The organism is Acinetobacter sp. Q186-3 (assembly GCF_013420655.1).
GTDB lineage: Bacteria > Pseudomonadota > Gammaproteobacteria > Pseudomonadales > Moraxellaceae > Acinetobacter > Acinetobacter indicus.
In genome coordinates this window covers 1-115,343 of sequence record NZ_VOXS01000005.1, presented here as the reverse complement: position 1 = coordinate 115,343, position 115,343 = coordinate 1, and the positions used below count along the sequence as shown (strand labels likewise).

Annotated in this window: 93 protein-coding genes, 6 tRNA genes, 1 other RNA gene and 4 pseudogenes; 44 read left to right on the top strand and 60 right to left on the bottom strand. The window is 44.4% G+C overall.

The genetic code is table 11. The annotated features are described in order from the left end of the window. Positions 1-107 precede the first annotated feature (107 nt). Positions 108-302, top strand: coding sequence for a heavy-metal-associated domain-containing protein (locus FTT64_RS06305; protein WP_005179178.1), 195 nt, complete (start codon positions 108-110; stop codon positions 300-302). Positions 303-453: 151 nt separating this feature from the next. Here FTT64_RS06305 and FTT64_RS06300 read toward each other — a convergent pair whose 3' ends face one another. From FTT64_RS06300 to FTT64_RS06275, 6 genes are read right to left on the bottom strand one after another with little or no spacing between them, the layout of a single operon-like run. Beyond that, the gene (locus FTT64_RS06300; protein WP_104499261.1) at positions 454-1,515 is read right to left on the bottom strand and encodes an NADH:ubiquinone reductase (Na(+)-transporting) subunit F; all 1,062 of its coding nucleotides are present in this window, start codon (positions 1,513-1,515) and stop codon (positions 454-456) included. A gap of 11 nt (positions 1,516-1,526) precedes the next feature. Next, a complete protein-coding gene (locus FTT64_RS06295) occupies positions 1,527-1,889 on the bottom strand; it encodes a phenol hydroxylase subunit P4 (protein ID WP_075168173.1) in 363 nt (120 codons plus the stop codon). Positions 1,890-1,946: 57 nt separating this feature from the next. Continuing rightward, positions 1,947-3,473, bottom strand: coding sequence for an aromatic/alkene/methane monooxygenase hydroxylase/oxygenase subunit alpha (locus FTT64_RS06290; protein ID WP_180182160.1), 1,527 nt, complete (start codon positions 3,471-3,473; stop codon positions 1,947-1,949). Between the two features lie 59 nt (positions 3,474-3,532). Next, a complete protein-coding gene (locus FTT64_RS06285; protein WP_075168171.1) occupies positions 3,533-3,802 on the bottom strand; it encodes an MmoB/DmpM family protein in 270 nt (89 codons plus the stop codon). Positions 3,803-3,813: 11 nt separating this feature from the next. Further along, complete coding sequence (locus FTT64_RS06280) at positions 3,814-4,818, bottom strand: aromatic/alkene monooxygenase hydroxylase subunit beta (RefSeq protein WP_180182161.1); 1,005 nt, start codon at positions 4,816-4,818, stop codon at positions 3,814-3,816. Positions 4,819-4,836: 18 nt separating this feature from the next. After that, complete coding sequence (locus FTT64_RS06275) at positions 4,837-5,127, bottom strand: phenol hydroxylase subunit (protein WP_104489758.1); 291 nt, start codon at positions 5,125-5,127, stop codon at positions 4,837-4,839. A 394-nt stretch (positions 5,128-5,521) separates the two neighbouring features. On the opposite strand from FTT64_RS06275, the gene mobR reads away from it, so the two are divergent. Next, a complete protein-coding gene (gene mobR / locus FTT64_RS06270; protein ID WP_168390965.1) occupies positions 5,522-7,195 on the top strand; it encodes a phenol degradation transcriptional regulator MobR in 1,674 nt (557 codons plus the stop codon). Between the two features lie 448 nt (positions 7,196-7,643). Beyond that, on the top strand, positions 7,644-8,924 hold the full coding sequence (locus FTT64_RS06265) for a site-specific integrase (RefSeq protein ID WP_180182162.1): 1,281 nt from the start codon (positions 7,644-7,646) through the stop codon (positions 8,922-8,924). A 437-nt stretch (positions 8,925-9,361) separates the two neighbouring features. Here FTT64_RS06265 and FTT64_RS06260 read toward each other — a convergent pair whose 3' ends face one another. From FTT64_RS06260 to FTT64_RS06250, 3 genes are read right to left on the bottom strand one after another with little or no spacing between them, the layout of a single operon-like run. Beyond that, a complete protein-coding gene (locus tag FTT64_RS06260) occupies positions 9,362-9,697 on the bottom strand; it encodes a hypothetical protein (protein ID WP_180182163.1) in 336 nt (111 codons plus the stop codon). After that, positions 9,698-15,637, bottom strand: coding sequence for a DUF637 domain-containing protein (locus tag FTT64_RS06255; RefSeq protein WP_180182164.1), 5,940 nt, complete (start codon positions 15,635-15,637; stop codon positions 9,698-9,700). It lies immediately after the preceding gene. A 44-nt stretch (positions 15,638-15,681) separates the two neighbouring features. Next, positions 15,682-17,439, bottom strand: coding sequence for a ShlB/FhaC/HecB family hemolysin secretion/activation protein (locus tag FTT64_RS06250; RefSeq protein ID WP_180182165.1), 1,758 nt, complete (start codon positions 17,437-17,439; stop codon positions 15,682-15,684). Positions 17,440-17,616: 177 nt separating this feature from the next. On the opposite strand from FTT64_RS06250, the pseudogene FTT64_RS06245 reads away from it, so the two are divergent. Next, positions 17,617-17,944 (top strand): annotated as a pseudogene (locus tag FTT64_RS06245) (integrase); the annotation flags it as partial. An 81-nt stretch (positions 17,945-18,025) separates the two neighbouring features. Here the strand turns inward: FTT64_RS06245 and FTT64_RS06240 are convergent. Further along, positions 18,026-20,986 carry a DEAD/DEAH box helicase gene (locus FTT64_RS06240; protein WP_180182166.1) on the bottom strand — a complete coding sequence of 987 codons (2,961 nt, stop codon included), beginning with the start codon at positions 20,984-20,986 and terminating at the stop codon, positions 18,026-18,028. Between the two features lie 203 nt (positions 20,987-21,189). On the opposite strand from FTT64_RS06240, the pseudogene FTT64_RS06235 reads away from it, so the two are divergent. From FTT64_RS06235 to FTT64_RS06190, 10 genes and pseudogenes are all read left to right on the top strand, one after another. After that, positions 21,190-21,435 (top strand): annotated as a pseudogene (locus FTT64_RS06235) (integrase); the annotation flags it as partial. 208 nt (positions 21,436-21,643) lie between these two features. Beyond that, positions 21,644-22,657, top strand: coding sequence for a hypothetical protein (locus tag FTT64_RS06230; RefSeq protein WP_180182167.1), 1,014 nt, complete (start codon positions 21,644-21,646; stop codon positions 22,655-22,657). 97 nt (positions 22,658-22,754) lie between these two features. Continuing rightward, on the top strand, positions 22,755-22,988 hold the full coding sequence (locus tag FTT64_RS06225; protein WP_079283084.1) for an AlpA family transcriptional regulator: 234 nt from the start codon (positions 22,755-22,757) through the stop codon (positions 22,986-22,988). Between the two features lie 303 nt (positions 22,989-23,291). Then, positions 23,292-24,470: an inovirus-type Gp2 protein gene (locus FTT64_RS06220; RefSeq protein ID WP_180182168.1), complete on the top strand. Its 1,179-nt coding sequence runs from the start codon at positions 23,292-23,294 to the stop codon at positions 24,468-24,470. Between the two features lie 27 nt (positions 24,471-24,497). Then, complete coding sequence (locus FTT64_RS06215) at positions 24,498-25,577, top strand: hypothetical protein (protein ID WP_058972025.1); 1,080 nt, start codon at positions 24,498-24,500, stop codon at positions 25,575-25,577. Between the two features lie 125 nt (positions 25,578-25,702). After that, positions 25,703-26,793 (top strand): IS3 family transposase gene (locus FTT64_RS06210; protein ID WP_180182169.1). Its coding sequence is split into 2 segments (ribosomal slippage): positions 25,703-25,955 and positions 25,955-26,793, totalling 1,092 coding nucleotides; the frame shifts between segments, so codons are not numbered across the junction. A 316-nt stretch (positions 26,794-27,109) separates the two neighbouring features. After that, complete coding sequence (locus tag FTT64_RS06205) at positions 27,110-28,186, top strand: CBASS cGAMP-activated phospholipase (RefSeq protein WP_002058051.1); 1,077 nt, start codon at positions 27,110-27,112, stop codon at positions 28,184-28,186. Positions 28,187-28,200: 14 nt separating this feature from the next. Continuing rightward, positions 28,201-29,502 carry a cyclic GMP-AMP synthase DncV-like nucleotidyltransferase gene (locus FTT64_RS06200; RefSeq protein WP_180182170.1) on the top strand — a complete coding sequence of 434 codons (1,302 nt, stop codon included), beginning with the start codon at positions 28,201-28,203 and terminating at the stop codon, positions 29,500-29,502. Between the two features lie 4 nt (positions 29,503-29,506). Further along, positions 29,507-31,267, top strand: coding sequence for an E2/UBC family protein (locus FTT64_RS06195; RefSeq protein WP_227554613.1), 1,761 nt, complete (start codon positions 29,507-29,509; stop codon positions 31,265-31,267). Further along, positions 31,260-31,721: a Mov34/MPN/PAD-1 family protein gene (locus FTT64_RS06190; protein WP_180182171.1), complete on the top strand. Its 462-nt coding sequence runs from the start codon at positions 31,260-31,262 to the stop codon at positions 31,719-31,721. Before FTT64_RS06195 ends, FTT64_RS06190 begins: the two co-directional genes overlap by 8 nt. Before the next feature lie 310 nt (positions 31,722-32,031). On the opposite strand, the pseudogene FTT64_RS06185 reads toward FTT64_RS06190, so the two are convergent. From FTT64_RS06185 to FTT64_RS06170, 4 genes and pseudogenes are all read right to left on the bottom strand, one after another. Further along, positions 32,032-32,151, bottom strand: a pseudogene (locus FTT64_RS06185) (IS3 family transposase); the annotation flags it as partial. 63 nt (positions 32,152-32,214) lie between these two features. Beyond that, a complete protein-coding gene (locus FTT64_RS06180) occupies positions 32,215-35,466 on the bottom strand; it encodes a type I restriction endonuclease subunit R (protein WP_180182172.1) in 3,252 nt (1,083 codons plus the stop codon). Continuing rightward, complete coding sequence (locus tag FTT64_RS06175) at positions 35,463-36,857, bottom strand: restriction endonuclease subunit S (RefSeq protein ID WP_180182173.1); 1,395 nt, start codon at positions 36,855-36,857, stop codon at positions 35,463-35,465. The genes FTT64_RS06180 and FTT64_RS06175 overlap by 4 nt, the downstream gene beginning before the upstream one ends. Then, positions 36,857-39,142: a class I SAM-dependent DNA methyltransferase gene (locus FTT64_RS06170; RefSeq protein ID WP_180182174.1), complete on the bottom strand. Its 2,286-nt coding sequence runs from the start codon at positions 39,140-39,142 to the stop codon at positions 36,857-36,859. Before FTT64_RS06170 ends, FTT64_RS06175 begins: the two co-directional genes overlap by 1 nt. A 300-nt stretch (positions 39,143-39,442) precedes the next feature. On the opposite strand from FTT64_RS06170, the gene FTT64_RS06165 reads away from it, so the two are divergent. Both FTT64_RS06165 and FTT64_RS06160 read left to right on the top strand, forming a co-directional pair. After that, on the top strand, positions 39,443-39,613 hold the full coding sequence (locus FTT64_RS06165) for a YhfG family protein (RefSeq protein ID WP_000935322.1): 171 nt from the start codon (positions 39,443-39,445) through the stop codon (positions 39,611-39,613). 12 nt (positions 39,614-39,625) lie between these two features. Further along, entirely contained in the window at positions 39,626-40,222 is a 597-nt protein-coding gene (locus FTT64_RS06160; RefSeq protein WP_005176409.1) for a putative adenosine monophosphate-protein transferase Fic, read from the top strand. A gap of 103 nt (positions 40,223-40,325) precedes the next feature. On the opposite strand, the gene FTT64_RS06155 is transcribed toward FTT64_RS06160, so the two are convergent. The 10 genes from FTT64_RS06155 to FTT64_RS06110 form a co-directional block, all read right to left on the bottom strand. Next, positions 40,326-41,222 (bottom strand): hydrolase or metal-binding protein, encoded by an 897-nt coding sequence (locus FTT64_RS06155; RefSeq protein ID WP_136143825.1) that lies wholly within the window; start codon positions 41,220-41,222, stop codon positions 40,326-40,328. A 139-nt stretch (positions 41,223-41,361) separates the two neighbouring features. Further along, complete coding sequence (locus FTT64_RS06150; RefSeq protein ID WP_180182175.1) at positions 41,362-42,435, bottom strand: YqaJ viral recombinase family protein; 1,074 nt, start codon at positions 42,433-42,435, stop codon at positions 41,362-41,364. A gap of 144 nt (positions 42,436-42,579) precedes the next feature. Continuing rightward, complete coding sequence (locus tag FTT64_RS06145) at positions 42,580-43,617, bottom strand: DUF932 domain-containing protein (RefSeq protein ID WP_136144585.1); 1,038 nt, start codon at positions 43,615-43,617, stop codon at positions 42,580-42,582. A gap of 110 nt (positions 43,618-43,727) precedes the next feature. Further along, positions 43,728-44,027 carry a hypothetical protein gene (locus FTT64_RS06140; RefSeq protein ID WP_004988544.1) on the bottom strand — a complete coding sequence of 100 codons (300 nt, stop codon included), beginning with the start codon at positions 44,025-44,027 and terminating at the stop codon, positions 43,728-43,730. 140 nt (positions 44,028-44,167) lie between these two features. Next, positions 44,168-44,548 (bottom strand): hypothetical protein, encoded by a 381-nt coding sequence (locus tag FTT64_RS06135; RefSeq protein WP_002058070.1) that lies wholly within the window; start codon positions 44,546-44,548, stop codon positions 44,168-44,170. 11 nt (positions 44,549-44,559) lie between these two features. Beyond that, complete coding sequence (locus FTT64_RS06130; RefSeq protein ID WP_068974885.1) at positions 44,560-45,141, bottom strand: hypothetical protein; 582 nt, start codon at positions 45,139-45,141, stop codon at positions 44,560-44,562. 17 nt (positions 45,142-45,158) lie between these two features. Then, positions 45,159-45,419 (bottom strand): hypothetical protein, encoded by a 261-nt coding sequence (locus FTT64_RS06125; protein WP_002058491.1) that lies wholly within the window; start codon positions 45,417-45,419, stop codon positions 45,159-45,161. 806 nt (positions 45,420-46,225) lie between these two features. Then, a tRNA-Ser gene (locus FTT64_RS06120) sits at positions 46,226-46,315 on the bottom strand. Between the two features lie 87 nt (positions 46,316-46,402). Then, positions 46,403-48,439, bottom strand: a complete 2,037-nt coding sequence (locus FTT64_RS06115) for an NADPH-dependent 2,4-dienoyl-CoA reductase (RefSeq protein ID WP_180182176.1) — start codon at positions 48,437-48,439, stop codon at positions 46,403-46,405. 104 nt (positions 48,440-48,543) lie between these two features. Beyond that, the gene (locus tag FTT64_RS06110; RefSeq protein WP_005179182.1) at positions 48,544-48,897 is read right to left on the bottom strand and encodes a hypothetical protein; all 354 of its coding nucleotides are present in this window, start codon (positions 48,895-48,897) and stop codon (positions 48,544-48,546) included. Between the two features lie 222 nt (positions 48,898-49,119). Between FTT64_RS06110 and argG the strand changes: the two genes are divergently transcribed. Beyond that, positions 49,120-50,460 carry an argininosuccinate synthase gene (argG, locus tag FTT64_RS06105; RefSeq protein ID WP_005179184.1) on the top strand — a complete coding sequence of 447 codons (1,341 nt, stop codon included), beginning with the start codon at positions 49,120-49,122 and terminating at the stop codon, positions 50,458-50,460. A gap of 57 nt (positions 50,461-50,517) precedes the next feature. Here the strand turns inward: argG and FTT64_RS06100 are convergent, their stop codons facing one another. Then, positions 50,518-51,789, bottom strand: a complete 1,272-nt coding sequence (locus FTT64_RS06100) for a GGDEF domain-containing protein (RefSeq protein WP_180182199.1) — start codon at positions 51,787-51,789, stop codon at positions 50,518-50,520. A gap of 148 nt (positions 51,790-51,937) precedes the next feature. On the opposite strand from FTT64_RS06100, the gene pyrC reads away from it, so the two are divergent. From pyrC to FTT64_RS06045, 11 genes and pseudogenes are all read left to right on the top strand, one after another. Continuing rightward, positions 51,938-52,972, top strand: a complete 1,035-nt coding sequence (pyrC, locus tag FTT64_RS06095) for a dihydroorotase (protein WP_180182177.1) — start codon at positions 51,938-51,940, stop codon at positions 52,970-52,972. Then, complete coding sequence (gene rnt, locus FTT64_RS06090) at positions 52,957-53,616, top strand: ribonuclease T (RefSeq protein ID WP_075167718.1); 660 nt, start codon at positions 52,957-52,959, stop codon at positions 53,614-53,616. Before pyrC ends, rnt begins: the two co-directional genes overlap by 16 nt. A gap of 20 nt (positions 53,617-53,636) precedes the next feature. Then, positions 53,637-53,712, top strand: a tRNA-Glu gene (locus FTT64_RS06085). Positions 53,713-53,867: 155 nt separating this feature from the next. Beyond that, positions 53,868-56,363, top strand: coding sequence for a TonB-dependent siderophore receptor (locus FTT64_RS06080; RefSeq protein ID WP_180182178.1), 2,496 nt, complete (start codon positions 53,868-53,870; stop codon positions 56,361-56,363). Between the two features lie 83 nt (positions 56,364-56,446). Further along, entirely contained in the window at positions 56,447-56,605 is a 159-nt protein-coding gene (locus tag FTT64_RS06075) for a hypothetical protein (RefSeq protein ID WP_016659224.1), read from the top strand. Positions 56,606-56,834: 229 nt separating this feature from the next. Next, positions 56,835-56,910 (top strand) — tRNA-Glu (locus FTT64_RS06070). Between the two features lie 113 nt (positions 56,911-57,023). Next, positions 57,024-58,442, top strand: a complete 1,419-nt coding sequence (locus FTT64_RS06065; RefSeq protein WP_005179201.1) for an amino acid permease — start codon at positions 57,024-57,026, stop codon at positions 58,440-58,442. A gap of 90 nt (positions 58,443-58,532) precedes the next feature. After that, positions 58,533-59,437: pseudogene (locus FTT64_RS06060) on the top strand (alpha/beta hydrolase). A gap of 133 nt (positions 59,438-59,570) precedes the next feature. Further along, a tRNA-Glu gene (locus tag FTT64_RS06055) sits at positions 59,571-59,646 on the top strand. Between the two features lie 24 nt (positions 59,647-59,670). Beyond that, positions 59,671-59,746 (top strand) — tRNA-Glu (locus FTT64_RS06050). A gap of 44 nt (positions 59,747-59,790) precedes the next feature. Then, positions 59,791-59,866: transfer RNA gene (locus FTT64_RS06045), tRNA-Glu, on the top strand. A gap of 284 nt (positions 59,867-60,150) precedes the next feature. Here FTT64_RS06045 and FTT64_RS06040 read toward each other — a convergent pair. The 6 genes from FTT64_RS06040 to FTT64_RS06015 all read right to left on the bottom strand — a co-directional run bounded on the left by FTT64_RS06040 (position 60,151) and on the right by FTT64_RS06015 (position 70,245). Continuing rightward, on the bottom strand, positions 60,151-61,395 hold the full coding sequence (locus FTT64_RS06040; protein WP_075174999.1) for an NADH:flavin oxidoreductase/NADH oxidase family protein: 1,245 nt from the start codon (positions 61,393-61,395) through the stop codon (positions 60,151-60,153). A gap of 100 nt (positions 61,396-61,495) precedes the next feature. After that, positions 61,496-63,082, bottom strand: coding sequence for an ABC transporter ATP-binding protein (locus FTT64_RS06035; RefSeq protein WP_180182179.1), 1,587 nt, complete (start codon positions 63,080-63,082; stop codon positions 61,496-61,498). Then, positions 63,057-64,070, bottom strand: coding sequence for an ABC transporter permease (locus tag FTT64_RS06030; protein WP_163170277.1), 1,014 nt, complete (start codon positions 64,068-64,070; stop codon positions 63,057-63,059). The genes FTT64_RS06035 and FTT64_RS06030 overlap by 26 nt, the downstream gene beginning before the upstream one ends. Continuing rightward, positions 64,070-65,140, bottom strand: coding sequence for a microcin C ABC transporter permease YejB (locus FTT64_RS06025; protein WP_005179212.1), 1,071 nt, complete (start codon positions 65,138-65,140; stop codon positions 64,070-64,072). Before FTT64_RS06025 ends, FTT64_RS06030 begins: the two co-directional genes overlap by 1 nt. Before the next feature lie 29 nt (positions 65,141-65,169). Further along, complete coding sequence (locus FTT64_RS06020; protein ID WP_180182180.1) at positions 65,170-67,008, bottom strand: extracellular solute-binding protein; 1,839 nt, start codon at positions 67,006-67,008, stop codon at positions 65,170-65,172. A 27-nt stretch (positions 67,009-67,035) separates the two neighbouring features. Continuing rightward, a complete protein-coding gene (locus FTT64_RS06015; RefSeq protein WP_168382198.1) occupies positions 67,036-70,245 on the bottom strand; it encodes a LysM peptidoglycan-binding domain-containing protein in 3,210 nt (1,069 codons plus the stop codon). 206 nt (positions 70,246-70,451) lie between these two features. On the opposite strand from FTT64_RS06015, the gene dnaQ reads away from it, so the two are divergent. From dnaQ to nudC, 3 genes are all read left to right on the top strand, one after another. Next, positions 70,452-71,939, top strand: coding sequence for a DNA polymerase III subunit epsilon (gene dnaQ / locus FTT64_RS06010; RefSeq protein WP_005179215.1), 1,488 nt, complete (start codon positions 70,452-70,454; stop codon positions 71,937-71,939). Between the two features lie 125 nt (positions 71,940-72,064). After that, entirely contained in the window at positions 72,065-73,708 is a 1,644-nt protein-coding gene (locus FTT64_RS06005) for a hypothetical protein (protein WP_005179216.1), read from the top strand. After that, the gene (gene nudC / locus FTT64_RS06000) at positions 73,708-74,475 is read left to right on the top strand and encodes an NAD(+) diphosphatase (protein ID WP_180182181.1); all 768 of its coding nucleotides are present in this window, start codon (positions 73,708-73,710) and stop codon (positions 74,473-74,475) included. Before FTT64_RS06005 ends, nudC begins: the two co-directional genes overlap by 1 nt. Positions 74,476-74,486: 11 nt before the next feature. Here the strand turns inward: nudC and FTT64_RS05995 are convergent, their stop codons facing one another. The 4 genes from FTT64_RS05995 to FTT64_RS05980 form a co-directional block, all read right to left on the bottom strand. Further along, positions 74,487-75,371 (bottom strand): alpha/beta hydrolase, encoded by an 885-nt coding sequence (locus FTT64_RS05995; RefSeq protein ID WP_104470026.1) that lies wholly within the window; start codon positions 75,369-75,371, stop codon positions 74,487-74,489. Beyond that, entirely contained in the window at positions 75,361-76,044 is a 684-nt protein-coding gene (locus tag FTT64_RS05990) for a BON domain-containing protein (protein WP_180182182.1), read from the bottom strand. Before FTT64_RS05990 ends, FTT64_RS05995 begins: the two co-directional genes overlap by 11 nt. A 61-nt stretch (positions 76,045-76,105) precedes the next feature. After that, positions 76,106-76,528, bottom strand: coding sequence for a YraN family protein (locus FTT64_RS05985; protein ID WP_180182183.1), 423 nt, complete (start codon positions 76,526-76,528; stop codon positions 76,106-76,108). Continuing rightward, positions 76,529-77,497: a penicillin-binding protein activator gene (locus FTT64_RS05980; RefSeq protein WP_005179226.1), complete on the bottom strand. Its 969-nt coding sequence runs from the start codon at positions 77,495-77,497 to the stop codon at positions 76,529-76,531. An 11-nt stretch (positions 77,498-77,508) separates the two neighbouring features. Between FTT64_RS05980 and rsmI the strand changes: the two genes are divergently transcribed. Next, positions 77,509-78,354 carry a 16S rRNA (cytidine(1402)-2'-O)-methyltransferase gene (gene rsmI / locus FTT64_RS05975; RefSeq protein ID WP_005179227.1) on the top strand — a complete coding sequence of 282 codons (846 nt, stop codon included), beginning with the start codon at positions 77,509-77,511 and terminating at the stop codon, positions 78,352-78,354. 53 nt (positions 78,355-78,407) lie between these two features. On the opposite strand, the gene FTT64_RS05970 is transcribed toward rsmI, so the two are convergent. The 5 genes from FTT64_RS05970 to FTT64_RS05950 form a co-directional block, all read right to left on the bottom strand. After that, the gene (locus tag FTT64_RS05970) at positions 78,408-78,656 is read right to left on the bottom strand and encodes a hypothetical protein (protein ID WP_005179228.1); all 249 of its coding nucleotides are present in this window, start codon (positions 78,654-78,656) and stop codon (positions 78,408-78,410) included. A 176-nt stretch (positions 78,657-78,832) separates the two neighbouring features. Then, positions 78,833-80,074, bottom strand: a complete 1,242-nt coding sequence (locus FTT64_RS05965) for an FAD-dependent monooxygenase (RefSeq protein ID WP_180182184.1) — start codon at positions 80,072-80,074, stop codon at positions 78,833-78,835. Next, positions 80,071-81,279, bottom strand: coding sequence for a 2-octaprenyl-6-methoxyphenyl hydroxylase (ubiH, locus tag FTT64_RS05960; RefSeq protein ID WP_180182185.1), 1,209 nt, complete (start codon positions 81,277-81,279; stop codon positions 80,071-80,073). Before ubiH ends, FTT64_RS05965 begins: the two co-directional genes overlap by 4 nt. Before the next feature lie 798 nt (positions 81,280-82,077). After that, positions 82,078-83,406, bottom strand: a complete 1,329-nt coding sequence (gene pepP / locus FTT64_RS05955) for a Xaa-Pro aminopeptidase (RefSeq protein ID WP_180182186.1) — start codon at positions 83,404-83,406, stop codon at positions 82,078-82,080. 47 nt (positions 83,407-83,453) lie between these two features. Continuing rightward, positions 83,454-84,083, bottom strand: a complete 630-nt coding sequence (locus FTT64_RS05950; RefSeq protein WP_127798882.1) for a UPF0149 family protein — start codon at positions 84,081-84,083, stop codon at positions 83,454-83,456. 64 nt (positions 84,084-84,147) lie between these two features. Here FTT64_RS05950 and FTT64_RS05945 point away from each other — a divergent pair, with 64 nt between their 5' ends. The 3 genes from FTT64_RS05945 to ssrS all read left to right on the top strand — a co-directional run bounded on the left by FTT64_RS05945 (position 84,148) and on the right by ssrS (position 85,270). Next, the gene (locus FTT64_RS05945; protein ID WP_005179239.1) at positions 84,148-84,699 is read left to right on the top strand and encodes a hypothetical protein; all 552 of its coding nucleotides are present in this window, start codon (positions 84,148-84,150) and stop codon (positions 84,697-84,699) included. A gap of 2 nt (positions 84,700-84,701) precedes the next feature. Continuing rightward, positions 84,702-84,989, top strand: coding sequence for a cell division protein ZapA (locus FTT64_RS05940; RefSeq protein ID WP_005179243.1), 288 nt, complete (start codon positions 84,702-84,704; stop codon positions 84,987-84,989). 97 nt (positions 84,990-85,086) lie between these two features. Further along, positions 85,087-85,270, top strand: a non-coding RNA gene (gene ssrS / locus FTT64_RS05935) — 6S RNA. A gap of 209 nt (positions 85,271-85,479) precedes the next feature. Here ssrS and FTT64_RS05930 read toward each other — a convergent pair. The 8 genes from FTT64_RS05930 to FTT64_RS05895 form a co-directional block, all read right to left on the bottom strand. After that, positions 85,480-86,736: a diguanylate cyclase gene (locus FTT64_RS05930; RefSeq protein ID WP_227554612.1), complete on the bottom strand. Its 1,257-nt coding sequence runs from the start codon at positions 86,734-86,736 to the stop codon at positions 85,480-85,482. A 71-nt stretch (positions 86,737-86,807) separates the two neighbouring features. After that, positions 86,808-87,707: a LysR family transcriptional regulator gene (locus tag FTT64_RS05925; RefSeq protein WP_180182187.1), complete on the bottom strand. Its 900-nt coding sequence runs from the start codon at positions 87,705-87,707 to the stop codon at positions 86,808-86,810. Between the two features lie 48 nt (positions 87,708-87,755). After that, on the bottom strand, positions 87,756-89,471 hold the full coding sequence (gene dld, locus FTT64_RS05920; RefSeq protein ID WP_180182188.1) for a D-lactate dehydrogenase: 1,716 nt from the start codon (positions 89,469-89,471) through the stop codon (positions 87,756-87,758). 90 nt (positions 89,472-89,561) lie between these two features. After that, complete coding sequence (gene lldD / locus FTT64_RS05915) at positions 89,562-90,716, bottom strand: FMN-dependent L-lactate dehydrogenase LldD (RefSeq protein ID WP_180182189.1); 1,155 nt, start codon at positions 90,714-90,716, stop codon at positions 89,562-89,564. Then, on the bottom strand, positions 90,713-91,462 hold the full coding sequence (gene lldR / locus FTT64_RS05910) for a transcriptional regulator LldR (RefSeq protein ID WP_005179260.1): 750 nt from the start codon (positions 91,460-91,462) through the stop codon (positions 90,713-90,715). Before lldR ends, lldD begins: the two co-directional genes overlap by 4 nt. A 24-nt stretch (positions 91,463-91,486) precedes the next feature. After that, entirely contained in the window at positions 91,487-93,157 is a 1,671-nt protein-coding gene (gene lldP, locus FTT64_RS05905; protein WP_171499828.1) for an L-lactate permease, read from the bottom strand. A gap of 501 nt (positions 93,158-93,658) precedes the next feature. Then, positions 93,659-94,180: a hypothetical protein gene (locus tag FTT64_RS05900; RefSeq protein ID WP_180182190.1), complete on the bottom strand. Its 522-nt coding sequence runs from the start codon at positions 94,178-94,180 to the stop codon at positions 93,659-93,661. Between the two features lie 97 nt (positions 94,181-94,277). Beyond that, positions 94,278-95,528 (bottom strand): YncE family protein, encoded by a 1,251-nt coding sequence (locus tag FTT64_RS05895; RefSeq protein ID WP_180182191.1) that lies wholly within the window; start codon positions 95,526-95,528, stop codon positions 94,278-94,280. A 274-nt stretch (positions 95,529-95,802) separates the two neighbouring features. Here FTT64_RS05895 and FTT64_RS05890 point away from each other — a divergent pair, with 274 nt between their 5' ends. Continuing rightward, the gene (locus FTT64_RS05890; protein ID WP_160241791.1) at positions 95,803-96,411 is read left to right on the top strand and encodes a 5-formyltetrahydrofolate cyclo-ligase; all 609 of its coding nucleotides are present in this window, start codon (positions 95,803-95,805) and stop codon (positions 96,409-96,411) included. A 126-nt stretch (positions 96,412-96,537) separates the two neighbouring features. Further along, positions 96,538-98,964 carry an endopeptidase La gene (lon, locus tag FTT64_RS05885; protein ID WP_016659256.1) on the top strand — a complete coding sequence of 809 codons (2,427 nt, stop codon included), beginning with the start codon at positions 96,538-96,540 and terminating at the stop codon, positions 98,962-98,964. A 236-nt stretch (positions 98,965-99,200) separates the two neighbouring features. Here lon and FTT64_RS05880 read toward each other — a convergent pair whose 3' ends face one another. Beyond that, on the bottom strand, positions 99,201-100,163 hold the full coding sequence (locus tag FTT64_RS05880) for a M28 family peptidase (RefSeq protein WP_180182192.1): 963 nt from the start codon (positions 100,161-100,163) through the stop codon (positions 99,201-99,203). A 152-nt stretch (positions 100,164-100,315) separates the two neighbouring features. Here FTT64_RS05880 and rlmH point away from each other — a divergent pair, with 152 nt between their 5' ends. The 3 genes from rlmH (at position 100,316) to FTT64_RS05865 (ending at position 102,604) form a co-directional block, all read left to right on the top strand. Beyond that, positions 100,316-100,798 (top strand): 23S rRNA (pseudouridine(1915)-N(3))-methyltransferase RlmH, encoded by a 483-nt coding sequence (rlmH, locus tag FTT64_RS05875; RefSeq protein ID WP_005179274.1) that lies wholly within the window; start codon positions 100,316-100,318, stop codon positions 100,796-100,798. A 112-nt stretch (positions 100,799-100,910) separates the two neighbouring features. Then, the gene (locus FTT64_RS05870; RefSeq protein WP_005179275.1) at positions 100,911-101,687 is read left to right on the top strand and encodes a dioxygenase; all 777 of its coding nucleotides are present in this window, start codon (positions 100,911-100,913) and stop codon (positions 101,685-101,687) included. Positions 101,688-101,842: 155 nt separating this feature from the next. After that, positions 101,843-102,604, top strand: a complete 762-nt coding sequence (locus FTT64_RS05865; protein ID WP_180182193.1) for an META and DUF4377 domain-containing protein — start codon at positions 101,843-101,845, stop codon at positions 102,602-102,604. Between the two features lie 78 nt (positions 102,605-102,682). Here the strand turns inward: FTT64_RS05865 and gdhA are convergent, their stop codons facing one another. Beyond that, on the bottom strand, positions 102,683-104,026 hold the full coding sequence (gene gdhA, locus FTT64_RS05860; protein ID WP_016659259.1) for an NADP-specific glutamate dehydrogenase: 1,344 nt from the start codon (positions 104,024-104,026) through the stop codon (positions 102,683-102,685). A gap of 341 nt (positions 104,027-104,367) precedes the next feature. Here gdhA and FTT64_RS05855 point away from each other — a divergent pair, with 341 nt between their 5' ends. Then, positions 104,368-105,165, top strand: a complete 798-nt coding sequence (locus tag FTT64_RS05855) for an RnfABCDGE type electron transport complex subunit B (RefSeq protein WP_168393738.1) — start codon at positions 104,368-104,370, stop codon at positions 105,163-105,165. A gap of 3 nt (positions 105,166-105,168) precedes the next feature. Further along, the gene (nth, locus tag FTT64_RS05850) at positions 105,169-105,879 is read left to right on the top strand and encodes an endonuclease III (RefSeq protein WP_180046527.1); all 711 of its coding nucleotides are present in this window, start codon (positions 105,169-105,171) and stop codon (positions 105,877-105,879) included. Positions 105,880-105,973: 94 nt separating this feature from the next. Here nth and FTT64_RS05845 read toward each other — a convergent pair whose 3' ends face one another. The 4 genes from FTT64_RS05845 to FTT64_RS05830 all read right to left on the bottom strand — a co-directional run bounded on the left by FTT64_RS05845 (position 105,974) and on the right by FTT64_RS05830 (position 108,908). Next, entirely contained in the window at positions 105,974-106,180 is a 207-nt protein-coding gene (locus tag FTT64_RS05845; protein WP_104487352.1) for a hypothetical protein, read from the bottom strand. An 88-nt stretch (positions 106,181-106,268) separates the two neighbouring features. Further along, positions 106,269-106,928, bottom strand: coding sequence for an adenylate kinase (gene adk, locus FTT64_RS05840; protein WP_005179287.1), 660 nt, complete (start codon positions 106,926-106,928; stop codon positions 106,269-106,271). 82 nt (positions 106,929-107,010) lie between these two features. Further along, positions 107,011-108,327, bottom strand: coding sequence for a hypothetical protein (locus FTT64_RS05835; protein WP_005179289.1), 1,317 nt, complete (start codon positions 108,325-108,327; stop codon positions 107,011-107,013). A 62-nt stretch (positions 108,328-108,389) separates the two neighbouring features. Next, on the bottom strand, positions 108,390-108,908 hold the full coding sequence (locus FTT64_RS05830) for a hypothetical protein (RefSeq protein ID WP_104484164.1): 519 nt from the start codon (positions 108,906-108,908) through the stop codon (positions 108,390-108,392). A gap of 239 nt (positions 108,909-109,147) precedes the next feature. Between FTT64_RS05830 and mrdA the strand changes: the two genes are divergently transcribed. Further along, positions 109,148-111,160, top strand: a complete 2,013-nt coding sequence (gene mrdA, locus FTT64_RS05825) for a penicillin-binding protein 2 (protein ID WP_104470010.1) — start codon at positions 109,148-109,150, stop codon at positions 111,158-111,160. A 3-nt stretch (positions 111,161-111,163) separates the two neighbouring features. Continuing rightward, positions 111,164-111,718, top strand: coding sequence for a 16S rRNA (guanine(966)-N(2))-methyltransferase RsmD (gene rsmD / locus FTT64_RS05820; RefSeq protein WP_180182194.1), 555 nt, complete (start codon positions 111,164-111,166; stop codon positions 111,716-111,718). Positions 111,719-111,770: 52 nt separating this feature from the next. Here rsmD and FTT64_RS05815 read toward each other — a convergent pair whose 3' ends face one another. The 6 genes from FTT64_RS05815 to FTT64_RS05790 form a co-directional block, all read right to left on the bottom strand. Then, positions 111,771-112,202: a hypothetical protein gene (locus tag FTT64_RS05815; protein WP_180182195.1), complete on the bottom strand. Its 432-nt coding sequence runs from the start codon at positions 112,200-112,202 to the stop codon at positions 111,771-111,773. A gap of 338 nt (positions 112,203-112,540) precedes the next feature. Further along, positions 112,541-113,155, bottom strand: a complete 615-nt coding sequence (ureG, locus tag FTT64_RS05810; RefSeq protein ID WP_005179298.1) for an urease accessory protein UreG — start codon at positions 113,153-113,155, stop codon at positions 112,541-112,543. Between the two features lie 145 nt (positions 113,156-113,300). Then, positions 113,301-113,966 carry an urease accessory protein UreF gene (locus FTT64_RS05805; protein WP_005179301.1) on the bottom strand — a complete coding sequence of 222 codons (666 nt, stop codon included), beginning with the start codon at positions 113,964-113,966 and terminating at the stop codon, positions 113,301-113,303. Further along, complete coding sequence (ureE, locus tag FTT64_RS05800) at positions 113,953-114,438, bottom strand: urease accessory protein UreE (RefSeq protein ID WP_104487343.1); 486 nt, start codon at positions 114,436-114,438, stop codon at positions 113,953-113,955. Before ureE ends, FTT64_RS05805 begins: the two co-directional genes overlap by 14 nt. A gap of 127 nt (positions 114,439-114,565) precedes the next feature. After that, entirely contained in the window at positions 114,566-114,775 is a 210-nt protein-coding gene (locus FTT64_RS05795) for a hypothetical protein (RefSeq protein WP_104499707.1), read from the bottom strand. 181 nt (positions 114,776-114,956) lie between these two features. Further along, on the bottom strand, positions 114,957-115,343 hold a 387-nt coding region (locus FTT64_RS05790; RefSeq protein WP_180185145.1), incomplete at its 5' end, for a DDE-type integrase/transposase/recombinase.

Here is a 115,343-nt window from a genome sequence, read left to right as displayed (position 1 = left end):
GACATCATGGGAAGGTCAAGTCTCTGCGCATAAAAATTTGGCTTGACCTTCCCATCATGACAAGCTTTAAACTGAAAGCATCTTCACATGACTCATGGAGCATCTTAATGAAACTGCATATTGCCAATATGACTTGCGGCGGCTGCGCCCGCGGTGTGACAGCCACCATTCAGGATGTGGACCCGAATGCCAAAGTTGACATTGATCTGGACAGTAAAATCGTGACCGTTGACAGCAGTGCCAGCGTAGATCAGCTGGTGGCGGCGCTGAATGAAGATGGTTTCCCGCCAGAAGTGCAATAATTTCCAGGCACTCTCAAAACCGCTAGCGTTTATAAAATCGCCTCCGTGATGCGGGCATCAGGGAGGCGGCAAAAGACGAATGACCTATAATGGACAACGGGACATGCAATAGGTCATTCGAAACCGGACAAAAAACAAAACACGCTTAAACTTAAATATGCTTAAACAGCGCCGAACGGGCCGAACCGGATGCCCCATCGGCCGCACTCAGGAAGCGTTCGGTGTGGATGTCACGTTCAAACAGGCGGCTTTGCATTAAGGTTGAAATCGCGGCATCAATCATCACCGGTGGACCGCATAAATAGGCTTTGTGACCACTGCATTTCTGCTCAAAATAATCCGCCACTGCTTCATGTACATAGCCGTTAAAGCCAGTCCATTGATCTTCCGCCTGCGCGGCATTCAGCGCCGGAATATAACGGAAGTTCGGATAGTCCTTGACCAGCTGCTCAAACAGTTCGCGGTTATACAGTTCGCTTAAATCTCGCGCGCCCTGGAACAGGTAAATAATCCGGCTATCGCCCTGTTCCAGCAAGTCCAGAATCATGGATTGTGGGCTGGATAAACCTGAACCGCCGGCAATAAAGATCACGTCCTGATCATCGGATTTACGCACAAAGAACTGTCCATACGGCCCGGACAATTGCAGTTCTTCACCCACACTCAGTTCCTCATGCACATAACTGGTGGCGGTGCCACCTTCGACCTTACGGATATGCAGTTCGATAATACCGGCTTCACTTGGCGCATTGGCAATCGAGAAAGCGCGCGTGCCCTCAACACCCGGAAACTGGATATTGATGTATTGCCCGGCCTGAAACTGCATTGGACGGTCAATCTGCAAACGCAGACCTTTAATAGTCGGTGACAGGTCTTTCATTTCCAGCACGGTGGCCTGATAATCTTCAACCAGATAGCCCATGAAATCTTCATCTTCATCGACATCGGCTTCAATAATCATGTCAGATTCCGGTTTGCAGCAGCAGGCCAGCACCTTGTTTTCTTCACGTTCAATATCCATTAAGGCAAACGGCGATGCTTCACCGACATCATAAAAACCGTCCGTAACCTGCACTTTGCAGGTGCCGCAGGTGCCATGCCCGCAGGCAAAGGGTAACCACACGCCTTGACGTAAAGCGGCATCGAGAATGGTCTGGTCTTCTTCCACGTCAATGGTGGTGCCAATCGGTTCAATGGTAACTTGATAACTCATGCGCATTCTCCTTAAACGTGGGCACCCTGATAGCCTTTTAGTTCCGGGCTGACAAAACGCAGCAGGGATTTGTGGTCAAAGCCCAGCTCGGCCAGAGTTTTGGAAAAATCGGTCTGTAAAGGTTCATGGTTTAACACAAACTGCACCGTTGACCAGTCCAGCTGCTCAAAGTCGGGATGCTGATGAAAACCGGCCTGAATCTGCTGATCGATCAGATCCTGCAAGGTCTGCTGCGGTGACACCACAAAGGCATGAGCCGCACAATATAAGGTGTGATGATCCCAGCCAATATACAACAGCATGTTGTCGCCATAGTGATGCTGGGCATCGCGCGGTTCGAATTGATAATGGTCTTGAATTGCACGTACAGTCATGAGAAATCTCCTAATTCCTTGAGCGGGTCATTGGCAACAATGACCCAATTCCATTTTTTATGCGGCGTCGCCTTTCCATTTTTTCCAGCGCTGCTGATCTGGCGAGCCTTCAATGTCCAGGTTGTCTGCACCGACATTGAAGTGATAATAATCATGCAGGATGCTCTCCAGATCTGGCCCGCCACAGTTGCCCTGTAAAATCTGGTTCACTGGCAGCCAGGCCTGAATATATTTTTCCGGTTCACGTTCAAAGATGTCGTGGCAGCCATCGGAACAGGTGTGATAACGCTCGCCCTGATAGATGCTGTCGCGATAGCTGAACATGGTCGGGTCGCCGCCCATTTCAGTAAAGGTCATTGGAATCTGGCAGACCTGACACAATTGAGGTAAACCGGCGCTATAGAAGCGTTTGCCTTCGGCTTCCATCTTGCGGGCCAGTTCCCAGCGTGGACGATAATATTTGTCAAAGGTGTCCGGATATTTGGCCGACAGCCAGTCCATTTCCTCATCGGTTGGAATCCAGGTGTGGAAACCGGCTGCATGGCCAAAGTTATAGAAAATCCACCAGGCCTGATGCGACACATGCTCTTTTTCTTTCTCAATCACTTCCGAATATTTCGGCATACGGATGCCATAACGGGCCAGATCTTTAAACAGCGCCCCGCCGGCTTCTTCAAAGTAGGTTTCCCAGGCTTCTTTCCAGGACATGACTTTATTTGGCAGCATGTAGTCCATCATCATACCGACAATTGATAATAAGCGTGTGCCGCGCCAGAACCATTTATCAATCCATTCCTGCACAATTGGTACGTTATCTTCATGCTGTTCCAGCAGGAATTTGACAATTTCCAGGCCCAGGGTCATGTGACGTGCTTCATCGGACTGGGCACTAAAACCAAAAGTCACGGTGGCCATATCACCGTTATAGGCCGCGCCAGACATAAACGGCACAAACAGCAGGTTGGTCAGCACATATTCAAAGGCAAAGCTGATCGCCAACAGGAATTCAAATGGCCCGGCTGAACGCGCATCTTCAAAGAATGATTTAGGCACAGATAAATACCAGACCCGGTCATGCATATGCGCCCAGTCTTGAAAGCCATCAAAGAACTTGTTGTAATGGCTCATGGCATGAATCTGGGTCTGTACATGACGCAGCTCATCAATCGACTGCATTTGCGAGGCAATCCGCGCACCAATACCACTGAACTGACGGCCGACATGGGCATAACCCTGATAGGCCTGATATTCTAGCGGGGTAACCGCGGTTAAAAACAGCTTGATCGCATTTAAATAACGTTCATTGGAGACATTCATCTGGCCATTGTTTTGCGCGAATGCATCAAAAATGGCATAGAGTTTTTTCTCTTTTTCGGCCTGATATTTCCAGTAGGCATCCATGGTTAAACGGAACGGATCTTCCCATTTTGACCAGTCGGTAATTTTAATGCCTTCAAATTCTTCATACGGAAATGCGGCTTTACGGTCGGCATAGGAAAAATCCCAGTCCAGATCACGGGTCAGCATCCGGTAACGGTCTTTGGCATTCAGTTTTTTCTGTGCAGTTTTGGCTTGTGTATTCATGTTGATCATCCTGTTCAATTTTTCCAGTGCAGGCACTCAGGCCTTGGCATGTTGTCTGTTTAATTCCATTTCAGCTGGAAGCTGTCATCATCTTCCTCGACATTGCCGCCCAGAGTAATCATGTTGAGCTGTAATTCCTGGATGTCCCAATCCTGACCCAGTTTTTCCGACACGGTTTCAGCCCGTACAATCAGACCGGTTTCGCTTTCAATGCGGATCATGGCCGGTAAATACTGGATGCTGGCATCCGGGTTATCCTGTTCAATCGCTTCGACGATATAGCGTGAAGTGTCGTTATCTTGCAGGGCTAAATAAACTTTTGAGCTCATGAGGCATCTCCTTATGCGGCTGAGGCGTGTTGAATCTGTAAACCGGCTTTCTTGCAACGTTCCTGAATCAGGTTCATGGCGGATTCCACCGATGCACTACCCAGTGCGAGCGTGGCCCAGCTAGAAAAGGCCTGTTCCACTTGGGGCAGCAGTTCTTCAATCCAGCCCTGAATCAGCTGCTGGTTATGCTCCGATTCTGCGACTGCAGTTTTCAACACACTGTCAGACCATTTACGTAAATCGTTCAGGCAGTCCTGCATAAACTCGGTCAGCATGGCAATATCGCGTGCGCCCTGCTCGACCAGCCATTGATCCAGCTCGCCATACACCAGCTGCTGCAACATGCTGTCGATCATCAGGTTTTGTAATAAAAACAGTTTGAACCAGTCCTGCTCGGTCAGGCTGACTTCACATAAACGGCGCAGCGGCTGCCAGGCGGCATCTTCCATCCAGGCAGTTTTGGCGTGCTGCAAAGCCTCACCACGATTGCCATCGAGCAGCAAACCAATTCGTGACAGATACTGCGCCATGCCCAAACGGTCCATTGCGGCAAAAATACAGGCCTGGGTGATAACCGTGCCATAGCCATAGGCACTGCCCGACATCATGTGCAGATTGGCAGTCTGTTCGACATAACGAAATGGCAACAGGCACTGCATCAGTTTTTGCTGGACTGCCTCGGACAGGTTCGCCACCAGTTCGCGCTTTTCAAAAAAGGCATAATTGCTTTCGGCAATATCCTGCAAACGCGCGCGATGCTGCACATAGGCGCCATAATAAAACTGGCGCGGATCTTTAAAGGCATACCAGTCCTGCATCAGCAGTGCGGTATGGGTTGGATCGTTTAAGGTTTTTTCCGGTTTCCATAGCGGACGATAATGGAAATTGGTCGCCGCCTGCACATCAAAGCTGACTTCCTGATAACGTGTGGCCGGTTTGTTGCCAAAACGGCGTTCAATATAGGCATAGGTCTGGCGGATGGGTTCAACGCTGGACGTTTTAATTTCTAAAGTCATCATTATCTCCTTATCGACTTAAGACTGATCTTCTTGATCTGACAGATACTGTGTCGGGCGCACCATGCTCGGTTCTACGCCATAACGCCATTTATCTTCCTGGGCATCATTCCAGGCCTGTTGTGCGGCGCTCATTTCCACCACCTGATGCATGGCACAAAATTCCTGGAAAGCCTGCTGGGGCAGAACCAGCTCGACAAATAGCGTCGGGTCCTGAATGGCAAAATCAAATTCGACAAATTTGGCCTGTGGATCACCGGTAATCCGGATGTATTTGGTCAATGCCGTTGGGCGTGCAGTGTGCGTCATCATGACCTTCCTTTTTCATTGCCACCAAAATCATTTCAGTGTGGCAAGCACGGAGCTTGCAGCTTTATTTACTTAAAGCATTTCAAAAGGCGTGCCAACTTTTGCAAATTATTGATATTTATATTTTTATTTAAATCGGCTTAAAAATACAGAGATGAGATGGACGAGAAATTTCATGTTTTGCTGAAAGATATTTTGCTGAATTTCAGCATTTGATGAACTTAAACGCATACTGAAGTTTTAGACATTTGTATATTGCTAAAATTTCGACTTATTGATTTATGAGCACTATATTTAAAAGGTATAAGATTATGCGCTTTTAATCCTCACCTCCGTGGTCGGAATTGGTTAAGATCAACCCATGCTTGTGACTTGCCAAAATGGATGATTGGCTATGCCCCATACCCAGGACCTTAAACACTACAAACAGCTGCTGGAACACAATCAGGATATTCAGGATCTACTCGACAAAATCCAGTTTGATACCGAACACGGTCAGATCTGGTTTGAAGAAAACCGGATGCTGCTGATTCATAGCGGCATCATGGGCTATTTGCGCAAAGACCTGTATCAGATGCTGGGCTATGAACGCACCAAACACTTTTTTATCCGCTGCGGCTATCAGGCCGGGATGCGCGATGCCGAAGTCACCTCACGACTGCGCCCGAACTTAAATGAAGTGGAAGCCTTTATGGCCGGCCCGCAGATGCACGGTATTCGCGGCATGGTCCAGGTTACAGTCAATGACCTGCGTTTAAGTCATGACCAGCATCAGTTTTATGCCGATTTTAACTGGCTTAACTCTTTTGAAGCCGAAGTGCATTTATCTGAATTTGGCGCAGCCGATGAACCGGCCTGCTGGATGCTGCTCGGTTATGCCTGCGGCTATAGCAGCTATGTGATGGGTCAAACCATTATTTATCAGGAAACCCATTGCGTGGCCAAAGGCGATGACTGCTGCCGGATTATCGGCAAACCGCTGGCCGACTGGGAAAATGCCAATGAACTGATCCGCTTTATGTCACCCGATCCGGTGTCGGACAAGATTATTGCCTTGCAGGCAGAGCTGAACCAGCTGAAACAGACCATCTACACCGATGCTGAAGCCGACTACACCATGTTTAATGCTATCGGTGAATCGGCGGCCTATCGCAAGGTCTGCGACCTCCTGAAAAAGGCCGCAGGCAGTAAAGTCGCAGTCCTGCTACAGGGCGAAACCGGGGTCGGTAAAGAAGCCTTTGCCCGCGGGATTCATCAGGCCAGCCAGCGCCGCCAGCAACCGTTTGTCGCAGTCAACTGTGCCTGTATTCCTCCCGACCTGATTGAAGCCGAACTGTTCGGGGTGGAAAAAGGTGCCTATACCGGCGCCAACCAGTCACGTGCAGGCAAGTTTGAACGCGCAGATGGCGGCACCATTTTTCTGGATGAAGTGATTGAACTGTCACCGCGTGCGCAGGCCGCTCTGTTACGCATGTTACAGGAAGGCGAATTTGAACGGGTTGGTGATTATCAGACCCGCAAAGTCGATGTGCGTATTGTCGCCGCCACCAACGAAGATCTGGAACAGGCAGTCAAAGCCGGACGTTTCCGTGCCGATTTATTTTATCGGCTGAATATTTTTCCGGTACAGATTCCGCCACTGCGCGAGCGTCGTGAAGATATTCCGCTACTGGTCAATCATTTCCTGAAACGCTTTGAAAACCTGTATGGCAAAACCCTGCCTGGCCTGAGTGACAAAGCCAAAAATTATGTGATGAGTTATGAATGGCCTGGCAATATCCGTGAGCTAGAAAACCTGCTGGAACGCGCCACCTTACTGACTGATGACCAGCAAGAAATTAAACTAAGCTGCCTGTTTCCGCAGTTAAAGCAGCAGGCTGAAAATTCAACCTCCCCCAATTCAATTGAGACCCTGTTGACCGAGGATTTTTCTTTGGAACGGCATGAGCAGGAAATTATTCTAACCGCCATGCAGCGTAGCCAGCAGAATATTTCTGAAGCGGCACGTTTACTGGGGATTAGTCGGGCAACACTGGATTACCGGTTAAAGAAATATCAGATGGTTTAAAATTTAATACAGCAAAGTTCAGGTCAAATTCGGACCTGAATTTAGGTGAGCCAATATCTCCTTAAACCAATAATTTAATATTAATCGCAGCTATTGAGTATTTAGTTTAAGAATAGGCTTTGTTGCACAAAGATTTCATAACTATATGATTTTAAAAGTTTTGATTATTTTTTGATCCAAAATTAAATTTATTTAAATCAGATGCTTACATATTTATGCAACAAAGCCTGCATAAGCCTAGAAACAACAAAGCCCTGAGAATGTCAGGGCTAAGTCGTTGATATTTGGCGGAAGCGGTGTCCGTCTAACAGTAGTCCTAAGCAATCCTGGATAATATTATAAACATATATTTTTCAATTATTTAATATTTTTATCGTCCTAAGCCATCTTGCCCAATCCTACCATTTCCAGTATTTTATGAGGGGTAGGTTGTGGGGTAAATCAAGACATGCCAAAGAAATCTAAAGAGCTATCTGCACTCAGTGTAGCAAAAATTAAGAAGACTGGGCGACATTCTGTAGGGGGCGTTGATGGCCTTTGCCTGAATGTTGAAGGTAACTCCCGTGTCTGGATTTTGCGTGCAGTAGTGGGAAAACGTCTGGATAAAGATGGGAAGTTAAAACCACATCGCCGTGATATTGGAATCGGTCCCTACCCTGAAGTTTCTTTAGCTGAAGCCCGTGCCAAAGCAACTGAATTAAGATTACAAATACGAAGTGGCATTGATCCAATTGCTCATAAACAAGAACAACTAGAAAAGCTGTATGTTCAGAAACTTCGTGACAAAACATTCCTTGAGTGTGCAAAAGTCGTTATTGCTAATAAAGCCCGTGAACTGAAAAATGAAAAGCATATTGGACAGTGGACTTCTACATTAGAAACCTATATTTACCCAACTTTAGGTGATATCAGTATTGGTACAATTACTAAAGTCGATATTGCCGAAGTTCTTAGACCTATCTGGACTGAGAAGAACGAAACAGCTAAACGTATTCGTGGTCGTATAGAAACCATTTTTGATTATGCTAAGGCCATGGGATATTTTGTTGGTGATAATCCTGCTGAATGGAAAGGCAATCTTGAACCAATCTTGGGTAACTTAAAGCAGGAATCACGCCCTCACCCATCATTACCTTATGAACAGGTAGCTGAGTTTATTCAGCACCTGAGACAGAAAAAAGGAATTTCACCTAAAGCTCTGGAATTTGCAATTTTAACTGCCTGTCGGTCTGGTGAGGTTTTTGGAGCTAAATGGCAGGAAATCGATTTTAAGAATAAGGTCTGGATTATTCCTAAAGAGCGGATGAAAGCAGAAAAGGAACATCGTGTGCCTTTATCTCAAGAAGCAATCGCTTTATTAGAATCAATTCAACCATATACTCAGCTACAAGACTTCATCTTCCCTGCTCCGCGCAATGGACAAATGCTTTCTGATATGTCTTTGACTACACTAATCAAACGGATGCATGAACAGAAGCTAAAAGAAGATCGCTTAGGCTATATTGATCCAAAACAAAATCGCGTGGTTACAACACATGGTTTTAGATCAACTTTCCGTGATTGGTCGGCCGATAAAACAATTTACCCTCGTGAAGTTTGTGAGCATGTTCTTGCACACAAGCTACCTGATGAAGTTGAAGCTGCATACTTACGTGGTGCGTATTTAGAGAAACGTAAAAGTTTAATGACTGATTGGGCCGATTATTGCTATCAAAGTGTCGTCCAATGATGGATTGGACGATACTTTTAATATAATCAATAAAATTCAAAACTTTATGTTTAAAAAATAAATCAATGGTGTAAATTTTGTGTAAAAAAATAATTATTAGATAAAAACCAGAAATGCTGAAATTTAGATATTTGGATGAGAAATAATTGCGAAAGTCTTACGAATAGCTACTTTTTTAGTTAATTGCTTTCTAAGCATAACGAAAATCTTTAATATATATATACTTTTTTTGCACACATTTGTAAATGTGTATCAACGTATTTCATCCGCAAATTATGTAGGAATGTTGAAAATTCTACAATATAAATAATCAAAAAATAGCTTACTCTTTAATTTATGAAAGAGATCTAATATACAACTATTTTATTCCATCACATTTAAGGTGGCTTCAAAATAAAGCCACCTTCTCTATAATTTACTAGAGATAGTCTGATCCCTTAAAAAACCATGCCACTCATTTTTATTAAAAATTTACTCCATAATTTTATTTCGATAGTTACTTTATAAGATTGATTAAATACCATTTTAATAATTTGTTTATCTACATCCAAAAAAAACTCTTCAAGGTTTTCCATATAAATATCTATTACTGTTGTTAAATCTTTGTTGAAAACAATTTTGACACTATCATCCACATGGCCAATATATATACTTAAATCACTTTTATCCTCATCCGCAAATTTCATTATTTGAATATGGTTTTCATCTATCCAACAATCACACCCAAAAATAGAAGATAATTCATCACATGATGGGATCAAATATTTAGACATTTACTTACCTCCTTTAATAATAATAGTAGCAAATTTACGTTGCCCATCCGGCATAATTTCAAATGTTGATTCTGCTTTTCTTACTCCCATAGGACCAGAAAGCAGAGATTCTCTGACTTCGAATTTTCTATCAACTCCATTAATATTCTTTGTAAAAGTCTCAGAAATATTATTAGGGCGACTTACCGTATCAGATAAATGCATAATAATACGCTCTCGCCCTTTATTATCATCAAAAATTCCTACAGAAGCTAATTGTTCTCTATTTTGTAAACTTCTTGGTGTGTTATGAGGATCATAGGTGGCTTTTCCAAAAAGATATTTAAACTTATTTTCATCGAAAGATAAACTTTCAGCTGGGAAATTTTTTCCTACTATTTTCTTATCTGCCATTAATACATCGACATTTTTACCAGCTTTTAAGTCAATACCTATCAGTAAATCGATTGCTGCAAAAGCTCTATCTCCTGGAGTTGATGCAGGACTTACCAAGGTTGTGATATTGTCTCCAATATCAATCACCCCCTGAATCCCCTCCTCCTTAAACATGTTAATAACGTCATCAGGTTTCAGATTTGATCTTACTGTGGCGGGCATATCCGTAATTCTTTTAGCAACCCTATATGCCGCTTTCCCTGCGGTTGTTGCCAATTTAGCCAAACTATTATTTTCTACAGCTATATTCGCACTATTTGCAGCAGTATTTACATCATAGCCAGCAAATGCTGCTGTAACCCCCGCAAGAAGTTTACTTGTATCCTTAATTTTTGTTCTTTCTAAATCTGTTAGATCAAGTGCTGTCTTACCATCTGGTATCATTAATTCAGCAACTATTTCGCCAACACCTGCACCAATTGCTCCAGCCTCACAACTTGCTTTGGTAGCTGCGGATGCTGCGCAACCTACTGCAGCATGAGCAATTTTATGAATTGTGTATTCAAAAGCACTAGGATCAAATTTATCAAGACTTGTACCAATTTGACTTGCTAATTCTCCCTGTAATGCCCCGGCTAAACCTGCTAATAAAGCAGCCTGTAAATTGTCTTCGAGATTTCCCCCTTTGATAGCAGTTTGTACTAAAGTAGAGCCAACAGAAGTCGCAAAGTTATTCATTAAACGATCAGGAAAATAAGTACTATCAGGCTTAAGATTTAAAGCTGTACTTACTTGACTCAACAAACCTGCTGTTACAATACTTGTAGCTAAACCTCTTACCGACTCTTTACTGCCCAGCTCATTTAAAGTCTTAGCAATATCTCCACCATTATTAATCAGGCTTACACTCGCTTGTGTTGCTAAAGTTGTAATTGCTGCCTGACTCATTGCAACTGCAGATCCCCCCAAAGTAGATGCTGTTCCCCCTAATGCCCCTACTGCTGTAGCTCCAGCGCCTGCAGTCGCTGCTACCACAACAATTGCAATGATTGCGGCGCCAGCGCCTGTCAAACCTTGCTGCTTATAATTCCAATTCTCTTGAGCAAGTTTAACCGCTTCCCAATTCACATCTTTTCGAGCAATAAGCCCTTTCAAATATTCATTACCAGGCTGATTAGAAAGCTTAATCACCTCAGCACGAACATCATTGTTTTGGCCAGAAACAACAGGCACTTGTACTGTTAGTCCGCCTTTCGCTTCAAACTTTGGTACAACTGGTCCATTAAAACTTGGCAGTTTTGCTGTTTCAGTAATTGAGCCTGTATCCTGCATAGATTGCCAAACAACTGAATTTTTTTCTTTATGAAGAGTATTTTCAATGAGTGTAGTTGCCGAAGTTAATGTAATTGTTCCTCCTGCAGTTATTGAAGCGCCAGATAGATAGTTAAATTCTGAACCTTGTAGAAGAGTATCAAATGCTGATTTAGTACTTATATAATCAGCTTTTGCTTTAACAGGTAATTGTGTAATTTCTTTATATGATGAATTTGAGGTCGAATCATTATATTTAAATCCCCAAAATGAAGATTTTTTTCTTGAAGTAGTCTCTTTTCTTTTTATTTCATCAGTTACAAGTAGTTTTATATTTTTAGCTTTAATATCAATATCGCCATATGCATCCATATTTGTAGAATATAAAACCGTATCTCCTTTGCTTTTTAATAAAATATTTTTACCTTGTAAATTTACAGGAATTGAAGAATAGTTTTGAGCTTGATAAATAGTTTGTGTAGTTTTTTTCTTTCCGTACCAAGTTTTTTTAGTCGTTGTTTGCGTTGATTTATCATAACTTTGATCTTGACCAGTTAATAATTGAATATCTTTTCCACTTTGTAAATCAACATCTCCATACCACGAAATAATATCAGCACCTTGAATAACTAAATTATCTGTTAAGTTTTCACCTAATGAATTTATTGTTACTCCATTTGAGCCCCTAATTTGATTCGCAACAAAATTCTCTCTAACTTGATAATTAGCACCTGTATCAACACCAAAATCAAAACTATCAACTACTCCATCTATTAATATACCTGCATCCAGTTGCTCAGTAAGTTCTTTAGAGGTTTTAGTTTTTTGTAAAGTACCTTGAGACTCTATTAAGATTTTTTCTGGACTAGTAACATCTGTTGCTCTTAATAAAATTCCCTGCTTTGCATTAATTTCGATATTTCCTGTGTTACTTACAACATTAGCTTTTTTATGCTCAAAACCATTTATATTAGACAAATAGAAATTCATATCTGACTGAATTGCTTTACCTCTTTCTTCAGCAATCGCAATCTCATTAAGAACATATTGGGGTCCAAGTATTGCTAATAAAATTTGGTCAGTAGGATATTGCGAAACTAACAATGCTTTAGCTGCTGCGATAAATTGATCATTATTTTTCTTTTCATTCGAAAGCATCTGATAATTTAAAGTATGAGGTGCATTAACATGTTTATTTTTTATACCATCAACAACAATATCCCCATTAGTGGCTACTAAATTTATAGCGCCTTTAGCATTTAAATTACTTCCATCTAACTGTATAGATTTACCAATTAAATTAATCCCACCATTACTTGTTACTAAGTTTACAATTTGCTCTGAACCATTACCTTTCATACCACCATAACCAGCCAATTTTAAATGACCATTCTTTGCAATAAGTTCAATATCACCAATTGCAGATAAATTTATTATCTTTGGGTCAATTGTTAAACCAGTAGTTCCGGTAGTTTGAATACTTAAATCACCATTTAAACTACTGAGTTTACTATCATTTTTTAATAGATCACTTCCCGTGGCATTGAAGACCAGACCTGGCTTCATAAATAAATTTGTGGTTTCTAATAAAACAGCACCACCTGTCAATTGGGCATTCTGCATTACCTGGTTACCCGTAGCAGTAAGTGACAAGACTCCTTTTGCTGTTAAGTTGGTTTTAGCTGATGGATGCCACACAGTAGCTGTCGGCGTATAATCTGCATTCAGATATAGAGTTCGTTTTGAATTGACTGCTAAATGTTGATCTGAGTTCGCTGTGATATTTTTAAGAGCCAAAATATCCTTGGCGTAAATTTCAGTATTCCCCTTAGACTGCAGCTTACTGTCTGCAACACTGAGCATGCCTGCTTCACTGTTTAGATGTAGCTGGTTTACAGTTGAGGTCAACACAGTATTCTTAATATCAATATTACCCTTTTTAGTTCCGATTGATACAGATTGGCCCTTGAGCTGATTGGTAAGAGTAGTGTCATGCCCATTATCTCCACCATCAACAACCACATCAATATTGGAATCCAGATTTACACCATTTTGCCCAAGGATCTTTAAATCACCTTTGGCTGAAGTTAAATCTGCTGAGTTAACGCTGACTGTACCTTTTTCCGCACTGGCAATCACAATGCCTTGATCTGCGTTAATCACAGTCTTATCGGTAATTTGTTCATCACGATCTGCCTGGGGCGCGGCCACAGTGGTTTGGACTGAATTCAAGTTTACATTTTCATGGGCAATAATTGATGCATGGCCTGCAGTTGAGTTAACTTTCAGACTTTGTGCCTGAATACTGCCCTGTAATGAAGCTAAATTGACATCTTTGACTGCAGTTAACGATGTGCCTTGTGCTAAAGACATGGCATTATGAGTTGTTAAGTCAATGCCCTGATCTGACTTTACTGTCGTATTCAAATTTAGAGTATCAGACTGGGTGACAATACCATTGGCTGCATGGAGCGCCGTACCCGCAAGCTCTAGTCCTTGCTTGGCTTCAAGTTGTAGTTTTCCTGAAATCTTAGCTAAGGGTTTCGCTTTATTATCCCAAGTCAGATTTTTGCCACTGTAGACATTAATATCTTTTAAACGTGTAGCATTATTGACCAAGTTAAAGCTTAAGTTTTTAAGACTGACATCACCTGAGCCATAGATATTTAAGTCTTTACCGGCATAGAGTGTTCCACCATCTACTTGGAGCAAATGTACCTCTTCAGCTGACTGGACATTGATTGAACCACTCGTGGCCTGTAGGGTATTTCCTATTAGTTTCAGATCTTTGTTGGCAGTTAAATTTAAATCTTTCGCAACGATCAATCTTGCTGTGCTGTTACTCACCAAACTTTCATTGGCATTAATATTGGCAGAACCACGGTTACTACGTAACTCTGAATTTGCTGCCAGATTGATCCCTTTAGCATCGATATATAAGTCGCCATTTGTACTGAGGTTGTTGATTTTGGTCCCAGTGGCTAAGTTTAGATTACCTTGAGCTCCAATAATCAGTGCTGCTGAGTTGAGGGTTATGGCATCATAATTTAGCGTAATATCTTTTGCATTCAGATTTAAATTATTGCCTGAATCAATATTAATTAAACCATAACTATTTACTGATCCACTTATAGCAATATCCGCAGCAGCCCCTGTTCCGGTGCTAGCAACGCTGACTAAACCATTCTTTTTATCTGTAGTTGAAATTGTTCCACTATGAACAATTTTACCAGTGTTGGTCACCACTATATTATTTACAGCTTGGAGTGCACCGGCATTCGTGACACCTAAGCCCTTTTCATTCCCCCTCAGGAAGATGTTATTGGCATACATCCCGCCCAAACTTTTAATATCTACTGCCAATGCAGGTGCTGCGACTGTTGAGGTTTTACTGTCAATGCTCTCAAGATCGGCTGAGATGGTATTTGCACCTGTGATGACATTAATATCTTGATTAGCATGCAGTTGTGCATTCAAGTCTAACGCACGTGCATAAATATCTACATAATCAACATTATTGTTGTTCCCACCTAAACCTAAAGTTGAACCTATGTTGGCTGTAACCGTCACCTTACCCTGGTCTACAACAAATTGCTTTAAGCTTCCATCCGCATTTAGCTGTGCTTTGCCTGTGGTAAAAATGGCTTTATTGGCATTAATAAAACCACCACCTTTAATATTAATACCAGCTGGGTTAGCTATAACGACATCTGCACGTTGACCTGCAACCTCAAGATTTCCTTCAAAACGGGTTGCTGCAGTTGAATTGATTTCATTTAAAATAAGCCGTGCTTCACCTTTAGCTAAAAATGGGTTTGCTCCTACACTTCCCACAATGGCAGAACCGGCACCTGTACGGCTGTTATTCAGGACTACACCATTACTCAGCACATCCATTTGTTTATAGATGTTGTGGGAAACACCGTTCACTGGAGTTTGAATGTTGACTACAGGTACATTTTGACCTTGGCTATTCTTTCCCACGCCCACGACTGGACGGTTCGCTGCATTAGCCGCCGGATCTGCTTGAATCTGTGCATATACAGGGGCTAGAGACATCCATATACTCATGCTGGCTACCAAGCTTTTCACCACCCAATGTTGATGCAAAGCTGTACTATCATGAGTTCCTGGAGATATCGCTATTTTTGCACTCTCCCCAGCAGCTTTGGTTTGGCTTTTACTATTTTCCCCTACAGCGATGAACATATTGCGGGCTTTGCTGAAAATGATGCGATAAAGATTTTTATTCATTGAAAGTACTTCTATTTTTAAATCAAGTTTTTAAATTCAAAGGTTTAAAAGGAATAATTTAGACTAAAGCCTGTAATAAGCTCTTTTTTCATACGCTGTGGTGCAACCAGTCCGTGTCCAACAAAAGCATCCAGATATAGCTGCTGATAGTAGCTACGTATTCCCATAACTCCCCCAGCTAAATAACGCTGCCCTGCAATACTGTGCTCTCCAGTAACCCAGCCCTGATCTACCCCTAGATAGACTTGGCTGTTCAAGGGAGTGTTGATATTTATTTCTTGCTGCAGGAAATGACCATTATCTCCAGATAACATGATTTCCCCATCGAAGCCGCGAACACTATAGCGACCACCAATATAGAAGCGGTCTTGGGGCACCAAGACCTTCGGCGCATATTGCCCTTTCCAATTGATGCGGTATTGAGCTGCCTGATTGAATAAATTAAAAGGATAATTTATTCGTAAGTCAGCGCTCCAGAGTGGTGCACGTGAGTAACCTTCGACCGGAAGCGGATTTCCAAAAATGTCAGTAATTTCTTCTTCTGGCGCAGCCAGTGAATTAAAAGCGCCTACCCCTCTTCGATAATCTAACCCGACATCGACTAAGGTATTGCCGATATAGTGCTTATGCTGAATACCCGCATGCCAGCCTGCTGTACGTCGATGCTGAACACTAATCTCAATATCTTCGATATAGTTGCGGTTTTGCTTTTGATAAACTTTGCCATAAACGGAAGTTTTATATTGGGTTCCGCGTAACAACATTTTAGACAAGGTGATATTAGCCTGCTGACTTTCACCACTGTATAAAATCGGACTCTCATAACCCGCAACATATTGATCGTATTCATACCAGTTGTAAGTTGCACTCAAGTCAAAGGTCTGGAACGGCAGTTGATAGCTGATAAAATAACTTTTATTACGGTCTTGATCAAAATCATCAAGCGAATGGCTGAAGTTAAGATACAGACTGTCATTCATTCGGGCAGGGTTATTCAGAGTCAGTCCAATGTTACCAATATATTGTCCGGTGCTTTTATTGCCCGAATCATCTACAGATAGACTGACATTAAGTTTTTTGTAAGGTTGCGTGCTAATCAGAATATTACTTTGCCCTACTGCCGTCTCTTCTGTAGCGGGCTCTATTTGAATATCAACCTCTAATCCAGATACTTTTTTTAAATTTTCTAATGCATGATCTAATGAGCGGATATTAAGAATATCGCCTTCTGTAAAAGAAAGTGCTGTCTTTAACTGCAGCACTGAAATATCAGGGCCATTGTGATTAATCTTAGCTATGCGTCCTGGCACCAATTCAAACCTTAACATCCCTTGCGTCATATCCTGTTCAGGCACCACAATTTGAGTCGTGACAAAACCTTTCTTGATCAGCTCATTCTGAGCGAATCTCACCACGTTCTGTAAGCTCTGAGTACCAATGCACTGCTCTACAATCGTATTGCTTTTTTTATTGAGGATTTGGCTTAAAAAATTGAAAGTATCAATAGTTTTTGGATGTGAATCAGTCACATCTATACGGATAGTGTGGATATCAAAGCAGGGTTCTTCCGTAACAATAAAATGCTGTTTTTTGAGTAAAGGTGTCAAGCTAGGCTGGATAATAGCTTGGGTATCCAGCTGTTGCTTTAAATCACTTAAACGTTGATCCTGTCGAATGAGCTCAGGAAGCGATAAGTCTTGCGGAAACGTAGCGTTAGCAGCAAATAGATTGATATTTCCTGCAGCATGTACGTTACCTATTCCCCAAACATAACAAAGACTTAAATAAAGTATTTTTTTCATGAATTACATTTTTTAATATAGCGTTTCAATACACAACAAAATCTACTTTTTTTATCTAAAATTTGCAATGCTTTCTTACTACCAATTTCTTCTTTTTTACCAGATGATAAATTCTATTATTTACATTTTAGAAGTAGTTTCCCTGAATTCATTTGAAAACATATTCAGCTATAAGCTTTCATTTTTCCTGTACACTGTAATGGTGAAATGCTTTCTGACATACCCTTAACAACTTTGATAAAGTTCATGCATGAACAGAAGCTTAAAGAAAATAACTTAGGCTATATTGACCCTAAACAAAATCGAGTGATTACCACACATGGCTTCCACTCTACATTTCGTGACTGGTCAGCAGATAAACAGATTACCCTCGTGAAGTTTGTGAGCATGTACTTGCACATAAGCTGCGAGATGAAGTTGAAGCTGCTTAGTTACGTGTAGCATATCTCGAAAAACGCAAAGGCTTAAGGCTGATTGGGCTGAGTTTTGTAATGCACAAAATTAATAGCATAAAATCTATGCTTCCGCCTTAAATGGCAGAAGCATTAATATATTTTTCCCTCATCAAGTTTGATAGAGATTATACTTATTTAATAATATAATAAGTTTCAGCATTCAAGGTTTGTTTAATAATACATGCCAACTGCCCTAGTACTGATTCAACACGAGAATTCAATTCAGAATAATCTAGGCTCGGCTGAACTAATACTATTTCTATAGTAACGTCATAAGTTCTATACTTTTTAATCAAAGCATCTAAATCTGACATTTCACCTAATATGAATCTACTATTTTTAGTCTTTTTATAAGTGTTATTCTCTCTAATTTTTAATTGTTTTAATGCTTTTACTGCATCAGATAATTTATCACAAGTTGAAAGGGTTTGCTGAACCAGCTCATTCACAGCTCCAATAGAAGATTTTGTACCTATAGCATATTTACAATGATATAAACGCATACATACTTTTTGCTGTTCTTCATCAATCCAAAATCCAACTAAATCTGCAAGTTCATTACTACCATCGTCATAGAACAATATGTTCGGCTTATTTTCTTGAGATTGAAGTACATCAATTATTTTACCCTGAACAGAGTTTTTCACTGCCCCAAACTTCCAACTCTCTTTATTTATCTCCACCCCATTCCAGTCCAACTCAGTTACATTATCTTTTACTAATGTGTAAGAATATTTGTTCTTATAACCAATTTTTTCATTTAAACTAATTACTTCAAAACCTGAAGTCCAAGCAACAAGCCCAAGTTTTTTTGGAAGTTCCTTAATAAAATCCAACTCACAATTAAGTTTCATTCCATTATAAGACTCGGAAACCAAACTAAAACCATGAGTTAAATCATAGATATAATCAAGTGTACAAAAATAATCATCTTCAAAATAAATTTTTATCGAAAAACTTATTTTCTCGTCAGCTTGTTTAACATTTAAAACCTCATAAAAGCTAAAATTTAATGTTTTTAAGCCCAACTCTCCTCTAATCCGTATCAAATTAACAGCCTTAGAAATTAAATCTACAGGTGAGATAGTGAGAATTTTAAAGTTAGCTAAGTTTTCAACACTAAATGGCTCAAGCATATTATTAACAAATGAATCAATATGAATATTTTCATTATGAATTTTGTCATATAACGATTCACACCATTTGACCCATTGATAAATGTTAGCACTAGACATTGACCATGTGATACCCTTCCTAGAGCACCCCAAGCTAGCTTTCTTACCGTCAATGTAACCATGACCAAACAAATTTGATAATGCATTATTATTTAAATCTTGCTGTGTTAATTCTTTGTAGACATCTGTACCAGTAAACATTCTAAATCTTATATTTCTAGATGTTGATAACATACCTAAATTTGCAAACGCTGAACGTTCTAAATCATAAAACATTCGAAATAACTCAGGAAAACTAAAGTTAATATAGCCTAACTCTTTTGCTAAATTCTGGACTAAATCCTTATTACTTCCATGAACAAATAAGTCAGTACCTTTTCTCAGAAATATGAACATATCGAACAAATCAAATTGTAACTCATCACTAGACACCCACATAGGGGTAACTTTCTTTCTTGATAAGATAATTCCTAAATTTTCTTCCCTAAAAATTGCAGAAATATAATTATCCGACAACTTATTAAAATATTTTTTAAGATTAGTTTTTTCAAAAATCTCGTTAATATCATCATTAATTTCTTTATAAATTGTTGCGCTATTTTTAATATAGAATGAATTTGATGAGAACAATTTTCTTATCAATTCATGATTATATTCACCATCAATTGAAGAACTAAAAAATTCTTCTATCATTTTTTCTTTACTTAAACTCCCAATCAATAGGTTCCAATCTGCATCAGCCTGATAAAGCTCTTGAAATTGCTCTCCAATATCATCTGCAACAACATTTGAGATGATTGTTGCTTGACCTAGTTTTTTTGTTCTATTAACCCTTGTGAAACGACCCACTAATTGCATAAATATTGGCAAGCTCTTACATTTTTTATGTAATGCTAATATTTTTAAATTAGGTAAATCATACCCCTCTCCAAACATATCAACACAAACCACTATTTGTGTTTTACCTTCCTTTAATTTACTTTTATCTTCTTCATTTATTCCATCTTTGCTGGTTGCTAATAAAACTTCCATTTTTTCAGGGAAATATTCTTTTATTAGAGAGGTATATAATTTTTTTAATTCTTTTGCATGCTTAATAGTAGAAGTTTTAACCATAAGAACATGCTCTAGCCCTGCCAGAATATCTTTTTGTAATACTTCTAATGCTTTCCTTGCAACGACTCCATCGGATTTCTCGTCATAATATTCATTGACAGCTTCAAATTGAATTTTCTCAAAAATACCTTCATCAAAAGCTTTTGCAATGGAGTATTGATATATGAATTTTCCTTCTAATTTTTTGCCATCTCCTCTGTAAGGGGTTGCGGTAAATTGAAATATCTTCTTTTTTCTTTGGGTGAAATTATCACGAAGTTTTTTCCATGTTGGAGCTTCACTATGATGAGCCTCATCAAAGATCAACCTATCAAACTGATTTAAAAAAACCTTCAAATTTTCATCTTGGAATGAATTAAAAATTTGCGATGTTGCAACGACAATAAACTGTTCTTCTAAATCATGTTCAACAATTTTATCAATATCTTTTGGTTCTAACCTAGAAATAATAGGTTGTTCACTATTTTCAGGAAGAACCCCCCAAGCAATATATTTTTTCAAATCGATTAGATCATCACTTATTTGCTTCCGTAAAGAGTCGGAGGGAACAACGATTAGCGTTCTCTTAAATATTGCTTTAAATAATAATGATGCAATGACACCCGTTTTTCCTGTCCCTGTAGGCATATTAATTATTACAGGTTCTTCCTCATCATTTAAATCATAGTCTAAACATTTAAGCAATGCTGACTTTTGAGGTAGCCTTAAGGCTGTTTCATGAATAGCAAGGGTTGATTTCCACGATAAAATTATCTGATCTTTTGACTTATCATTTCCAGTATCAACTCTTACTAGCCCCATATTTAACCTGTTAGATTTATTTAAATAAGTTCTATAATGATAGTAGAAACTATTTAAAACAAGAGCAAATAATCAATAGAAATATATTATTACAATTATAAAGTTTACTTATTCTGAATTCACTCACAATCAAAATATCCTGTGTTTCTAGTTAAAACCTTTCTGATATGTTAGTGATGACTGTGATCTAGAACATACTTGGACAAGTGCTAAAAGAAAATGGCTTAGGCTATATTGACCCAAAACAGAATCGTGTTATTACAACACATGGCTTTCGCTCTACATTCCGTGACTGGTCAGCCGACAAAACAGACTACCCTAGAAAGGTTTGTGAGCACGTACTGGCACATAAGCTGCCAGATGAAGTCAAAGCAGCTTATTTTCGTGGGGCTTATCTGGAAAAACGTAAAGGATTAATGGCTGACTGGGCTGAGTTTTGTAATGCATAAAAATCGTGCTTTTTCCTTAAATTACAGAAGCATGGCCACACTTATAATTTCTATAAACTATCTCTGTAACCTACTAATAAAAAATATATTAATTACTAAGTCTGTATATAAAAATGGCTAAGTCTGTACAGAAATTAGGGCTTTACTAAAGCTTTTTTAATGGTAATACTGTAATGAAATAATAAGCTCTGTATGAACAGGAGTGATCATGCCAAACCATCAGCTAGATAATCAAATTAAAATAATCAACATGCTAGAGCTATTTATTTTTGAAAAAATCTGCTCGACTCCATTTTTAGGTTCCCATGAATCTATCCTCATGGCATCTAATGAAGAAGATTTAAGGAAGGCAATATATACCTTGGATGACGAAGGTTATTTCCAAGAGTTGGAAGAAGATAAAATAAAAAGACTTTGTAACAAACCTGTTAAGGCATTTTTTCCAGATCAGGATGGGAATGCTCAAGTTGCAAAGCTTGATTTCGAATATCGCCCCAAACATTATCACGAAGTACTTCAAGCTATTCGTAAATTTAGAGCTTCACTACAAGCTAATGCTTTAGAAAATATTCAAACTGAGCTTAAAGCCATTCGAACTGCTTATTCATCACATGCAGATTGCATGAATCAAAAAAACCTCCCCCCAGTTTTAAGGCACTTTTTAGAACAAGGGGTTTCTAATTCCTTCAAAAAATATAATTTTCAGCGCATACGCAAACAACCCTTTTATAACTTTGTAGAAAATTATATTCAGAATTATAGAGGTCAAAAGTTTAATAGTTTAAACCAAATATACATAGACTTAGATTTGAAAGTGACTGCAATAATTTCTCAATCCATCCAAGATGAGATTAATCACTTAGAAAGTTTATTAAGAACTATGTTAATTAAACATAAAGAATGCTTGATCTTTACTCATAATAAAGCCATTGTACCGTTATCTGTTCCTGAACAAATGACATTACTTAAACAAGGCAAGCCTATTTCGTCTACGTCATTCTATTCATCGCAGAATCTTACTGATTTTTATGAGCAGTTTGAATCGTTTAATGATAGGAAGGAAAATATTGAAAGTAGAATTAAAATTTTAAAAAGTGAACTAGAAACTTTTAATAACCCAGATCCAGAGGCTCCCTTTGAAAGAAGCAAGGCTTACTTAAATGAAAGGCCCGACCTAAAAGAAAAACTCAAGGAAAAATGCGTAGTTCAAAAAAAATCATAGTGTATTTTATCATTCTCCCCCGTTGACGAACTTTTAGTGATCTCTAATGTTTTATTTTTTCCTTGATTAGTCCAAAACTAATCTACAAGGAGTAAAAATGAACACATCAATCGCTACTATCCAAATGCTTAGACTTCATGAGCTTATCAAACTGATTGGTTTATCTCGGTCATCCATTTATGACCGGCTAAACCCGCGCTCGAAACGTTACGACCCTGATTTTCCAAAACCAATCAAGCTAAATAGAGCTTCACGTTGGTTACTCAGCGAAGTTGAGGAATGGATTAGAAACAAAATGTCCAGCCGAAATCGAGCTGCTTCGGTGAGCTAATTTTGTACAAGCAGTTTCTCGAAAACATGCACGATTCGCGCAACTTTTGAGTTTAGCTCTTCGGATTCGCTATAGGTTTGGATTACGGTATTTATATCATTTATATACTATTCAATTATTTAAATGTATTTAATACAGTTTGAATGATTGGATCAATGTTCATATAAATACAAGTACTAAAAACATCTATCACTTAACCGAATGATATTCCCGCATGGACACTGCCTTAGCACAGTGTCCAAGGGAAAGCTTTACTTAATCGTTGTGTTTTTAAGTCAATTCCATTTAATTCAAGGCTTATACATGACTAAACCCAAATTATCCAATACAGCTGGACTGTTTACGATGTTTGATCATGAGCTTCTAGAGCAAGCGAAATTTGATCATCAACACACAGTACTGAATCACGGTGAAAACCAGAGAGTTGTCATCCATCATCTAGACAATATCGTTATGCCGATATTGCAGAAAATTGAGTTTGTGCAAGCTGTTCTGAAGTGTAAAACCCCTATTGTTAAGATATTAACTGTAAAACAGCACGGTTTAACTGATCGTTTTTTTCGTAAATTTGCAAAACCCATTGAACCTTTAATGCAAAGTTTTTTTGAACTGCTTCATGCATACACACCTCCAGAGATAGAGCCTGGTGTGGCCTGTCTTGCATTTGATCATGCTCGGTCTCAACTTACTCAAGATGAATTCAATGAACTGGCAACTCAAGGCATTGGGTCATCACATCATCTTGAAATTATTCAGCCGTTTGTTGATGACTTTCTACACTTTGTAGAATTGATTAAGTCGTATATGAACGATCCTAAAGTCAAAAAAAAAGTCCGTGACCAAAATAACCATTGTAAAAAGATGAAAATGGTTTGCGTTGGATACATTCAACAATTGCTGGAAGTCTACTCTAGGTTGTTGGTCGTGCGAATGGATTTATCCCTTATGCGAGATCAACAGACTTTACTGAAAAATGCTTATAGCCTGAAAGAAATTCGCTCCAAGCATGATCTGGCTTATATCAAAGCATGTACTCAAAAGCTGCTGAATAACAAACGGAATAATCCAGTCATGAAAATGCTTGTGGGTTATATCTTTCGCTTCGAATACACCGTCCGTACTGGGTTTCATGTGCACTGCTACTTTCTGTTCAACGGGAATAAAAATTTAGAAGATATTACCCTCGCCCAAGGCATTGGCAAATTGTGGAACAAAGTCACACAGGGCCAAGGTACAAGCTATATCTGCAACATGAAAAAGGATTCTTATCGTCACTGTGCAATTGGCATGGTTCATTATGCAGATACTGAAAAACTGGGGTATCTGTATAAAACCTTTGATTACATTGGCAAAACCTCACAGCTGTTTGATTTTAGCAATATGAAAGGTGCACGAGGCTTCCAACTCGGCGAAGTTCCAGAAAACACATCAAATGCTGGTCGTCCACGTAAATATGCTCAGCAACTCAATTTAAATTTTTAAATCATGCTTATGATATGGGAGACACTCATGCCAATCCATGCCCGCGATATTTTAACTGCCCAAGAACAATTTGATTCTCTGGAAATGCTGAATCATGTGACCAAAGCTGGAAATCGAGGATTTACGAATTATCCACCGCATATACAGCCAGTTGCACTTTCAATGTATAACACCATGGCAAAAAAAATACGTTCAGCAAAGAACCTAAAAATATTTACGCATCAACCCACTGGGATGTCAACTGGGTTTCCTGATTTATACCTAACCAAGTTGGGGCAATTAGTGATACCAGTTATACACGATTACACCTTTAATCCCTTTGTGAATGGACGCTTTAGGAATATGACGGTCAATCCTTTGATCAAACTCATGGCTGAAACCTTGACTGCACACCAACTTTCCAGTGGTCAGTTTATAAATCGTGAATACTATGAAAAAGCTGTAGATACCTGTTTTTCAGACTTTAAGGTTCGATGTGGTACGCGAAACAGCACCACCATATTTAACTCTTGGCGAGCCATGTATGTAAAATCTCAAGGGGATATCAATCGCTTTATCGATACAATAATCGACGAATCTCCAAGATTCGAAGTTCACTCTATTGTTGTTCAATTAAAAACAGCTTCAGGGAGAATGCCTCAATTCGGCGATGAACAATTCAAGGATCAAACAGAGAATGAAATGTTGGCTGATCTTGTAAAGCCAATCATAAAAGCGGTCTGGCTGAACAAAGATTCAAACGATGTGATTGGCATTCTGTCTAAAAATGAGATCGATATTGTTGGTGATATAAGTAAAAGACTGATTTTCTTTGTGAAAAAAGAATTTACAGATATAGATGATTGGGCAGATTCTCAATTATTTCAATCTCTCAGTCCATTTTTTGAAAATACGATTACTCACAGTATTTCTTATGGTGACGTGCCATCAATGAATGCTGGTATAGCTCCAATGTTCCAAGGGCAGCATTCAAACTTTTACGACATCAATCAGTCTGGCATTGCTCCAAGGTTAAATCGTTTAAAGGCACATCTTTACGGTACTGACTATTGGATGCGTGTAGATGGGGATAGAGCTACTGTGCGAATTGAACACCTATACGGTTGATATAAGCTAAATAAATCCAACGAGCAGACAGCTCGTTGGATTTATGTTCTCTAACTGGTAATCCCCCTAAAAATAATAGGATCTAAAAGTAGAATTTTTCTTAAGATACGAGCAGGAGATTCTGCATGAAAACATCTAAATTCACTGACAGCCAGATCATGTCCATTTTGAAGCAGGCTGAATCTGGGACACCCGTAGCTGCCCTTTGTCGTGAACACGGTATGAGTAATGCTACTTTCTATAAATGGCGTGCCAAATATGGTGGTATGGATACATCATTAATGGCTCGACTCAGAGAGTTGGAAGCAGAAAATACCAGACTTAAAAAGATGTATGCTGAGGAACGATTAAAGGCAGAGATCATCCAGGAAGCGATGTCAAAAAAGTGGTGAAGCCATCTCACCGGCGTCAAATGGCACAACAGGCAGTAGCACTGCATGCTATTAGCATTCGCCTAGCTTGCCGTGCATTTAGCATCAGTGAAACCTGCTACCGTTATCAGTCTAAACATAGTGATGATAATGCACTCATTGCGCAACAGCTCATTGAGCTGACTGAGGAAAACACCGATTGGGGTTTTGGTCTGTGTTTCTCTTATTTACGCCATGTTGAAAATTACGCTTGGAATGAGGAGCACTGCTCCGCAAGGCGTGTTTACCGTATTTACTGTGAATTGGCATTAAATCTGCGCATTAAACCAAGAAGAAGGCTGAAAAGGCATGCACCTGAACCACTGAAAGAGCCAATCCGTGCAAATCAGGTTTGGTCATTAGATTTCATGCACGATCAGCTTGCTGATGGTCGTAAGTTCCGATTATTGAATGTGATTGATGATTACCGTCGTGAAGGTTTAGCGATTGAGGTAGGGTTCTCATTGCCAGCAATGCGAGTGATTCGAACACTCAATCAGTTACTGGAATATCGGGAAAAGCCTTTAGTGATCCGATGCGACAATGGACCAGAGTTTATCAGTAACGAATTTGTACGTTGGGCAACCGAACAAGGTATTCGTATTGAATATATTCAACCAGGCAAACCACAACAGAATGCATATGTTGAACGTTATAATCGAACCATACGTTATGGTTGGCTGAGCAAACATTTATTTGATACTTTGGATGAAGTGCAAGATTATGCAACAAACTGGTTGTGGCATTACAACCATGAAAGGCCACATCAAGCCTGCAAAGGAAAGCCACCTCTAATGGCTGCTTAACCTCTACTTTTAACTTCGGTTATTTATGGGCGGATTACCGAGTAAAGAGTGGCTATTCAGATATTGTAAAAGTTAGTAACCTTCCATATTTCTGATCGATTTTTATTACATTAATAAATGTGTAGTGTATTGATGATTAAAATCATACATTACTAACCCACTAAGATAAATCAACTTAAGTGGAATATAATGTTTAATTTAGCGGAGATATGGCCCATTAATTATGCGATTATAAATAAAAATTATTACTCTAGTCTCCCTTGAAATTTATATTTTTAGCACAATATAAAAAATACTTGATAAATAAGAGAAAATAATGACAACAGGAACGGTAGATTCACTGGCAGAACAGTCAAATTTGATTAAAGTATTAGCCTTAAATGGTGGAGGCGTGCGGGGGTTATTTACCATCACCTTGCTTGCTGAACTTGAATCAATCATTGAGAAACGCGAAAAACGTGAAAATGTCAAAATTGGTGACTATTTTGACTTAATTACCGGCACATCTATCGGCGGTATTCTGGCACTTGGTTTAGCAAGTGGCAAAAGTGCCCGGGAATTAAAACAAGCTTTCGAGGATAATGCACAGCATATCTTTCCGTTAAAGCGTTTTAAACAAAAAAAATGGTGGAATCTACTGCGGCGTTCAATCTATGAAAGTGAGCCCTTGTACGAAACAGTTAAAAATATGATTGGTGATTCAATTAAATTTGAAGATCTCAATAAACGGGTAATGATCACCTCAGTCAACTTGTCTACAGGTAGGCCGAAGTTTTTTAAAACGCCACATAATCCGATGTTCACCTTTGACCGTGAAATTCGGCTTATTGATGCAGCAATGGCAACATCAGCTGCCCCGACCTATTTTAAACCTCATTATATTGAAAAATTAGGTCATTACTTTGCCGATGGTGGGTTGGTAGCAAACAATCCAAGTTTTGTTGGTATCCGTGAAGTTTTAATCGATATGAAAACTGATTTCCCTAATGCCGAGCCTAAAGATGTGAAAGTCTTGAACATCGGTACGTTGAGTGAAGATTACTGCATCAGTCCAGATACACTTTCTAAAAAATGTGGTAAAGGTTATTTGGGGCTATGGAATATGGGGGAGCGCATAGTATTAACTACTATGACTGCTAACCAACATCTACAGCGTTTTATGCTATTACGTGAATTTAAAGCACACAATATTGAAAAAAATTATGTTGAAATTGATGCAACCATACCGAATGAAGCAGCCTCCGAAATCACTTTGGATAACGCAACTTCTAGCAGTTTAGATGCACTTCGTGGAATGGGTAAGAAGTTAGGTGCTGAACGTTATACTGAAGATCCCGAATTGCGGAAATTCTTCCTAAAACCAGTTAAACCATTTATAGCCGATACACAATAATAGGGGAATGCAGCATGACTTGGAATTTTCACAGCTACTATACTAATCGTGATACCGGATTGATCGGTCAGTTGATCCTTGATGATCATGATAAAGATGGTCTTAAAGCATTACGTCAGATCGTACGTGAACGTACACGGGATGTTTTTGATGAAGCCAAACAGCTTGTAAAGTCATCTAAGCATCACTATACAGCTCTATCTTTTCGTGCCGAGTTTGTTGGTACAAATTTTAAGTATCTATCACCAGATGATCAAAAGATTCTATCTGAATTGATTATGGATCTATCGGAAGATCTAAAAGCAGAATTTTTGAAGCTAAACCCACGTTTTTGGACCCAAGGTAGCTTCATGTATGATACGTTGAATCGGCCATATAAGCCTACACAAGAAATGGATATTGATGACGGTACATACCTGCCAATGCAGTTCTTTGAAGATAAACCGGCAATTGCACATCAACTATTATTGCTATTGGTAGATGCCTCACTTAAATCTTTGGCTTCTGAACGTCATGGATGGTCATTTGAGGCTAAGGATACATGTGGTCGTATTAAGATCCCTGCAAAGAGTGTCCATATTGACGTACCAATGTATGCGATCCCATACGAAAAGTTCTTGGAAAAAGATGTTCTGTTACGAAAGGCTGCGGCTTCTCAAATCTTTGCTGAAATGTATGATGGAGTTGCAGCTGCTGATCATGCACTCTATGATCAGCTTGAGACAGACTGCGTAAATCTAGCGGTACGTAAAGACGATGCAAAATGGATTAAAAGTGATCCTAAAGATGTTCACTTATGGTTTCAAGATGCTTGCCAACGTACAGGTCAGCATTTACGAAAAGTATGCCGTATTCTTAAAGCATGGCGTGATGCTGGTGATTGGAAAGAAAGTAATGGCCCATCATCCATTTCACTGATGGCGGCAGTAGTAGATATTCTGGATCGTACTTATGTAGATCCTAAAGATTTCGGATTGTTGATGCTGACTGTAGCAAGAAAGCTTCCAAATACTTTCCGTAACGGGGTTGAAAGTCCTGATGAAAATGATGAGCGTCCATTGTTTCCTCCGCACTATGAGCATGAAGCTAAGCACAAGGAAATTATCACGAAGTTAGAGGAACTGGTAACTTCACTTGAATCTGCATATGCAGCCTATACTAAACAAGATGCTTTGAATATTCTAAATGGTGAGTACGGCGACCGTGTTCAGGATTTAAGCCTTATTGTGTCTCAGGCAGCTGCCCCAGCTTATGAAAGCAATCCACTAAAAGCTAAAGAGGCTGCCATCATCAGCACTTCAATGAAGAGTGGCTGATCGAGTGTCAGAATTACATTCAGTAATGCTTGATTGCGGGTATCAACACTTAGCAATCAGGCAACGTCAAAAATATGAAGCATTAGCTGACATAGACGATAAATTCCTTATATATCTTAAAGAATATTCTACATCTAAGGGTCCTTTTACCATTGCGTTAGAGTTTGGCTATGATGCATATACAATCTTGCCGTGGGCGCACATCATCAGTAAACCTGAACAACTTGAAGATGTCCTGCTTCCTCACGTCAATAATGCTGGTTATCTTTGCTATGTAGAACAACTAGAAGCAGATTGGGACCCGAATGATATTGGGAATTTGTATAAGACTGTAGATTATCAGATCCAAATCACCTTAGACAACTCCATAAAATCATTAGAAAACGGCCATGTAGACCAAACTGAATTAGAGGGTGAGTTTGTAGCCTATTGGAAAGCTGAGAGAGTGACCTATGCTCTGTCAGATTTAAATGCACTGAATGGTGAAGTAGCTTATCTAACTCGAAACATATCTACTGATGGATCTGATTGCCTCGAATCTATTTTGTTTGGGATACAAGATAAAGATATTCAAGAGAAATGGCTTAGCCAGAGATCTCTCAAGGAATTTGACTCCCAAAAGCTCAATGTATTCATCCTCAAAGTCAGACCAACCCGACTTTCCGGAGTTTATTGGCCTCCTAAAGATGCACCAGCCTTATTCAAGTGGCTATCTCTCGTAGATCATAATGCTAAGGCACATTTGATAAAGTATTTTGTAGAACATCCTTATAAACATCATTTGATTGTTTTGGAGGTAGATAAGCAAGATACATTTGGGGTGATATTTGAACTGAATCAAACAGCAGTACAGTTTACGACTTATGCCAATTCTAGAAAAAAAGGAAAAGGTGGCCGTAAACTCGATTTAGGACGAGCAAGTTCAGTCCTTACAGGTAAGTACGCTTTTAATCAGTTCCAAAGAATTTCTTTTGTGAAGTCAGATAAAGACTCAATTCTTTCCCGCAATCGGTCTCGACCTGAGATTGGAGATCTACGCACAAAGAAAATCGCATTAATTGGCTGTGGAACGATTGGTGGGTATGTGGCTGAGCTATTGATTCGTGCCGGTGCCGGTATGGGAACCAAAAGCTTAGATTTATATGATCAGGATAAGTATGGTCCACACAATTTCAGTCGTCACACATTAAGTAGCAATGATTTTGGTAAGTACAAATCAGAAGCACTTAAAAATAGGCTTGAAGATTCAACCCATCTTGTAATCAACATCAATTCTTATAAGTGTGGGTTTCCTCTTTTGAAACCGTATCTGTCCCTATACGACATTGTGATCGATGCTACTGGTCGGGCACCAGTATCAAAACGCTTAGCGAAGTTGGTGCGTCAGCTCGATGGTACTAAAAAACCTATCATTATCCATGGATTCAATGATGGAAATGGCATTGCTTCGAAGGTCTTTATAGATAGCTTGGATGGTTGCTATAATTGTCTATGTGGTGATACAGCTTTCTATAAAAACGGTGTTGATAGACGTTTTGAGAACCTATTAGATATTAATCAAAAAAAAATCTCATGCGGCAATACATACACACCGTATGATGCAGCAGTTAGTGTTATGACTGCCGCATTGATTCAAGAAGCAGTTTTATCAACTCTGGAGCATGAAAGAGATTGGAATTATAAAGAACATATCTTCATGGGCAGTCGCACTAAAAAGCCGACTTGGATCAGAAAAAAAGACTTTTGTGACATCTGTAATGATTGATAAAGAACTTGTGTTTAAAGCTCAGGATCGATCGTTAGTTGTGATCTCCACTGAGGTTGTCAATATATTAGTGTCATACCGTCAATTAAGTGATTTTAGCCAAGAAAGTGCCGGAGTGCTTATTGGTGAACGTAGGGGTGTTCATATTGTTATTAGGACGCTATCTGAGCCTAGTCGTTGGGACATTAGAAGTCGTTTCATGGTAGATCGTGTGAGTAAGCATCACCAAAAGGCTGTTGATAATGCTTTCAAAAAAAGTAAAGGTGAATGGCAGTATTTAGGTGAGTGGCACACACATCCAGAAGATGTACCAAAACCATCTGTGACGGATTATAGCAGTTGGTATAAAAATCTAAAATCGTCAAATCCTCTAATTTTGATTATTGCAGGTCGGACAAATTTTTGGGTAGGTAAGAAAATTAACGAGAATATTGAGGTTTTAAAACAGATATAAAGTTTTTATAACTCGTATATTTCTATTAATCCGATTTGTTTTGAATTATTCAGTAGTTAGTAAAAAATCCCCAATAAAGTTTATTTTTATGTGAGTTTTAATTACTATCTTGTAGTAGTTTTTTTCATAGACCTCTTGCATAAATCAAAAAACGACCAATTTAGTGATTATTTTTCGTACCGATCAATAAGCCATATTCGGTTATCATTGTTGCATGAACTACTCAAAAGTAAAAACACTGCCAAGCCAGCAGTTTAAACGACTTGTCGGAATACAACCTTCAACTTTTGCAGAAATGCTTGAAGTGATCCTAGACAGTATCGTGGACAACAAATCCCTCTAAATTCTTAAAATATTTCTGTTCAAAGGCTTCTGGGCTTAACCAGCCGTTTGCGGAATGCCTTCTGACCCGATTGTAATAAATTGTTAGCGGCAGTGTAAAAATGCCCCCCTAACGGCATTTAAAAACTGACCCCCTTGGTTAATATAGCGGTCATCTTGGACTGCTCAACATATCAAAGATCACCCGTGCAAAGATGCTGGCTTTCGCCGGATCAGACAGCAACTGCATCATCTGTTCCTGATGTGCCGCACTACTGCCAAGAATGGCATCATCCATCGCTTTCGGGAAATCACCCAGCATGGCCTGTTCACGGGTATTGTTGGCGATCTGCTTCATCACAATCTCATTTTCCGCCAGCTTGTCACGTACCGTATAGGCATAGTTCAGCATGTCTTTATCGGTCAGGTTATCGGTGATAAACACCTCATTCAGGCGCTCGATGATCTGTGACAGGAACTCTTCCTTCTTGTCACGTGGCTTGGCTGCCCCCAGGTCATTGCCCGGCTCCAGCTTGAAATCTTCGGCATCTTCTTTCAGCTTGATGTCCTGCTGACGGATCTTGGACAGGCGGTAATGGCTCATGCTGACATTACTCAGATCCACTTCATCATCCTGGGTCGCGGTTTCACGCAGCAATGGACGCAGGTTACGCGCATACAGGCTGAGTTTTTCCAGTTCTTTGTCATCGTAGTCCACGATCTGTGACATAAACTCGTAGAAACGGGTAAAGCTGCCCAAGTCCTTTTTAAAGATCTCCAGCTTGTCTTTTTCCAGCTTGGCCTCTTTAAAGGCATTGTCGGCATTGGCAATCAGCACCGCATCATTAGTTTTCTTGCAACGCTCCAGCATATCGCGGGTGGTGTTATAGGCCTCAATCGCTTGGTTATAACGTTTCTGCCAGCGTTCAACTGCCGGTTTGCAGATGTTACTGATCGCGGCATTGGATTTGTTCTTGGTAAAGAAGGCTTCGACAAACTGTTCAACTTCAGTCCACAGGAAGATCTTGCTGGCTTTCAGTTTTTCAAACAGGTCAAAGATCTGATCCGGATTAGAGACATCGGCCAGTTCTGCGGTTTGATAATATGGCTGGAAGGCCGCCAGGATATCTTCAGGCTCGTTAAAGAAATCCAATACAAAGGTGCCAGATTCCGCCTTACCTGGATAGGTGCGGTTCAGGCGTGATAAGGTCTGTACGCATTCCACACCGCCAAGTTTCTTGTCCACGTACATGGCACACAGTTTCGGTTGGTCAAAGCCAGTCTGGAACTTGTTGGCCACCAGCATCACCTGATAATCATCACTGTCAAAGGCCTTGCGCATTTCCCGTCCTTTTAGCCCCGGGTTCATGTTGCGTTCGTTAAAGGTCTGCCCGACTAAGCCACTGCTGTCGGTATCCTTGTCATTAAACTCAACCTCACCGGAGAAGGCGACCATGGCCTGAATGGACTTGTAGCCTTGCTCAGACACGTATTTATCAAAGGCCAGCTTGTAACGTACTGCTTCCTTACGCGAGCTGGTCACTACCATGGCTTTGGCCTGTCCACCCAATAAGCCCATCACGTTATTTTTAAAATGCTCGACAATAACTTTCACTTTCTGGGAAATGTTGTGGTCATGCAGGCGTACCCATTGATTCAGCCTGATCTTGGCTTTTTTGGCATCGACCTGTTTGTCGGCTTCTTCAATTTTCTGTTTGAGCTTATACACCACTTTATAGTTGGTATAGTTTTTTAGCACATCCAGAATAAAGCCTTCTTCAATGGCTTGGCGCATGGAGTAGACATGGAAAGCTTCCGGCTTGTTCTGCTTGGATGGCGGTAGTTCAGGATTGGGGACACGGCCAAACAGTTGCAGGGTTTTGTCTTTCGGTGTCGCGGTAAAGGCATAATAGCTGAGGTTATTACTGCCCTTACGTGCAGCCACCAACGCATCCAGAATATCTTCCGAAGACAGTTCAGCATCCTCTTCGCGCTCTTCCAGCATCAACACTTCTTTCAGCTGTCGTGCCGTAGAGCCGCTTTGTGAAGAATGCGCTTCATCGGCAATCACTGCATAACGTCGCTGTTTTAGGTTGGTGCTGTTTTCAATCGCACGCAGTACAAAGGGGAAAGTCTGGATGGTCACAATGATAATCGGCTGTGAGGTTTCCAGTGCCTTGGCCAGTTTTTCCGATTTGGAGCCATCGCCTTCTTTATTATTGATGCGTCCGACCACGCCATCGGCATGTTCAAACTGGTAGATGGTATCCTGTAGCTGGGCATCCAGAATGGTACGGTCAGTGACTACAATCACCGAATCAAACAGTTTCTGATTGTGTTGATCGTACAGGGTCGACAGCTGATGTGCTGTCCAGGCAATCGAGTTGGACTTACCTGAACCTGCACTGTGCTGAATCAAATATTTCTGCCCAGTGCCCTCCTCTAAGGCGGCATTGATCAGTTTGGTGACCACATTCCATTGGTGGTAACGTGGGAAGATCAGCAGTTCTTTTTTGTACTTGCGTCCTTCCCAGTCTTCTTTTTCTTCAATTTGCAGATGGACAAAGCGTCCAATGATATTCAGCAGGTTGTCTGGGGTGAGGACCTCATTCCACAGATAGGCCGTAGCATACTGATTCTGGTCTTCCGGCACGTCATTGCCTGCGCCACCATCCTGCGTGCCCTTATTGAAGGGCAGGAAGAAGGTATCTTCTCCGGCCAGTTGGGTCGCCATATAGACTTCATACTGACTGACAGCAAAATGCACCAATGCGCCACGCTTAAACATCAGCAAGGGTTCAGGCTTGTTGGTTTCTGGATCTTTCGGCAAGCGGGTGCGTTTGTACTGCAACATGGCATTCTGCACCGCCTGTTTAAACTCGGACTTGAGTTCCAGTGTCGCCACCGGAAAGCCGTTGATAAACAGTACCAGGTCAATGCGCCACTTCTTGGCCTGTTTGCCCATGTTCTGTAACTCGGCAGCGGTGGCATAGGGGCTATACACCAGTTCCGGTACAATGCGGCAGATGTTTTTCTTGTAGTTGGCTAAGGTATCCGGATTCAGCGCATGTTCAGGTTTAAACTGACAGAGGAAAAACCGTGCGCTGCGGGTTTTCACGCCATGACGCAGCACACCTAAAGTGCCATAGCTACGTGACTGTTCATCAGTGGCATTGATGTCGGCTTTCTTCAGCTGGGCAACCACGGCTTCTAGAAAATGCCGTTCGGTATCATTGGGAAAAATGCGCTGGAACTTCTGCCAGTCTTGTGCTTGGGTATGTTGCACAAAATCCAGTACGTCCTGCTCATACAAGGCGGTTTCACGGTTGTAGCCTTGTGGCGTACCAAGTTGCCAGCCTTGAGCCAGCATCTGTTGAATAATATCGTTCTGGAAAATGCTTTCGCGGGTGGCGTCTAGACTCATGCGCTTAACTCCGTCTGTGCACCAGCAACCATTCGCGCTTGCCAATTACGAACATCAATCTTGCCGGTAACTGCGGCTGAGATTAAGGCGGTTCGGCGTTCTTGCATTAATGAAATTGCTTGTTCCTGTTTCTTTAATAAGATATCGATTTGTTTTAGCTCCTGATCTAAATAATCAACAATTTTTTGTTGCTCCTTTAAACCTGGATAAACAAACCTCACAGCTTTAAAATCATCTTTATTTAATTTAGGTTGAGCTGATGATGCAGTAGCACTTAACCTCAATTGACTAGAAACGGGTATGGATTGCCCTACATATGCCATAAACTCTCTAGATACTTTAGACTGATTAAACTTGGCCATAAACATATTTGGAGCTAAGGATGCATAACCTTTATCAAAAGGCATCTGATAAAATAGACCAGCATAAGCACCTACGTTAGCTAAGAGAAACTCACCTCCATAAAGTGCAGATTTTTTTAAGTATTCATAAGATTTTTTATTTACCCATACTCCATCTGTATTGGCTAAATCCTTTCTCAAATCAGTTAGTCGCACTAACCGAGCAAAAGAAGGCTCATCTAGATATTGTACATTTGCTTTTAAATCAGCAAATGAACCATTTGCTGTATAGTCTGTTAGGACTTGCTTTAAATAAGCAAACTTACTTACATCCCAATGCTCCGGCACTTCCCCTAACCATGCCACACCCGAATCTTTCATCGGAACATTTGGATCGAGTCCTTTGGTCACGGCATGGCTAATTACTGCTTGACGCTTTTCTTTGAGCAGTTCAATCAGCTTTTCTTGTTTGGCAATTAAAGAGTCAATTTGTGCGGTTTCATGGTCGAGGAAATTGGCGATTTTTACTTGTTCTACATATTCAATACTTGGGATAGTAATATTCACCAAATCAGATGAATTAATAGCTGGATAGCTTACACCTACTGAACGAGCCACAACTTCTTTGATAAACCCTTTAGCCCTTAAACAATATGATGCGAAACTTTTATACAAGTATTGATTAGGACGAATAACAGCAAACCCTGTTGAAACGATTAGATTTTCAGGAGGATTGTTAATAGGTGCTATTGCTTCTAAATAGGTGCGAACTGTTGAAACAATCACATCACCATCTCTAACGATACGTCTAGCTCGTGACGGTGCATCCTTAAAAATCATTATTTCAATTTTAGAAATACCATCAACTGCTGAAACACTACCAATATCAATATATTGAATCTCTGCATCTTTAGCTGTTGTTTCAGGTAAAACCTCATCATTGTAAGTGCATAAATATTTCAAAGGTTTTGAATCCCAATGGCGAGGGATCTCCCCCAACCACTCAACCCCTGAATCCTTATATTCCGTATACGCCTGATACTTTGCCATTATGAATGCACCTCTTGTAGCAGCTGCATAATCTCGGCACTCACCGCATCCAGATCCGCATCAATCTCGCTTAAATCACGTGGTGGCTGGTACACGTAGAAATGACGGTTAAACGGAATTTCATAACCGACAATGCCAATCTCGCCATCTTTCTCATCACGCTTGTCGGCATTGATCCAGGCATCCGGCACGTGTGGCTGTACTTCACGTTTAAAGTAATCTTCAATCAGTTCCGTGGTGCTGACCTTTGGATTCAGCGCAATGTTCTCCGCATCACGCAAGTCGCCATCCTGCACAAACTCCACCACTTTGCCTTGGTAGCTAAACTGGCCATACAGTGGATTTTCTGCCTGTTTCACGACCTTGTTAATCACTGGTTCCGCTTCCGGATTCTTCCAGGTAATGGCATCTAACAGCTGCTTCTTCTCTTTAGCATCCAACTTGATGTCGGTCTGCTTCAGGCCTTTTTTCAACACGTCATCAAACTGGTTAAAGTCATCAAACTGCTCAGTGCCAATCACCTCCTGTAAAGCTTGGGCTTTTTCCATCAGGGCTTTCTGGAACAGCCAGATTTTGCTGTCCAGCACCTCTTTAATGTCTTTTTCTTTTAGCTCAGGGAACTCGGCTTTAATCAGGGCACGAACTTCAAGCGCAACGTCCTGCAACTGACCATAAGTTTCTGCTGTCCACGTTGTACCAAAGGCTGTGCCCAATTGCGCATCGATACTTTGCATCACGGCATTAAACGGTTTCGGGGCAAAGCGTAATGCAGCAATCGCGTTATCCGTAATCTGTGCCGATAAACGTAATGGACGTTCAATGGTCACGCGACGGTAGCCAAATTCATGACTGTCAAAGATTTTGCTGGCGAATGGTTTTTGCTGTTCGGTTTCGCCATCATTTGCCAAAGTATCTACTGCGACAAATGCACCATAGTTCTGGGTAATGGTGGCAATTTCAGCTTCAGTCAGATAATTACGTTTTGAACCCAGCGACTTACGCATTTTGGTACTGAGGTTTGAGGCATTGATCAGCTGTACCTTGCCTTTACGTTCAGCGGCTTTTTTATTGCTGAGTACCCAGATATAGGTGGCAATCCCGGTGTTGTAGAACATATCGTTCGGTAAGGCAATAATGGCTTCCAGCAAGTCGGCTTCTAAAATATAGCGACGGATCTCGCTTTCACCACTGCCTGCACTACCGGTAAACAATGGTGAACCATTCAGGATAATCCCGATGCGGCTACCGCTCTCGGTACTGCTGGCATCACGCATCTTGCTGATCAGGTGCATCAGGAATAATAGTGAACCATCCGATACCCGTGGCAAGCCTGCACCGAAACGGCCATCAAAGCCTTTGTGTTCATGCTCGTCCTTGATGTCCTGTTCGATCTTTTTCCAGTCCACGCCAAAGGGTGGATTCGACAGCATGTAGTCAAACTGATCGACCGAGAGTTGATCATTCGACAGCGTGTTACCCAGTTTAATCCGGCTCACGTCCTGGCCTTTGATCAGCATGTCGGCTTTACAGATGGCGTAGGATTCCGGATTGAGTTCCTGACCAAAGGCACGCATCACCGCATTCGGGTTCAGCTCATGCAGATATTCCATACCTGAAGACAGGAAGCCGCCTGTTCCCGCAGTCGGGTCATAAATGGTACGGATAATGCCGTCTTTGGTCAGCACGTCATCATCTTCCATAAACACCAGTGCCGTGGTCAGACGTACAATGTCACGCGGGGTAAAGTGTTCCCCGGCCGTTTCATTGGAACCTTCAGCAAAACGACGGATCAGTTCTTCAAACACCAAACCCATGTCATGGTTGGATACGCTCTTTGGACTCAGATCCGTGGTGGCAAACTTTTGCACGACTTTATACAAAAGGTTGGCATCATCGAGGAGGCCGACAAATTCGATGAAGTTGAAGTATTCAAAAATCTCACGGGCATCTTTAGAGAAACTTTGCACATAAGTGCTTAAGTTGGCCTTGATGTCACTCTGTCCCATTTTGCTAAGATCCATTGGGGAGGTGTTAAAGAAGGCTAGACCATTGGTGGCACGCAGCAATAACTTTTCTTGAGCTTCTTCTGGCAGATTCAGCTTGGAGACTTTTTCATGTTCTGCCAGTACCGCCGCCTTGCTTTCTTCCAGTACACATTCCAGACGACGTAACAAGGTAAATGGCAGAATGATGCGACCATATTGCGATTGTTTGAAGTCACCACGCAGCAGGTCGGCAACCGACCAGATGAAAGAAGCGATTTGTGAAAAGTTATTGTTGGTCATAGTGGTGAATCAATTCCTGAATTCTTATCTGTGATCAGTATCTGGCGACACTTCGGTTGCTAGAGATAATACTGATAATTTTTTAACTGTTGGATAATATTATATTATTTAAAAGCAGATTGTTGATTATTCATTTATTGCATGAGAGTTAAGCGACAAATTTTGTCGTCTGGTTTCAGATTTTTCTCATAGAAGGTTCATCCACCATAACGCTACAACCCTGCTTTTGAAAGCCGTGCCTATTTATAAGCCCATCTGCTAAACTAGGCTTACATTACCTTTGTTCAAGGAAATTCCGAAATGCTAAACACTCTCGAACAGAAAAAAAAATATATCCAAGCTACGCGCTTGCAGAATTATCAAGCCAGTTTAAAGCTGGAAGGCATTAACCCGTCCTCAACCGCACCGGCATTAAGTAAAGCTCAGATTCTACAGAAATATAAGAAATTCTCACAGACCTCGGAATCGTGATCAGGCTTCCTTATGGATAAATATGGTGAAATGGGTGACAGCATTTACTGTTACCCCGACTCGGACGTCCTCAAAAACAAACTGAACATTCAGGATGCTGAAATTCTGCAACAGGCAGAACTGGAGTTGACTGAGTATGCCAGCACACGCATTGAGTATGCGGAGCCACCTTACGATCTCAAATACCTGCAATCCATTCACTTTCAGCTCTTTTCAGACCTGTATGCCTGGGCAGGTGAACTAAGACAAGTGGATATTGCCAAAGGCGATACCCGCTTTTGTACCTTCCCGCGTATTGAAATTGAAGCCAATAAGCTCTTCAAGCAACTTGAGCAGCAGCACTATTTTCAAGGTTTAGCCAAACCAGTACTTATCCAAAAAATCGCTGATTTTTATTGTGAAGTCAACGTGATTCACCCATTTCGTGAAGGCAATGGACGCACCCAGCGTATCTTCTTTGAACACCTACTTGCTCACTGCGGCTATGGGGTACAGTGGAGTAAAATTAACAATAAGGAAGTCTGGATTCAGGCCAATATTGATGGATTCAACTGCCGGCTAGATGGACTGATCGCTATTTTTGAAGCCTGCATTATCACTCCTGAATAACAAAAAAATTAAGGGAGCCAAAGCTCCCTTCAATTAGTGACTAGCCAACTTGTTCAGAATCCATTAATTGACTTACCAAGCTGACTAGATAATTCAACTGTGCTCAATTCACTGCCTGCACACTCTGCTTTAAACCTTGCTGAATCTCCTGCACATAGCCCAATTGCGCTGAATGCTCTGTATCTACAGAACTGTCACTGTGTAGGTAAAACTCCTCTAGCAATTCCATCCCCTCCTCTGCATGCACCTCAAATTTGGCATTGGCAAAACCCTGCCGTGCAATCTGATCTAATGCCGCCTGATCAAACCCTGCCTGTTTTCCCTGTTGGTCAATCTCCTTAGCCGTCTGAATTGCTGTTTGCAAATCCACTCCTTCCCGTAACGTTAAATCCACGTAATACACGGGCTGACGATAGCTTTGGGTGGTACTTTTTCCACGCAAGGTGAGCTGCAATGGTAAACACGACAACAATCCACCTGAAGCTGCATGGTAGTAATTCAAACGTGCAGCCAAAGTGCGAATGCTGTTAAAGCCTGTAGTTCTGAAAATAAAAGTCCCAAACTCATCGGCTTCACCTAAATTGACATGCAGGCGTGCATAAGGCTTGCAATGTCCGCCTTGTCCAAGTGGGCATAAATCGGGGGATGGACAAGGATGTTGCTCTACACCTTGTGATGTCATACGTTGGCAGGTTTGACCATTCCCCACACAAATCGGGCGACCTGTCTGTCGGTCAAATAAACTATATTCAGCTCGAAGATTGAGTTCAGGGTCATTGAAGATCATACGTACAGGGATGCTACGCAGCTTTTGATTCGGTGCTTGACTACGCAATTGCTCATCCAAGGGGTGTTTAATCCAACCGTCCTTACCCTGTATTTGACTGGTAATGGTGAACTGATCGTCTTTCTCTGGCAGACGCTTGCCATTCTTTTCTATTACACGGCCAATACTGATCCGTCCCAAGATGGGTGGTGTGATTGCTAAACCTTTAATCATGTTGAAATTCCTCTGTCGTTGAGATGTTTAGAAGTGTTGCACTGTTTGCTTAAAATAAAATCGGCATAAAAAAATCCCATGCAGGGCTGCACGGGACTTCAGATTGCTTCCTGCTGAGTGATTAACTCTAAGTTTTGAGCTAATCGTGATAAATGTTGAAACGACGACTGCCTGCTTTCTGCAGTGAGTACTGTTGAATGAGTTCAGGTTGGTGCTGAAGTAAGGATTTGATGTCTAGGCTGATACTGTCCTTGCTCTTCTTCCATGTCACTGAACCTTGCTGAAATACGGCACGTTCATGTTCCTGCATCAGTGCCTGAACTCGGTGTTTGAGTAGATCAAACTGGCTTTGGTGTTGTTCAATCTGCTGTTTTTCCTTTATTAGCTGATCAAACAGTTCATTGGCAAGTTCGACCTCCGTTAGATCAACACAACTGAGCGGGGTATGTTCAGGATAGAGCTGCTGTAAAGCTTTGGCTGCCGATTCACTGGCATCCACTGCTGGTGGAACGTCATTTTCAACACATTCCCAAAATAATCGTTCTGCCTGAATGATCTGTTCAATCAAAGCTTCGTTACGACTGACTTTGTAGATTTTTGTTTCCTGTCCACACAGCAACACACAAATATGTGCCGCTTGCTTGCCTGTCACCGCCAGTTGATGTTGTACCTGACACAGCACATACAGAGGTACACCCTCCTTCCACAGTTTGGCACCATATTCCCCCGCGGTTTTGCATTCTAGGATTTGTACGTCTTCATTGCCCACTATGGCATAATCCAAGTTCGCCAACATAAATGCTTTATCAGGATCAGGGTGCTGCAGTACCGCATTGACCCGACGGACTTTATTATTGGTGTGCATGCTGTAGTATTCTGCGACCAAGGGTTCTAACTGCTTGCCCCAATATAAAGGTGCATGTCCTGAGCTTTCATCTTCAATATTTTGCTGTACCCGTCCTGTTTTAATCATCCACAGTTCCAGCATCGACATATAAGGATTCAAGCCACAGGCAGCTGCGGCATCACTGCTGCCTATTCCCTGTTTACGCACTTCCAGCCATGCCTGATAGTCCAGTTGTTTGGTGTTGATCAGACGTTTGGCATTTAAGCTGCGTTTTGAACCTGATTGACTTTGTTTAGGCTTGTCATTGGCTATAGTTGGTAAATACTGAGATTGAGACGTTACTGTTGGGTTTATAATCTGATTCATGGGTTTATCCTTCTATCATTGATTTTAAAACGGCATAAAAAAAGCCACATCCGAAGATGTGGCAAAGAGGGATCGTTAATGAGGAGGACACATGATCGTGCTGATCAGATGCTCTAATGATAAAGTCTAAAGATTAAATCAAGCTTAAGCGGCTAAATGTAAAGCCTGCTCCAATCCCCGTTGTTTCAATGCTGCCCCTGCACCAAACCAAGCAGAATCAAGGCGGTGATCGGTACTCATCGCACGACGTTCATGATCCACAAATTCTGTAATTGCACAAAGTAGTCCATAGGCGGTGTCTTTGGCTGAAGATAAGTCTGCTCCACGTCCCTGCCCATTAAACATATTCATGACTTTGGTCATGGCACGTCCATTCGGTTCAGTTTTATTGGGTTGTGGATTGGCTTGGGATGCAACATTACGGTAGTACTGAATAATGTTATCCTCCTGTTCCATCGCACTTAGGCTATTATTGTTAAATACCGCATCAAAATAAGCTGCTGCTTCTTTCTGAGTGACTTTACGTTGGGTGAGTTGTTTCATTTCATACATATGGTCGTACCATGTTTTCACTGAAATACCGAGTTGATCTTTGACTTTTTCGGCATCAAACTTAGTACTGTGCGGTACTTTGACCACGCCTGCATTGGAACTCTGTCCTCGTAAGGCAATGGCTAAAGTGTTGTTACACACCACACGGATATTGGTGAATTGTGCAGTGGTGGCTAAAGTACCATCACATGCGGTTGCCAGCAGGATATAGCCATTGCTGACATCCCCACCTTTCAATTCTGCGGTTTGCCCTGTACGTGCCAAGGCCCAGAACTTTTTCCCACCCTTTAAGACACCTGCAGTTTCCAGTTCAAAGCCTGATTGCTCAGTCAGATCACGGTAGAATTCCAGAATTTCCATCGGTTGGACTTCTTGATAACGCTGACTCACCACCGATAAAGGAGCATGCGTATCTGAACGGTACAGTACCCGTTGTTCTTCATACGGCATGATGATGCTTTGTCCACGTGAGTTTTGAGCCATGTAGCTGACATTGGATGATTCAATGCGCCAGTCCATACCTGCTTGCTTGGCCCAGACTTCAATCGGTTGGTTTTGGCTAAGTTGATTGCCCAGACCATGCCACGGGGTTTGTCCGACATACGCCATGTTTTCAAGTTGATGTGCCATTTTGATTATTCCTCAAATAAAAGTGAAAGATGTAAGATGTAGAAATGTGCTGTAAGGGTTTAAACAATCCATCTATTCAAAGATGTAACCGTGTAAAGTCAGAGATGCGATTACGGCACCCATGCAAACGCTTGTTGGCAATCCAAACAGAGATACTGCTCGGCATTGCTGTAAAATTTTTCATAGCAGTACTGACTGACAATAACCAATACACCACCCACCACAACACCGATGGCTGCGCCTGTAAAAGGCGGGAATCCTGCCTTTTTGGCAAGTTGCATGCCGAACAGCGCCATCTGTGTCGGTGAAATACAGCGTTGCAGTTGTTCGAAATAGTTGGCGTTTGCATGACTTGAATCAGTCTGTCTGACATGGGTGGACTGACAATAGGGGCATTGAATTAAGGACATTGAATATTCCTTGTTAAATGAATTGGGTACGAAAAGCTGAATTGAGGGCATAAAAAAACCGTGCCCATTGAGGACACGGTTTGATTTGGTGTTTCATCTAAATTTAAATGCTGTGTTTTAACATTTAGAATGCAAGACGGTTATTGAAAGCTATAGCTTGCAGTGCCTTTATCTGTTTCGACATCAACCTGCACCACATTACTGTAGCTACAGTCTGTTAATTTTAGTCTTAAACGTTGCCCCATCTTAAAATGCTGCGGATATTCCAATGATCGACGATAGCCTTCATAACGACATTGTCCATGATTGACAGAAACATGGCTGACATCGATAGGCTCTGCAATATTGGAACGGATGGTCAATACCGTAGCGGATTGATTTTGGGCATACCAGTTACTGGTATCAATTACATCGAGTTCGACCGTAAACGTGTTTGGATCAAGGCCAGCATTACAGCCACTCAACATGATGCCTGTCGTTGTAGTCACTGCGAAGAGCAAGGGTTTTAAAAGTTGCTTCATCAAGTTCATCCTTAGCAGTAGTTATAGCTCACGCCATAATCGCCTGTATTTAAGTCAATGCTGGCCAGATGGATTTCACAGTCTGTGCCGTTATCAAATTTATAGACGTAGTAGCGATTACCCGCTTGCTCCGACTCCAGTGCGCCATGTTCTTGCAAGCTAAAGTCTTGCACTGATTTACCTGTATCTTTTGCAGCTTTGGCAAAGATATAGCGCTGATACTTGTCTATATTGTCCTGCTCAAATTCAGGCAGTTCATCATAAGGCAGCATCGACAGTAAGGTATCCACCACCTTAAGGTTTTGATTAAACTCAAAACTCAGCAGCTCAGGTTCATGATCTGATGAACTCAGACTTTTGCTTCCCGTGGTCAATTCTTTTACATCGATCCCATCCACTTCTGCTGCTGCAATCTCAGTGGATACTGCTTCTGAACTGGCGGATTCTAAAGGTTGTGCAGAGCTGACCTCAGAAGTGTTGGCTGGAACCGTTTTTTCAGTTGCGTGCTTAGGGCTAAAGAAATAGAAGCCTGCGATGCTGATCAAGGTCAGGGCTAAGATTGCCGCCAAGCCCAATATGGTTTTTTGGGTCATTTGAATATTCCCCTCATTTAGTTGGGCACAGTGACTTGACCATTCTGCGCATTAAAGTGAACAAAACGTGGACAACCACCTTGAAAGTTCACCGTGAAATTACGCCAACCACGGTTGCCAGGATTGGTTTTATAAAGACATTGATAAACCCCACCGCCTGTATGACGTGCTTGAACAAGGTAGGATTCACTGGCTTGTGCAAACCAGCCTGCCTGCGCCAATGATGCGCCTGCAAGTAGTGATGAAATCAGGGTCGTTTTTAGGAAAGTTTTAAACATCATCATTTTCTCTTTTTTATAGGCATCACTGGTCTTGGTCTTAATCAGACACAGTGTTCCCCATGTCATAAATATTGGAATGAATATCTATGTTTTTTTGAAGTGTTATAGACGATAAAGCACACAAATCTACGCCCCTCAAAACAGCATGAGAGATTCATCTTCATATCGGTAATATGTAATTGAAAAAGTTTTATTCTTAGAAAGTGATCGACACAGCAATGCATGAAATACACAGCATCAGGTCACATTACCCCTGTGGTGTAGATCGGGCACACATAAAAAAGAGAAATATAAAAGACAGTATTGATGTAAGCGCATGGCGTACTCCTTTGTTTTAAAAGAATCCTGCCAAATCACTGTCAATTGATGGTGGCAGAACGAAAGAGGGTTGACAGACTGGTAACAAAGAAACCAGCACGCGCAAGCGCGTCCCCCCTCCGCCCTACCGCAAAGAAGGGGGACGAACGGGTCCACAACATGCAAAATCAGATTTCACATATTGTCTTTGTTAATGGGTCTGTCAAAACCCGCTGACGATGTAGGTCAGCAGACTAAGGATAATCTGCACGCTGTAGAGCGTCAAGCAAGCTAAATAAATGGGGAGTGAAAATATTAATAATTAAAAAATGTTTGAATAAGAATTTAGTTAGATTTAAATACAGCTTATTAAACTATATTCCTTAATCTTCCAAATACTACCAAAAGAAATCAATCCAATCCAAAATTTGATGAGGGGTAGGTTGAGGGGTAAAACTACAGACAAAAAATAAGCCCTTGCAAATACAAGGGCTTATCTTAAAATTTGGCGGAAGCGGTGAGATTCGAACTCACGGAGGACTCACACCCTCGTCGGTTTTCAAGACCGGTGCATTAAACCGCTCTGCCACGCTTCCATGTGCGCCATAATACGAAGCTTTTTTCCATCTGACAAGTAAAAATTACATTCAAGTGACTCAAATGAATATTGTTTCATCAAATGTTTAAAGTTTGGCGGCCAATTCAGCACCTTCACGAATGGCGCGCTTGGCATCCAGTTCCGCTGCCAGTTTTGCCCCGCCAATAATGTGATACTGCGCCAAGGTCTGCTGGCCAGTTGCCGGCATAATCTCTTTAACAGATTCCTGCCCGGCACAGACCACCACAGTATCGACCCGCAATAACTGGTCATGGCCATCCATTTCTACCCACAAACCTTCATCACCAATGGCTTTATATTGCACCCCGCGCAACATGCGTACGCCGTGCTTTTTCAGTTGTGCACGATGCACCCAGCCGGTGGTTTTACCTAAGCCGGCACCCAATGGCGTGGTTTTACGCTGCAACAAATAAATTTCACGCACAGGGGGATGAATTTCCGGTGCCTGCATACCGCCTTCAGATACATAGTGTGGATTTAAATCGACGCCCCACTCGCGTTTCCAGTCCTCCACAGGTTGCGGCTGTGGCTGCTGCTCCGGTTTTAATAAAAACTCGGACACATCAAAGCCAATGCCGCCAGCGCCAATTACCGCCACTTTATGACCGACAGGCGCGCCATTCAGCACTTCGGCATAAGACAGAACTTGGGGTAAATCGCTGCCCGGAATATTGAGTGTACGTGGCACCACACCAGTGGCAACAATCACCTCCTCAAAACCTTCACGTTCCAGCTGCTCGCGGTTAACTTTGGTATTCAGACGTACATCTACGCCAGTTTTTTCCAGCTGCACCTTAAAATAGCGGATGGTTTCGTGGAATTCTTCTTTGCCCGGAATCACTTTGGCCAGATTAAACTGCCCGCCGACATCGGCATTGGCTTCAAATAATGTCACCTGATGACCACGGCCTGCAGCCACCGTTGCAGCAGACATACCAGCGACTCCACCACCCACCACGGCAATCCGTTTTGGCTGTTTGGTTTTGACATAGACCAGTTCGGTTTCATAAGCAGCACGCGGATTGACCAGACAGGTGGCGCGCTGGTTTTTAAAGGTATGATCCAGACAGGCCTGATTACAGGCAATACAGGTATTGATTTCATCGACCCGGTTGGTGGCGGTTTTATTGACCCAGAAAGCATCGGCCAGTAAAGGACGCGCCATCTGAATCATGTCGGCTTTGCCCGCTGCCAGAATTTCTTCGGCCGTATCTGGCATATTAATCCGGTTAGAAGCAATCACCGGAATCGACACTTGCTGTTTCACGGCTGCGGTGTAATCCACAAATGCCGCGCGCGGCACCGAAGTCACAATGGTCGGAATACGCGCTTCATGCCAGCCAATACCGGTATTCAGTAAAGTCACACCGGCCTGTTCCAAAGCTTTGGCTACCGTGATGACTTCATCCATAGTGTTGCCATCATGTACCAGATCCAGCATCGACAGACGGAAACAGATAATAAACTTATCGCCAATTTCTGCACGAATGGCTTTGACAATTTCCACAGCAAAGCGCATTCGGTTTTCAATCGGGCCACCCCAACGGTCATTACGCTGATTGACATGACGGCTTAAAAACTGGTTTAGCAAATAGCCTTCAGAACCCATGATTTCCACGCCATCATAACCGGCTTTTTTGGCCAGACTGGCGGTTTTCACATAGTCCTGAATGGTGTTTAAAATCTGTTTATCGCTGAGTTGGCGCGGTTTAAATGGTGAAATTGGCGATTTAATCGGGCTAGCCGACACCACAAAAGGCTGATAGCCATAACGGCCGGCATGCAGAATCTGCAACAGGATTTTGGCGCCATGCTTATGTACCGCATGTGTCACCAGTCGATGCGGTGCAATATCCCCCAAGGTATTCATGGTGCCGCCGGCCGGTAATAACCAGCCCTGACGGTTCGGGGAAATCCCGCCCGTAATAATCAGGCCAACGCCGCCTTTGGCACGCTCACCAAAATAGGCCGCCAGTTTCGGATAATTATAAAAACGGTCTTCCAGACCGGTATGCATGGACCCCATCACCACCCGGTTTTTCAGGGTAGTAAAACCTAAATGTAATGGACTGAGCAGATGTGCATAGCTTGTTGTCATCATGTATTCCTGTACGCTGGCTTTGCAACTTGTTGCATAATACTGTAGCGATTTTTTATTATTTGTTTATGGCATTTTCAAAAAATTATCATGACAAACTGCCAATGTCAGTTCTGCCACTGCTTGCTGCTGCTTTTCCATAGTGCAATTGCACCGAGCACCGTGCCAATTGGAAAGCTTAATAACATTAGCACGGCCAAAATACGCGACAGTGTGCGTCCTTCACCATCGCCCCGTTTCACTTTTAAACAGGCGCTGATATTCAGATAAATCAACAGCAGCATCAAGGCCATCACAATCACTAAATTGACTGTGGCAATACTGCGCTGCTGATATTCCAGATACAGGAACACCACCGCACTAAAACTGAGTAAACCGGCATAAATACCATGAACCAGCGCCAGGGTTTCATTGCGGTTATTGTTGGAGATCAATGGGGGCGGTGTGACATTGGGCTGCATCGGCATTTCCTCTCTGTGGATATAAATTGTTCTATCATACTCAAGCCAGGAATGGGCTGCTGTGGCCGAAAATAAACTGAAACCGATGAAAAAAAGTCTAACTTTTTTCAGAAAGCAAATTTTTCAGAAAACATCGTTTCGGAAAAGTGCTACAATAGCGCCATTTTAGAATTCTCCTTGGCCACCATTTTGGTTGCCTATATTCATAAGTTAGGACTCGCAATGACTGATAATGCAACGATCTTGCAAAGCGTACCAGTAGGCAAAAAAGTGGGTATCGCCTTCTCTGGTGGTCTAGATACTTCTGCTGCTTTATTGTGGATGAAACAAAAAGGCGCTGAACCTTATGCCTACACAGCAAACTTGGGTCAGCCAGATGAAGATGATTACGATGCTATTCCGAAGAAAGCGGAAGCCTATGGCGCAGTAAAAGCACGCTTAATCGACTGCCGTTTACAGCTTGCACTTGAAGGTATTGCTGCAATTCAGTGTGGCGCGTTCCACATTTCAACAGGTGGTGTGCCTTACTTCAACACCACACCACTAGGCCGTGCAGTTACCGGGACCATGCTGGTTACTGCCATGAAAGAAGATGACGTGAACATCTGGGGTGATGGTTCAACCTATAAAGGTAACGACATCGAGCGTTTCTACCGTTACGGCTTACTGACCAACCCGGCGCTCAAAATTTACAAGCCGTGGTTAGACCAGACCTTTATTGATGAGCTAGGCGGCCGTGCAGAAATGTCACAGTTCCTGATCGACAACGGCTTCGACTATAAAATGTCAAAAGAAAAAGCCTACTCGACTGACTCGAACATGCTGGGTGCAACGCACGAAGCCAAAGATCTGGAATACCTGAATGCCGGTATCAAGATTGTTGAGCCAATCATGGGCGTTGCGTTCTGGAAAGATGACGTTGAAATTGCACCTGAAGAAGTTTCAATTACCTTTGAAGAAGGTTTCCCGGTTGCACTGAATGGCCGTCGTATCGAAGATCCGGTAGAGTTCATTCTGGAAGCCAACCGCATTGGTGGCCGTCACGGTCTGGGGATGTCGGATCAGATCGAAAACCGTATCATTGAAGCGAAATCTCGTGGTATTTACGAGGCTCCGGGTATGGCGCTGCTGCACATCGCTTACGAGCGTTTAGTGACAGGTATTCATAACGAAGACACCATCGAACAATACCGTATTAACGGTTTACGTTTAGGCCGTTTACTGTATCAAGGCCGCTGGTTCGATTCTCAAGCACTGATGCTGCGTGAAACTGCACAGCGTTGGGTTGCGAAAGCCATTACTGGTACAGTGACTTTAGAACTGCGTCGTGGTAATGACTACACGATTATGAACACTGAATCTGAAAACCTCACCTATGAAGCTGAGCGTTTGACCATGGAAAAAGGTGATTCAATGTTCACGCCAATGGATCGTATTGGTCAGTTAACCATGCGTAACCTGGACATTACCGATACCCGTCAAAAACTTGGCATTTATACCGGTGCTGGTTTACTGGCCGTGGGTACAGGTTCTGCTGTTCCACAATTAAAAGACAAGAAATAAGTTGTCTCTATGAAAAAACCGCCTTCGGGCGGTTTTTTTGTACTTGCTGTTTGGGATTTATTCTAAACCTTGCAGAATATCGCTGACCTGCGCGGTCTGATAATAAATCTGGTTCCGGCCGAGTTTTTTCGCCCGGTACAGCGCCTGGTCGGCACGGCTAATCAGATCATCCTTGGAAATCTCGAGCTCGCCTTTATACACGGTAAAACCCAGGCTGATAGTAATGATATCGGACACACTGGATTTTTCATGTGGAATGGCCAGCCGTTCAATCGCCCTAAAAATATTTGACGCCACCGCATAAGCACCATGCGCATCGGTTTCAGGCAGCAACACCACAAATTCTTCGCCACCATAACGCGCCACAAAATCCATATGCCGGATCGCGTCTTTAATGGACTTGGCCACTGATGAAATGACTTCATCACCTTTTTGATGGCCATAAAAATCATTAAACAGCTTAAAGAAATCGACATCAATAAATAGCAAGGACAAGGGCCGTTCATCATGCCGCGCCTGCTCATAATAGCTGTTCAGCATTTCATCAAAGTTGCGCCGGTTCGACACTTTGGTCAGTGCATCATGCTGGCTTAAATGCAGCAATTCTTCACTGTTAATCCGGTTAATTTTCTCGCCGAGTTTCGCCTGCTGCATCACCAGAAAGATCATCCGCTCTCGGGTACACAGCATTTTACTCATTAAAAAACCCATCACTACGCTGCCGATGAGCACCCGCACCATCACCATCACATCAATTGGAATGTAAAAGGTAAACAGCATGACCATGGTCATGACTGCCGCCATTAATCCGGTCAGCAGCATATGAAATGGTTTTACCCCGGTCAGCACATAGCCCATGATGTAAATGATACAGATGATCATCATGGCCTGATATTTCAGTGCTTCGGTATACACGGTCATGGTGAGCCAGGTCATCGACAGAATGGCCCAGAACACCAGCGCCATGGCGGCATAGGCAAAATAGCGCCGCAGGATTTTATAATGCGCAAAGAAAAACAGCGTCAGCAGACACAGGCCACCATTGAGTAGCCCGAGCAGACAGCGGATAAAATCATGCCAGAAATGTTGCGGCTGGATAATCCAGTAATCCCCGGGAATGACCAGCATGGTCAGAATAAAATAGACCAGCACCCCCGACCAGAAATACTGGTTAATATTATGCCGGGCCCGCTCCAAATACTGCTGCCAGAATTCCTGTTCCAGCTGTTTCGGAAACACCTGACCCGCGCTGCGTCGTTGCCGGGCAATCAGTGCCTCTATTTTTTCCTTGTCGTATTGCAATTGGACAAGCTTATATTTGTATTCCATTGACATAAAATATAATTTTTATAGTCGCTTAAAAATAACACAAAATGATAAAAATTAATTCAATATAAGGCATCTTTTGTCTAGATTTGACGTTATCATTGTCAGGTTTATAGATTATCATTCCATTTATTTTTCGATCGGCATCACCTTGAATACGATTACTCTTTTACAGCCAGATGACTGGCATGCTCACTTACGTGACGGTTTAGCATTAAAACGTACAGTTCCAGATCTTGCCAAACAGTTTGCACGTGCGATCTGTATGCCGAATCTTGTCCCGCCTGTAAAAACCGTGGAAGAAGCGATCAGCTATCGTGAACGCATTATGGCGCATGTGCCAGAAGGCGTGGCGTTTGATCTGCGCATGGTACTGTATTTCACCGATCAGACTTCGCCAGCCGAAGTGAAAAAAATTAAAGACTCCGAGCATGTCAATGCCATCAAGCTGTATCCGGCTGGTGCGACCACCAACTCGGACAATGGTGTCAGCGACATCCGTAAAGTCTATGCGGTGATTGAACAGTTAGAAGAACATCAGGTGCCGCTGCTGTTACACGGCGAAGTGACCCATCAGCATGTCGATATTTTTGACCGTGAAAAACGCTTCCTCGATGAAGTATTGGCACCTTTATTAAAACAGTTCCCGAAACTGAAACTGGTGCTAGAACACATCACCACCAGCGAAGCAGCACACTTTGTCCTGGAGCAGGACCGTAACGTAGCGGCTACCATTACTCCGCAGCATTTGCTGTTTAACCGCAATGACATGCTGGTTGGTGGAGTTAAACCGCACTTCTACTGCCTGCCTATTTTAAAACGTCAAACCCATCAGCAGACTTTGCTGGAAGTGGCGACCAGTGGCAACCCAAAATTCTTCCTCGGAACCGACAGCGCGCCGCATTCTAAAAATGCCAAAGAAAATGCCTGCGGCTGTGCCGGCTGCTATAGCGCACCAACCGCCATTGAGCTGTATGCGCAAGCCTTTGACCAGGTCGGTAAACTGGACCGCCTAGAAGGTTTTGCCAGCCACTTTGGCGCAGACTTCTATGGTTTGCCGCGTAATACTGGTACGATTACCCTGGTTAAAGAAGACCAAGTGATTCCTGCAAGTTTAGACTATTTGGATGGTGAACAGATTGTTCCGCTATATGCCGGTCAAACCATCCAATGGAGAAAAGTGTGACAGACGAAACTCTACCTTTAATTGGTCAGCGTTTCCGTGGATTCTTACCTGTTGTGGTCGATGTCGAAACAGCAGGTTTTAATTCGCAAACCGATGCCTTACTTGAAATAGCCGCCATTCCGATTGTGTTTAATGCGGAAGGCCATTTTGTTCCGGGTCAGGCCTATCATGCGCATATTAATCCGTTTGAAGGGGCCAATCTGGACCGTCGTTCACTCGACTTTATCGGGATTGATCCGTTCAACCCGATGCGTATGGCCATGGCTGAAGATGAAAAAACGGCGCTGAAACGTATTTTTAAATCCGTGAATGAAGTGCGTCGCCAGCAAAACTGTACTCATGCAGTGCTGGTCGGCCACAATGCGCATTTTGATCTGGGCTTTTTACAGGCGGCCATTGCCCGTACCAGTACCAAAAACCAGAATCCGTTTCATAGCTTTTCCGTACTCGATACCGTAACCTTAAGCGCAGTGATGTTCGGTCAAACGGTACTGGCCAAATCCTGTATTCAGGCCGGCATTGAATTTGATGGCAAAGAAGCGCACTCTGCCCTGTACGACACACAAAAGACCGCGGAACTGTTCTGCTATATTTTAAACAAACTCACCCCGCATCTACTTGACACCTTGGTGGCGGATCAATAAGATACCGCCATCTTCTAAACGTCCCTATCGTCTAGAGGCCTAGGACATCGCCCTTTCACGGCGGTAACCGGGGTTCGAATCCCCGTAGGGACGCCATCTACATTTCTCTTCTCCTCCTCTTTTATTCATTCTTCTTTGCACAGCACTGTTGTTTATTTAAGCTGTTATTGCAAATAATTCTCATTTCTATTGATTAAGCCCATTAAGTTAATGATAATCGATTACATTATCTTTTACAAAAAACACATCTCATGCGTTTTGCCTATTCCAGCTTGTCTGTGGCCATTTTAAGTAGCTTCAGCTCCCTTAGTTTTGCTGAACAGATTCAAGAATCAGAACACACCGCCCCATCTCCCTCGCTCAAACTGTCGACCATTGTGGTCGAGGCCAAAGATGAAAATGCGCTGGGAAAAACGGTCTATAATCAGGAAGATTTAAAGAAAAGCCCGAATAGCAGCAAGAACATCACCGAATTTTTAAAGGTGAATCCGAACGTGCAGCTCGGTCACCGCTTTCGCAGCAGCTTGCAGCAAGGTGAACTGAACGCGGCCGATATCAGTATTAATGGCGGATTGGCTTACGATAACAAGATTCTGATCAATGGCCTCTCCATCAACAATACGATTAATCCGGTGGGGGCACAGCAATCCAATCATCCTAACCAGCTGATGGGCAATTCACAGGCCGCTGCCATCAATACCGACCTGCTGTGCAAACTGACCGTGTTAGACAGTAATATCGGGGCGGAATATGGAGAATTTACCGGTGGCGTGATTTCTGCCGAAACCTGCGCTCCGCAAACCGAAATTGGTAAAATTCACGGTTCGCTCAGTTATGACTACACCTCGAATGCCTGGTCAAAAGTCAATTTCCCCTCTCAGGACAGCCGGGATGCTTTTGAAGATTCGACCGATGAGTCGGCACAGCCCTACTTCACCAAACAGGGCATTAGCCTGAACAGTTATGGTCGGCTCAGTGAGCAATGGGGTTTTAATGCCTTTGCTTCATACCGGCATTCAGCCATTCCCTTAAAAACAGATTTTGCCGAATCAGGGCAATTTGAACAGCAGCGTCAGGCCCGCAATGCCGGTGTGGAATTATTTTATGATCCCTCTGAACGTACTTCGTTTAAGCTGGGTGCGAGCTTTTTGGAAAATGATGGACTGTATTTTAAATCCAATATCCGTGATTCTGAATCGACCCAGCACTCGAACAGCCAGAACCTGTATTTTAATCTGAACAACCAGCTCGACAGTGTCTTGCTGACCCAGCAGCTGAACTATCAACGCCAGCAAGCGGGACGTCAGGCTGCCCAGAATCACTATAGCTGGCTCAACTCGAGCAGCAAAAACTGGGGCAAGGACAAATATAGCTTTGAAGGTCATATGGGCGCCTTAAACCAGCAAGAAAGCCGGCTGAAATACACCATTAAAGCCCTGTTTGAGCCGATTGAAACCGCATCTTTACGGCATCAGTTTAAAATCGGAGCCGGCTATGGCCATTATAAAGCCTACTGGCAACGTCCTGAAACTGCCCACGTATATGCTACGCCTTTAAATTTAAACGGTGCCGACTGCCAGTCTGATAATGGTACAAGTTATGATGCCTGTGATACTGCACCGAGTCTGGATGGTAAATATCAGGGCCAGTATTTAAGTAGCAAAACCAGCTATTATGCCGGTCAACTGGATATCCGTCAGGATCGCTGGCATGCCTTTATTGAAGACCAGATTCACTGGAATCAGTATCTGACCGCGACCCTGGGCTTCCGGAATGACTATGACTCCATTCACAAACAGAACAATGTTGCCCCCAGAACTGCACTAGAAATCCGTCCTTTGGGCAATGAACGCTTAACCCTGTTGGGTGGCTGGAACCGCTATTACGGGCTAAATGCGTTTGTGAATGAACTGAATGACCGGATTGACCAGTTTGAGCAGAAATATACACGCGCGCAGCTGGAACAGGGCTGGACACCCAAAACCGCAGGAAAGACCAGTTTCACCTATCGTTCCGAGCTGAAAACCCCGTATAGCGATGAAACCGTACTTGGCCTGAGTTCCAAACTGAACAATACCGCATTCAGCCTGAAATGGGTCAACCGTGACAATCAGGACCAGTTACGTAAAACCAAAATGAATCTGGAAGATCTGAGTTATAGCTATGACAATCGCGGGCGCTCTGCATCCGATATTTATTCGCTTTCCATCCGTAATCTGGCGCCACTGGCATTTTTAGGCGCACAACATCGTCTGGCCCTGAATGCAGACTATACCGAAACCACGCGCAATTTTGATCATTACGACAGTACCGATATTCTGACCGCCACCCCGCAAGTCTATTATAAGGGGCAACTGATTGATGCCGAGGATCGCCCTGCCCATGAGTTTCATGTGCCGTGGACCGTGCGTCTGAACTGGGAGATGCAGTTTGACCGCCTGCCGCTAACGCTCAGCCATTTCCTGAGTTATCAGGGTAAAGTTGATGCCCTAAAACGTGAGGCCAAAGGCTATACCGACGCACAGGGCGTGCAGCATGATGCCTATACGCCGTACACCACCCAGAACAAGTTTTATTGGGACTTAAAAGCCAGCTACCGGATTCCATCTTTTAAAGATACTCAAACCATTTTGGGTCTGACTATTAACAATGTCACCAACCGTGCCAACAGCTTTATTGACAGCAGCGGCAGCGCCCAGCCCGACATTGGCCGGCAGTTTATTGCCGATGTGACCTTTAAATTCTAGCGTGGAAATATGCACAGGCTTGCGCTTTTAGACTGTGCATCCGCTATAATTGCAGTAATTTCCCATGCTTTTTTTATAAGACAATGTTAAAAAAGATTTTTCTGGTCCTGATTATTTTGCTGCCTTCGGCACTTTATCTGTACATTGTGTCGCGTGATAGTAAAGCACCGCAAGCGCCCGCACCGGCTGAACAGGCCGCGCCGCAGCCACAAGCACCTGAATACCAAACCCCGGACCACTAAATGTGGTCTTTTTTATCTCCGGTGCGGTGGGTCGTGCAGATGCTCATGGGTTAAAATCCGGTGCAGATTGAAGTGCTTATTAAAAACCAGGCGGCCATCATCAAACGATAAATTTTCCAACAGCCTAAACAGATACTTTTTAGACAAATAAATCCAAATCATGGAATTATTCCCGTCATCAAATTGACATCTTTGGGGCAAATCCCTAATATAGCCCTCACCTCGCAACGTCCCTATCGTCTAGAGGCCTAGGACATCGCCCTTTCACGGCGGTAACCGGGGTTCGAATCCCCGTAGGGACGCCATCTAAATCGCGCCAGACGATTACTTCTAACCCAATTGTTTTGATTATTGATTGCAGATTTGTAGTTTTTCTCTACAATAGCCTGCTTCTCTATTCTTTTATTCTCCTACTCTTATGCAGACATCTCATTCTCCGAATGATGCTACGCATCAGGGCAATTCTGCGCCTTTAAAACGCGCTATGAGTACTCGACATCTGGTTATGATTTCACTTGGTGGTGCAATCGGAACCGGTTTATTTTTAGGTTCGGGTGAAGTCATTGCACAAACGGGGCCTGTAGGTGCCATTCTTGCTTATTTTCTGGGCGGCGTGATCGCTTACATGGTTATGCTGTGTTTGGGCGAACTGGCTGTCCATATGCCTGAATCCGGTTCTTTTGGTGCTTATGCCAAACGTTATATTGGACCCGGAACAGGCTATACCGTCACCTGGCTGTACTGGCTAACCTGGTCAGTCACCCTGGGGACTGAATTTACCGCAGCCGCCCTGCTGATGCAGGAGTGGTTCCCGCACATCTCGATGTGGTTATGGACCATTATTTTTGGGGTATTTGTCTTTACCTTAAATATGGTGTCTAGCCGCTGGTTTGCTGAATCGGAATTCTGGCTGGCACTGGTCAAAGTCGTGACCGTGGTGGCCTTTATTCTGCTCGGTCTGCTGGCCATTTTCGGCGTGATCGGCTATCAGGGCTATGAATCTGCGCCGCTGTTTAGCAATTTAACCGCACAGGGCTGGTTCCCGGAAGGTTTATTCCCGATTTTCACCACCATGCTGATTGTGAACTTTGCCTTCTCTGGCACCGAACTGATTGGTGTGGCCGCTGGTGAAACCAAAGACCCGGCCAAAAACGTTCCAAAAGCCATCAACACCGCGATTTTCCGCCTGCTGATTTTCTTTGTCGGAACCATTCTGGTGGTGACTGCGTTATTGCCGCATCAGGAAGCCGGTCTGGCCGCTGAGGGCGTGAGTAGCAGTCCATTTGTGACCGTGTTCCAGCACATCGGGATTCCATACGCAGAAGATATTATCCGCTTCGTGATCATTACCGCCTTACTGTCTGCCGCCAACTCAGGTTTGTTTGCAGCATCGCGGATGATGTGGTCATTGTCGTATCAGAAGCAGTTGCCGCAGGTTTTCTCCAAGGTCAACTCGCGTGGTATTCCTTATGTGGCAGTGATGGTCACCATGCTGGGCGCAATGCCAGGCTTGCTGTCTGAGCAGTTTGCACCTGAGCTGATTTTTACCAACCTGCTCGGTATTGCGGCCTTTACCATGGTGGTGGTCTGGATGAGTATCTGCTTAAGTCATTTCAACTTCCGCCGTGAATGGTATAAACAGGGTCGTAGCGTGAAAGAGCTGGGCTTTGCCGCACCATTGTTCCCGATTGTGCCAATTCTGGGCTTTGTATTCTGTCTGATTACCTGTTTGAGTATGGTGTTTGATCCATCCATGCGCATCAGTTTCTTTGGCTGTTTAATCTTTATTGCAGCCTGCTATATCAGCTATTACCGTTTTTATCATAAAAAAATCTAATCAGGATTTGCAGTAAAGAGCGGCCCCGGCCGCTCTTTTTTTATCTATACTGTTAAATAAAGCCATTCTTATTCACATGCTGGCCCTACAATGAATATTATTTGCATTCATGGGATGAATCAGCAACACCAGACTGCCGATTCACTGCGTCGACTGTGGTTATCAATACTGGAGCAGGGTTTAAAACGCAGCCAGCAGTCCCATTTTTTGCCGATTTAAAACAGGCCATCTGTATGCCGTTTTATGGCGATTTGCTCTCCAAACATCATCTGCAAAACACTTTAAATGCCAGCACCCTGATGCCGCAGCACTGGCCGCATTTTCCACTGCTGCATCCAGTCAAAATTCAAAAACCGACCACAGTGGTGGAAGAACATCGCCCCGGCGATTGCAATATTCCGCATCTGCAAGTCTATGATGCACTTAACTTTAACCAGAAACTGAAATGGCTTAGTGCTTTAAGCCGGGATATTGCACTGCGTGATTTTGCCCGGCTGATCAATTATTTTCCCAAACTGCATGCCAGCTTGTTGCATAAATTTCTGGTCGAAGCCTATTTATACCTGGCCGATCCGCATTTTATTCAAGAGGTACACAGCCGGATTTATGCCCAGCTCTGTCAGGATGACACCCATATTATTCTGGCGCATTCCTTAGGCACGGTAATTGCCTATAATCTGTTAATTCAGCATCCGGAACTGAATATTGCACGCTTTATTACCCTCGGTTCGCCGCTGGCCTTTCGGGTGATTCAGGAGCATTTACAACAGCCGATTCAGCGCCCCACTGCCCTGCATGGCGACTGGATTAATTTTTATTCTCCAGATGATTTTCTGACCGCCTTTCCACTGTCGGAACCACCGTTTCATTTTAAACCGGCCATTCTGAACCGGCAGGTACAAACTCCGGTAGATCGTCCTCATGAAGTCTATGGCTATTTGCAGCATCCCCAAGTCTTAGAGGCCTTGGTCGAGTTACTGCCAGAAAGTGCTTAAATTGAGGGAATTTTCACCTGATTTATGCAAATTGTTCTAAATTTATTCGCTTAAAAGCCTTGCAGCCAGAAAATTGTAGAAAAGCGTTTGACACCCTCCTTTTTTCACCCTAATATACGCCCACCTCTGAAACGTCCCTATCGTCTAGAGGCCTAGGACATCGCCCTTTCACGGCGGTAACCGGGGTTCGAATCCCCGTAGGGACGCCAATTTCAGAAGTAATATTTTATTAAGTCCCTATCGTCTAGAGGCCTAGGACATCGCCCTTTCACGGCGGTAACCGGGGTTCGAATCCCCGTAGGGACGCCACTTCCTCCAATCAAAAGAAGCGGTTTAAAATATTCTTCTGCACTGTCCCTATCGTCTAGAGGCCTAGGACATCGCCCTTTCACGGCGGTAACCGGGGTTCGAATCCCCGTAGGGACGCCATATTCGGGTCACATACGTGATTCATAAAAAAGCCCAAGCATTGCGACTTGGGCTTTTTTATTGCTGCAACTTTTTATTTGTACAGAACGGGAAGTATGAAAAATACTATCACCCGTTTAAAACGGTCATCTCACCTGCGCCCAGATCATTGTTTTTGACAGCCATAACAGGCCTGCTATCATCCACGTCATACAGTCTCCTGCTGATGTGGATAGAAATGCTCAAAAAAGTTGAATAAAGCGTAGATGGGGAATCGGGATGGATCATCCCTCCCCCATTTCTGTTTAGGCCGATTTACGCGAGTTAATCTGTCCTTTAATGACTGCAGTCAAATTGCCTTTTAAATATTTAAAAAATACTTTTAAAGGCGAGAGTTTTGGATTCGGCTGTTTGCCTTGGGCAATGTCCTTGAACTGCGCGGCATACCAGATAATTTCCATAATTGCCATTTTATCAACCAGTGGAATGCCGGTCTTAATTTTATCGACACCATAACGCACGTCTTGCCCTGCCAGCAAACGATGTGCCAGATCTGGCTCTACCGCAAATGGGCGAGCAATCCCGATAAAATCACAGGCGCCGCTGGCCAGTGCCGTATTCATGCCTTGTACGGTCCGGAAACCGCCGGTCACCATTAAATGACAACGAACTTCCTGGCGGATCCGCTCCGCAAACTCCAAGAAGTAGGCTTCACGCGCTAAAGTCGAGGCTTTGCGTTTTTCCGCTTTTACTCCGGCCATGGCCGGTGCTTCATAAGTCCCCCCCGATACTTCAATCAGGTCAATTCCGGCAGCATCAATCGCTTTAAAGACCTGAATCACATCTTCCTCACTAATACCACCGCGCTGGAAATCCGCCGAGTTCAGCTTGACCGAAATAATAAAATCTTCAGAGGTCGCAGCGCGCACCGCCTGATAAATTTCCAGCAAAAAGCGCATCCGGTTGTCAATCGAGCCACCCCAACGATCTTGGCGTTTATTGGTTAGCGGTGATAAAAACTGGCTGATTAAGTAGCCATGTGCGCCATGCAGCTGCACCCCTTCAAAACCGGCCTGCTCACAGATCTGCGCTGCGCGGGCAAAGCGCTGGATAATATCAAGAATCTCATCTTCACGCAGTTCACGCGGTGTGCCAAAGGTGGTGGCCAAGGCCGGGCTAAACGGTACGGCGGAAGGCGCGACGGTTTCTTTGTTCAGGCCTTTCGGACATTGCCGCCCCGGATGCGATAACTGCACCAGTTGCACCATGCCATACTGCTTGCCAATCTGCGCCCACTGTTGCAACTTGGCCAGATCACGTTCTGATTCAATGGCCACCACGCCCGGTTCATTTTTGGCACGAATATCCACCATGACATTGCCGGTAATGGCACAGCCCAGCCCACCCTTGGCCCAGGCCTCATATAAGCCCAAATGTAACTGGTTCGGCTGACCAGCCGTATTGGCCAGCGCCTCACTCATAGCGCCTTTAATGATGCGGTTTTTAAATGTGGTCTTTCTAATTTGAAGCTGATCTGCAATCTGGCTCATTGGTCAATCCTGACATTGTGGTCTAGAGCAAATACTCTATTGAATTACCCCAATGGTCAAGCAAATTTTGACAACTCGTAATGTCAAAAATAGTCACAGATCAATATTGACTGGCCTGAATCAGCTGCCGGGTATAGTCAGTTTGTGGCTGTGCAAACAGATCTTCAGTACGCTGGAATTCCATCACCTTGGCATGTTTCAGCACCAATACCTTCTGACACAAGGCCTTGACCACCTGCAAATCATGGCTGATAAACAGATAGCTCATCTGCTCCTGCTGCTGCAAACGCCGCAACAGTTTAACGATGGCGCGTTGTGTGGTGCGGTCCAGCGCCGAGGTCGGCTCATCCAGAATCAGCAGTTTCGGTTTCAGCACCAGCGCACGTGCCAGTGCAATCCGTTGCCGCTGTCCACCGGATAGTTCATGCGGATAACGGGTTTTAAAACTGACCGGCAATTCAACTTTTTCCAGTGCCAGATCAATACGCTGCTGAATTTCGGATGCTGACAGCTTTTGTAAGGCCAACCCTTCGCCAATGGTCTGCTCGACATTTAAACGCGGATTCAGGCTGCTAAACGGGTCCTGAAATACAATCTGAAATTTACTGCGTAATGGCCGCAGCTGCTTTTCCGAAAGCTGGTTCAAATCCTGGCCCAGCAAATCAATTTTGCCCTCACTGGCAGTTAAACGTGAAATCGCCAGTGCCAGCGAGCTTTTACCGGAACCACTTTCCCCGACAATACCGATGGATTCGCCTTGGGCCAGATTTAAATCCAGCGGCTCCACCGCGACAAAATAATCTTTGACTCGATTGAGTAAACCCTGCTTGATGGGAAACTTCACACCCAGTTGTTGCAGTTGCAATAAAGGCTGAGTCGCCTCTACCTGTAAAGCCTGACCAAAATCATGATGCAGCAGTTCCCGGGTATAGGCCTGCTGCGGCGCATGAAAGACCTGTTCAACCGGCCCCTGCTCCTCGACCTGGCCTTTGTTCATGACAATGACCTGATCGGCATAATGCCGCACCAGATTCAAATCATGGCTGATTAAAATCATGGCCATCTGCCGGCTGCGCTGTAAGCTTTGCAGCAGGTCCAGAATTTGCGCCTGCAGGGTCACATCTAACGCAGTGGTCGGCTCATCGGCAATCAGGATGTCCGGATCAAGCGCCAAGGCCATGGCAATCATCACCCGCTGGCGCTGCCCACCTGACAGTTCATGCGGATAACGCTTCAGTTTATCTTCCGGCTGGGGAATGCCGACATCTTGCAGCAATTGCAGTACGCGTTGCCGGGTTTCCGCCTTGGAATAGCCTTGTAACAGCAGGCTTTCGCTAATAATTTTTTCCACCCGATGTAGCGGATTTAATGCCGTCATCGGCTCCTGAAAAATCATGGCAATGCGCTGGCCGCGAATCTGGCGTAGTTGTACCGGATTCAGCTGTAGCAGATCCTGCCCCTGAAACAGTGCCTGCCCCTGAATCTGTAGCTGACTCGGCAACAAGCCCAGCAAGGCCAGACTACTCACCGATTTACCCGAACCACTTTCACCGACCAGCGCCAGTGTTTCGCCAGCGTACAATTCAAAATTTAAATTGTGCACCAATAGCTGCTGTTGATGCTGAATCTGGAGCTGCTGTACCGTCAGCACCGGCGTGCGCTTACTGGCGTCTTGGATCGAATGCATCACGGGTCGCCTCTCCAATATAAATCAGTAAAGATAAAACAATTGCCAGGGTAAAAAAGCCCGACAATGCCAGCCACGGCGCATTTAAATTATTCTTGCCCTGTAGCAGCAGTTCGCCTAAAGATGCGGCATCGGGCGGCAAACCATAACCGAGGAAATCCAGTGCAGTCAGCGCGGTAATATTCGCAGTCAGCATAAAGGGTAGTTGTGACAGACTTGAACTCATGGCATTGGGCAAGATGTGCCGGAACATGATGGTACGGTCGCTCACACCCAGGCCGCGGGCAGCACGGACATAATCAAAATTACGTGCCCTTAAAAATTCGGCCCGGACCAGTCCGACCAAGGTTGGCCAGCCAAACAGCAGCATAATCAGAAACAGCCAGTACACACTCGGACTAAACATACTGACCAGAATCATTACCATGAACAGCATTGGTAAACCGCCCCAGACTTCCAGAATCCGCTGTCCCAGCAAATCGACCCAGCCGCCATAATAGCCCTGTATCGCCCCGACGATAATGCCAAGTGCAGCAGAGGCCAGCGTTAAGGCAAATCCGAATAGCAGTGATACCCGCAGGCCATAGAGAATCCGCGCCAGTACATCTCGGCCCTGATCATCGGTCCCGAGCCAGTTATCGCTGGTCGGTGGTGACGGCACCGGCACAGCCAGCTCTAAATTCGGTGACTGATAAGAATATTCAATCAGTGGCCAGATGGCCCAGCCCTGGTCCTGAATCAGCTGCTGCACAGCCGGGTCCTTATATTCCGCCTCGGTTTCAAAGACCCCGCCAAAAGTGGTTTCAGGATAAGCCTTGAACACCGGCATATATAAGCTGTTTTCATATTTGACCAGCAGCGGCTTGTCATTGGCGATCAGCTCGGCCGCTAAGGACAAAATAAAAATCAGAGCAAAGGCGATAAAACAGCCAAATCCCAGCCGGTTCTGTTTAAAACGCTGGAGCCGCGCCTGCATTAAGGGAGACATTATTTGGCCCCCCGTGATTCAAAATTAATCCGTGGATCAATGACCTGATACAGCACATCGCTGATCAGTCTGAGGACTAATCCTAACAAGGTAAAAATAAACAGGGTGCCAAAAATTACTGGATAATCACGCTGTACAATCGCTTCAAAGCCCAGCAATCCCAGACCATCGAGGTTAAAAATAATTTCAATAAACAGGTTACCGACAAAGAAAATCCCAATTAATGCTTCCGGCAGGCCAGCAATCACAATTAGCATGGCGTTACGAAAAACATGGCCATACAGCACCCGCGATTCGGTCAGGCCTTTGGAGCGTGCCGCCAGCACATACTGTTTATTCAGTTCTTCCATAAACGAGTATTTGGTTAAGTAGGTCAACCCGGCAAATCCACCAATCACCATCGCCAGCAGCGGCAAGGTCATATGCCAGAAATAGTCTTTGATTTTACCCAGCAGACTCAGCTGATCGAAGTTTTCCGAGACCAATCCCTGTAGCGGGAACCACTGAAAATAGGAACCACCGGCAAAAAATACAATCAATAAAATCGCAAAAGCAAAGGCCGGAATGGCATAGCCAATGGCCAGCAAAATAGACGTGGCTTTATCAAAGATCAGACCATGCTGACGGGCTTTTTTTATCCCGAGTGGAATAGACACCAGATAAATCAGCAAGGTGCTCCACAATCCTAAAGACAGCGATACCGGCAGTTTTTCCCACAGCAGCTGGGTCACCGGCTTGTCTTTAAAAAAGCTGGTGCCAAAATCAAATTGCAGATAGCTGCTCAGCATTAGCCAGAAACGCTCATGAATTGGTTTATCAAACCCATATTGCGCTTCAATTTTAGCCACCATTTCATCACTTAGACCTTTGGCGCCCTGATAGGGCGTTGAACCGGCCGCAGCAGTTTCGGCACTGCCACTCCCGCCCATGCCCTGAAAGGCTTCTGCCTGCTGAATTGCCTGCTCGACCGGACCGCCCGGGGCAATCTGGATCACAATAAAGTTAATCAGCAAAATCAGAAACAGTGTGGGAATAATCAGCAACACACGTTTCAGGATATAGGTTCCCATGCGCTCAGCATCCTTGTGGCAAAGCCAGCTTATTGTTTACGCAGATACTGGGCTACTTTTTGCGCCCCGGCTGCATCACTCCACCAGTAATCAAGTCCAATGGAAAGTTTTGGTTTTATTTTCGGTTGTTGGTACATATTCCAGTAGGCCAGCCAGTGCTCGCCTTTGCCATAGGTCGGAATCTGGTAATAACCAGCGCGTAATAAGCGGTCCAGCACTTTGGTCCGGACAATCAGCTGCTGGCGGTCAGGCGCGTAAATAATTTTCTGAATGATGTCATCAATGACCGGATTCTTGATGCCGGCATAATTATAATTGCCCGGCTGATCTGCCGCGGCACTGCTCCAGAATTGCGCCTGTTCATTGCCCGGACTTAAGGACTGTGGCAAGACCATGGTGCTTAAGTCAAATTCTGCCCGGCGCATCCGTTCAATATATTGCGGCACATCGACCTGGCGGATATTCACCACAATGCCCAGACGTTTTAAATTGCGCACAAAAGGCATTAAAGTACGCTGCAAGCCATCCTGATGAATTAAAAATTCCAGCTGGATGGTGTTGCCTTTCGGATCAAGCAAACGGCCATCCTTGAAGCGATAGCCGGCATTCAGCAGGATCTGCCGGGCTTTGAGCAGACCGCTGCGGTTAAAACCGCTGGCATCACTGACCGGGAATTTCCAGTTGGCCAGCACCCCCTGACGCTGCACCGGATGCAACTGTTTTAAATACGGCTTTAACAGTGCCAGCTCCGCCGCGCTTGGACGACCTTTGGCTTCCAGTTCGCTATTGCTAAAATAACTTTGCAAACGCTGATACTGTCCGTAAAACAGGGCTTTATTCTGCCATTCAAAATCATAGGCATGGCTGAGCGCCTGACGGAAATGAATATCCTGCATCGGTGCACGCCGGGTATTAAACACAAAACTTTGTGTTGGCACCGGGTTTTCATGCCGGAACTTATATTTCACCACCATCCCCGCTTTCACTGCCGGGAACTGATATTCCGTCACCCATTTGCGCGCGGTATATTCTTCATGCAGCGTGTATTGGCCCGACTTAAAGCCTTCAAAGGCCACATCCATATTGCGGTAATAGACAAATTTAAGCCGGTCAAAGTTATAACGGCCCTTATTGACCGGCAGATCTTTGCCCCAATAGTTCGGATTGCGCCTATAAGTAATACTGCGTCCGGCATCAATCCGTTCAATCAGATACGGGCCTGACCCCAGCATCGGCTGCAAGGTAATCCGGCTAAAGTCCTTGCCCTGCCAGTCTTTCTGGGAATAAATCGGTAAGGCCGATAAAATCAGCGGCATTTCACTGTTGTTATCGGATTTAAAGGTCATTTTGACCTGATGTCTGGATAAGACCTCGGTTTTATCCAAATCGGCAATATACATCTGCAAACCCGGATTAGATTTGCTCTGGAAGGTATCAAAACTGAATTTGACATCAGCCGCGGTAACCGGTGTGCCATCACTAAAACGTGCTTTTGGATTCAGATGAAAAATGACAAACTTGGTCTGCTTCGGATCATAAGTCACTTTTTCTGCCAGCAGTGGGTACATCACCCCCGGCTCATCTAGCGAGCTGGTCATGAGCGAATCAAACAGATAATTCACCCCATCGGTCGCACTGCCCTTACCGTTCATGCTGTTCAGGTTGTCAAAAGTGCCATTGCTGGACTGACTCAGTATGCCACCTTTCGGTGCTTGCGGATTGGCATAGGGCATGGCCGCAAGCTGGCTGTATTTCGGGCTGCTGTGCAGCGCGATATACGGCGTGGTCTGCAGCGCAGCCCAACTCCAGCTTGAGGTCAAGGCCAGTGCTGTTGCCACAGCACTCAAGCCATATAAAGATCTGTTCATGCGGTCACGACTCCTTGTGCCCGGCAATTACAGGTTCGGAACCTTGATGATCTCTCCAATACGCAGCTGCGTATTCGGTTTAATCTCGTTCATATCAGCCAGTTCACTGGTTTCCAGACCATAACGGCTGGCCAGCCCAATCAGGGTATCACCGCGCTTGACCTTATATTCTGTCATGGTTTTTGGCAATTGCAGGGTTTGTCCCACTCTTAAACCGGCACGCGGACTCAGCCCATTCAAGGCCGCCAGTTCAGCGACCGAAATACCGGTACGGCTGGCAATGGCATTTAAGGACTCACCGGCTTTAACAGTATAGGCTTCGGTTGCTTTACCCGTGCTGGCGGTGCTCACCGCTGCACTTTCCGCGGCACGGTTGCTACTGCTGTCCAGATCACCTTCAATTTTTAAACGCTGGCCAATCCGCAGTGCAGCAGTACGTGGCAGATCATTTAGTGCGGCCAGATAGTTCAGCTGCAAATGATATTTACGCGCAATACTATTTAAGGTCTCACCCGATTTTACAATATGAATATCAGAGTTTGCCGCAGTTGTGCTGACCTTACTTTCTTCCACTAGCGCTGGCTCACCGCTGAGTTTCAGGCGCTGGCCGGTACGTAAACCGGCAGTCCGGCTGATGCCATTTAAACTGGCAATCTGCTCCAGACTCAGGTTATAGCGGTTGGCAATGGCAGTTAAGGTATCTCCCGACTGTACTGTATAACTATCCGGGATGGTCGAACCGGCGGGAATTTTTAAAGTTTGCCCAATTCGCAGGCCGGTATTGGTCGAAATCTGGTTTAAGGCGGCCAGATCAGCCAGACTCATTTTGCTTTGTGCGGCCACACTCGATAAGGTGTCTCCGCGCTGGACAGTATAGTTTTCCGTTTTAATCTCAGCTGTTGATGTACTTGGCACTGCACGACGACTCTCTGCGGCCGTTTCAGTTTTTGCTTCGGCTTTCGAGTCACTTACAGGCACATTAATCCGCTGTCCAACCAGCAAACTGCTGCCCGCAGTCAGACCCGGAGTTAAGGCTGCCAGTTCTGCATTGGACAAGCCATGACGGTCCGCAATCAGTTTCAGATATTCACCGCGCTTCACCGTATAGCTTTGCGTGGCCACTTTGGTTTCAGCCGCTTTCTGCTCAGCTGCCTTGGCACGCATCTCTGCTGTTTCTTGCAGATTCAGCTTCTGGCCGACAAACAGGCCACTGCTTGTGTTCAGATTATTGTAATCCGCCAGTTGCTTGACCGATAAACCAAACTGATTGGCCACGCCGGTTAAGGTATCGTTAGCTTTAACCACATAGGATTCCGGCTGCTCTTTGGCTTTGGCTGGCGCGGCAGCTTGTGGTTTGGCATCATATAAATAGATGGTGGTACCGGCATATAAAGTCGAGTTTGGATCAATCTGGTTCCATTTTGCCACATCACGCCAGTTCACCCCATTTTTCATGGCAATCAGCACCAGGGTATCGCCGGCCTGTACCGTATAGGTACTGCGCTTGCCTTTTGGCGGCACCACCACCACTTCAGTGTCGGTCTTGATTACGTTCTTGCCCTGGTTCCGCTGGGCTTCATCTGAATCTGGACGGGTGCTATCCGCGACACTTTTCGGGTAAGCAAAACCTTTGGTCAGCTCTTTGCCTTGCTGCTCGGCCACCGACAGACTGGTCTGAATCGCGGTCAGCTTAATTTTGCCATCATAAGGATCGACAATTTCAGTGCCTTGTGGTGCAATTTCTTTTAACTCGGCCACCACCTGCGCCTGTTCAGCCTGAGAGGCCACCGGCTGCAACACCTCTTCTACCGTTTTGTTCTGGTCTTCAGTTTTCACTGCCGCCAGAATCTGTTCACGTTCTGCTGCTGAAATTGGCGGTTCGACCTTCACCGGCTGAATATTCTGTGCCGGGGTAATGGCCACCGGAATACGTGGAGCACTTGGAATATCTGAATTGGCCGCAAAAGAGGCCAAAGCCGATGAACCGCGTGGCGTACTGATCCGTTTGGTGCTGGTTGTAGTCGTGCTGCTAGCAGTTTTGGCTGTGCTCGCTGGTGTAGTCGTAGCAGTACGCTGAGTCACACTGGCCGTCAAAGCGGGTGTGGTGGTTTTTGTAGCTGGGGCACTGGTCGTGGTCTGCGTCGTCACACTAGGACGAGTGTTGCTGGCCAGCAATCCACCACCTTGCAGGTTTTTCAGACGTTCATCGACTGTTGGGCTTAAATCGGCTGGAATCAGAATCCGCATCGGGCTGGCACTGTCAATTCGGTCAGTACGATGGCCCGGGTTCAGTGCATATAACTCGGCACGGCTAAGACCAGTAATATTGGCCACATCATTTAAATTCACCGCTCCGACCGTCACTTCACGGAAATGGGGACGGTTGGCAATTGGCGGCAAACGCACCCCGTAGGCACCTGGATTTTTAATAATTTGCGCCACTGCCAGGAAACGCGGCACATAGTTCATGGTTTCCTGTGGCAATTTCAGTGACCAGTAATCGGTCGGTAAACCGGCAGCCTTGTTACGGTTAATCGCCTGCTGAATACGGCCCGGTCCGGCATTATAAGCGGCCAGAGCCAACTCCCAGGAACCAAACTGGTTATACAGGCTACCGAGGAATTCATAGGCAGCACGGGTCGATTCGACCACATCACGGCGGCCATCATACAGCGGGGTCTGTTTCAGACCATAAATACGTCCGGTACTTGGAATAAACTGCCATAAACCGGCTGCAGCAGCACTACTGGTTGCTGCCGGGTCGTACGAACTTTCAATGACTGGTAATAATGCCAGTTCGGTCGGCATGCCACGGCGCTCGGCTTCTTTAACTGTGTGATACAGATAACGTGAAGCACGCGCACTTAAACGGTCAATATACGGCTGACGTGAAATAAACCAGCCGCGCTGCGCTTCAATACGCGGATTCCAGTGTTCCAGATCCATTTTGAAACCTACGGTCATACGCTTCCAGACATCACCGTGTTTTAAAATCAGTAAACGGTCGCCTTCTACCGCGCGCATGTCGGTGGCCGACAATAAATCTTCCAGTGAATCTAAACTGCTGGCGTCCAGATAACCTGAACCAACCTGACTCGACGTTGACGCTTTGCTGGCACTTTGTGTAGAGGTACAGCCGGTGCTGATGCCGAGCGCGGCCAGCGCTGAACCCAAAACTGTAATTTTAAATAGTGCCGGGACCATAGGCTGCCACATGCGTGTGGTTGGTTTATACATAGGAAATCCAAACAACTCGTCTATAAATTATTTTTTAGATTTGACATTGTAGTGAAGCATCACTACGACACAAGGTTTTACTCTAGCGCGATTCTAATATAAATGTTACAAGAAATTAAAAAATTGACGTCTTCGGCGTTTCTGATCTGCAATTGCGTTATACAATAGCGGCTCGGTTTTTATTTGGCTCTTTTTGGATCTGGCTTATGTCTCAAACAATCACACTATATGTGGATGGTGCTTGTCGTGGAAACCCTGGCTTGGGCGGTTGGGGTGCATATGTCATTACAGAAACCCAGCAGCACAAACTCTATGGCGGGGAACTGGAAACCACCAACAACCGTATGGAGCTGACGGCAGCCATTGAAGGCATTCAGTTCTGCCCGGCAGAGGCCAAACTGATTCTCTGGACCGATTCCAACTATGTCAAACGCGGCATGACCGAATGGATTGCCGGCTGGAAAAAGAAAAACTGGAAAGATGTGAAAAATCCGGACCTATGGCAAAAACTGGATGCCATCTGTCAGGGTCGTGAAATTGAATGGCACTGGATTAAAGGTCACGCTGGCCATGCTGGCAATGAAATGGCCGATCAGCTGGCCAACAAAGGGGCCGATCTGGTATTTGCACAGCAGGTCAAAGTGACGCCGGTACAAATCATTACTGAAGATAAAAGCGCTGAGTCTGAAGTCATCCCGCCGGGCACGGCTAAAAAAAAAGCAGAATCTGACTGGTTGCTCGACGACCCTTTTGGCTTCGATCTAGACGATAGCCAACTAGACGTTGAAGTCGAAGAAGAACTGCTAATGGTGCAGGAGGATCATCTCAGTCTGACCCAGCACAGCATTACCGTGACGCAAACCCTCAGTCAAAATGACAGCCCGAATCAGAACGAAGTCCTGATCCAAGATGAAACCCAGAACCAGAGTGCAACAGCGCCAGCAAACACGTCATCGCATCCCCATATTGTGATTACCCCGGCCACGGTTCAGGCTTATGGTCCACGCCAGCTGATTCTGGATACGGAAACCACCGGTTTTTATTATCAGGATGGTGACCGGATTATTGAAGTCGGCGCGATTGAAATGGTCAACCGCAAACTGACCGGCAGCTCGATTCATATTTATATCAACCCGGAAAAACCGGTCGGTGAATCGGAAGTGGTGCACGGTATTTCGGATGAGTTTTTAAAAGACAAGCCGAAGTATGCCGAAATTGCTGCAGTGCTGTATGACTATTTAAAAGGCGCGGAAATTATTGCGCATAACGCCACCTTCGATATGAACTTCCTGGATATGGAGTTTAACCGCTGTGGTCTAGGCGATTTATCGGCGGTGTGTGAAGTCACCGATACCCTGGTAATGGCCAAAAACAAGCATCCGGGACAAAAGAACTCGCTCGATGCCTTAGTGAAGCGTTATGAAATTCCGGCGCGTGACCGTACCTTCCACGGCGCCTTGCTCGATGCTGAAATTTTGGCCGATGTCTATCTAGCCATGACCGGTGGCCAGGTATCCTTTGATATGGATGCCCTGTCAGCTCATCATGAAGAACAAAGCGGTGAATCGGGTCGTCGCAGCATTGAAGTGGAATTGCCGGTGATTCTGCCTTCCGCCGCAGAGCTGGAAGCACATGAGAATTGGGTCAAACAATTTGAAGAAAAGCATGGACAGCCCTGCTTTTTTGCCAAATAAAAAACCGACGATTGTAATTTTTTGTATTTAATCTGTTCCTAGTTCAGTTATAGTTAAGATAAACAGGTCTGCTGTTTTTGCAGCAGGCCCATAAACAGATAAAACACTAGGAAAGGTGCAGATACATGTCTTACCAAACCTCTATTCATTTTGATCCGACTGCGTTACTGATAATAAAAAATGAGGTTGATAATTCAATCAAATTGGTGGAATCCGCAGTCAGCACCTTGGCAGAAGATCAGACTTTACCTTTCGGGATTGATGATGCCCTTAACCAGTTTGAGCAATGTGCCCAGGTACTGGCCCTGATTGATATGTCGAGCCTGGCAAAAATTGCCCAATATTCAGCAGAATTAATGCGCAAGATTATGGGGAATCCGGCGCAAATTAAAACTGAAGACGTGATTGCCTTAAGTGAAGGCACCACCATGCTCAAGCGCTACATCGAATTTATTTGTCTGCGCGAAGTTAAAATTCCACAGTTCCTGCTCGATACCTTAAACCGTCTGGAACGTGCCTTGGGTAAACCACTCACCCAGGAAGGCCAGCATATTGAATCTCTGCTGGACTGTATTCACCCGGAATTCAAATTGCCACAAGCACCCGGTCTGGAAAAATCAGGCTATGTGCATCAGCTGTATAAACTGTCACTGTACAAACTGCTGAAGCAGGAAGAATCCGAGCTGGATCTGCAAGCCATGAAACTGGTCGGCACCTATTTAGCCGGTCTATCCGCCCAGCATCCAAGCCAACAATACTGGAATCTGGTCTATGTGGCGTTAAACCAGATTGATAACCTGCTGCTGAATGAACCACGTTTACGCACCTTAATCAGTATTGAACTGAATATGCGTCAATACTTTGCCGCACCAGACAGCTTCCAGGCCCAGTTAAGTGATCTGGCCAACATCCTGAGCCTGTGCATTAGCCAGGAAGATCAGGTGGCCCAGCACATCCGCGAACAGCTGAATATTGGTGAAGACCTGCTGACTGACACCCAGTTACAGGTCTTCAGCCGTCATCTGTATGGTCCGGATTTTGAAACCATGCAGACCATCAGTGCTCTGGCGACCAGCGAAATGGCGCAGATTCGCAATGACATCGAATACAACTACCAGAACATGACCCCTGAAAAAACCCAGGAGTTGCAAGCCAAGCTCAAAGATCTGGCCAACATCTTTAAAGTACTGAACCTGAATGAAGCCCACCGTGATCTGCTGGTTCAGGCCGACGCCTTGAGTCAGGCCGAAGTGCTCAAAGAAGAAAGCTTTGCCCAGCAGCTGATGAACACCATTTTATCAGCGATGAACTCGATTGGGGTGCTGGAGCGTCATCATACCTCTAGCCGTTTACAGCTGCGCGTTAACAACATGCACATTTCGCTGGACCGTTTAGATGAAGCGCATGAAGTATTGCTGAGCGAAACCAAAACCTTAATTGATCTGGCTCAGCAGATTCTGGTGCAGCACGTTCAGGATCAGGATGTGCGTTTATTGGAAAACACCTGTACCCAGCTGCGTGAAGTGGCCGGTGCCCTGCTGTTCCTGAATGAAGAAAAAGGCCAGCAGGCGCTGCTGACTGCCGCTGACTTTATCTATCGTAAATGCGAAGCCGGTGAAACGCTCAGTAGTGACGAGCTGAATGCCGTGTTAGACACCTTGGCCGGTGCCGACATGCTGATTGACAATTTAAAAAACAAACAGCCTGTTTTACAGTCGATGTTTGATGTAGCATTGGCAAGTAGCGAAAAACTGAAAGCTGTAGCCTAATGTCTGAACTCTCACTTGCCTATATTTTTCACCAACAGCAACTGCTGGTCGATGAACAGTTTCAACTGCCCCGAGTTGAAAAATTAGCAAGTGACCTGTCTACGGGCAATCAGGTGATTGCCCGCGACTTACTCCCCGATGAGCCCATTCCTGAAGGCTATCAATTATTGCCAATTCGCCAGCTGTTACAGTTCTGGAACAGTGCCGAATTTGAACAGGCCAGCCGTGCAATCCAGTTGCTAGAATGGCGTCGTAATCACCGTTTTTGCAGCCACTGCGGCCATCCAACCGAAGCGCATGCCACCGAATATGCCATGGTTTGCCCGGTCTGCCATTATCGCCAATATCCACGTGTACAACCCTGTGTCATTACCGTCATTACCCGCGGTGAAGATGAAATTCTGCTGGCCAAAAATGCGCGAAACACCACCAATATGTATGGCCTGATTGCCGGTTTTGTTGAGGTGGGAGAAACCTTGGAAGAAGCGGTACGCCGTGAAACCGCGGAAGAAGTCGGTATCCAGCTAAAGAATATTCAGTATCTGGCCAGTCAGCCCTGGCCTTTTCCAAGCAACCTGATGATTGCCTTTAAAGCCGAATATGCCGGTGGTGAACTGCAGTTACAGGAAGAAGAAATCAGCGATGCGCAATTCTTTAAATTTGATCAACTGCCGAATATTCCGTTCAAAGGCAGTATTGCCCATGCCATGATCAAACACGTGACCGAAGGCTCTGCCGTCGCCGACGACAGCAAAGCCTGGCTCTAAAGAGACACTACTCAGGAATTTAGCGTTTCTTCCAGCGCCTGCATAATCGTGTGCTTGGTCTTGAAATAACGGCTAAACAGACTCGATACCGAGCCCATAATACTGACATGCCCGGTGCGTGAAATGGTGATCAGCTGACTATGATTGCCATGCTTGTTTAGCACATGATCAAAATCAACCGCATTACTCAAATGCACAATCTGGTCATTCTCAGCCACCAGCAAATAGTGACGAATGTGATTACTTTCCACAAAGTAATACGGCATCACATCATGATAAGGAATGGTCTGATCAAATGCATCGGCACAAAGCGGATCATCTTTATAGTCAAAATGATAGGGACCAGCCAAGCCAATCGCAGCCCGAATATTGTCTCGGCAGTTCAGCGCATAAGGCTGCGGATGATACAGCACCGACATGATATTAAACGCACCGGCCGAGTGCCCCATTAGGATAATCTGATCAGTGTTAATCCTTAACTCTGCCTGCTGATCATGCAGATAGTTCAGTGCCAAAGTCAGGTCATCAATATAGACCGGAAAAATATTCTGCGGCGCCAGTTGATAATTAATGACGGCAACATCAAAACCTTGTTGGGCAAAAGCTTCGCCAACAAAGCGATAATCTTTTTTATCACCCCGTGACCAGGCACCACCATGGACAAAAACAATTAACGGCTGCTGGGGACGTGGCTGGGCAGTCCGGTACAAATCCAGCTGATGGCGTTCATTCGCTCCATAAGCCAGATCGTTCTCTACCGTATAGCCCTGTCGTGGAGTCAAACGGTTCAGGGCATAACTGCCAAAATCATACAGGCGGAATTCCTGATATACACTTTTGGCCTGAACCAGACGATATTGCAGCTGCGTTTTAAACTGGAACAACTTAGAGCGCATTCGTTGGCTCGATCTGGTCCGGATCAATGGCGAGCGGGGTTTGTACATCCGGCTGTACATTCATCATCGGGCTGGCAAAACCAGAAGATGTGGCCTGTGAGGCTTCAATATTGTCAATTAAGGTCACAATTTTGGTGACATTACCAACCTGCTGTAACACCTGATTTAAATCGGCGATTTCCGCATTATTCAAACGGCCCATCACATACAGCACGCCATCTTCGGTGTGAATTCGCACTTTACTGTCAGAAACCACCGGCGCTTTCATAATCAGGCCACGGGTATTGGCGGTCACGGTGGTGTCCTGCATGATGGTGCTATAACCAATCTGGTTGCCCACGGTAATATAGTTGTGTACGGTTTTGACATCACTCATGGCGCGTACATTGTCTTCCGCCAACTGCTTCAGATGTGCATCTGGCACCTGACCGGTCAGCAATACATTGCCGTGGAAACTTTCAATATTAACGCGTGACTGTTTAAAACGGGCATCCAGCTTATATAAATTAATTTTTGCTGTACGTTCAATGGAGTTATCAATAAAGACCTGGCCAAGTGAGCGTGCGCCACTTTCCGTTCCTACAGGTGCAGAACCCGTACCACTGGAAATAAAACTTGCACAGCCGGATAGACTTGCCACACACAGCACTGTGATTGCGATACGATTTAACACTCAGCAAGACTCCTCATTACTTATTCATTTCTGTTTTCAAGCATCTTTGCTTCAATTCTCTTCAAAGATTAATGAACTCTGAATCAAAAGTAAAAGCATTTTCAATCCATTGCAGATCATACGTGAAATTGGAAAAATCTTGCTGTACTGTTTTTGCAATTTGTTCAGTAAAATCAAAACAAATCACATCAAATCGACAATAAAAATCCTGTAATTGTGCAGAATTGCTCAAATAGGTCAGCGCAGTTTTAATCAGCTTTTGCTGCTTGGAGATGGAAACCACCTCCACCGCCCGGCCATAATCGCTAAAAGATCGTGCCTTTACCTCCACAAAGACTAATTGCTGATCCTGCCGGGCAATCAGGTCGATTTCACCATAACGGCAATGGTAATTGGCCGCCAGAATATGATAGCCCTGCTGCTCTAATAATACTGCGGCCTGCTGCTCAGCCCACTGCCCCAAACGCGCGCGCTGACTGACCATTTACAGGATCTGCATCAGCTGTTTCTGCTGCACATAGCATTTTGGAATACGCTGAATCTGGTTGTCCTGAATCCGGATTAAACCGGTTCGCCCTTCAAACTCGATGCGGTTTAATTGTGGCTGTTTCAGATAATAATTGGCGATCTGCCAGGCATCTCCACCAAAGGCCACCAGCCGCTGAAAAGAAAAGTGTTCCGCCTTGGCCGCCTGAATTCCGGCCTGTACATCTGCCCATCGGGACTGATATAAAGCCGGCGCATCACAAAACTGCAGGCCTTGCGGTAACTGCTGCTGTGACTCGACGGCATTGGCCAGACTGTATAAGCGCTTTTTGGGCAACCTGTTCTGGCGATTGATCCAGCCATTTGAACCCAGCAATAACACCCCTTGCTGACGTTTCAGCCATCTCGGCAGACTGTCCACCACTTCCACCGGATAGTCCAGCTGCGACACCAAAGACATCAATAACAGTTCGTGTTCAGCTTCGGTGCCGGGTTCACGCAGAATATACAAATGATTGATCTGATCTTTCTGGAACAGCTGCTTTAAGGTCTGCGCATCATCTTTTTTTGACAGGCTAAACTGTAGCACCCGTGGATGCTGCTGGATCACCTCGTTTAAGGCCAGTGTACGCACTTTGGGCCGCAGCGCAATTAACTGCTCAACATCGGCACGTGCCAAAGGTCCAATCACCACCCGGGTTCTAGCATTAACATGCTGACGTAACAAAGGTCCAATTTTGCGCTGCTCGGAATTAATCAATTTAACCGGCATCTTCTCACCCGATGCCTGATAAGCGTGCATAAAACCCTGCTGAATACTGAAACCGGCTCGCGCCATAGGACCCGATTCAGGTAGAATGACCAGAATCTCGGCCTGGGCGACTGAAAGTCCTGCGCCCAACAGCGCCGTGGTGATAATTGCTTTTTGAAGCTGTCTTTTATTGTTATTAATAATTTGCCTAAACATGGAGAAACCTAATGAGTGCTCAGTTATTTGTTGTAGCCACCCCAATTGGGCACTTAGACGACATGACCTATCGGGCGATTGATGTTCTAAAGTCTGTAAACATTATTGCGGCAGAGGATACACGGACCTCTGCTCAATTATTAAAGCACTATAATATATCAACTCCGTTAACGGCGTGCCATGAACACAATGAAAGTAACAAAATTGATATATTGGTTCAGCGCCTGCTGAACGGCGAAAATATGGCCCTGATTAGTGATGCCGGTACCCCGCTAATTAGCGACCCCGGTTTTAAACTGGTCCGCGCCGCCCAAGAACATAATATCCGGGTGATTCCAGTTCCGGGAGCCTGTGCCGCAATTGCAGCGCTCAGTGCGGTTGGTTTACCGAGTGACCGCTTTAGCTTTGAAGGCTTTTTACCGTCAAAACAGTCACAGCGTATCTTGAGTCTGGAAAAACTTAAAGACCAGACTGCGACCCTGATTTTTTATGAAGCGCCACACCGGATTCTGGACAGCGTTAAAGATATGGCCAGTATTTTTGGCGCCGAGCGCCCGGTCGGTTTTGCCCGTGAAATTACCAAAACCTTTGAAACCATCAAGAAGATGACGCTGGGTGAGCTGGTCAGTTTTATTGAAGCTGATCATCATCAGCAAAAAGGTGAAATTGTACTGGTGGTGGGTGGTGCAACCGCGGAAAAAGATCTGGAGCAGGAAAAGCTGGATCAGCTGCTCACCCGACTATTGCAGGATTTATCGGTGAAAGCCGCGTCACAGCTGGCCGCCGATTTAACCGGGATCAAGAAAAAAGTGGCCTATCAGCGTGCGCTGGAACTGAACCAGAACAATGATGACTGATTCTGGCTGTTGATTCGCAATAAAAAAAGCATCACCGGAGTGATGCTTTTTTCTTATTGGCGTGCAGCCTCATCTGGTGGGACTTCAGTAATTTTTCCCCCACGTGCCAAGAAGGCCGCAATTTCATCTTCTAACGCTTGGCGTTGCTTCTGTTTAGCGGTTACGGTTAAGGTTTCTGCTTCCGCCACATCACCATCGTTTACGGCATCTTCGCTGTCCAGTGCACCTTTTTCAGCCGCTTTTGCCTCATCGTCATCGACGGTGGTATCTTCTACATCATCATAATCGTTCATATCCGTCATTTTAATCTCCCCGCAAATGACCTCAATTGAGTCCTGGTGAACGTTGTCATGCAATTAGGAAGAAATTTATCAATCTCTGCGCCTTTCGCCTAGAGGTAAAGACAAAAAAATCGTGTCTTTTTTAACCAAATTCGTAATCATGTATTAATGAATGTTTAAAAAATAACTATTTCTAGCTAGACCGCATACCGCGTGTCTTTCAGCAGATGCAAACCATTGGCCTGCGCCATAAAAGCATCCTTTAACACCGGCAGCTGTTCAACCTGCTTCAAGCCAAAATTACGTCCCCAGACCAGCGGGAATAACTGGGTGGTTTCCAGCCAGCCTATTGCAGACATGCTGTGCATCATTGCATCATTTTGACCTTTACGACGATGCTCATAACGCTTCAAGGTCTGCTCATGCGCCCAGACCCCACGTGCCCGGTCATGCAGCAGAACATCACACAAGACTGCGGCATCCAGACAGCCAATATTGACGCCCTGCCCGGCCAGTGGATGAATCACATGCGCCGCATCGCCAATGAGTGCCAGTCCCGGCTCGACATAGTGCTGCGCAGCACGGGCTTTTAAAGGGAAACGGGCACGTGGTGTAGCTTCCAGTACTTGACCCAACATATGATGGCTTTCACGGGTCAACAGCTGGGTAAATTCCTGATCGGATAACGCGGCATATTCTTCTGCATAATCCTCTGGTAGCGTCCAGACAATAGATTGCCAATGGCCATCCTGTTCAGGCTTGAGGCTGCTCATTGGCAGGTATGCCAGTGGACCGGTTTCCAGAAAAATCTGACGCGCCACATGCTGATGCGGCTGGACAGTTCGAATAGCACAACTGATGCCTGCCTGCTGATAATCCAGCACATCCAGATCAATAAAGGCCTGTTCGCGGACAAAGGAATTGGCCCCATCTGCGCCAATTAACAGTTTGGTGCTGAGCTTCGTACCATCGGCCAGGAAAATATGCCAGACACCAATCCCCTGCTCAATCCGGGTGACTTTGACCTGCGTGCGATAATCCTGAATCTGCGTCAGCATGGTTTGCTGAATGGCCAGATTTAAAATACTCGGCTCCACCATCGAACCCAGCGCCTGGTCCACTCCGGGTGTTTTTTCTGCCGGCTGACCAAAATTGATTTCGCCATAGCCATTTTTATTCCAGACCTGCATGCCAGTATAAGGCTGCTGACGCGCCAGTTTGTCCCAAACACCCACATTTTTTAGCAGATGGATGGTGGCCTGACTTAAAGCCAGTACGCGCGGATTGGCCATACTTAAGGTTTTTTCTGCATCCAGAATTGGGGCGGCATCCAGCACCGTGGCTTGCACTCCACCTTGGGCCAGTAATAATGCGGTTAAGCCACCGACCAAACCACCACCCACAATAACGGCGTCTAATACGTGTGCTGTCTGGTTCATGCTTTTAATCCCATGGCATAGTTGGCAACAAGTGGTTTAATTCCCGGAATGGTATCAAAGGCAATCAGACCGGTATTTCTGAGCAGTTTCAGCACCGGATTCTGGTTACTAAAGCCACGCACCACGCTGTCACAGAATTTGATCACGCGCTGCTGATCGGTCAGACGGGATTTTTCATAATCTTGCAGCATGGCGGCATCGCCCAAATCGGCCTGTTGAGCCAGCTGTTCTTTTAAATAACGCACCAACACATAAGCATCGCGCATACACAGGTTAAAGCCCTGTCCAGCCACCGGGTGAATAGTATGTGCCGCATTGCCCATCAGTACTACTCGGCCCACAGCCTGTTTTTCTGCCAGCACCTGCGAAAGCGGGAAGCTAAAACGGCGCCCGGTTTTCTGGAATTTTCCAGCCCGATCGCCATAAGTCTGCTGCAAGGCATTAAGGAAATGCTGGTCATTGTCTTCCCCCACCCATTCATGTTCCGTGCCTTTTTTCACCGGCCAGACCACCGAACGACGATATTCGCCCGGCAAAGGCAATAACGCCAGCGGACCTAAAGGACTGAAACGCTCAAAACCGACATGATTGTGTGGTTTAGAGGTTTGTACGGTGGTTACAATGGCGACCTGATCATAATCATGTTCATCCACCCCAATGCCTAGGGCTTTACGGCAGAATGAATCGCGGCCATCGGCAGCAATCACCAGTTTGGATTGCAGTTTTAAGACTTCACTTCCACGCTGCGCTTCCAGATAAGCCAGATCTGTATCTTGGGTCAGGGAAGTGACTTTTACCCCATCAATCAGTTCAATTAAAGGTTCAGCGCGCACCTGAGTCAATAACACCCGGCCTAACCAGGCATTTTCAATCACCTGTCCAAAACTTTCGACTTTTTCCTGTTCGGCTTGCAGACGCGCTTTCCCCAAACTGCCCTGCTCGGTAATGTGCACTTCCAGAATCGGGACAGCATGTTCCTGCAAGGCATCCCATAGGCCCAGTTCCTGATAAATCTGTACGCTACGACGCGACAGCGCACTGTTTCGTGCATCAAAACTGGAGTGATACGGGGCAAGATTGGCATCATCATAATTCGGGTATTGAATTGCTTCGAGCAGTTTGACCGCAATATTGGCTTTGGCCAACATGAGCGCCAAACTCAGCCCCACCATACCGCCGCCCACGATGATGACTTCTTGTTGCATGCTTGAATCCTTATTTGTGGTATCTCAAAAGTTTAGATACATCTTAATCATGATTGATTTTATATTACATCAAGGGATTGGATTTTTATAATGATTCGTGTGGATGGCTGGAATTTCTGAGCTTCAGCGCTTGCGTGTTCTGACCATAAATCCCGTTTAAAAGATGTTATTCCATAAGATGACACTGGAATGGTATGCAATATAACATCTATACAAAGCCTGGAGCGCTAGACTTAAGCTGAGCAAGCGACAGCCCTAACGTAGATAAAATAAATTAAAGAATTCGTATCAGCTGTATGCTATTCATTGTAGAAAATTTAAAACATGAAGAAATTAGAACTTATCTTTTTAGTCGTTTTAATCTTGGTTCTGTTGTGGGGCATACAATGGATGTTTCATGACTTTCCGGCCGCACGTTAAGTCTTCTATTATTCAATCTAAAAGCTATACTATAATTTCTTAAAATAATTAGAATGTTAGGATAATAAATGGATCATACTGAACGTTTTATTACAGCATTTTACTACGCTGTCGCCGGGATTTTTTTGGGGCTAGGGTTAGCAATTTTTTCCTCCCTCTATCTCAGCCTTACAATAAGCTCAGCCCATATTGTAATTTTTACAGTCATTTGCTGTTTTGTTTTAGGCTATGTATTTCCTCATAGCGTTGGCAATATTTTTAAATGGGTTTGGCATATTTTCGTTCATTAGTCTGGATGTCTATCTCTATTTAATCCATTAACGCTAATTCAAAATCAAAAAAGCCGATCTTCTGACCGGCTTTTGAGCTGTACGGCTTTTATTTGGTCGCAGCCATCAACGCTTCAATCTCGTCTACAGTTTTCACTACTTTCGCAGTTAAGTTCAGTGGTCCATTTTTGGTCGCGACAATATCATCTTCAATCCGGATGCCAATGCCACGCCATTTTGGATCTACCGTTTCATCATCCGGGGCAATGTATAGACCCGGCTCAACCGTAACCACCATACCGGCTTCATAAGCACGCCATTCGCCATCAACCTTATAAGTTCCGACATCATGCACATCCATGCCCAGCCAGTGGCCTGTGCCATGCATATAGAACTGACGATAGCTTTCTGACGCAATAATCTCGTCCAGATCACCCTGCATAATGCCTAAATCAAGCAGGCCCTGCACCAGAATACGTACCGCCACATGGTGTGGTTCTTTATAGGAGTTGCCAATCTGTACGGCATTAATTGCTGCAATCTGGGCATCTAGTACAAGGTTATATAGCGCTTTTTGCTCTGGGCTGAATTTACCATTCACCGGAAAGGTTCGGGTAATATCCGAAGCATAGAACTGATATTCACAGGCGGCATCAATTAGCACCAAATCGCCATCTTTCAGTTCTTTGTCATTTTCTACATAGTGTAGAATGCAGGCATTTTCACCGCCGCCAACAATACTGTTATAAGATGGAACACAGCCATTTCGGCCAAACACATAATTCAGTTCGGCTTCCAGCGCATATTCCATCATGCCGGGGCGTACCGTTTGCATGGCCCGGGTATGCGCTTCGGCAGAAATATCTGCCGCAATTTGCATCAGTTCCAGCTCTTTGGTGTCTTTGTGCAAACGCATTTCATCGACCAGACGGTCGAGCTGCACCACCTGCGCTGGTGCCGAGGTGCCACGGCGGCTTTCGCCATTGGCAGCTGCAATCCATTTGGCCACCCGCGCATCAAATTCGGCATTCTGTCCAATACGGTAAAAGAGCTGGTTTTTATCCAGCAGTTTTTCCAGAATTTCTTCATCGAGCAGGTCAATGGCATAGGCTTCATCGGCCTCATACTGTTCAATGGCGCCATCAATACCAGCACGATAGCCATTCCAGATTTCCATCTCCCGGTTACGTTCGCGGCAAAACAGGCTATAGGTATAGCCTTCATCTATAGATTCATAGGTTTCAATGACCGCGACCGCTTCAGGTTCTGCAAAGCCGGTCAAGTAGAAGAAACTGCTGTCCGTTCGATATTTATAGTCAGCATCCCGGTTACGCATGGCCACCGGACTGGTGGCAATAATGGCAATACTGTGTGGTCCCATCAGTTCAGCCAGACGGTCACGACGTTCTTTAAATTCTACCTGGGTCAGTTTCTTCATTAATTTTTCTTCGCAGCCTAAATAAAGGGAGGATGGTATCGCCCGAATCAGCTCGGACGATGTGGGGTAAACATTTCAACAATACTGCCACTTTCTGGCGCAGCCACCTGACGTGACTTGGCATGTACGTTTTGTAACAAAGAACTTTCATCAACCGCTATTTTCTTGCGGCCAACCGACAGGCTGACCGGAATCAGGCGGACAAATTCATATAATTCCTGATAGCTTTCTTCGCCTTCTTCGTCATTGTCCGAGTCTTCAAACTCGACTGCTGCCACATCTTGCAGATGTTCAATCAGCTCCAGCTCATCGCTGCGGATATGTCCGGACGCCAGGCCAAAGCCCAGTACCACGCCGGCACACCAGTCAGCCAGGGCCTGTACCCGCTCTTGTAATACGTGTTCATCATCCGGTAACAGGGGCAGATAATCCAGTTCATCTTCAGATAAAGCATGCGCTACATCTTCCGCTTCACCGGTTAAAATATCCAGCGCTTCCGGGCTGAGTTCGGGCACATTCAGGGTTGCCAGAATCTGTTGCCACTCGGCTTCAGTTGGTGCATTTGTCACACAAACTATACCGGTCAGTAAACCATGTAACTCACTTGGACTTGAAATTTCTTCAATCATAGAAAAATTGCGGTACCATTCGGACCAACCTGAAATATCGTCTTGCATTCGCTTATCCAATCTCTATACTTCGTATATATTACCTTTGTTTGCAAGACTGTGCGACCACGATATGTTAGAAGAATTACAGCGTCTACAGGCGCATATTGGTGTTTTAAAAACACGACTTGCGCATTATGAGAGTGAAACTCAATCTTTAGCTGAAGCCAAGCAACAGGCTGAAGAGCAGCATCATGCACAAATTGTGCAAAGAAATGGGGTGATTACCCAAAAGCAAGAAGAAATTGAGTCTTTAAGTGAACAGCTCAGCACCAGTCAGGCCCAATTTCAGCAGTTAAATCAGGATGCGACCGCATTGGCGGACCGTTATAGCCGTCTGGAAAAAAGCTGCACCGATCTCAAAAACCGCTTTCAGGAATTGCTGGCCGAACGTAACGAGCTACGCGTCATTAAAGAAAAACTGCAGAATGAACAGCGTCAGACTTTGCAGAATGTGCAATCTTTGCAGCAAGAACGTGAGCGTTTATTGCAGAAGAATGAGCATGCCAAAGCCAAAGTCGAGGCAATTATTCAGCGTCTGGCCATTTTAGGAACTGCACAAGACCAGAATGCCCAGGAAATTCAGCAATTGGCCCATCCAACTGATGTCAGCGAGGAAGCTTAAGCATGAGTGAACAAATTCCTGTAGATTTACGTGTTTTAGGACACAGTTTCAAGCTGGCCACGACTCTTGAAAAACGGGCGGATCTGGAACGTGCAGCAGAATTACTGAATGAAAAATATGATGAATTCCGTCGTAAAGCACCACGCATGGAACCAAGCAAGCTGATTATTATGGTGGCCTTAGAGCTGATGCAGGAAGTGCTGTCAATGAACAAGTCCCTGCAGGAATATGCCCATTGTGAACGCTTGCTGGCCACAATTCTGGAAGAAGTCGAAACACTGACCGAATAAGGCTTTGACTTGCATAAAGCCTGTGCAAATGACACTTAAATTTACAGTTCTGTAGGCCGATAGGTTTGCGTCTAAAGCTGAATCCTTTATACTGAGTCTAACTCTGAGGTGTTCGCCAGCAGGTCTATTCCCCTGCCGATACTTAAACTTATGGATTGCGTTCTGTATATTTAGAGTGCATGCCCACCCTGAGTGGGAAGCCCAGCAAGTATACGTCGCGTCCACCTTGAACTCATCGGGTTCAGGGTAACGACACATGCAGCGGCACCGTCGGAGGGTTTAGCTGATTTATCCTCTATTCAGTCCTCAGAATTTCTATATTTCCTCTTTTTTATAAGTAATGATTCTCTCGCTCTAATCTTTTAAAGCTTCCAACTAACCGTTAAGCCCTCTTGTAGATACAACCCATCTTAAAAGAACGCCATCCCGAATTAAATCAGTAAGATCGATTTGATTAACATCTTCACAAGATTGCAGTTCAGCAAAATTTTTAAGCAGACGACTTGACTGTAGAACGGATGCAATTCCGCCCACTATGTTTTGCTTCATAAAGTTTATTATCTGCAATTTTTAGTACTGCAGCCACATCGACGGCATCTTTTGGCCAGAACGCGATGCCAATAGAAATCGTGATTTGTCCCATCTGGTTAATCTGGTTGTCTTGCATGGTTAGTCTGAGTCGTTCAGCGGCTTTATGTGCTACAAGCGGATCTGCCGTGGTCATCAGTACCAAAAATTCTTCGCCACCACTACGACAGCAAATATCATGTTCCCTAAAATTAGTTTGCATTATTTGCGCGAGCGTTTTAAGTACCACATCACCCTGATCATGCCCGTACTGATCATTAATTTTCTTAAAAAAATCAATATCAATGGCTAATACTGCAAATTTGGTACGAGTCTCTAGCAGTTCATTTAAAAATAATTGCATACCACGACGGTTGTATAAACCTGTCAATGGGTCCGTATTGACATGATGTTTTAACTCCGCAATCCGATGACTAAAGGTTTCCGAACTCATTAATAATGAGGTTCTAAACTTTAAAACCTCGAAATACCATGGATCAACTTCTTTAATTTTATTTTCAATGTCCGCATGATTAAGCATACTTGCCATACGAGCTAAGCGGTTCAAAGGTGAAGAAATAAAGCTTGAGATATACCAAATCAATAAAAAAATAAAAAAGTAGAAAATGAAGATTCCAATCGATACTTTTAAAATCAAGGTATTGGCTTGTGCAAGTAAATCCTCTGTCGGTTGTTGAGAAACCACAATCCAATTTACACTTGGAATATGTGCAAAACCTGCCAAATTATCTATACCTAAACTATTTTTTAAACGGATTGAGCCATTTTTATGCTGATTAATAAAGTCTAAACCCGTATTGTTGATAATTTTTTCACCGATGCGATTTTTATCTGGATGGAAAATAATACGGTTATGTTGATCAATCACATACATATAACTTTTTTTATAGTCATATTGCGTATTCAGCATTGTATTTAATAAATTTTTCCGTTGTAAATAAATCGAACCACTGATCATCCCTAAATAATTATCTTTGCCATTATAAATAGGCTGAGACATCATGACCAAAAGATTGTTTTTTACAGACCAGTAGGGTTTAGAAATATAAGTTTTCTTTTTTTCAGTTGACTCTACTATACCCAATGAATTATAAGCTTGACCAAAATTAAAATTCAAACTGCTGGGTGAAAATGCAAAAACATGCCTATTTTCACCCACAATTAGATTGATGATTGATGATTGATGATTGATGATTTAAAAACAACTTATAAAAAATCTAACACCATTAATTAAGGATGCTGGCTAAACAAATCAAAAATCACTTTTCTTAACCACTGATGACTGGTTTGGTGATGACAAGACGTATGCCAATACTGTCTTACAGGATAAGTTGGAAAATTCAACGGCGCACTTACTACTTGTAAATTCCCACGTGCCAACAATACCTCACTTAAATAATAAGGCACGGTCGCAATCATATCGGTTTCTTGCACAATTAAACCAACGCCTAAATAACTCGGAATACTCATTAAAATATTACGTCTTAAACCACGATTGCTTAATTCATTTTCAATATGGTAGTGACCTATACTAGTATCCACATCGACATGCGATTCACGAATATAAGCTTCAACATCTAAACTTTTTTCACAAATACGTGGATGATCTTTACGACTAATCACCACATAATATTGTAAAAATAATTGCTGCTGATAAAACCCCTGTTCTAATTCGGGTAAAAATCCAATCGCAAAATCAATTTCTCCATTTGCCATTTGATAACTGGTTTCACGGCTAATAGGACGAATGTTAATCCGTACCGAAGGCGCGTAATTTTTTAAAAACTTTGTCAGCTTTGGCAATAAAACCAAATGCGAAACATCGGTCATTGCCAAGGTAAATAATTGATCGGAATGGGTCGGATCAAAATCGACTTTAAAGTTATTAACCGTTTCAATTTTATTAAGAATTTCACTAATCGGTGAAAAAATCTGTTTCGCCAACTCTGTTGGCAACATTTCATTGCCCACCCTTAAAAATAATGGGTCATTAAAATGCTGACGAATCTTATTTAAACAGTTACTAACCGCAGGCTGACTCATGCCCAACGCATCTGCGGCAGCAGACACATTTTTTAATTTATACACATAATAAAAAATCTGTAGCAGTCTGCTGTCTAACTTAAACATATCCATCTATCCTTAGAATCAGTTTCACTGCTCAGTTTTCATCTATATTTAACGCCAAGCTTTTAATTTTGAGCTATGTCCAATGCCCACATTAAAACAATTGGTCGGGTCCAATTTTTTATAGTGCTGCTTCAGGGCAGGCTTCGCCACATATAAATGCCCAACATTATGTTCTGCAGGATACTCTGCCCCACGTGCATCAAGCAATGACCACATTTGATGTTCCATTGCCAACGGATCTAGACCTTTTTTAATAATATAGTCCTGATGAAAGACATGACATAAAAAATGACCATAATACAACTTATGTATAATCGCCTGCTCCAACTCTGCAGGCAAGGTTTCAACCCATTGCTGATCATTACGTCTTAACGCAATATCTAAAGCGACAATGTCTTCCACTTCATTTCGATGTGTATCACGATAACGGATTGCAGCACCTGCCACAGCAAAGCGATGCAAAAAAGCCTTACGTCCTTCATCTTCATTACATAGAAAAAAACTGCCGGAACTGCGCGTGATAAAATAATCCAGTAAAAACTGCTGTACTGCCGCAACATCTTGCTGCTCAATCCGCAAAATTAAATGATGCTCATACAAATCACGAAATTGGTTCATGCGTTCAGGTAAATGATTTGGCAGCAGTTTCGTGAACATTTGCAAAATTCTATCTGACAAGCCACGCATGCCCCAACGGGTCAGAAAACCATCAACTTTGTCTTTCATGGCAAAAGCGGCAGGTACTTTACTGGTACCAAATTTCTCAATAAACAAGAAACTGTCTTTGCCGTATTCTGCACCAATGTCATAAGCATCTCGATGAATATACTCGCCTGCAATCGGTATACGCGGCAAACCACGCAATAAAAAACGGCGGATTGTGGTTAAATCATCCTGCTGATTGCTCCCGATATAAAACACCTGACTCGGAATTTTCTCAAACGTATCCAAACGCACCGCAAACACACAAACTTTACCTGCCGAACCCGAAGCTTCAAACAAACGACTCGGGTCTGCATTGAAACGTGCAGGAGTATCGGCATCGACTTGGGCAACATCATGCACATAACGCTGATCTGAAGCACAGCAATGTTCTGAATATTCAATATCTTCAGGGCGATATTGTTGTTGCTCAAGTTTGGTTAAAATTTCTTCTGGCGAGCTTCCTAAATTCACCCCCAGATGATTGATGAGTTGCAACTCGCCCAGTTCATCGACTTGTGCATATAAGGCCAACTCAGTATAGGCAGGGCCACGTCTGACCAATGCACCACCTGAATTATTACATACCCCGCCCAACACCGAAGCACCAATACAAGATGAACCAATGACTGAGTGTGGCTCACGCTGATGTGGCGCCAATTGTTGTTCCAAAGCATCTAGCGTTGCACCAGGCAAGCAAATCACTTGCTTGGCATCGTTGATGAGCTGAATACCTTTTAAACGTTGGGTGTTGATCAAAATTACAGGACGATCATAGTCATCACCAAAAGGGGTAGAACCACCCGTGAGTCCTGTATTGGCGGCTTGCATGATAATAATACAATCTGACGCCACTGCCACTTGTAACACTTGCCACTGCTGCAACAAAGAACCTGGTGTGACCACCGCAAAAACCTGTCCTTCGCCAAAACGTCGCCCTTGACGATATAAACGAGTATCTGATTCATGGGTCAATACATGCGCTTTTCCCACAATATCGACTAGGTTTTTGAGGGTTGCTGCAGCATCAAATTGTGTTGCAGAAGAAATTGTCTGTGACATGGTGTGCAAGTCCTGAAACAAGGTGAAAAATACAATTGAGCGATTCAGCCAAACACATCGGTTGATGGATTGATCGCTCCTGCTAGCCATTTAGCCTTTCAGTTCACGCTCAAGTTGTACCAAGCAATTTGAGTTAATCGCTTGAATGTTTTTAGCACCCGTTAAGGTCATTGCGACGCGCATTTCCTTATCAATCAATTCGAGTAAATTACTCACACCCGCCCCGCCTGCTGCACCTAGTGCGTAAATAAAAGCACGTCCGAGCATACAAGTATCCGCACCCATCGCCAACATGCGCACCACATCTAGGCCATTACGAATACCTGAGTCCACTAGAATTTTTAGATCTCCTTTCACCGCATCAGCAATTGGTGGTAAAGCACGTGCAGTCGAGAGCACACCATCTAACTGACGACCACCGTGGTTGGACACCACAATTCCGTCAGCCCCAAAACGAACAGCATCCTTAGCATCTTCTGGGTCTAAAATGCCTTTAATGACCATTGGACCATCCCAGAATTCACGAATCCACTCCAAGTCTTTCCATGAAATAGATGGGTCAAAATTATTGCCTAACCAGCCAATATAATCTTCAAGTCCTGTTGGTTTGCCTAAGTATTTAGAGATATTGCCCAAGTCATGCGGACGACCCAGTAAACCCACATCCCATGCCCAGTTTGGATGCATCACTGCCTGCATATAGCGGCGCATAGCAGCATTTGGACCACTCATGCCCGAATGTGCATCCCGATAACGTGCGCCAGGCACAGGCATATCTACTGTAAAGACCAAAGTTGAACAGCCTGCTGCTTTGGCACGCTCCAAAGCATTGCGCATAAAACCACGGTCACGCAATACATATAACTGAAACCACATTGGGCGTGAAATGGCAGGTACCACTTCTTCAATTGGACACACCGACACTGTAGATAATGTAAACGGAATACCCTTTTTGTCTGCTGCTACCGCAGCCTGTACTTCACCACGGCGCGCATACATGCCTGTTAAACCGACTGGCGCCAAAGCCACAGGCATCGACAAAGTTTCATTAAATAACGTGGTTTCTAAACTTAAAGCCGACATGTCATTTAATACACGTTGGCGCAAGGCAATTTGTGAAAGGTCTTCTACATTTCTTTTTAGCGTTTGTTCCGCATACGCACCTCCATCTATATAGTGAAATAAAAATGGCGGTAAACGGCGTTTAGCTGCTTCGCGGTAATCATTCGCAGAAGAAATAATCATGGCGCTATCCTGTTTAATCGACTCGCACGCTGACGACGCGCATCTTCCTCGTCTATCATGCGTACTTGTTGAACTACAAATTCAATATGTCCACACACTGCCGCACGGGCAGCTTCTGGATCCTGACGTTCAATTGCATCCATCACTTGAAAATGCTGATCATGCAACTGATCGAAACGGTGGGCTTCGGTATAAACTTTACGTCGACCCAAAACCACGTTGTATTGCAACAAATCAAATAAGCCGCGCATCATTTGAATAAGCACCAAATTGTGCGATGCCTCGGCAATTGCCAAATGAAACTTGGCATCGGCAATTGCCGCCTGATCATCATCACCCAAAATTTGAAAATGGGCGATTTGCTCATAACAAGCACGGATTTTTTTCAAATCCTCAGCGGTTGCCCGCTGTGCGGCATACCATGCCGTACCACCTTCAAGCACCATTCGTGCTTCCTGCACATCAAAACGATAAGCAGGATCTTCATCAATCAGGTTACTTAAAGGCTGCACAATTTGATATTGCGACCAATTGGTTGGCAGCTGTTGCAAAAAAGTACCCGCTCCAACTTTGCTGACCAGCATGCCCTGACTGGTCAATTGCTGAATAGCCTCACGCAAAGAGGAACGGGAAACCCCGAGTTGTTCACACAACTTTCTTTCGGCAGGCAATCGGTCTCCGACTTGCATCTGATTTTTTTCAACCAGTGTGCGCAGGTCTTGAACAACTTTGTCGGAAACTTTCATGCGGCTATCCTCTTGTGCATGTGGTTATGGAATCATCCATGGGAACACATAAGCTTGTAGAGTGATAATAATACCGATCATTACGGTGAACGTGATACTGTGTTTCACGGTAAAGCGGAATAAATCCGATTCTTTACCGACTAAACCGACTGCCGCACAGGCAATTGCAATCGATTGTGGCGAAATCATTTTGCCTGTAACACCACCACTGGTATTGGCAGCAACAAGTAACACTTCTGGCACACCAATTTGCTGTGCAGTTGTGGCTTGTAAGGCTGCGAATAACGCATTGGCTGATGTGTCTGAACCAGTCAGGAATACTCCAATCCAGCCTAAAAATGGCGAGAAGAAAGTAAATGCATTACCTGTATGAGCCAAAGCCAATGCCAAGGTCGCAGACATACCTGAATAATTGGCGATAAAAGCAAAGGCCAGCACCATACCAATGGAATAAATCGGTGTTTTTAATTCATTGATGGTTTCTGCAAAGGTTTTCACCGCTTCACGTGGTTTCATTTTTAAATAAATGATGGTGATGAAAGCCGCAATCATAATTGCAGTACCCGTGGCACTCAGCCAGTCAAACTTAAAGATGGCATCGTAGTCTTTGACGTCTGCCACCACAGGCGGCATTTTTTGTACCAGTTGATGTAAAAATGGCACCTTGATGGAAATGACCCAGTCATGCATTGCACCATCTTTAGCAAATAAATCTTTAAACGGTTTGATGCTCCAAATCGTAACCATCACCGTTAAAATTGCAAAGGGTGACCATGCTTTGACAATCTGACCGATGCTGTATTTTTGCTGTTGTTCTGCAACTAAGTTGGCATCCACTTTTGTGTCTGCATCGCTAAAACGGAAAATATGTTTAGGCTGCCAGAATTTAAACAGTACGGTTAAGCTCACCAACGATGCAATTGCAGCGGTAATATCTGGCAACTCTGGCCCAACAAAGTTAGAGGTCAAGTATTGTGCAATCGCAAAAGCACCACCACCCACCAACACTGCAGGCCAAGTTTCTTTCACACCGCGCCAGCCATCCATAATTGCCATAATCCAGAACAGCACAATAGGCACCATAAATGGCAACTGACGTCCAACCATCTGGCTGATTTCCATGGTTTCTACGCCTGAAACCTGACCTGCCACAATAATTGGAATACCCATTGCACCAAACGCAACTGGTGCGGTATTCACAATCAAGCATAAACCCGCAGCGTATAAGGGTTTAAAACCTAAACCCACCAATAAAGCTGCAGTAATTGCCACTGGCGCCCCAAAGCCCGCTGCACCTTCTAAAAATGTCCCAAACGCAAAGCCGACTAATAGCATCTGGAGACGCTGATCTTCTGTAATCGAAAGAATAGATGAGCGAATAATGTTAAATTGCCCTGTTTTTACAGAGATTTTATATAAGAATAATGCGCCAATAATAATCCATGCGATTGGCCACAAACCGTAGAAAAATCCATAGATCAATGAAGCAAAAGCCATTGGTGCAGGCATGCCATAGGCAAATAAAGACACTAATAACGCCAAAATCACCGTAATTGTTCCCGCAACACTTCCCTTTAAGCGAAATACAGCTAGTGCCAAAAAGAAAAAAATAATCGGGATTGATGCAATAAGACTCGAAATCCAAATATTTGCCATTGGATCATAGATCTGTTGCCAATGTTGAAGCATTGTCATCTCCTTGAAATGCTCACTCAAACGTAAACATAGGTCTAAGCGTAGAGGTAAAATTCTAATTTTGGTCTGACCAATATTGAAATAAAAATCAAAATACCCTCAATATTTGCAACAAATAATAGTTTTATACAAATAAATGTCAATATTGGTCTGATTATTTATTTAAATGGTCATACCAATTTAAATTAAGATGATCTATGTTTGCAGCATAAAAAATGCGGTGAAGAAAAATTTAAACTTTGTTTTTTCTGTAGTTTTTAAAAGGAGGGAAAAACCAAATTTATTTCGCACAGCTTTATACAACTTTAGTCCAATACAATGGAATCAGTGTGCTGTCTTCTAAGATGAATTGAACGCTTGATAAAATGAATCGTAGATAAATTCAGCTCAAGTGGCCGCTATTCGGTTTAGAAAACATGTTGGTTAAAGAATATTTTAGACAAAAAAATAACGCCATTGTTGACTGCAACAATGGCATTATCGTGTATTTATAACAGCAGATCATAAGCTTATCTGTGGGCTTAGCCTGTCACCCCCCACGTTTAGACGTTTTAAACGCGAAATATGCAAATCAATTTGCCCTGCAATTTCAGGTAAAATTTGCTTTAAGAACTGGCTATAGTTCATTGCATCTTCTGCTCTTAATACGCCTGCTTGTACCAATTGTTCCTGCTGTAGCAACATACTTTGTACACGGTTTAAATCAGGTTTTTGCCCTTGGCTTAACCCTGTACTAATTTGCTCAAAGCCTAAATACAACTGATCACGTTGCTGGATTAATTGCTGCATTTCAACTGCAGATACCGCAGCACGCTCTAGCATAGCGTTTGTTTCAATTACATTTTCAGATTCATCTGAAAATAGACTTTGCATTGTTTCTATCTCTGTGGAAGCTGCGTTCGGTTTCACCCATACTGTTTCCGAAACAGTCTTATTCGGCGGTTGAAACATATACACCACGGTAAACAACACCGCGACAGCCAAAACAAAAAAGCCAATACCGAGCCATCGAGTCCCTTTCATGTGCACGCTCCATAGGTAAACCATTCTAAAATGCGCTCAATTCAAATATCGTCTTGAGCGCTTTAGTATGTTTTGCCTGTTATGATCGGCTTAAAAATTACGGCGTCGACCAATCGCTTGGTGCATAACCCAAACGTACTCGCTGTGGGTGATTCCCTACTGGCACACTGCGGACTTTTTCTCCTGTAGCGAAGTCAATCACCGTGACCACATCGGTTTCACTTTCTGAAATCACACAGCTTCTGCCATCTGGACTACGGGTTGCCCAATATGGTTTACCTGCAGGAATCAGTTTGCCAGCTTTTAAACTCTGACGGTCTACAATGGTCGCGTAATCATCCATCGTACCTGCCACACAGAGTTTTTCGCCATCGGCACTAATGGATAAACCATGATGGCGCGAGTCATTAACCCATTTGCTGCGGTCTTTAGGAATAGTGCTACTACCCGGCAACTGGGCGATGCGAGTAATCTTGTCCTGATTTAAATCATATTCGACCAGACCATTAAAGAAAGACACCTGCGCATAGAGCTTGCTTTCATCTTTACTGAACACCATCGGACGTACCGAGTTCGACAGGTCTTTACGTCCAAAAGCATCTAAAGCCGGACGCAAATCAATTTTTTTCAGCACCTTATAGGTATTGGCATCGGCGATGGTGATATAGCGTTTGCCCTTGGTGAAATCCTGCCACTGTGCATCGAGTGAGGTTTCCACATTGCCAATTGCCGAGTTCAGAATTTTGCTGCCATTGGCAAAATAGATGTTTTCATGTGGCTTATCGCCCGTTGCAAAACGGCCCAGCTCTTTACCGGTATGAATGTCCAAGACATGCACCACATTACCAGAAGAAGCTGACACCGCCACACGCTGACCATCTGGTGATACCGCCATGTGGTCTGCACGGAAACCTTCGACTGGCGTACGCCAATTAATTTTGCCCGTTTTAATGTTGATGGATACCACATCGGCAAAACTTGGACGTGAAGCTACAATGGATTGTCCATCTGGGGTGGAATACATATCATCCACCAACTGGTCATTGCCCTCACCTGCAGTTTGTTGAATGTAAGTGTAGGCAATTAGCTTGATTGGATTTAAATGAATTTCCAGCAGCCGCTGTTTGCGGTCCGGAATCATATTCACCACCCCAATCTTGCCAAAATCACCGGAAGGACGAATCACTGTGACCGTTCCATCCCAGTTATTGCCCACAAAGAAAACCTGTTTGGAATTGGCCGGTGCAGGCATTTCTGTAGAGGCTGCCTGAGCAACGCTAGCGCTGAGTGCCGTGACAGCACAAACGGCCGGCAGCAGATATTTACGCAGGGTATTTTTATAGTCCATGTTATTGTTTTCCTAACCATGTGTTCATTTTTAATTTGTTCTTGTCATACTCACGTATCAACACTGCATAAGCATAAAGACAACAGGCCCTAGAAATCTATCCGCTTGCTGTAAAATCCGACGGAAACCCATTTGATCTTGCAGATCGAGCATCAATAAGCTCCGGTTTTTGCAATACATCTTATTAGTGAAAATCTGTAACGGTCCTGCTCCCTTTGCAAGTCATGCAGAAAGGATTAAACTGCGGGCACCACTCATTTTTATGCTCCGCTCTGTGACCCACGACCTGATCCAGCTCCGTAAACAGCTGCGCAAACAACGCCGCCAGTTAAACCGCTTTCAGCAGCGTCAGGCTGAACAGCAGGTATTGCAGCGGTTACGTGCTTGGCCGGCGTATCGGCAGGCTCAGAAAATTGGCGTGTATTTGCACGCCTTTGGTGAAATTCATACCACTAAAATCATTGAACTCTGTTTTGCCCAAGGTAAACAGGTGTATTTACCAATGATCTGCAATATGAATGACCGGCTGGTCTGGGTGCGTATTCAGCAGGGTCAATATCGCCATAAACGCTTTGCTCACCATCGTTTGGGTATGCAGGAACCGATGGCCAGTCGTGGCCGGCATGTCTCCGAACTTGATCTGCTCTTGATGCCTTTACTGGCCTGTGACCGACGCGGAACCCGGATTGGAATGGGCGGCGGCTATTATGATAAAACGCTGGCCAGCGCCCCGACCACACCGCTGCGGGTCGGCCTGTGTCATGATTTCCAGATTGTGGATGTCCCTTTGGCGCGTGAGGCCTGGGATCAGCCGTTAGATGCCCTGATCAGTCCACATTTCCAGTATTCTTTTCAGCGCAAGTTTGCGATTTATAATCATTAACAATGAATTAAAATCATCAACTTAGCTAAATTTCCAACAATTTATAGACTTCGGCCCTTGTAATTTTTAAATTACCCATCACTATAAAAAACATGGCAACACCGTTGTCACTCATTAGGAGTGCCCATGTCTGAAATTATTATGAATGAACAAACCTTAGAGCCTCAGGTTCCAAGTGTATTACCGCTTTTAGCGCTACGTGACGTGGTGGTTTATCCGCACATGCAAATTGCGCTATTTGTAGGTCGTGAAAAATCGATCAATGCAGTTGATGTGGCTCGTAACAGTGACAATCTAGTATTTGTAGTTGCGCAAAAAGATTCGCTTACAGAAGAAATTGATCACGACAATTTATATCAATACGGTACTGTCGCGAAGATTGTGCAAGTTGTGAATCACGAAAATGATGAGAACTGCATCAAAGTCCTGATTGAAGGTCTGCATCGCTCGAAGCTGGTCGAAATTATCGAAGAAGAGGACCATCTAAAAGCAGAACATCAGTTAAGCCCAATGACGGTTGCGGTAGACAGTGAGGTTCAGGCCACACGTGTGCTCGAATTGCGTGCCCTGTTTGCACAATATGCCGAAGCAAAATTACGTAATGCGCGTGAACTGATTGCTGCGGTCAACAAAATTGATGACCTGCTGCAATTGCTGTTTTTTGTGGCGACCCGCGTTCCACTGAATATCGAAGTGAAACAGAAATTCCTGGAACACGACGAGTTTGAAGCACATTTACAGGAACTCATGACCTATTTGCTGCAACAGTCTGAAGAACAGCAGATTGAGCAAACCCTGCATGATTCTGTCAAACGCCAGATGGAAAAAAACCAGCGCGAATACTTCCTGAATGAAAAAATGAAAGTCATTCAGCGCGAACTTTCCGATATGAATGGCGGTGCGGAAGATGACGTTGCGGAAATTGAAAAACGTTTGGCCGAAGCTGATTTACCAGAACACGTGCGTAAAAAAGCCGAATCTGAACTGCGCAAGTTAAAAGCCATGCAACCGGCGTCGAGTGAAGCGGCGGTGGTCCGTAACTATCTTGAAGTGATTCTGGATACGCCGTGGAACAAGGCCAGCAAAGTCAGCATCAACCTGAATAAAGCGCAGGAAATTCTGGATGCCGATCATTATGGTCTGGACGAAGTCAAAGAACGCATTGTGGAATATCTGGCTGTTCAATCACGCGTGAAAAAACTGCGTGGTCCTATTCTGTGTCTGGTAGGTCCTCCGGGTGTTGGTAAAACCTCTTTGGGTGAATCAATTGCTAAAGCCACTGGCCGTGAATTTGTACGTATGGCGCTGGGCGGCGTACGTGATGAAGCGGAAATCCGTGGTCACCGTCGTACCTATATTGGCGCGATGCCAGGTAAAATTGTGCAGTCTTTAACCAAGGTTGGCGTCAAGAACCCGCTGTTCCTGCTCGACGAAATTGACAAGATGGCACAAGATTACCGTGGCGATCCTGCCTCGGCGATGCTGGAAGTACTCGATCCATCACAAAACAACAAGTTCAATGATCACTATTTAGATCTGGACCTGGACCTGTCTGAAGTGATGTTTATCTGTACTGCCAACAGCATGAATATTCCCGAAGCGCTTCTGGACCGTATGGAAGTGATTCGTCTTCCGGGTTATACCGAAGAAGAAAAAGTGAATATCGCCGATCGTTACCTGGTGCCAAAAGCCATCAAGAATAACGGTTTACGTGGCAAAGAACTGACCGTACATGAAGAAGCAATTCGTGACATCGTACGTCGTTATACCCGTGAAGCCGGTGTGCGTAGCCTGGAACGTGAAGTCTCTAAAATTGCACGTAAAGTGGTCAAAGAAGCGGTCAGCAAAAAAGCCAAAAACCTGCAGGTTGAGGTCAACGCGGGCAACTTGCCAGACTACTTGGGTCCACACAAATTCGACTTCGGCATGGCGGAAGAAGAAGCAGAAGTGGGTCGCGTAAATGGTTTGGCCTGGACCTCTGTGGGCGGTGAATTACTGACCATTGAAGTGGCGACCATGAAAGGCAAAGGTACCTTCATTACCACCGGTTCACTCGGTGATGTCATGCAGGAGTCGATTAAAGCAGCCATGACTGTGGTGCGTACCCGTGCCGACTCTTTGGGCATTGAGTCTTCAGTCTTTGCTGAAACCGATGTACACGTGCATTTACCTGAAGGTGCTACACCAAAAGATGGTCCATCGGCAGGTCTGGCGCTAACTACCGCGCTGGTATCAGCCTTTACCGGTATTCCAATCCGTCCGGATATTGCCATGACCGGTGAAACCAGCTTGCGTGGTCGTGCTATGCGCATTGGTGGCTTGAAAGAGAAACTGTTAGCCGCACACCGTGGTGGTATTAAACTGGTATTTATTCCACAGGAAAACGTCCGTGACCTGGCGGAAATTCCGGATAACGTCAAAGACGGTCTGGAAATTAAAGCAGTGAAATCCATTGATGAGATTTTACCGCTGGCATTAACCTCAATGCCAAAACCGCTGGTGAAAGCACCGATTGTAAAACCAGTAGAAGAGGGTAAGGCTGCACGTCACTAAGTGGTGCCTTCATATCTTCTCCACAAAAGAGAGCTTCGGCTCTCTTTTGTTGTTTTCGGGTGATGAAATGTTCCACTTGAAAAATTTCCGTTCATCTCCATCTATAATAATACAGAGCATATTGCTGTAAGTTTCTTTTTTTATTCCTGCTCATCGTATGGCCATTCAAACTCCAGATGAATGGCCTGTTTGACCGCAGTCCTACTCTATTTCAGGGCTGCGTTTTTTATGGCCGCTTATAGCGTCGCCCCGAGCAGTTGATGAATCAGCCCATCAATCACCTGGCCCATTTTGGTGACATTTAAAGTATCCAGCGTATCCTTTTCGGTATGATAATTCGGATTACGATAATGCGAAGTATCGGTAATCAGTAGCGCCGGAATATCATGCTGCCAATAACTGCGATGATCCGAAAACCCGGCTGCACTGACAAACGCCGGCATCACCAGCCGTTCACACTGCAATTTATCTAACAGGCGCATCTGCTGACAGTATTGCTCACCCAGCGCATTGGACTGAAAATTACTGATCGCGGCAATATAATTGCCATGACTTGGATAAATCCATTTTAACCCCATCGGATACTGCTGGATTAAACGCGAATCATAGTAGCCAATCATTTCCAGCACATAGACTGCCTGAATATGCTCTTTTTCGGCCAGAATAGATTTGGCATGTACCTGACTGCCCATAAACTCGGTCTGATAATACGGTGCTTCTTGCAGGGTATAAAAAACAAACTCGACATTATGCGGTAGCTTGGTTTTTTCCTGGCTTAAAATACGCGCTATTTCAATTAATCCGGCCACACCGGAAGCATTGTCATCAGCGCCCTTCTGGTTGCCATGCACATCATAATGCGTACCTAAAATCACCCGATCTGAACGGCCAACCTTTAAATGACAGACCACATTGCGATAACTTTTTCCATTCACCGGATAAGTCTGGTACTGGCATGGAATGCTGAATAAACGCATCTGCTCTTTAATCCAGGCCGAAACCCGGTTCAATTCTTCAATATTTTTATGATTACGGTACACGCCCGGCGGCCCGATAATCTGCTGCAAATAGACTTTCAAGTTTTGTGGATCGGCCGGTTCATATAATGAAATGGCGGCGGATAGCGGCTGCATCCAGCCCAGCAGCAAAGTACAACCCAATATCCCTAAACCGTTTTTAATCTGTTGAAATAACCACATTTATTATTGTTCCATACAAAAGCAGGTTTTATTGTCCTGTGGCTCATTAAAGCAACAGCAGCATACAGATTACAATTTCAAATTGTGTCTTTTCTCCTGCACAAACGGCTTTCAAGGTTATAATTACTTTTCATTTTCCTGCCTGTTTTATTATGAAAATTCGTATTCTGACCATTGGTCAAAAAATGCCGGCTTGGGTACTGACTGGTTTTGAAGATTATTTCAAACGTATACAGCCTTTTGTACAAACCCAGATTATTGAATTGCCGATGGCCAAACGCGGCAAAAATGATTCAGAAGCCGATATTTTAAAATACCGGCAGATTGAAGGTGACAGCATCTTAAATGCCCTGAAAGCCAATGAAACCCTGATTGCACTAGAAGTGGGTGGGCGTGAATTCAGCACCGAAAAACTGGCTGAAACCATGAAAGGCTGGATGCTGGAAGGCAATGATATTGCCTTGGCGATTGGCGGCCCGGATGGTCATTCTGAAGCGGTGCGCAAAGCTGCAGCATGGCACTGGTCTTTATCTAAACTGACCCTGCCGCATCCACTGGTGCGAGTGATGCTGATTGAACAGCTGTACCGGGCCATGAGCATTAACCATAATCATCCTTATCATCGGGCGGGTTAAGAAAACCCTACCCATTGTTTCGTATTTAGAACATTCTGTTGAACCCGACCCGGTTTAATAAAGCATGTCGCTTTGACATGATAGGATCAGAATCGTGACATAGGCTTTCATTATGAATTTACAGACCCTTCCCGGCTTATTTATATCGCATGGTTCGCCTATGCTCGCGCTCAATCCTGAACAGGTCGGGCCGGCGCTTGCCCGTTTAAGCACCAACCTGCCCAAACCGCAGGCGATTGTGGTGATGTCGGCGCATTGGGAAAGTCGCAGTCTTGAAGTCAACACCGGTATTCGTCCAGAAACCTGGCATGATTTCCGCGGCTTCCCGGAAGAGCTGTACCAGATTCGCTATCCGGCACCGGGACAACCTGAGCTGGCCGAAGAAGTATTACAGCTACTGGCCAATGCCGGTTTTAATGCGCATGCCAACAGCACCCGCCCGCGCGATCATGGGGTATGGATGCCTTTGCTGCATATGTATCCTGAAGCGGATATTCCGGTAATTGAAGTGTCGTTGCCGATGCATCTGCAGGCTGCAGATCTGTACAAGATTGGCCAGACTTTGGCAGTGTTACGAGAACGCCAAATTCTGCTGATTGGTTCAGGCAGTATTACCCATAATTTAAGAGAGTTATCTTGGGACAACCAGCACAGCGTGGTGCCAGAATGGGCTTCGACTTTCCGTAATTATGTGGTCAGCAAACTGGCGCATCAGGACTATGATGCGGTACTGGACTGGCCGACTATTCCTTATGTGCATCGCAACCATCCAACCATCGAACATCTGGCCCCCCTATTTTTTAGCATGGGCACCGGGCATCGTTTTAGTATTGTGCATAGCAGCTTTACCATGGGCGCACTGGGTATGGATATTTACCGCTTTGACTAAAATCTAGCGCGACCAAACATAATTTTTTCTTATTTATTAACAAAAAATTATTTATGGATACATTTTGCAACCGGAAAAGGGCAAATGTATCCATTTTTTTAAATAGCAAATCGGTTATATTCTGATGAATTTCCGATAAGTGCTTTATTTATAAAATGAAACTCAAATATTTAGCCATTTTACTTTTCCCTTTAAGCTTGGCCGCTTGCCAGAGTAGTGATCTGCAACGTGCGGGAGATCTTGCAGTGTCTGTATTACAACAACAAAATGCCGATAAGATTGTCAGCGCTTACCAATGGTCTTTAGATACCGGCACAGCCAAACCCTTGACCCTGAATTTTAATGACAATGGCCGTTTAAGTATTGGCACCAGCTGTAACCAGATGGGCGGTAACTGGCAGATTAACAACAACCAGTTGCAGGTCGGTATGTTAATCAGTACCGAAATGGCCTGTGAAGCCAGCGCCATGCAGCAGGAACGTTTTGCCGCTGCCCTGTTCCAGAAACCTGTCAGCGTGCAGCTGGACATGAAAGATACACAGCAACCGAGCTTGATCTTGACCGCTGCAGATGGCCAGCAACATACTTTTCAGGGCAAAATGACGCCGGAAACCAAATACCAGTCGGCCGGTGAAACCATCTTCCTGGAAATTTCCCCGGAAACCAAAGCCTGTACCGGCGTTGCTCCACAAACCTGCTTGCAGGTACGCGAAGTCAAATACAATGAACAGGGTCTGAAAACCCAGGTTGATCAGGACTGGACTTTATTCTATGACCAAATTGAAGGCTTTCAGCACAATCCGAATGAACGCCAGATTATTCGGGTCAAGCGTTATGAACTGAAAAACCCGGCGGCTGATCAATCCAAATATGCCTATGTACACGATATGACGGTTGAAACTGGCCGGATCAATTAACAGCAGATCTTTAAAAAATAACCCATAAAAAAACCGAGGTCAGTGCCTCGGTTTTTTCAGCTTATACGCAGTTAAAACTTAGTATACGCCTTGAGCCAGCATTGCATCAGCAACTTTTACGAAGCCTGCAATGTTCGCGCCGTCTACGTAGTTAACAGTACCATCTTCCTGAGTACCGTATTTCACGCAGTTGCGGTGAATTTCTTTCATGATTGCGTGTAAACGCTCATCTACTTCTTCAAACGTCCAGCCCAAACGTAATGCGTTTTGAGACATTTCCAGACCAGAAGTCGCTACACCACCAGCATTTGATGCTTTACCTGGTGCATACAGAATTTTCGCCTCAACGAATTTCTCAACTGCGTCTAAAGTAGACGGCATGTTGGCACCTTCAGCCACACAGATTGCACCGTTAGCCAGTAATACCTCAGCATCTTCACCGTTTAACTCGTTTTGAGTTGCACATGGCAGCGCGATGTCACACTTGATACCCCAAGGACGTTTGCCTTCCAAGTATTCAAAACCGTGTTTAGACGCAAATTCAGAGATACGGCCACGTTTGATGTTTTTCAGATCCATCACTTCTTTCAGCAATTCGTCTGTGAAACCATCTTTTACATACACAGTACCGTTAGAGTCAGACAGTGAAACCACTTTCGCGCCCAGGAACATGGCTTTTTCAGCAGCGTATTGCGCGACGTTACCTGAACCAGAGATTGCTACGACTTTGTCTTTGAAGCTGTCGCCACGAGTTTTCAGCATTTCCTCAGCGAAATAAACTGTACCGTAACCTGTTGCTTCTGGACGTGCCAAAGAACCACCAAATGTTAAGCCTTTGCCCGTGAACACACATGAAGTGTCATTGCTCAGCTTTTTCATCATACCGGCCATATAGCCAACTTCACGGCCACCTACACCAATATCACCCGCCGGGATATCTGTGTCTGAACCTAAATGACGATAAAGCTCGATCATTAACGCCTGGCAGAAACGCATGATTTCGCCTTCAGATTTACCTTTAGGGTCAAAGTCTGAACCGCCTTTACCGCCGCCCATTGGCAAAGTAGTTAAGGCATTTTTGAAAGTCTGTTCAAAACCTAAGAATTTCAGGATAGACAAGTTCACTGACGGGTGAAAACGCATACCACCTTTGTATGGACCAATTGCCGAGTTGTATTGAACACGGAACGCACGGTTCACATGAGTTTGACCCTGATCATCTACCCAGGAAACGCGGAACTGGATCGCACGTTCTGGCTCGACTAAACGCTCTAACAGACCATGTGCAGCGTATTGAGGATTCTTTTCAATGAATGGCCACAGGCTGGTCATCACCTCTTCTACTGCTTGTAGAAACTCTGGTTGATAGGCATCACGTGTTTTAACGTAATCTAGGAAATCGTTAAGGCTGTTATATTTCAACGCTTAATCCTCAGCAGAATGTTGGATCAAAATTGGGCAAAATTTCAATCAATGATTTATTTTGGCGCAAAATATTAAATATCTTTTGTTAACAATCTACAATAGTTTTTTTCAAAAAACTTTATTTAATCCATATTTTCAATAAATTAGATTGATCAAAATTGAAAAATTATTCCATTTTTTGTAAGCAAATATGTATTTAAAATTGACCATTTTGCCCAAAAATAAAGCAGATTATGGTCCAACTTTGTACACAAGCTTAATGCTTGAAAACATGCTAGAATCTGCGGCTCAGGTTTATTGTTCGCTTTCTCTGCGCCCTTCGCAGCCGTGGTTTTTACATGAATTCGCAAATTGCTCTCATCCAGAATATTGATGCCCTGCTTCCTCAAACCCAATGCGGTTTATGTGGACATCGGGATGGATGTTTACCCTATGCAAAGTCGATTGCCGAAGGTGAAGCCGCCAATAAATGTGTACCGGGCGGTCAACCGGTTGCCGATGCGCTGGCCAAACTGCTGGGCAGAGAACGCTTAACCGCCGAAGCCAGTGTCTGGCCCATTCAGTCCGATGGCCGTCCGCAGCGTATGAAAGCGGTGATTCGTGAAGATGAATGTATTGGCTGTACCAAATGTATTAATGCCTGCCCGGTCGATGCCATTTTAGGTTCCGGCAAACTGATGCACAGCATTCTGACCGACCTGTGTACCGGCTGTGAACTGTGTATTCCACCCTGCCCGGTGGACTGTATTGATCTGGTCGAAGATGTCAAACCCGTACCCACAGACGCGGAGCGGATGAGCGAGCAGAATGATTTACGCCAGCGTTATTATGCGCACATTCAGCGTGAAGAACTGCGCCGCCTGCACCGCAAAGGGCCGGTAGTGCGTGCTGAAATTGATACCGCGCTGTTTGCCCAGTTCTCGCAGCAGACCGATGCCGTACCGGAAATCCAGATGGTTGAAAAAGCCGATCATCCGGCTGTCACCCACGATGCCAAAACCACCATTGAGCTGGCCAAGCTCAGAACCCAGATCAAAAAATTAGAAAAACAGCTGAGTGTGCGTGAAGATGCCAACAAGCGCGCGCAACTGGTGCAGCTTCAGCAACAATTACAGCACTTACAGGGAGAGGCCTAATTCATGAGCAGCGCAGTCAAACCGGTAAAAAACTTGACCCGAAAGCAAGTCTATACCTTTTTTGAGCGCTTGCGTGAACAGCGGCCGCATCCAACCACCGAACTGAATTTCTCCTCACCGTTTGAATTGCTGGTGGCAGTGACCTTATCGGCGCAGGCCACCGATGTTAGCGTGAACAAAGCCACAGACAAATTATTTCCGGTAGCGAATACTCCGGAAGCGATTTATGCACTGGGGGTTGAGGGGCTAAAGGACTATATCAAGACCATTGGCCTGTATAACTCCAAAGCGGAAAATGTGATTAAGGCCTGTAAAATCCTGATTGAAAAGCACAACAGCCAGGTACCGGAAAATCGGGCCGATCTGGAGGCCTTGCCAGGTGTGGGGCGTAAAACAGCCAATGTGGTGCTGAACACAGCGTTTGGTCAACCGACCATGGCAGTCGACACGCATATTTTCCGTGTCGGCAACCGGACCGGTTTAGCCGTGGGTAAAAATGTGCTGGAAGTGGAGCACCGTCTGGTGAAAGTGATTCCGAAAGAATTTATCGTTGATGCACATCACTGGCTAATTCTGCATGGCCGCTATTGCTGTATTGCCCGCAAGCCTAAATGCTATGAATGTGTAGTGGCCGATGTCTGTAACTGGCCAGACCGGTTTGAGTTTGGAGCTGCGCGCCAGATTGCAGTCAAAAATATTGAAGCTGAATCCTGAATTCAGCTTTTTTTATACTTGAAGATGACCTGCGCTGCATATTCGAGGTAGATCATTCAATAATGCTGACCTAAGCCGGGCGACCAAAAGCCGCTTAGTCTTGTGCGTCTTTATCTTGCGCTTTTTTCTGCTGCTCTAATTGCGCCTGCAATTTAGGATGCAATTGACGTTGCTGTGGCTGGTTGGCATTTTCAGCACGTTCTTCCTGACGCACTTTTAGCAGCATTTTATAGCTGATATAAAACAGACCCACCAACATGGCCAGGAACAGCACCATTAAAATTAACACACCAATTTTCACCGAGGCAGTTTCCTTATACGCACGCAAATAAAAAAGGAGCCCTACTATGACCGAGGACTCCCTTAAAGTCAAAACAATCAGCGGGTGATTATTTTGCCTGATCTAAAATTGCGAACAGATCCGCTTGTACATCTTCAATTGGACGTAGACCGTTAAGTTTGTCATACGTCGGTGCATTTTCACCTGTCGCTGCGCGGCCTTGGTAGAAACCAACCAGCTGCTCAGTTTCAGTGTGGTAAGACGCTAAACGCTTACGAATGGTTTCTTCCTGGTCATCTGGACGTTGTACCAGATCTTCACCCGTTTCATCATCTTTACCTTCCACTTTTGGCGGATTGTAAACGATGTGATAAACACGACCAGAAGCCGGGTGCTGACGGCGACCAGACAGACGCTGTACGATTTCTTCGTCCGGTACATCAATTTCAATCACGTGATCAATGTTGATACCTTCTTTTTCCAGCGCTTCCGCTTGTGGAATAGTACGCGGGAAACCATCAAAAATGCAGCCATTGGCACAATCAGGTTGAGCAATACGCTCTTTCACTAAACCGATGATCAATTCATCTGAAACCAGACCACCGCTTTCCATTACGTTTTTAGCCTGTAGACCTAATTCAGTACCTTCACGAATCGCAGCACGGAGCATATCACCGGTTGAAATTTGTGGGATATTGTAGCGCTTACAGATCAACTGAGCTTGTGTACCTTTACCTGCTCCAGGTGGTCCGAGTAAGATAATGCGCATAAAAAAACATCCTCATTTTTAACAATGTACATGACACTTTGTTCATGACGAACTCAGGTTCGACATGCTGTCCAGCATCCAATTATAAGAAAGCGACAAACAAATGTATTAAACCAGCAATAAAACCGGTTACCCCTCCCAATACAATCAAGATCCATTCATCTTCCTGAAAGGCAGGACGCAATAAATTTTGAAACTCTCTTGGTGTAAGTTCAAGAATACGTTCTCTAAACATTTGATAGATTTTCTGTGCACGGCTCGCATTAAAGGCTGGGTCGCATACAGGCACCATCGTAATTTCAATTGAGCGATCGATCAAGTCTGTCTTGAGTTTTGCGTATTCTTTTGGCCCTAAAGACAATTGTAAAGAGGTTCTGACCAGTGGGGTTTCCATAATTTCATTAATATGGCGTTTAACAATCCGACGGGTCTTGTCTTTTTTACTGCCATACATCATTTCGGTCATAATGGATTTTAAAGTAATTAAATCTTCGGTGACCACACTGGCAAATACATCAGACACCTCTTCCTGGCGCTTCATAAAGGCACCCTGAACATTATAGGTGCCAATGCGCGGAATAACAGGTTTAATCCACGGAAATTTGCGACTCTGTGTTCGCGTAAAAAATTGTGGATACTTCACATAATGCGGTTCAATCGGGTTGAACACCATCCAGATCGCAATCCAGTTGGTTAAAAAGCCCCAGATGGCGGCCCAGAATGGTACGGTCCAGTGCCACGGCACAATAAACCAGACAATCATCTGGAATATACCAAAGAACATCCCGATTAACGCACTGATATGCCAGATAAAGTTAATTTCTTTCTGGCCCACTTTCAGGAACATGCGCACCATTAAACGGCGGTCGCCTTCCATCTGGCGTACCACCATTTCGCGCATATCCACCAGTGACTCGACATTCAAAGTCAGTTCAGTGACCAGTTCACGTAGCACCGCAGGCAGCTGTTTATGTGCCTGGGCATAAATGCGGCGTTTAATTGAATACGGCAGGTTCTCCCACAGCACAGCATTGCGATCGATCATCACCTCATCAATTAAATGCTCCAGCTCGAAACCGACCTGCTCGCCAATAATCCGTGCCATATCTTCCGGGTCCATGGCATCCAGAAATTCGCGCAATGAGCCCAGTTTAGACAAGGTATTGTCGGTAATAATGCCTGAAATACGCCCGGCCTTTCTCGGCACAATCCCCTGCCAGCCCACCGGCAATGGCCCCAAATGAAAGCCCCAGAAATTAATGGGATAGAACACCATTTTCAGTGCCATCCACACGTGGGCCCAGGTCACAAAAGCGGTGACAGGGATAATGCTGAGCACAGCCCAAAAATCCGGGCGATTCAAAAAGGTTTGCCACAACTGATTGATGTACTCAAGCATGCATATTTTCCATATTTATTTCTAATTACCGGATTCTAAAAGCATTTAACTCGCTATTCTGGCTATAAACCCACACTTAAAGTATAGGAAAATTGTAGTTTTGGCTCGGTTTCTGCAATCACCCGACCGGCCCGATCTTCCAGTTTTTCACCTGCACCAATCCCCACACTAAAGGTACTGATCCGTTCACGGCTCAGCAAGACATAAGCAAGATCTACACCAGCGCCCAGACGTGCTTTCTCTTTCTGGTCGACCACTTTGGATTCAAGATGACCCGCATAAGCTCCGATATAATAACCATTTTTATCTTTACCGGTGAAATGATATGGCAAGCGAAAGCCAATTTGTCCACCCGGTTCATGATCCCCATTTAAAAATGCCCCGGCTTTGGCATAGGCAATGCCGTAGGGATTGACCCATTCTGCATTTAAATGAAGTAATTTTTGTGTAATTCCTGCCCCGATATTCCAGGTTTTTGTATCTTCCCCGGTCAATTTTGCCTGTGGGAAAAAAGAAGATTCTTCGGCATAGGCCACATTGCACAGTGCAATACATGCCACTAAGGAATATACTTTTTTCATTATTTTCACCAAGTTCCTTAATTCTAATTGTAAAACAATCCTGTTTTATTTTTTTGACTGTAGCAGATTTACCCGGATTCTTATATACAGCAGCCGATCTTTTTATTGTCGCAAAAGTCAAAAACCTAAATCACATTATTTGTGCCGAATCGGTCATGCAGGCATACGCAAAACGCTGTGTTATCGGCTAGAATAACAGCCCTATTCTCATCTCCTTGATCTGTTTAAGCCGATTGCATATGAAACAGCACTTTCCTTTAAAAAACGTTCAGCAAGAAAAGCGCATTTTTCGCAATCGGGTGTTCATCTCTATCGGGCTGGTCAGTTTCTTTTTGCTGCTGCTGGTGGTGCGTTATGCCTATCTGCAAATCAGTAGCTTTGATGAGTTTGCCACCGCATCTGACAAAAACCGGATTCGCCTGCAACCCTTAGCGCCCGCACGCGGTTATATCTATGACCGTAATGGGGTGTTGCTGGCCGATAACTATCCGGTCTTTACCGCGACCTTAAGCCGGGCCGATGTCGAAGATATTGATGCCACCATCGAACGGCTGACCCCGATTCTGGAACTGACTGAAGAAGATATTGAACGCTTCCAGAGCCGGATTAAAACCGCGCGTAAAACTGAACGGGTCTCCATTAAACTGAATCTGAACGAAACCGATATTGCCCGTTTCAGTGAAGTAAAATTCCAGTTTCCCGGGGTGAATATTGAAACCCAGATGACCCGTTACTATCCACATGGTGAGCTGTTTGCGCATGTGATTGGTTATGTGGGCCGGATCAATGACAAAGAGCTGAAAGAGATTGATAAAGATGCCTACGCCGGCACCAACCTGATTGGTAAAATTGGCGTAGAAAAATCATATGAGCATTTACTGCACGGCGTACCGGGTAATGAATCGGTCGAGGCCGATGCACACGGTAATGTACTGCGTCATTTGGGCCGTAAAGATCCGGTTCGCGGTAATGATCTATACCTGTCCTTAGATTATGGCCTGCAAGTGGTGGCCTCTGAACAGCTGGCTGGCCGCCGTGGTGCGATTGTCGCGCTTGATCCACGTACCGGGGAAATTCTGGCGCTGGTGTCGAGCCCCAGCTTTAACCCGAACCTCTTTGTCACCGGCATCAGCCATACCAACTATGCCGCCCTGCGTGACAATATTGACCAGCCGCTGTATAACCGTGCCGTGCAAGGGGTGTATCCGCCCGGCTCGACCATTAAGCCAATGTTTGGTTTAGGCGGGATTCATTATGGTCTGGTCGACTGGAGCACTGCGATTCAGGATTATGGCTATTTCACCTTACCGGGCGATAGCCACCGTTTCCGTGACCATAAAAAATCGGGGCATGGCATTGTCAATATGCACACTGCTCAGGTGGTGTCCTGTGATACCTATTTCTATGTACTATCCTACCGGATGGGCATTGAAAAGATGAATGACTGGATGCGCCAGTTTGGTTTTAGTGAGCGCACTGGTGTCGATTTACCAAGTGAAAGCACCGGCCTATATCCAAGTCCGGAATGGAAGATGCGTACCCGCAATGCCAAATGGATGCGCGGTGAGACCATTTCGGTCAGTATTGGTCAGGGCGCCTTTACCGCGACGCCATTACAACTGGCCATGGCCACTGCCATTACCGCCAACCAGGGCTTTAAAGTCACGCCACACGTGCTGCGTGAAAGCCGCGGTGCGCGTCCATTTAAGGTGCATAATGGTACCAATGGCCGCATTGAATTTAACGGGACCGACGAAGACTGGATTAAAATGCGCGATGCCATGGTGGATGTCATTCAATCAGGCACCGGTAAAGGCATTAAAGGCGGCCTGCAATATTCAATTGCCGGAAAAACCGGGACCGCGCAGGTCAAAAGTATTGCGCAGGGCAAACGCTATAATGAAGCGCTGCTCACCGACCGTCAGCTTGACCACGGTTTATTTGTCGGCTTCGCTCCGGCAGAAAAACCTGAAATTGCCATTGCGGTGATTCTGGAAAATGGCCGTGGTGGGAGTGCTGCCACTGCCCTGGCCCGTCCAATTCTGGATTACTGGCTACTCAACAAAGACAAGAATCCGATTCGCCCATCTGCGGCCCAAATTAGTGGTGGCCTGATGACCGCCGGTTTAAAGCCAAGTGAACTGCCAAGTGCCGAAGGTGCTCGTAGCACCACCACTCCGGCTCAGGATACTGCTGCATCTGCGCCAGCAACACCGGCCGCTGCCCCATCTGCCACAATAGAGAGTGACTAAACCATGAAAAACCAGCTACGAATTATTGGTGGAGACTGGAAACGTCGCCAGTTGGCCTTTGCCAGTATTGACGGTTTACGCCCGACGCCGGACCGGGTGCGTGAAACCCTGTTTAACTGGCTGATGTGGGATGTGCAAAATGCCAAAGTGCTGGACCTGTGTGCCGGCTCGGGGGCGCTTTCCTTTGAAGCGCTATCACGTGGTGCTGCACAGGTCACCATGATTGAACCGGACCCCACTCAAGCCCAGTTCCTGACCCAGAACCTAGAACTGTTAAAAGTCACCAAAGCCCGCGCCCAGTTAAAAATCAGTACTGCACAGCAGGCGCTGGCCAGCCTGAAAGACAGCTATGATCTGGTGTTTCTTGATCCGCCTTATAACCTGGATTTATGGGAACAGCTGGCACAATTGGCTGATCCATTAATTCAGGATAAAGGCTTGATTTATGTCGAGGCCGACCGTGATCTAAACCAGCTAAAACTGCCGGCCTCCTGGCAGCAAATCAAGGAAACCAAAGCCGGTACAGTCCGCGCCGGACTGTATCAGAAATCACTTTAACGTTTGATTGAACGGTTATAAAAAAAGGATTCCAGATGGAATCCTTTTTGATTTATACGCCCGGTCGTAATGGACGCTGCACCCCAGAAGTCGGCGGCAAAGCCGTGACGGGTTTGGCCTTAGCTGGATTACTCGCCTGTGGTTTTTTCGCTGGCGGCTTGTTGGCCACCGGACGATTTGGCTTTACTGGTTTGCTTTGTGCAGGTTTACTCTGTGTCGGTTTATGTGCAGGACGGTTGGCCTGACCCGGTTTTTGCCCATGCGGACGTTGAGCATGTGGACGATTCACTGGCTTAACCGATGGACGCTGCTGAATATACACCGGACGGCGTTCATTTTCCCAACGCGACACGGTATATGGATAGTTTGAATAGCCTCGATCATATCCGGTATAGACACTATGTCGTGGACCATTCTCATACGGCGTGACCACACACCCGGTAAGCGCCACCGCCACCAGCGACACAAAAACCAGCTTTTTCATGCAATTTATCCCCTGTTCAGATGGCTGCATTTTCAGCAATCAGCATGAATTTACTGGCAATTTTTTGTTGCGTTCCTGTATGTGCAAGTTCATATTTCATCCATATCTAGGCTATTTTTCTGGTGGATAAAAGAAAAGACTGGCCGAGTTTCTGCCGAGTTAAGGTTTTATCTGCCCTGCCTGATCTACTATTTGCAAGTGGAGATCAAAATTGGTTCAGAAAGATGAGCTTTTGACTCGATATTCAAGCAGTGCAAATGTTAAATGCTCACAAGAAAAAAGACAGCCATAGCCATCTTTTTAGAATCAGGGAAAAATAGAGATATTGCTTAGGCTATTTAGTTTTTAAACAGGCCCTGTTTTTCAATAAACTCAATAATCTGCTCCAAACCATCTTTGGTTTTCATATTGGAAAATAAAAATGGTTTATCACCACGCATGCGCTTGGCATCCTGATCCATTACTTCCAGACTGGCGCCGACCATCGGGGCTAAATCGGTTTTGTTAATAATCAGCAAATCAGATTTGGTAATGCCCGGCCCACCTTTACGTGGAATTTTTTCACCACCGGCCACATCAATCACATATAAAGTCAGATCGGATAATTCCGGACTAAAGGTTGCCGCCAAGTTATCGCCACCACTTTCAATAATGATCAATTCCAAGCCATCGAACTTTTCACACAAGTCGTCAATCGCTGCCAGGTTAATCGAAGCATCTTCACGGATGGCAGTGTGCGGACAGCCACCTGTTTCGACACCGACAATCCGGTCTGGGCTCATGGCTTCGTTGCGGGTAAGAAAGTTGGAGTCTTCCTTGGTATAAATGTCATTGGTGACCACCGCCATGTTATAGCGCTGGCGCAAGGCCTGACATAAATTGAGAGTAAGTGCAGTTTTACCTGAACCGACTGGACCACCGATGCCGACACGTAATGGAGAACGTTCTGTCATGTTGATTTTCCTTTTCTTGTCCCTCTCCTCTTAGGAGATAAGCAGTCATACTGCGCTAAGGTGAGGTGATTTCCCTCTCCCAAAGGGAGAGAGAATATTGATTAAATTTTTGAGCCCTCTCAATCTCCCTTTAAAAAGGAAGACTTTAAGAACGAAATAAGCGTGAATACTGAGTTTCATGCGCCATACTCAGCATGGCGTAATTGGGTAAGGCGCTACTGAGCTGCTCATCTTCCAGCGTTAAGGCTTTTTCGATGGCTGCCGGAACCTGCTCATGTAAATACCATAAAATCCGTTGCCCACTCATCTGCCCCAGCGGGACAGTTTTCACAGCCGCCAGCACCTGATTTTCCAGCACAGTAAAGGTATAAGCGGTTAATACATCTGCGTCATTGAGACCCAACTGGCCGCAGAGCTGGGCATAAACCGGCACAAAACCTAGCTGTTTTTTCACCGTCACCGGCATTTTCAGCACATCTTTAATCCATGCATTAAGAGAAAATGCCAGCTGCTGTGATTCTGCTAAAAGTTCACGGCTTTCCCGACTGGCACGATAAATCTGCGCCCAATGATCAAACTGTGTGTCATCATCATAAAATTGCATCAGCCGTTTTAAGACCGGTAGTTCAAAACGTACCAGTAGCATCTCCAAGACTTCTTCAAAGTAGGCGATGCTACTGCTTTCATCTTGAATCAGGCCCTGATCAATCGCACTTTCTACCCCTTGCGAATAGCAATACGCTCCGACCGGTAACGCTGTCGAGGACAGGGTTAGCAGTTTGAGCAGTTGCGCTGCATTAGTGATGGGCATGGGCGTGAATAGCCTTGATCGGGCTTAAACGATGATCATGACTGTGCTGTGCGTATGCCCCGCTTTCTGGTTCAAAGGGATGCTCGACTTCACTCACAGTCAGACCCAGTCCAATGACCATTTCAGCCAGCACATGATCTGGTTCAAAATACAGTGCAGTTGGCGTGAGCATCAGCGGTACATGGCGGTTGCCGAGGTGATACGCCGCTTTCAATAAATCAAAATCGGTTTGGGCGACCACTTGCATCAGGTGTTCAGGTTTTGCATCGACCCGGAGTACATCCCCTTGTTCAGTGGCAATAAATGAGCCGCTACGCAAAATGCCGGTACGCGGCAGGTCTGCACCAATATCGGCGCCTGATTTTAATGTTGCACGAAATCGGCTCTTTTGGCGGGTGTCAAAACTGAGTTCGACGGTTTCAAAAGTGCTTCCCTCTGAAATGTGTTCTATTCGTTGAGTGTAGATGTTCATGCTGTTCCTTTTGTCACGAAGATGTTTTGCTTTGGCTTATGTTTTTCAATTTCAAAGCAAAACATCTGTAAATTTACGCATCAAAAGTAAGCATTTTTTATGCCAATTATGAGTTTTATTGGTGCGTTTACTTCCTAAATTCACTCACTAATTTAGCAAGTTGTTCCATACCATCAAATGTGGTTGGGATTTTGTCATCTGATGATACAAGGGGTGAAAAGATAATATTTTCAAATTTCTCAAAGCCTGCTGCATTTTTCTTATGTAGTTTTTCTGAATCTTCAGCATAGTTATGAATAAACTGACAAAGTGTCATTCGTAGTTCAAGCTGCATCATTTGAGATTGTACAGAACGGACGTGCTGTAAACTCACTCTTACAAAATACAGAATAATCAGCATAAATGTTGAAACAGGGAACATTACATATAACAGGTACTTTAGAATATCCTCACCTTTTATTAGAAATCCCAAAAAAAGAAAATATGATCAGAGTCAATGGAGTAATGGCCTGTAGTGGTCAACAAATATTGGACACAGTTTTAAGTTTTTGTTCAGCCTCATAAGGGCTGACCCCTTGATTAAAATGATGTGGTCGGATGCGGTTGTAGTACTGCATTAAATAAAAACCAATGTCTGCTTTGGCTTCTTGAATGGAATGGTAACCAAGTTTTGGGATCCATTCCGTTTTAAGACTTCTAAAGAGTCTCTCTGTAGGTGCATTATCCCAACAATTCCCTCTGCGGCTCATACTCTGCACCATTGCATATTGCTGAAGCTTATATCTGAACAGATAACTTTTATACTGACTGCCTTGATCGGTATGAAATATTACGCCTGTAGGTCTACCTCTGGATCGCCAAGCATCTTCTAAAGCATTAGTCACTAAATGCTGACAGGCTTGATC

What these genes read in the sequence shown, in the direction of transcription:
- FTT64_RS06305 (WP_005179178.1), top strand. Translation starts at nt 108, where the DNA reads ATGAAACTGCATATTGCCAATATGACTTGCGGCGGCTGCGCCCGCGGT.
- FTT64_RS06300 (WP_104499261.1), bottom strand. Translation starts at nt 1,515, where the DNA reads ATGAGTTATCAAGTTACCATTGAACCGATTGGCACCACCATTGACGTG.
- FTT64_RS06295 (WP_075168173.1), bottom strand. Translation starts at nt 1,889, where the DNA reads ATGACTGTACGTGCAATTCAAGACCATTATCAATTCGAACCGCGCGAT.
- FTT64_RS06290 (WP_180182160.1), bottom strand. Translation starts at nt 3,473, where the DNA reads ATGAATACACAAGCCAAAACTGCACAGAAAAAACTGAATGCCAAAGAC.
- FTT64_RS06285 (WP_075168171.1), bottom strand. Translation starts at nt 3,802, where the DNA reads ATGAGCTCAAAAGTTTATTTAGCCCTGCAAGATAACGACACTTCACGC.
- FTT64_RS06280 (WP_180182161.1), bottom strand. Translation starts at nt 4,818, where the DNA reads ATGACTTTAGAAATTAAAACGTCCAGCGTTGAACCCATCCGCCAGACC.
- FTT64_RS06275 (WP_104489758.1), bottom strand. Translation starts at nt 5,127, where the DNA reads ATGACGCACACTGCACGCCCAACGGCATTGACCAAATACATCCGGATT.
- mobR (WP_168390965.1), top strand. Translation starts at nt 5,522, where the DNA reads ATGCCCCATACCCAGGACCTTAAACACTACAAACAGCTGCTGGAACAC.
- FTT64_RS06265 (WP_180182162.1), top strand. Translation starts at nt 7,644, where the DNA reads ATGCCAAAGAAATCTAAAGAGCTATCTGCACTCAGTGTAGCAAAAATT.
- FTT64_RS06260 (WP_180182163.1), bottom strand. Translation starts at nt 9,697, where the DNA reads ATGTCTAAATATTTGATCCCATCATGTGATGAATTATCTTCTATTTTT.
- FTT64_RS06255 (WP_180182164.1), bottom strand. Translation starts at nt 15,637, where the DNA reads ATGAATAAAAATCTTTATCGCATCATTTTCAGCAAAGCCCGCAATATG.
- FTT64_RS06250 (WP_180182165.1), bottom strand. Translation starts at nt 17,439, where the DNA reads ATGAAAAAAATACTTTATTTAAGTCTTTGTTATGTTTGGGGAATAGGT.
- FTT64_RS06240 (WP_180182166.1), bottom strand. Translation starts at nt 20,986, where the DNA reads ATGGGGCTAGTAAGAGTTGATACTGGAAATGATAAGTCAAAAGATCAG.
- FTT64_RS06230 (WP_180182167.1), top strand. Translation starts at nt 21,644, where the DNA reads ATGCCAAACCATCAGCTAGATAATCAAATTAAAATAATCAACATGCTA.
- FTT64_RS06225 (WP_079283084.1), top strand. Translation starts at nt 22,755, where the DNA reads ATGAACACATCAATCGCTACTATCCAAATGCTTAGACTTCATGAGCTT.
- FTT64_RS06220 (WP_180182168.1), top strand. Translation starts at nt 23,292, where the DNA reads ATGACTAAACCCAAATTATCCAATACAGCTGGACTGTTTACGATGTTT.
- FTT64_RS06215 (WP_058972025.1), top strand. Translation starts at nt 24,498, where the DNA reads ATGCCAATCCATGCCCGCGATATTTTAACTGCCCAAGAACAATTTGAT.
- FTT64_RS06205 (WP_002058051.1), top strand. Translation starts at nt 27,110, where the DNA reads ATGACAACAGGAACGGTAGATTCACTGGCAGAACAGTCAAATTTGATT.
- FTT64_RS06200 (WP_180182170.1), top strand. Translation starts at nt 28,201, where the DNA reads ATGACTTGGAATTTTCACAGCTACTATACTAATCGTGATACCGGATTG.
- FTT64_RS06190 (WP_180182171.1), top strand. Translation starts at nt 31,260, where the DNA reads ATGATTGATAAAGAACTTGTGTTTAAAGCTCAGGATCGATCGTTAGTT.
- FTT64_RS06180 (WP_180182172.1), bottom strand. Translation starts at nt 35,466, where the DNA reads ATGAGTCTAGACGCCACCCGCGAAAGCATTTTCCAGAACGATATTATT.
- FTT64_RS06175 (WP_180182173.1), bottom strand. Translation starts at nt 36,857, where the DNA reads ATGGCAAAGTATCAGGCGTATACGGAATATAAGGATTCAGGGGTTGAG.
- FTT64_RS06170 (WP_180182174.1), bottom strand. Translation starts at nt 39,142, where the DNA reads ATGACCAACAATAACTTTTCACAAATCGCTTCTTTCATCTGGTCGGTT.
- FTT64_RS06165 (WP_000935322.1), top strand. Translation starts at nt 39,443, where the DNA reads ATGCTAAACACTCTCGAACAGAAAAAAAAATATATCCAAGCTACGCGC.
- FTT64_RS06160 (WP_005176409.1), top strand. Translation starts at nt 39,626, where the DNA reads ATGGATAAATATGGTGAAATGGGTGACAGCATTTACTGTTACCCCGAC.
- FTT64_RS06155 (WP_136143825.1), bottom strand. Translation starts at nt 41,222, where the DNA reads ATGATTAAAGGTTTAGCAATCACACCACCCATCTTGGGACGGATCAGT.
- FTT64_RS06150 (WP_180182175.1), bottom strand. Translation starts at nt 42,435, where the DNA reads ATGAATCAGATTATAAACCCAACAGTAACGTCTCAATCTCAGTATTTA.
- FTT64_RS06145 (WP_136144585.1), bottom strand. Translation starts at nt 43,617, where the DNA reads ATGGCACATCAACTTGAAAACATGGCGTATGTCGGACAAACCCCGTGG.
- FTT64_RS06140 (WP_004988544.1), bottom strand. Translation starts at nt 44,027, where the DNA reads ATGTCCTTAATTCAATGCCCCTATTGTCAGTCCACCCATGTCAGACAG.
- FTT64_RS06135 (WP_002058070.1), bottom strand. Translation starts at nt 44,548, where the DNA reads ATGAAGCAACTTTTAAAACCCTTGCTCTTCGCAGTGACTACAACGACA.
- FTT64_RS06130 (WP_068974885.1), bottom strand. Translation starts at nt 45,141, where the DNA reads ATGACCCAAAAAACCATATTGGGCTTGGCGGCAATCTTAGCCCTGACC.
- FTT64_RS06125 (WP_002058491.1), bottom strand. Translation starts at nt 45,419, where the DNA reads ATGTTTAAAACTTTCCTAAAAACGACCCTGATTTCATCACTACTTGCA.
- FTT64_RS06115 (WP_180182176.1), bottom strand. Translation starts at nt 48,439, where the DNA reads ATGATGACAACAAGCTATGCACATCTGCTCAGTCCATTACATTTAGGT.
- FTT64_RS06110 (WP_005179182.1), bottom strand. Translation starts at nt 48,897, where the DNA reads ATGCAGCCCAATGTCACACCGCCCCCATTGATCTCCAACAATAACCGC.
- argG (WP_005179184.1), top strand. Translation starts at nt 49,120, where the DNA reads ATGACTGATAATGCAACGATCTTGCAAAGCGTACCAGTAGGCAAAAAA.
- FTT64_RS06100 (WP_180182199.1), bottom strand. Translation starts at nt 51,789, where the DNA reads ATGGAATACAAATATAAGCTTGTCCAATTGCAATACGACAAGGAAAAA.
- rnt (WP_075167718.1), top strand. Translation starts at nt 52,957, where the DNA reads ATGGAGAAAAGTGTGACAGACGAAACTCTACCTTTAATTGGTCAGCGT.
- FTT64_RS06080 (WP_180182178.1), top strand. Translation starts at nt 53,868, where the DNA reads ATGCGTTTTGCCTATTCCAGCTTGTCTGTGGCCATTTTAAGTAGCTTC.
- FTT64_RS06075 (WP_016659224.1), top strand. Translation starts at nt 56,447, where the DNA reads ATGTTAAAAAAGATTTTTCTGGTCCTGATTATTTTGCTGCCTTCGGCA.
- FTT64_RS06065 (WP_005179201.1), top strand. Translation starts at nt 57,024, where the DNA reads ATGCAGACATCTCATTCTCCGAATGATGCTACGCATCAGGGCAATTCT.
- FTT64_RS06040 (WP_075174999.1), bottom strand. Translation starts at nt 61,395, where the DNA reads ATGAGCCAGATTGCAGATCAGCTTCAAATTAGAAAGACCACATTTAAA.
- FTT64_RS06035 (WP_180182179.1), bottom strand. Translation starts at nt 63,082, where the DNA reads ATGCATTCGATCCAAGACGCCAGTAAGCGCACGCCGGTGCTGACGGTA.
- FTT64_RS06030 (WP_163170277.1), bottom strand. Translation starts at nt 64,070, where the DNA reads ATGTCTCCCTTAATGCAGGCGCGGCTCCAGCGTTTTAAACAGAACCGG.
- FTT64_RS06025 (WP_005179212.1), bottom strand. Translation starts at nt 65,140, where the DNA reads ATGGGAACCTATATCCTGAAACGTGTGTTGCTGATTATTCCCACACTG.
- FTT64_RS06020 (WP_180182180.1), bottom strand. Translation starts at nt 67,008, where the DNA reads ATGAACAGATCTTTATATGGCTTGAGTGCTGTGGCAACAGCACTGGCC.
- FTT64_RS06015 (WP_168382198.1), bottom strand. Translation starts at nt 70,245, where the DNA reads ATGTATAAACCAACCACACGCATGTGGCAGCCTATGGTCCCGGCACTA.
- dnaQ (WP_005179215.1), top strand. Translation starts at nt 70,452, where the DNA reads ATGTCTCAAACAATCACACTATATGTGGATGGTGCTTGTCGTGGAAAC.
- FTT64_RS06005 (WP_005179216.1), top strand. Translation starts at nt 72,065, where the DNA reads ATGTCTTACCAAACCTCTATTCATTTTGATCCGACTGCGTTACTGATA.
- nudC (WP_180182181.1), top strand. Translation starts at nt 73,708, where the DNA reads ATGTCTGAACTCTCACTTGCCTATATTTTTCACCAACAGCAACTGCTG.
- FTT64_RS05995 (WP_104470026.1), bottom strand. Translation starts at nt 75,371, where the DNA reads ATGCGCTCTAAGTTGTTCCAGTTTAAAACGCAGCTGCAATATCGTCTG.
- FTT64_RS05985 (WP_180182183.1), bottom strand. Translation starts at nt 76,528, where the DNA reads ATGGTCAGTCAGCGCGCGCGTTTGGGGCAGTGGGCTGAGCAGCAGGCC.
- FTT64_RS05980 (WP_005179226.1), bottom strand. Translation starts at nt 77,497, where the DNA reads ATGTTTAGGCAAATTATTAATAACAATAAAAGACAGCTTCAAAAAGCA.
- rsmI (WP_005179227.1), top strand. Translation starts at nt 77,509, where the DNA reads ATGAGTGCTCAGTTATTTGTTGTAGCCACCCCAATTGGGCACTTAGAC.
- FTT64_RS05970 (WP_005179228.1), bottom strand. Translation starts at nt 78,656, where the DNA reads ATGACGGATATGAACGATTATGATGATGTAGAAGATACCACCGTCGAT.
- FTT64_RS05965 (WP_180182184.1), bottom strand. Translation starts at nt 80,074, where the DNA reads ATGAACCAGACAGCACACGTATTAGACGCCGTTATTGTGGGTGGTGGT.
- ubiH (WP_180182185.1), bottom strand. Translation starts at nt 81,279, where the DNA reads ATGCAACAAGAAGTCATCATCGTGGGCGGCGGTATGGTGGGGCTGAGT.
- pepP (WP_180182186.1), bottom strand. Translation starts at nt 83,406, where the DNA reads ATGAAGAAACTGACCCAGGTAGAATTTAAAGAACGTCGTGACCGTCTG.
- FTT64_RS05950 (WP_127798882.1), bottom strand. Translation starts at nt 84,083, where the DNA reads ATGCAAGACGATATTTCAGGTTGGTCCGAATGGTACCGCAATTTTTCT.
- FTT64_RS05945 (WP_005179239.1), top strand. Translation starts at nt 84,148, where the DNA reads ATGTTAGAAGAATTACAGCGTCTACAGGCGCATATTGGTGTTTTAAAA.
- FTT64_RS05940 (WP_005179243.1), top strand. Translation starts at nt 84,702, where the DNA reads ATGAGTGAACAAATTCCTGTAGATTTACGTGTTTTAGGACACAGTTTC.
- FTT64_RS05925 (WP_180182187.1), bottom strand. Translation starts at nt 87,707, where the DNA reads ATGTTTAAGTTAGACAGCAGACTGCTACAGATTTTTTATTATGTGTAT.
- dld (WP_180182188.1), bottom strand. Translation starts at nt 89,471, where the DNA reads ATGTCACAGACAATTTCTTCTGCAACACAATTTGATGCTGCAGCAACC.
- lldD (WP_180182189.1), bottom strand. Translation starts at nt 90,716, where the DNA reads ATGATTATTTCTTCTGCGAATGATTACCGCGAAGCAGCTAAACGCCGT.
- lldR (WP_005179260.1), bottom strand. Translation starts at nt 91,462, where the DNA reads ATGAAAGTTTCCGACAAAGTTGTTCAAGACCTGCGCACACTGGTTGAA.
- lldP (WP_171499828.1), bottom strand. Translation starts at nt 93,157, where the DNA reads ATGACAATGCTTCAACATTGGCAACAGATCTATGATCCAATGGCAAAT.
- FTT64_RS05900 (WP_180182190.1), bottom strand. Translation starts at nt 94,180, where the DNA reads ATGAAAGGGACTCGATGGCTCGGTATTGGCTTTTTTGTTTTGGCTGTC.
- FTT64_RS05895 (WP_180182191.1), bottom strand. Translation starts at nt 95,528, where the DNA reads ATGGACTATAAAAATACCCTGCGTAAATATCTGCTGCCGGCCGTTTGT.
- lon (WP_016659256.1), top strand. Translation starts at nt 96,538, where the DNA reads ATGTCTGAAATTATTATGAATGAACAAACCTTAGAGCCTCAGGTTCCA.
- FTT64_RS05880 (WP_180182192.1), bottom strand. Translation starts at nt 100,163, where the DNA reads ATGTGGTTATTTCAACAGATTAAAAACGGTTTAGGGATATTGGGTTGT.
- rlmH (WP_005179274.1), top strand. Translation starts at nt 100,316, where the DNA reads ATGAAAATTCGTATTCTGACCATTGGTCAAAAAATGCCGGCTTGGGTA.
- FTT64_RS05870 (WP_005179275.1), top strand. Translation starts at nt 100,911, where the DNA reads ATGAATTTACAGACCCTTCCCGGCTTATTTATATCGCATGGTTCGCCT.
- FTT64_RS05865 (WP_180182193.1), top strand. Translation starts at nt 101,843, where the DNA reads ATGAAACTCAAATATTTAGCCATTTTACTTTTCCCTTTAAGCTTGGCC.
- FTT64_RS05855 (WP_168393738.1), top strand. Translation starts at nt 104,368, where the DNA reads ATGAATTCGCAAATTGCTCTCATCCAGAATATTGATGCCCTGCTTCCT.
- nth (WP_180046527.1), top strand. Translation starts at nt 105,169, where the DNA reads ATGAGCAGCGCAGTCAAACCGGTAAAAAACTTGACCCGAAAGCAAGTC.
- adk (WP_005179287.1), bottom strand. Translation starts at nt 106,928, where the DNA reads ATGCGCATTATCTTACTCGGACCACCTGGAGCAGGTAAAGGTACACAA.
- FTT64_RS05835 (WP_005179289.1), bottom strand. Translation starts at nt 108,327, where the DNA reads ATGCTTGAGTACATCAATCAGTTGTGGCAAACCTTTTTGAATCGCCCG.
- FTT64_RS05830 (WP_104484164.1), bottom strand. Translation starts at nt 108,908, where the DNA reads ATGAAAAAAGTATATTCCTTAGTGGCATGTATTGCACTGTGCAATGTG.
- mrdA (WP_104470010.1), top strand. Translation starts at nt 109,148, where the DNA reads ATGAAACAGCACTTTCCTTTAAAAAACGTTCAGCAAGAAAAGCGCATT.
- rsmD (WP_180182194.1), top strand. Translation starts at nt 111,164, where the DNA reads ATGAAAAACCAGCTACGAATTATTGGTGGAGACTGGAAACGTCGCCAG.
- FTT64_RS05815 (WP_180182195.1), bottom strand. Translation starts at nt 112,202, where the DNA reads ATGAAAAAGCTGGTTTTTGTGTCGCTGGTGGCGGTGGCGCTTACCGGG.
- ureG (WP_005179298.1), bottom strand. Translation starts at nt 113,155, where the DNA reads ATGACAGAACGTTCTCCATTACGTGTCGGCATCGGTGGTCCAGTCGGT.
- FTT64_RS05805 (WP_005179301.1), bottom strand. Translation starts at nt 113,966, where the DNA reads ATGCCCATCACTAATGCAGCGCAACTGCTCAAACTGCTAACCCTGTCC.
- ureE (WP_104487343.1), bottom strand. Translation starts at nt 114,438, where the DNA reads ATGAACATCTACACTCAACGAATAGAACACATTTCAGAGGGAAGCACT.
- FTT64_RS05795 (WP_104499707.1), bottom strand. Translation starts at nt 114,775, where the DNA reads ATGATGCAGCTTGAACTACGAATGACACTTTGTCAGTTTATTCATAAC.